Consider the following 115343-nt stretch of genomic DNA (forward strand, 5'->3'; position numbering starts at 1 on the left):
GCGTAGTGAAAATTTGGATATTATCAAAGGATTGTGTGAGAATTAGTAAACACAGTCCTTTTTTAGTGTTTTCAAATGTCCCACCTCCAGGAGCAAAGAATTTAGGTCGCTGTGGGGACCGATTGGAGCCAGGGAGCGGTCTCCAATCTCGATTTTGAACTTCGCAAAATACGCGAATTTCAAAACTCGTCCCGTGGTGTAAGCACTGAAGTGCTTACGCCACCTTCACAGCGATCTAAATTTTTGCTCATTCCGGTTAATTTATTATTAGTTTTGCAAGTGTTGTGGTTGAATTCTTAATTTTAAAATAGATTGAATAACCACTGGCTTTTATATTATTTTGTTTTTTTAGAGTATTTGCTTTTCGCAGATTGAAATTCAGTTTAATATCTTCATTGATAAGTTTTTTCGCAAAATTAGAACAATTAAACTAAAGGAGTTACCCATGTCGAATCGTTCATGGAAAAGAATTATTTTAGGTGTTATTTTTTTACTTTTAAGCATTTTTTATACGGCAATTTTTTATCGTCAAGCCAATTTTGGTAATACGATGGTCTTTAACATTGCCCATCTAAAAGGTTTAGACAATATTTTGACTTCACCTATCAATTTTAATTATTGGAATCATTCTGGTAGTCAGATCAATCTTTTTAGTCCTTGGTTGACGTTGTTACCTGGTTGGTTACTGGTTAAATTGAATGTTTTTTGGGGCTTCGGGGTGTATTTAACTGCTATTACGTTCTTAACTTTTGTGAGTGCCTATTTTTATATGAATAAATTTTCGCACGATACTTTTGAAGCTGTATTATTTTCTCTTATTTATACGTTTTCATTTAACCGGTTCAATTTAGTTTTTCATGAACAAAGGTTGGAGAATTATATAGCGTTGATTTTTTTGCCGATGATTTATTACGGAGCATATTTATTTTTCAAAAATAAAACTTGGCAGACGCTGACTTGGGGATTGGTGCTAACTGTTTGGACGTCACCTTACTTAGCAATCAGTGTTGGATTAACACTGTTACCGATATATTTTTTGATGATTTTTTCAAAACGCTCACATCATTGGCGTTATTGGGGAAGGTTAGGATTGAATTCGTTAATAGTCTTGGCTTTCTCGGTATTAGCAACGCTAGGTTTTATCGGTCCTTTGATTAATCAACAAGTTGGGCAAAATGTTCAGCAGTCACCGATACAAAATTTTGATTACATTAGTTGGTTTCAGGATTTTAACTTTTCTATGATGCAACTTTATTTATTAATGGGTATTGGAGTTTTGTTATTACTATTGCTGTTGCTGATTTTTCTCAAAAGCCGCTTCAGTTATAAATTAATAATTTTAGAAATGATTCCTATCGCGGCTGTAGTACTAGTCAGATGGCAGTCAAAAGGGATAGATGTGAGTCGTCTGATAATGTCTTTACAAACGATTCTTGATTTATTTGGCATAATTATCGTCAGCCGCATCATTATTTTGATTTTTCAGGAATTTCCAAGTGTTTTTAAATTGCTATTATTAACAGCAACAATTGCAGGGACTAGTTATTTCTTTTACACGCAGGCGATTCAGATTCAACCTAAGCAAACTTTTTCAGCTAGTCAAAAAGTTGATTACACCAAATTTGTTTTAGATTATCATGACCATGCCAGCAATGGTAAAAACGAATTTTTGGCTAACGGCAAGAAGACAACGGTGTCGTCTTTCACTAGGAGTAGTGATTATTGGGTCCAATATTATAGCCCAGTTTCAACCACGCTGAATCTTCCGGTACAAAATTATGCTGGTTACAATGTTCAATTGAATAACGAACAGGTGGCCATAAAAAAATCTGCTCGTAAAACTTTGAGCATTGAGACTCATCCGGGGAAAAATATTATTGAAATTCATACTCGCTATGATTTGATTGGTATCGTTTCTTTATTATTGAATTTGTTAGGATTTATTTTTTTAAGTTATTTTTCACTACATAATCTTCGATGGAAAATGAAAAAAGTTCCTGAGAATAGTTGAAAAAGCAAGCAAAATTTGCTATATTTTATAAGTTGCAATCACTATTGCATCTACAACCGCTCAAAATCGGGTTTAAGCTTAGTGCACCCGATTGGCGAGTCTTAGAAGGGAGTGTACGCTTATGTACGCAATTATTAAAACTGGTGGTAAGCAATATAAAGTTGAAGAAAACACTTCAATTTATGTTGAAAAGCTTGATGTCAAAGAAGGGGACGCAGTTACATTTGATGATGTAATCCTAGTTTCTGACGGAGACGATATTAAGATTGGTAGCCCTGTAGTTGAAGGCGCTAGTGTTTCTGGTAAGGTTGAAAAACAAGGTAAGGAAAAGAAAGTTGTTACTTACAAGTACAAACCTAAGAAGCATTCACATACAAAGACTGGTCACCGTCAACCATATACAAAGGTACTTATCGATAGTATCAAGGCTTAATCATGATTAAAGCTAGTTTTCACCAGAATGCAGATCAGAAGATTGACTCCTTTTTAATTAAAGGGCATGCTGATTCAGGACCTTACGGTCAAGATTTAGTTTGTGCTGCTGTTTCAGCGGTAACAATTGGAACAATCAATAATCTGGAAAAACTCACTGGGGCGACGCCTCAGGTGGTCATGGATGAAGTAAACGGTGGGCATCTCGGATGCCAATTTGACAAAGCGATATCACACGATACTGCCTTGTTATTGGATAACCTTTTTTGGATCCTCAAGGATATCGAAGGCAGTTATTCCAAAAACATTGAAGTTCAAGTACAAAAAAATAAGATAGATCTTGATTAGGAGGTAAACTTCATGCTTAAGATGAATTTACAATTTTTCTCTCACCATAAGGGTGGTGGATCAACAAGTAACGGCCGTAACTCTGCAGGTCGTAGACTAGGTGCTAAGCGTGCTGATGGCCAAGCTATCACAGCTGGTGCAATTATTTACAGACAACGTGGTACAAAGATTCACCCAGGTGAAAACGTTGGCCGTGGTGGCGACGATACATTGTTCGCACTTAAAGATGGCGTTGTTAAGTTCGAAAGACTTGGCAAAGACAAGAGAAAAGTTTCAGTATATTAATATATTGACAAAAAAAGAGGACAATGTTCCTCTTTTTTTTATATAATAAGCTTGAGTTATTGCCATTAACACGTAAATATTGGTAAGATAACATATAGTGTTTTATCGGCAAAATCTGTAAGAATCAAGGGAGAATAAAATGGCTATTTCAGTAAATGATTTTAAAAATGGTTTAACAATTGAGGTTAAGGACAGCATTTGGCGTGTTATCGAATTCCAACATGTTAAGCCAGGTAAGGGTAGTGCCTTTGTTCGTTCAAAGTTAAAGAACTTGAGAACTGGTGCTGTTCAAGAAATGACTTTTAGATCAACTGCTAAAGTTGAAAAAGCTAATATTGAAAACAAGAAGATGCAATATCTTTACGCTGACGGTACTAACCATGTGTTTATGGATACAACAACTTATGAACAATTAACTATTCCAGCTGAACAAATTCAAGAACAATTGAAGTACTTGAAGGAAAATATGGAAGTTAATATTATGATGTATAATGGTGAAACACTTGGTGTTGATGTGCCTAATACAGTTGACCTTAAGGTTGTAGAAACTGAAGCTTCAATCAAAGGTGACACACAATCAGGTGGTTCAAAACCAGCTACAATGGAAACAGGCTTAGTAGTGCAAGTTCCATTCTTCGTTAACGAAGGCGACATGTTAACTGTTAATACACAAGATGGTACTTACATTTCACGTGCTAATTAATAACTGATTATGGAGATAAGTTTATGGCTGAACAAAAATATGTTTCTCTACAACAAGATAGTGGAAAAATAAACGGTAATGTTGAAATATCACATCAAGTTATTGAGATCCTCTTGGGAATTGCTACTAACCAAGTTGAAGGCGTTTATGAAATGCGTGGAACTATTTCAAGTCGAATAGATTCACTTTTTGGACGTATCAATCATGGTAAGGGTGTTGATGTTTCATTTGCTGATGATCAAATATCGGCTAATGTTTACGTATATCTAGAATATGGCGTATCGATCCCTAAGGTATCCTTGGAGATCCAAAAATCAGCCATTGAACAACTTGAATTCATGACCGATTTAGATTTGAGTGAAATTAATGTGCATGTTGTAGGCTTGATTGCTAAAAAAGAATCTGGCGAAATAGAACGTGTAACAACGGACAAAAAGGAATAAAACTAGTGATAAGTAGACATAAGATCAGAGAACTCGCAGTTCAATCACTATTTTCCATCGAAACGACCCAGGATACTCCAGACGAGGCTATCGCATCTACCATGCAATTATGTGATGTCAGTACTGAGGCTGTTCCGGATTATTTAACATTTTTAGTTGCTGGTGCAGTTGAACATCAAGATGAACTTGATGAAATGATTGCTAAGCATCTAAAGAACAAATGGACAGTTAAAAGACTGTCTAGAATTGATCGTGCAATTTTGCGCGTTGGTTTATTTGAAATGGAAAACAGTTTAGAAGTGCCAAAGAAAGTTGCAATTGACGAAGCAATCGAAATTGCCGGTGACTTTGGCGACAAGGACTCAAAGTCCTTCGTTAATGGTATTTTATCTAATTTTGTAGAAGGGTAAAGGCTGGTAATTTTACCAGCCTTTTTATGGTGATTAGTATGGAATTATTAGAAGGCAAAAAAGTAGCAGCAGCATTAGATGAAACAATGACACAACGTGTCGCAGAATTGAAGAAAAAAGGTGTCACACCTGGCTTAGCCGTTATCTTAGTCGGTGACAATAGCGCCAGTGCAGTGTACGTTCGTAACAAGAAACGTCGTGCTGAAAAACTAGGCATTAATTTCCAATTGATTCATTTTGAAGCAACTGTTTCCGAAGAAGAATTGTTGAACAAAATCGATGAATTAAATCACGATCAAGCAATTGATGGATTTATCGTACAACTACCAGTGCCAGATCATATTGATGAAGATAAGGTTATTGAAGCAATTGATCCTCATAAAGACGTTGATGGTTTTACACCAATTAGTGTTGGAAATCTCTGGATTGGAACACCACTAACCAAACCAGCCACTGCTTCAGGTATTTTAATGATGTTAGATCACTACAATGTTGACCTTGATGGTAAAAATGTTGTAATTGTTGGTCGTAGTAATATTGTTGGTAAACCAACTGCTGCTTTAATGTTAGATCGTAATGCCACTGTAACGATTACACATTCACATACTAAGAACTTAAAAGAAATTACAAGTAAGGCTGATGTGCTTGTTGTAGCCATTGGAAGAGCTAAATTCATTACATCGGAATACGTCAAAGATCAAGCTATCGTAGTTGATGTAGGGATGGACCGTGACGAGAATGGCAAACTTTGTGGTGACGTGGATTTTGATGATGTGAAGGACAAAGCCTCCATGATGACACCAGTACCTGGTGGTGTTGGTCCAATGACAATCACAGCACTAGTAGATCAAGTGATTGAATTAGCCGAAGGCAGGGCAAATGGATAATGAGCAATATTTAACAGTTACCGCTTTAAGCCAATATTTGAAGAGAAAATTTGACGTGGACCCTTATTTGGGCCACGTCTATTTGATGGGGGAGATCTCTAATTTTAGATTACGTCCCCATGCTCATCAATATTTCTCACTTAAAGATGATAAGGCTAAGATTTCAGCAATCATGTTTCGTGGTAACTTTGAAAAAATTAAATTTCAACCTGAAGAGGGTATGCAAGTTCTTGTTCAAGGTCGAGTCTCATTATATGAGCCAAGTGGTTCTTATCAAATTTATATTGATTCGATGGAGCCAGCCGGCTTAGGAGCACTCTATTTAGCCTTTGAACAATTGAAAAAGAAATTGGCGCAAGCAGGTGTCTTTGACTTACCAAAGAAGCCAATTCCCCAATTTCCTAAACGAATTGCTGTAGTAACTAGTCAATCTGGTGCAGTTATTCATGATATTATGACGACCGTTGCTCGAAGATATCCAATCGTACAACTTGTTTTGTATCCCGCTCAAGTGCAAGGTGATGAAGCTGCGGCGACAATTGTTCGTCAAATTAACCGGATCAATGAAGCTGGTAACTTTGATACGATGATCATTGGTCGTGGTGGTGGTTCGATTGAAGATCTTTGGCCTTTTAACGAGGAGAGTGTTGCTCAAGCGATTGTGGAAAGCAAAATTCCTGTTATTAGTTCAGTTGGGCATGAAACTGATACCACGATTGCTGATCTGGTTGCTGACTTGCGGGCCGCTACACCAACAGCTGCAGCAGAATTAGCAACCCCAGTTTTGAGTGACGTTTTGGAACACTTGCAAGACCTTCATACGAGACTTTACAGCGCTCAGAATAATTTGATAGGGAATTACAGCGACAAGGTCAAAAGTTTGTCTCAGAATGTCTTTTTGCAACATCCTGAGCGAATTTATGAAGTCTATCTACAAAAAGTTGATTATTTGCAAGATAAGTTGCGTCAAAATACTCAGAATATTTTGAGCAATTCCAAGAACACACTGATACAGGATGCCAATCGTTTAGTTCAAGCGTCACCGCGAGATCAAATTTATAGTTATGGCAATCAGGTTAACCGGAATTATCAAATTTTAATTAATAATGTTAATAAAATCATCAATAAAAACCGTAATATTTTTAACAGTCAAGTAGCAACACTAGATTCGTTAAGTCCTTTGAAGACGTTGAGTCGTGGTTATGCTATACCAACAGGGAAAAACGGCAAAGTTTTGCGTGATGTGACTGATTATCAAGTCGGAGATCCTGTCGATTTGAAAGTTAAAGATGGTAGCGTTAAGTTAATAACCAAAGAAGTAAGCGAGGATAATAATGGCTGAAAAGAAGACATTTGAAGAAAATTTAGCAGACTTAGAGGCAATTGTTTCAAATCTTGAATCTGGAAATGTGCCCTTAGAAGAAGCCATGGAAAAATTCAAAAAGGGCGTTACTTTAAGTAAAGAGCTTGAAAAGACATTAAGTGATGCTGAAGCAACTGTAACTAAGATCATGACTAAAGACGGTCAAGAGATCGATTTGAAGAATGGCCAAGATGAAGGTAAGGAATAAGTATGGAAATTAAAAATTTTAAAGAATTCTGTGGACATGTTTTACCTGACTTCAATAAATTTTTAGATGACAAATTAAATTCTGAAATCAAACAAACCACTTTGCGTGATGCGATGCTTTATTCACTTGATGCCGGTGGTAAAAGAGTTCGTCCAATGCTTTTCTTAGCCGTTGCTTATTCTTGTGGTGTTAAGTTAGAGGATTTATCAAAGTATTTCGATATTGCTGGGGCGATTGAATTAGTCCATACATATTCACTGATTCATGATGATTTGCCAGAAATGGATGACAGTGATTATCGCCGAGGACAATTAGCCAACCACAAGCAATTTGGAGTTGGTCCAGCCGTTTTAGCAGGTGATGGTTTATTGACTCAAGCCTTTTACTGGATCGCCAAGTCTAGTCTTAGCACCGATAAGCGGATGGCTGCAGTTCGTATTTTGGCTCATAATGCTGGTCCAATGGGAATGGTTGCTGGCCAGATGACTGACATTACGATGGAAGATAAAAAATTGTCTGAAACTGAGTTAACAACTTTGCATAAAGAAAAGACTGCTGATTTAATTACTGCTGCTGTGACAATGGGAGCATTTTGTGCTGGTCACGAATTATCAAAAAATCTGGTACAATACGCTAATAATATTGGTTTGGCTTTTCAGCTCAAGGATGATTTAAATGACGCTGATGATGGCGAAGATATTGATAAGAACACTTTTCCTAACTTGATTGGGAAAACAGCAACTGAAGAAAAATTGCGTAATTTGGTGAAAGATGCCTTAAATGCAGTTTTAAAGGAAACAGAATTCGATAAAAACTTATTGGTAAGCTTTTTGGATTATTTTAAAGAATAGGTGACACATATTGGCAAAAAAAAGAATTGATGTTTTATTAGTTGAACAAAATTTATTTGAATCACGAGAACAAGCAAAACGTTCTGTCATGGCGGGCGAAGTTTATAATCAAGACAACTTACGTTTTGATAAACCAGGTGAAAAAGTCGACGCGGACACAGTTTTTCATTTAGCAAAAAATGCACATAGTAAGTATGTCAGTCGTGGTGGCTACAAGCTTGAAAAGGCTTTGAAGTCATTTGATATCGATTTGAAAGATCGAATCTGCTTAGATATTGGTTCATCAACCGGCGGTTTTACTGATGTAGCTTTGCAAAATGGTGCTACCAAGGTATATGCCTTAGATGTTGGTTACAACCAATTGGCTTGGAAACTTCGTCAAGATGAACGTGTGGTCGTGATGGAGCGGGTTAATTTCCGTTACAGTAAGCCAGAAGATTTTCATGAAGGTTTACCTCAATTTGCGATGACTGATGTTTCATTTATTTCTTTGGAATTGATTTTGCCACCAATGTTTAATATTATTCTGCCCGGTTCAGATGCGGTTTGTTTGATTAAGCCTCAATTTGAAGCTGGTCCCGAAAACGTTGGCAAGCACGGAATCGTTCGAGATCATAAAGTTCACCAAATGGTTTTGGAAAAAATTACTAATTTTGCCAAAAATGCTGGTTTCATTGTTTCTGGCTTGGACTTCTCGCCAATTAAGGGTGGAGAAGGTAACATTGAATTCTTGATGCACATTCAAAAACCAGAAAATGAACAACCAGGGGAAATTTTAGAGACTGTTTCAGTTGAAAAGACAATGGAAGCAGCATACTCAAGTCTTAACAAATAGGTGAGATAATGCTAAAAAAATTAATAATCAATAATTTTGCAATCATCAACAAGTTGCAGATTGATTTTCATGACGGGATGACTGCTTTAACTGGTGAAACTGGTGCTGGTAAATCAATCATTATTGATGCTTTAGGTTTGTTAGTCGGTAGCAGATCGTCAATTGATTTTATTAGAACAGGACAAGAGCAACTGAATGTACAGGGACTATTTGAGGTGAAATCAAGTAGTCCTCTTTTTGCTATTTTAGATGAATATGGAATTGCTCACGAAGACAATCAATTGATTATCAAGCGGGAAATCAATCGTAAAGGTCGAAATGTTTGTCGGATTAATAATGAGTTAGTTAAAACAAATGTTTTACGACAAGTTGGCCAATTTTTAGTCGAGATCCACGGTCAAAATCAGCAACAAGAGCTCTTGGACGAAGACAATCATATTAATATTTTGGATCGTTTTGCTGACGATGGTTTTCAAAAAGATTTAGTTAAATATCAACAATTATTTGCGGAATATCAAGAAAAACGTAGTCGTTTGCGGACGATTCAAAAAAATTCTCAAAATTTAGCACAACGAATTGATATGTTGAAGTTTCAAATTGAAGAAATTGACAGTGCTAAAGTTATTGCTGGTGAAGACGATCAATTGGAAGATGAGAAAAACCAATTGTCCAATTTTGAAAAAATTAGTTCGGCTCTTCAAGAAAGTTATCGTGGACTATCCGAGAATAATGTTGGAGTTGTCGATGCCTTAGGCAATGTGCGTGATCAATTGGAAGACATTATGGATTACGATAAGTCTTATAAGGAACTGTATGATTCAGTCAATGGAGCTTATTATCAGCTACAAGATAATGCGGCTACCATAGCTGATCAATTAGAGAATTTGGATTTTGATGAGAATCGTCTCGATAATATTCAAAAGCGTCTGATTACATTGGACAGTTTGAAGAAAAAATATGGCCCAAGTTTGGATGAAGTAATTGAATTTGGCAAAAATGCGCATCAAGAACTGTCAGAAATCGATATTGATGACAATACTGAAGCTAAATTGGAACAAGAAATTGCGACTTTCCAGCATAATTTAATTGAATTGGGTAAGACACTTTCCAAACAACGTCACAAAACAGCGACAACTTTAGAAAAATCCATCAATCATCAATTGAAGGATCTATATATGCCCAATGCTAAATTTGGTGTTTCTTTCAATTCATTAGAAGATGAAAATTTGTCTGATAATGGGATTGATCAAATTAGATTCGATTTGAAAACAAACGTTGGGGAAGACTTTAAACCATTAGTCAAAGTTGCTTCTGGTGGTGAGCTATCCCGTGTTATCTTGGCATTTGAAGCTATTATTGCTGAAAAGATGAATGTTGAAACGATTGTTTTTGATGAAATTGATACAGGTGTCAGTGGTCGAGTTGCTCAAGCAATTGGGGATAAAATTTATAAAGTTTCACAATTTTTACAAGTGCTTTGTATTACTCATTTGCCTCAAGTAGCGGCAATGAGCGACCTTCAATTTGAGATAAAAAAAGAGACCGTTAAAGATAAAACCGAGACAAAGGTTTCATTACTTAACGATCTCCAAAGAATTGATGCTATTTCCTTGATGCTGGCTGGAACAAAGGTAACAGACTTAACCCGTCAGCATGCCCAAGAATTATTAGAATTAGCTGAAGGTGAACAAAAGCGTTTAGACTAAGTTGATTGATTTAATTTGGTCTAACATAACGATTTCAAAAAAGGCCGAATTCATCTTGAAAACGTATTTATTTTTATTAACTTGTGAAATAAATTTGCCTTGAAGCTGCTTGTCGTTTAACATTGTAATAACGACAGAATATTTGTTATTAAAACTTTGTTCTGCGAAAAGTTCTAGTTGCATTAAAGGCATTTGTTTAATTTGCGATTTCGATGCGACATTAAGATTAAAGTCAAAGTTGTTATTAATGAAGTTAGTGGTATTGTTGATTAGATTTGTAGTGAAACGATTGTGTAATTGTTGTGCTTGCATTTTTAAACCCCCGAACACTTGTTTGTATCTACATTATACGAACAAGTGTTTGAAAGAGCAACTTTTATTTTGTATTTCTTAAAAAAACTTTATCTTGACGTCGGTCAAAACCTTGAAAAACATATGATTTTATTGCATTATAGATATCATATTATATAGATAGTAGGGATAACTTAATTATGTCAAAAAGGGGAATGTTAATCGTTTTATCAGGTCCTTCTGGAGTAGGTAAAGGAACTGTTAGAAAAGCGATGTTGAAGAATTCATCAATTAAATTTGATTATTCTGTTTCGATGACGACACGTCAAATGCGTCCTGGTGAAGTCGATGGAGTCGATTATTATTTCCGAACAAATGAAGAATTTGAAGAGGAAATTAAGAATGGTGGCATGCTTGAATATGCTAAGTATGTTGACCATTATTACGGAACACCTTTGAAGTATGTCAACCAAAAGCTGGATGCTGGAATTGATGTTTTACTAGAAATCGAAGTCAACGGTGCTATGCAAGTTCGTGAGAAGATGCCCGATGGTGTATTTCTTTTCCTAACACCACCTGATTTGACAAGTTTGCGTGATCGGATTACTCACCGTGGAACAGACGATGAGAAGACAATTGACAAACGTATGGAAAAAGCGAAAAAAGAAATCAAAATGATGACAAGCTATGACTATGCCGTTGTTAATGATAAAATACCTAATGCAGTTGAAAAAATTGAAGGTATAATTAGAAGTGAACACTTAAGAGTGCCACGTGTAATTGACCAATACAAAAAAATAATAGGAGAATGATAATTTATGATTATTTATCCATCAATTGATAAACTTTTAGATCGAGTTGATTCTCGTTATTCACTAGCAGTTCTAGCTGCAAAACGTGCGCACCAACTAGAAAATGGCGATATTGAATTATTGAACCATTATGAATCACCAAGAACCGTTGGCCGTGCTTTTGAAGAAATCGCCGATGATAAAATCGAAATCGATCCTAATTCAATTCTTCTTGAAAAAGAAGCCGAAAAGGTTGAAGAAGAGAAAAAAGAAGAAAACTAATAAAATTATTCCTTCACTGATTTTTTGATTGGTGAAGGCTTTTTTTGTTTTTGTATGGGCCGCATCCGGGCGAGAGAAATTTAGACTACTATGGGGACCAGTTCTAGCCAAGGTCTCGAACTTCGCTTTGAAGCCTTGCAAAAGCAGCAAGTCTCCAAAGTCGTCCCGTGCTGTAAAGGCTAAAGCCTTAACACCACCTGCACAGCAGTCTAAATTTCTCTCGCCCGGATGCTAGGTTATTGATGATATTATATTTAGTAGTTTTAGATTATTAACTTGATTGAAGGATGTTTTAGTTTATGAAAAAAGTATCTTGTATAATTAAAGCGTAATATATATTAGGTGGCTTAAGGATGTTGTATTGAATTTCTTTAAACTAATACAGTGATTTCTATTAAATTAGCTGGAGGGAGCAAGAGTTTTAGGCAGCAGTGAAGGTGGTGTTAGAGCTTTAGCTCTTACACCACGGGACGTGTTTTGAAATTCGCGTTTTTTGCGAAGTTCAAAACCGAGAGGCGAGACCTTGGCTCGACTCGGTCCTCACAGCAGCCTAAAACTTTTGCTCCCGGAGGCGGCAACAATACAAGTTATTTCAGTATAGGTGGTTTTATATGTCAGTAGCAGAAATAATTGTCGATGTTCCGACAATGCAAACGAACCGACCATTTGAATATTTGATTCCTGAGGCTTTAACTGACGTGGTAGTTCCTGGGATGCGGGTTGAAGTTCCTTTTGGACGTGGTAAACGTAAGATTCAGGGTTTTGTCATGCAAGTTAAAGCTGAGAGTGGTTTTCAAGGTAAATTAAAACCAATTAGTCGTGTCATTGATCTTAAGCCTGTTTTGTCACAAGAGATGTTGGATTTGTCTGCATGGTTGGCTGATAGGACTTATTCGTTTCAAATTTCTTGTTTGCAGACGATGTTGCCTAGTGTTATGCGAGCAAAATATAAGCAATTTGTTATTCCGTTAGTTTCGGATAATTCGGAAGTTAATAATTTGCTAAATGGGCAACCAACCTTTGAAATTACTAATCAAATTGATGATGAGACGGTAAAATTAATTAACCGTTTGCGGAAAAATAAACAAGTAGATATTCAATATGTAGTGCAAAATCAAGCTTTACAAGTTAAACGTCAAGCCGTAACGACTGATTTGAATGTGATTCAATTACATGAGGCTAAGAGTCAATTAAGGCCGAATGCTAAAGCTCAAATTAAATTATTAGACTTTTTGGCGGATAATTTACAATCATTACCAGTCGAATTTAATGTGTTGGAAAAAGAGTATGGTATTTCCCGAGCTGCTATCAAAACGGCGGAGAAAAATAATTTGGTTAAAGTTATTGAAGTAACTAAATTACGGAAACCTGTAGGCATAAATCCGGAACAAACGACGAAATTAGCCTTAACTGATGAGCAACAAGTGGCGGTTGATCAAATAAGTGAAGCCATTACTGCCGAGAAACCAGAAACTTTCTTAATTGAAGGTGTTACTGGTAGTGGGAAGACTGAAGTTTATTTGCAGACGATCGAAAAGGCTTTGCAACAAGATAAAACAGCGTTGATGTTAGTCCCTGAAATTTCGTTGACGCCACAAATGGTTAACCGAGTGGTGGGCCGTTTTGGCGATCAGGTGGCTGTCTTACACAGTGGTCTATCTAACGGAGAACGTTATGATGAATGGACGAGAATTGAAAATCATGATGTCAAGGTAGTTGTAGGTGCCCGAAGCGCTGTTTTTGCGCCATTAGACAAGATTGGTTTAATCATTATTGATGAGGAACATGAGGCAAGTTACAAACAAGATGACAATCCTCGTTATCATGCACGTGATGTGGCTCAATGGCGAGCTAAGGTCAATAAATGCCCAGTGGTACTCGGTAGTGCCACACCATCACTGGAATCCCGTGCAAGGGCTGAAAAGGGTGTCTACAAGTTAATTCGGATGAAGAAGCGCATCAATAATCAAACTTTGCCAAAGGTTCATATTGTTGATATGCGTGATGCTGAAAATTCGGCGGTCAAAGGCGACTTCTCACCAGCATTAACATCGGCCTTACAGGAAACACTTGATCGTCATGAACAAGCGATTGTGTTATTGAATCGCCGTGGCTATTCGTCTTTTATGATGTGTCGTGAATGTGGCTTTGTATTAAAGTGTCCTAATTGTGATGTTTCGCTGACTTATCATAAAGACCTTGGTAAAATGAAGTGCCACTACTGTGGACATGAAGAACCAGTGCCTAATATTTGTCCTAATTGCCACAGCAAGAAGATTGGCTTTTACGGAACCGGAACACAAAATATCGAACAGCAATTAAATGATCTATTTCCGCAAGCACGAGTTTTACGCATGGATGTTGATACAACGCGTCGTAAAGGTGCCCACGCAAAAATTTTGCAACAATTTGGTCAACATAAGGCAGATATTTTGTTAGGGACTCAGATGATTGCTAAGGGACTGGATTTTCCTGACGTAACGTTGGTTGGAGTTATTAATGCAGATACGACCTTGAGTTTGGCTGATTTTCGAGCCAGTGAACGGACTTTCCAGCTGTTAACGCAAGTAAGTGGTCGAGCTGGTCGGGCTGAGAAGACTGGTCATGTTGTTATTCAGACCTTTAATCCTGACCACTATGCGATCAAGGATGCAGCTAAGCAAGATTATGAGACATTTTTCAAGCAAGAAATGTATTTAAGACATCAGTCAAATTACACGCCGTATTACTTTACGACCTTGATTAGTGTTGCTAATCAGGATGAGGGTAAAACTTTGAAACAAAGTTATTGGTTGAAAAAGCAATTACAGACGGCATTGTCAAAAAATGCTATTCTATTAGGACCAAGTCCGACAATGATTTCGCGGAAACAAAATAAATATTATTATCAAATTATTGTAAAATATAAACATGAACCACAATTGCATCAAAGATTGCTAGAGATTTTAAATGAAACACAAGCTGATGTTAAAAGCGGCTTTAACATAGCAATTGATAACGAACCACAACATATTGATTAATGAGGGTGATTGAATGACAAAAATAATTTTTCTTGGAACACCAGAGTTTTCAGCAACAGTTTTAAAAGGATTACTTAAGGAGGGCTACGATATTATTGCAGCCGTGACTCAACCAGATAAGCCGGTCGGACGGAAACAAAAACTACAAAAGAGTCCGGTGAAATTAGTTGCTGAAGAGGAAAATATCAAACTTTACCAACCAGCCAAATTGCCAGGAAGTCCAGAGGTAGAAGAACTCAAACAATTGAACGCTGATTTGATTGTGACGGCTGCTTATGGGCAATTTTTACCTACAAGTTTCTTAGAATCTGCCAAAGTAGCAGCAATCAATGTTCACGGATCATTGTTGCCTAAGTATCGTGGTGGTGCACCAATCCAATGGTCACTATTAAATGGCGATAAAGAAACCGGTATTACGATTATGTACATGGTTAAGGGTATGGATGCTGGTGATATTATTAGCCAAGAAAAATTACCAATTACTCGTGATGATGATAATGGAAGTCTTTTTGAAAAGATGGCTATTGTTGGTCGTGAATTGTTATTGGATACCATCCCAAAGATTTTGAGTGGCGATATTAAACCAATTGCGCAAGATCCAGATAAGGTAGTATTTTCACCTAATATTTCTAAAGAACAAGAACACATTGACTTTACTAAACCGGCGGAACAAGTTTTCAATCAAATCAGAGCTTTAAGTCCTGATCCTGGTGCTTGGACTATGATTGACGGTCAAAGAACTAAATTGTACAAGACGGATGTCGTTGAAATTAATTCTGATCAAGCTGTTGGTACAATTTATGACTTAGGTAAGAAAAAATTGGTTATCGTTGCTGGCGATGGTCAAGGTGTTTCAATTAAGAAGATTCAACCAGCAGGTAAAAAAATGATGGATATTGCCAACTACATGAACGGAATGGGCAAGAATCTAGAAAAAGGACAACAAATTATTGATGAAAAATAATCCGCGTGAATTAGCAGTCGAAGCACTAACAAGAGTTTTCCAAAACAAGGCTTACTCGAATATTGAAATTAATAATCTTCTCAAGAAATCTGACTTATCAGATGCAGATAGTCGTTTAATGACTAACATCGTTTATGGTGTTATCCAGCATAAATACGTTTTGGAATATCAATTAGAGCCATATCTTAAGGATAAGAAACTTGATTTGTGGTTAAATTTATTATTACAGACAGCTATTTATCAAATGTGCTATTTGGACAAAATTCCAGCTCATGCGGTTTTGAACGAGTCTACCGAAATTGCTAAGCAACGTGCAAATCAAGGTGCGGGTAACTTAGTTAATGCTGTTTTGAGAAATTTCCAAAGACATGGCGCTCGTACGATGTCTGGTAAAGAGTCTGTCTATGATATGAGTAAATTGTATAGTGTTCCACGTTGGCTAGTTGATTTATTCGAGGAACAACAAGGTACTGACAAGACTAGAGAAATTTTGCAAACAATCAACCAAGCATCAAGTGTTTCAATTCGTGTAAATACTAATAAGACAACTGTTGCTGATTTGCAAAAAGCTTTACAAGCAAAGGGATTTGACGTAAAACCAAGCAAGATTTCTCCAGTTGGGTTAGTCTGTGAGAGTGGAAACTTAGTCAACACTGATGAATTTAGAGCGGGACTATACACGATTCAAGATGAAAGCTCAATGTTAGTTGCACCTGCACTTGATTTGCATCCAGATAGTCGCGTGCTTGATGCTTGTGCTGCTCCTGGTGGTAAAACAACTCATATTGCCAGTTATATCAAGGCTGGTGCTGGTGAGGTTACTGCTTTGGATATTCATAAGCACAAGACAAAGCTAATCCGTGAAAATAGCGAACGAATGGGATATAGTGACATTATTAGTACAGGAGCTGTTGACGCCCGTAAAGCTAAGGATGTTCTAAATACGACATTTGACCGTATTTTGGTGGATGCACCTTGTTCTGGACTAGGTTTGATCAGAAGAAAGCCGGAACTTAGATATTTCCGTCAACCAGAGGATTTAATGAATTTGCAAAGAGTTCAATTACAGATTCTTGATAGCATGGTCGATTTATTGGAAGTTAACGGTAAGATGGTCTTTAGTACATGTACTTTTGATGATGAAGAAAATGAACAAGTTGTTGACAAATTTTTAGCAGCCCATAAGAATTTTGAATTAGTACCAGTCAAGCATGACAAGATGATGGATAAGTCAGTCAAGAATGGCATGCTCAAGGTTCTACCAAGTGATTACTTTACGGATGGTTTCTTTATAGCTACTTTCGTTAGAAAAAATTAAAGAGGTAAGGTCTAAACTGATGGAATATGCGTTATTAACTGATGTTGGAAAACTCAGAGAAAACAATCAAGATTACGTGAATGTTTTCAAAAATAAGAAAAATATTGTTTTTGGAATTGTGGCTGATGGTATGGGTGGACACCGTGGTGGTGACGTAGCATCTGACATGGCGGTCTCACACTTAGGTCATAATTTTGAAGAGTCAGAAGTTGATGATATAGCTGAATTGCGCGAGTGGATCATTCGTGAATTGAGTAAAGAAAATGACCGTATTGTTTCAGTATCTAACCAGTTTGATGATTTGAATGGTATGGGAACAACGATGGTGGGAGTTTTCTTCATTGGCGAAAAAATGATGGTTGTCAATGTTGGTGATTCGAGATGCTATATTTACACTGATGATAATTTAAAGCAATTGAGTGTTGATCACTCTTTGGTGCATGAATTACTAGAGACAGGACAAATTAGTCCTGAAGAAGCGGAAAATCATCCGCAAAAAAATATTATTACACAGACACTTGGTGTTTCTCAGACGGTCCAACCACGAGTAAAAGATTTTGATCTGGTTGATGATGCAATCATTCTTTTATGTACGGATGGTTTGACTAATATGGTGCCCGAAAATGAAATTAAAGATGTTTTAGCACAAAAAGTTAGTTTGGAAACGAAGTGTCATATTTTAATCGACAAGGCAAATGCTGCCGGTGGAAGAGACAATATAACCGCCTTACTCTTTTCTACTAAAGATAACGGAGGTAATCACTAGATGGAGAAAGGTTACCTAGTAGGCGGTCGTTATGAGATCCTAGGTACACTTGGTGAAGGCGGAATGGCCAATGTATATTTGGCCAATGACACACTTTTAAACCGGAAAGTAGCTGTAAAAGCTTTGCGGTATGATCTTCAAGATGATGAATCTGTCAAAAGGAGATTTGGGCGTGAAGCCAAGGCAACTAGTGGTCTCTCCAATCCCAATATCGTGAATGTTTTGGATGTTGGAAATGATAACGGCGTACAATACATCGTCATTGAATATGTTGATGGTCCGAATTTAAAGAAATATATTCGGACCCATTTTCCAATTTCCTATCGTGAAGTTGTCGATATTATGAAACAAATTTGTATGGCGGTTGCAGATGCTCATGAACATGGAATTATTCACCGTGATTTGAAGCCGGAGAATATTTTGGTTGATGAGAAAAAAGACCCCATCCAAGTAAAAGTTTCAGATTTTGGGATTGCTTTAGCATTAAGTGAACGTTCAATTACACGAACTAATTCGTTGTTAGGCTCAGTGCACTACATGTCACCCGAGCAAATTAAGGGACGTTCAGCAACCGTTTTGTCTGATATTTATGCGTTAGGTATTATTTTATTTGAATTATTAACCAAACATGTTCCTTTTACTGGCGATACAGCAGTAACAGTAGCATTGAAACATTCCAAAGAGGAAATGCCTGACCTTAAAAAGATTGATCCAAACATTCCTCAGCCATTGGAAAATGCAGTTTTAAAGGCAACAGCTAAAGATCCAGATCAACGGTATCAATCCGTTCGAGAGATGTGTGACGATCTGAATACTTGTTTGATGCCCGAACGTGCTGATGAACCTAAATTTATCCCGACGCCAATCGATAATTTAGAAGAAACAAGAGTTATGGAACCACTCGATGAGGCAGTTGATAAAACTAAGACGCCTGAAAAGAAGCCACCAAAGATGAGTCGAAAGAAAAAACTTATCTTGATTGCTTCGATGGTTCCCTTAGTTTTGATTTTATTTATCATTGCAATGGTAATTAAGAGTAACCAAGAGACAACTGTGCCCGATTTGTACAATTTGACCGTTAAACAAGCAAATGTGATGTTAAAGAGTTCAAATTTGTCGGTCGGGGATGTTTCGAAAGAAAACGATGATGACGTTGATGCAGGACATGTGATCAAATCAATTCCTGCTAAAGGTCTAAAATTAAAAAATGGTGCGTATGTTAACTTAGTTGTTAGCTTGGGTGCAACATACTACAAGATGCCAAAGTTAATTGGTAAAGAATATGAAGATGTGGAAGATAATTTGAAGCGTCGTGGTTTTAAAGTGAAAATTGACTATAAAGCCACTAACCAGTATGAAGCTGGGACCATTATTAAACAGAGTATTCCTAGTGGTAAAAAAGTTGTTACAAAGAATAAATCTTTAACTTTAACAGTTGCCAAAGTTAAAGCTGTTAAGCCAAAAGTTGTGAAAGTCCGTGATTTAACTGGTTATAATTTGAAGAGTATTCAAGATTATGCTAGTGAAGCAGGATTAACTTTGAGTACGTCTTATCAATATTCTGATGAGATTGAAGAAGGCCTTTTGATTAGTCAAACACCAACTGCTAATAGTACAATTAGTCAAGGCGGCACATTGTCAGTTGTAATTTCTAAAGGTGCTGATCCTGATAAGAGTAGCAGTGATAAGGAAAATAATGATTCCGATAGTAACAGTAGTAGTTCGTCTGGAACAAGCACGGTAACGAAAGAGATCACGATTCCTTATGATTCAAGTAGCAGTAACAATAATGTTTCAATTTATATTTCGGACGCAACACACAGTATTAATAATGTCTATAAGACGATGACCATTACCGGTGAAACGCCAGTGACATTAAGTTTTAATTTAAAAGATGGACAGACTGGATCGTATATCGTCGAGCGTAACAATAAGACTGTGCTCGGTGGGTCAGTCAATGGGTGATTTATGGAACGTACAGGAAGAATCATAAAATCAATTAGTGGTTTTTATGATGTATTAGATGATGAAAATGATGAACTAATCAGAACACGGGCGCGTGGTAATTTTCGCAAACGTAAAATAAAACCATTAGTTGGTGATAAGGTGAGCTTTGATGCGACTGGTGATTTAGGTTATATTTTAGAGATTTTACCGCGTGAAAATAGTTTAGTTCGTCCACCGATTGCAAATATTGACCAAGCAATTGTAGTGACTTCATCAGCTGAACCAAATTTTTCGAGCAACTTATTGGATAAGATTTTGATTAATATCGAGCATAACGATATCGAACCATTAATTTATCTAACTAAGGCTGATTTATTAGACGCTGAAAAATATGCTGAATTGAAAGATATTTTGGGCAGATACCGTAACGCTGGCTATCAAGTTTTTGATGATCAGGACAGTTATAACGATACACAGATTGCAAATTTAGAAGCGACATTTGCGGATAAGGTGACAGTTTTCACAGGCCAATCAGGTGCTGGTAAATCAACACTTTTGAATCATATTGATACTGAATTGGGCCTAGCAACAGCAGCTATTTCGCAGACCTTGAATCGTGGTAAGCATACAACGCGTCAAGTATCGTTATTTGATATTTCAGGTGGATTGGTAGCTGATACACCGGGATTTTCATCAATTGATCTGCAGAGCGTAACGGTAGAAGAACTACCAACTTTATTTCCAGAGTTTCGTGAATATAGTGCTGGCTGCCAATTTCGTGGTTGTCGTCATGTTAATGAACCAAACTGTAAAGTTAAAGAGGCTTTGGCAGAGGGTGAAATAATGCAAAGTCGCTATGATAATTATTTGTACTTTTTGAACGAAATTAATTCGTATAAAAAAAGATATTGAGGAGCTGATTATATGACAGTAAAGATTGCACCATCAATTTTGTCTGCAGATATTATGAACCTAGAACGTGACGTGAGAGCCGCTGACCAAGCTGGTGCCGATGTTTTTCATATTGATATGATGGATGGTAACTTTGTCCCTAATATGTCTTTTAGTCCCGCTGTTGTGGCAGGGATGCGTCGTGTCACTGACAAACCATTAGATATTCATATGATGATGGAAAATCCTGATGCTTACGTAAAACCAGTTATTGACGCCGGGGCAAGTACTGTTTTGATTCACGCTGAAAGTACACAACACATTTACCGTTCTATCGAATTGGTAAAAAGCTACGGAGCTAAAGCTGGGGTTGTCGTTAACCCGGGTACACCACTGGAAACCGTTAAAGAGTTATTCCCAATCATTGATCGAATTTTGGTTATGACAGTTAACCCTGGATTTGGTGGACAAACATTTATTCCGGGAATGACAAAGAAGATTCAAAGATTGGATCAACTTCGCCAAACAGCTGCTGATGATAACTTTGATATCGAGGTAGACGGTGGTGTTAACAACGAAACCATCGCTCAATGTGCAAAAGCAGGTGCTGATATTTTTGTTGCGGGTTCATATTTATTCAACGGACAAGATGGTCTTGAAGATCGGATTGATGGCTTACGAGCAACTGCTTTGGAAGCTAAGCAATAATGAAACGAGTAAATATTCTTTTAGGCGGACCACAAAGTGAATATCCAGATGAATTGAGTAAAAGTATTAAGGGAATTCCTGGCCCATGGGTTGGGGCTGATCGAGGTAGTTTACATTTGATGGCAAATGGAATTATTCCAGAAATTGCCATTGGTGATTTTGACTCTATCAGTAAAAAGGAGCAAAAACTGTTAGAAGATAATGTACCAGTTTTTGAAAAATTCCCACCTGAAAAGGATGATACTGACTCAGAGCTATGCTTATTAGCTGCTCGTGAAAAGTTTAATGCGCAAGAATATTATGTTTACGGAGCAACTGGAGGAAGAATTGATCACTTTTTAGTGAACCTCTTTTTGCCATTCGATCCACGATTCATTGATTTTTATGATAAGTTGTATTACAAATCAGCAACGAATACGATTCGTTTTTTTAGACCAGGCAGATATTCAATTTTCCATGAAAATGGTATGAAGTATGTTGCTTTTGTTAACTTAGGACCAGTTACACATTTGAATTTAATTGATTCTAAATACAAACTAAAAGATTTCAATGCCAATCATCCGATTAGCTGGGCAAGTAATGAATTTGTTGGTGAAACGATTGATTTTAGTTTTGAGAGTGGAATTGTTGCTGTGATTCAAAGCCGCGACAAAAACTAGTTTAGTATGCCGCCTCTGGGTGCAAGAAATGTTGGCGCTGTGGGGACCGGTTCGAGCCGAAGGGCGGTCTCGAACCTCGACTTTGAACCTCGCAAAAGACGCGAGTTTCAAAGTTCGTCCCGTGGCGTAGGCGCTTAAGCGCCTACGCCACCTGCACTGCTGCCAACATTTCTTGCACCCAGAGGCTAGTGTATTGGTAATTCTTTATGTGACGTAACTAAACTCTAAAAAAGTTATAATTGGAATATAATTCAAAGAATAATGGTTCGATAATTTTGAGGTGGAATTATCAAAATAATTCAAAAAAGTATTCGAAAAGTCAATCAGTATTGCTTTTAATAAAAATATTTTAAAATGAAATATCAATAATTTGGTATCCCTTTGGTGGATGCCTTTTTTTGTGCCTTTAAATTGATGAATGGATAAATTGGTCTAGGTGTAAAAATGGTGTTAATTACAAACTGAATGGTATTTCTTTTAAAAATGAAGTTGACAATAAATAATTACAAGAGTAAATTAATCACCAATCAAATGATTAAAACTTATTTAATCTTATTAGACGTTGAAGAGAAGAGTAGGTTGATTAGTAGCTTGAAGAGTGACCACTGGATGGTGAAAAGGTGGAGCGAACGTTTAACTGAAGATGAGCTTGGAGTCTTATCTAGGTGCAAGCCAAAGGTACGCAAGGATGCGATATCATCCCGGACATGTTAGTGTCGTTGAGGTATTTTGTGTGAGCGAAATATAAATTAGGGTGGTACCACGGTAATCGTCCCTACATTGCAGAGAAGTTCTGTATTTGTAGGGGCGATTTTTTAGTTGCTCTTAGTGGCTGTGCCACTAAGAGCAACTAATGGGATTGAACGAAGTTCAAACCGTTGCGACTAGAGAACAGGCGCTTAGAGCAACTTATGGGGGCGACTAACTGTCGCCCGTATATTCCGCTTTTCTACGATTGCTTTACTTTCCATGCTTTTCTGGGAGCGATTAAGTGGGTTTGAATTAATTTAAAGTTCTTTGCGCACAGTAAAAAACTCAGCAACTAAAATAAGACAAATATCTTTTAACAACAAGAGGAGGCAAAACAAATGAAATCCATCTGGTATAACACCACTTAAATTAAAAATAAATTAGAAAAAAACGAGGAGGAATGGAAATGAGAAAAGGAAAAGAGTTATTAATTACCACGGTATTGTTTTTATCACTCATCCTGTTAGTTGGATGTGGCAAAAGTGCTAAAGCAAATACCAATAATACCATTACGATTGGTTCACAAGGATCTGATTTAAATATCTGGGAACATATTGCCAAAAGTTCGCAAGCTAAAAAGTTAGGTTTGAAAATCAAGACCAAAGAAATTACCGATGGGGCTCAATTGAATACTGCCACTAGTCAAGGGCAAGTCGATGTCAATGCTTTCCAGTCTTGGTCATACTACGAAGCTTATAATAAGCAAAATCCTAAAGGTAAACTAGCTGCTTTAGGTACGACCTACTTGGAACCTTTGGGAATTTATTCAAAGAAATATAAGAGCGTCAAAGATATTCCCGATGGAACGACCATAGCAATTGCTAATAATCCAGCTAATACTTCACGAGGATTGTTACTATTGCAAGCAGCCGGCTTAATCACTTTGAAGAAAGGTTTCAATGCTTTAAGCAATACTAATGACATTGAAGCTAATCCAAAAGATTTGAAATTCAAAGAAATAGACGATACCACTAGTCCTCGTGTTTTAAATGATGTTCCAGTCGTGCTCATTTCCAATACCGTTGCCTTGGAAGGTGGTCTACATGTTTTGACGGACTCGATTTACCACGAAAAAGTTGATCAAAGCACAAAAGACAATGTCAATATCCTAGCAACAGCCGCTAAAAATAAAAATAATGCCAATTATCAAAAATTGGTTAAGCTATACCACAATAAAGAAATTCAAGCTTATATCAAGAAAAAATATTACGGAACAAAAATTGAAGTAAATAAACCATTAACATATTTGGAAAATAAATAATAAATTTTAAGGAGATATTTAATTATGGCAAAAGTTGAAAGTTTTACATTGGATCACACAAAGGTTAAGGCACCATATGTCCGTTTAATTACTGAAGAACACGGAACAAAAGGCGATACGATTTCTAATTATGATTTGCGTCTAGTTCAACCAAATGAGAATGCTATTCCAACCGCTGGTTTACATACAATTGAACATTTGTTAGCGGGACTTCTTAGAGATCGATTGGATGGTGTGATTGATTGTTCACCATTTGGTTGTCGTACAGGTTTCCACTTGATTGTTTGGGGTGAACATTCAACCACCGAAGTTGCTACTGCTTTGAAGGGTGCTTTGGATGATATTGCTAATAAGGTCGAATGGAAGGATGTTCAAGGAACTGACAAGTATAGCTGTGGTAACTACCGTGATCACTCACTATTTTCAGCTAAAGAGTGGTCAAAGAAGATTCTTGAAGAAGGAATTTCCAATGACCCTTACGAACGCCACGTCATCTAACGCAAAGAAGGTTAGTTTATGAGTTTATTTAAAACTTTAGAAAAACAAATAGTGCTTGTAACGGGAGGATTCCAAGGAATTGGTCGTCAAGTAGTTACAACTTTTCAAAATGAACAGGCAATCGTGATTGTTGCTGATTTGACTTATAAAAATGACGAATTAAAACAAATTGATAATCAAGAATTTCAAATTCATTTGGATGTTAGTGATGAATCGAGTGTTGAAAACTTAACTAATCAATTAAAAATTCATGATTTGATACCTAATGTTTTGGTTAATGTAGCTGGTATCTCAACGATGGATTACTTAATTGAAAGTAAGACAAGTGACTTTGATAAAACGCTCGCCGTCAATACTCGTGGAACATATTTAATTACGAAATATATCGTACAGTTGATGGTTGCAGCTAAACGACCTGGCAAAGTTGTTTTAATTGCCTCGCAAGCTGGCAAAAATGGTTATCGTGCAATGTCAGCGTACGTGGCATCAAAACATGCGGTGCTTGGTTTGACCAAAACCTTAGCAATAGAAGTCGCTAAAAATCAAATCAATGTCAATGCGGTTTGTCCAGGGATTATTGAAACCTCAATGAAACACCGTGAAAGAAAAGATGGTGCAAAAATCAGAGGATTAACGCCTGACGATATTGAAAAAGAAGATAATAGCCAGGTTCCATTAGGTCGAACAGGGACTCCACAAGATGTCGCCAATGTAGTTTTGTTTTTAGCCAGTCCCTTATCAGACTATATGACTGGTCAAGGTATTAACGTTACTGGCGGCATGACGATGAATTAAAAATTTTTTATATGAGACAAAGAAGACTAGCAGCCCAATTAAATCGGTTGACTAGTCTTCTTTTGTTTGTTGGCTGTGAAATAAAAATTCAAAAATATAATAATAAGAAGTATTATGGAAATAATTTCATATATTAGGAGTTAACAAGAAATGACTGAATTTAATACAAAGTTGGTTCATGGGAAACCACAAAATGACAATAATACTGGGGCTGTTAATGTACCCGTTTATAATTCTTCAACATATATTTATCCTTCAGTTGAAGCTAAAGTTAAGTATGATTATGCTCGCTCGGGTAATCCCACGCGTAATTATTTAGAGGAACAAGTAGCTGGATTGGAAAATGGCTATCGAGGATTTGCTTTTTCATCTGGTTCTGCGGCAATTCACGCGGTTTTAGCAATATTTAAACCTGGCGACCACATTATTATCGGCAAAGAAATTTACGGTGGAACTTTTAGATTGATTAATGAGTTTCTTAAACGTTGGCAATTAGAATTCACTGCGGTGGACACACAAAATCCAGATGAAATCGAAGCAGCTATTAAACCAAATACTAAAGCAGTTTATTTTGAAAGTTTTACAAATCCCTTGTTACATGTCACAAGCGTTAAAGCGACCGCCAAAGTGGCCCAAAAGCACCATATTTTAACAATTGTGGACGATACTTTCTTGTCACCATATCTTCAAAGACCATTGAATTTAGGGGCTGATATCGTGATTCATTCAGCAACTAAATATTTGAGCGGTCATTCGGATGTTATTGCAGGGATGGTTGTGGCAAAAGATAAGGAATTAGCTGAAAGAATTTATTTTAACCAAAATGCAATTGGATCAACGCTTTCGCCTGAGGATTCTAATTTGGTTCGGCGTGGTATTCAAACTTTGGCAGTTAGAATGGACCGTCATTTGGAGAATGCCCAAAAAATTGTTGAATTTTTACAAAGTCGTAAGGAGATTTCCAAGATTTATTATCCGGGCATTGCTGGAACTAGGGACCATGAAATTGCTGCGAAAGAAACAGATGGCTTTGGCGGTATCGTTTCATTTGAATTAGCAGATGGATTAGATTCAACTAAGTTTGTTGAAGGCACTAAATTGATTCAATTGGCCGTTAGTTTGGGTGCTGTTGAAAGTTTGATTGAGTTGCCATATAAGATGACGCATGCTGAACTTTCCCCTGAGGAACAGTTAAAGGCCGGTATTACACATCAGTTAGTTCGTTTGTCTGTTGGGATTGAAGATTCTAAAGATTTGATTGCTGATTTAGGGCAAAGTTTGGATAAATTGGATTAGTATTAGGACACTGAATTGTTTTAATTCGGTATTTTTTTATTTGATTGGAAAAGTAAATAATTCGGGAAAAGTAATATAATGAAACTGCGGTTGCAAGTGTAAATAATATATTATCGGGGGATTTGTATATGAAACGTATTACAACTGAAATAAGAGGTGACTTGCTTCAAATCGATACTGGATTTAATGGAGTTAGAATTGATAGCTTTTCGTCATTTTTAGTGACTAAGGGTCAATTTCCATCAAATGATGATATCAAGAATAAATTTGATGCAAAAGGAATTGAGAGTTTTACGCCAAAAGATTTTCAGTCAAAGAGTGATAAATCAGGAGCAGATTCTGATGCAATATTTGAAAAGAAATCTTTTAAATTTCCGAATGACTTTTTTAATAATGATAAAGTATTTAATGATGAATATATGTTTGTCGGATTAAATGCAGCGTATCGTACGGAAAAAAAGGATTATAGTGGTTGGGGTAATTTTAGAGATACTGAAAGACCGACAAATACTTATAAGTTATATGTACAGACTAACGATAAGAGTTTTAGAGGGTGCTATATAACAGATATTATTAAATCATATGAGGATAGTAATTCTGGAAATGTGATGCGTAACTTTTTTATTAATGATGATGAAATATCTTTTTTAAATCACCCTGAATCAACGCAGAATCTGGATGCAAGAAGAATTGATAGATTGATTTTAGGACATTATCAGGACGAATTATTGAAAGCTAAGAATATGCTGAAAAAGATTGATGATGATTATAAAGCTAAAAAACCTTATGTAGGAAAGAAGTATCAATTAAAAGAATCTAGGGTGAAAGAAAAATCCGTGTTAATGAGATGTTGCATTGAAAATAAGAAAACTCTAGATAACTCATTAGATATATTCATAAGAGAATGCTTAATAATTCAACCAAAATGGTTGGTTGTTTTTGGTAATGATGCAAATGAAGTTTTAAATAAAATGGTTGTTAGTGACTATTTTAAGGACAAAGTTAATACTATTGAAAGTCAAGACGAGAAATCCCAATTTAATGTGATGGATTTGTTGGAGCATCGTCGTGTAGAAGTAACACATTATGCTACCCAAAGTGTGCCGCTTAAGAAATATCAAAAAGGTTCTGGAGACAAGAAGAAAAATAAAAAATCTGAAAAAGAGGAACGAGGTCATGCATTTAGAGACTGGTATAATTATGCTCCTGATGAACTTATCACAAAGGTGGATGAGTTGAAAGAAAAAGAAAAAGTTAGAAGAAGTAAAGAATCAAATAATAAATAAAAATAAAAAACGGCAAAAGGTAGGAATTATCTCGTTTAAGAGGCTATACCTTTTGCCGTTTTCTTATTTTTTACTATCCGAAGGACCCTCATTAAAAGGCACCTTACCATCGGCCTCAATCTTAGAAACATCATCAAACTTAAAATGAATTTCATTAGACATCGGTTGAAAATTATTAACGTTAAATTTACTCTTAACGATTCTAATAGCAGGATTTTCTTTAACAAAAATCAAATCCTGACCATTCATATCCGAATAGCCTTTGACTGCCAAATCATTTTTAGTAGGTGACTCAGTAGCATCAACGGTTAAATTACGAAAATTTAATTTGGAAGTGAGTCGAAGTTCCAATTTATGGTAAATAATCGAATCCTTTAAATAAGCACGTGAATGCTTTTGTAATAGCAATTGAATTGATGTATTATCGGCAAATAATTGACTATCTTCCATTGAAAGTCCAATAGCCTTAACTTTTTTACCAGTTAAAATTTGTGAATTTTTGAATGAAAAATAGGCGTCTTTGCCATAAATAGTGTCCCAATCATCTGATGTTTGACGATTGATCGAAATATTATCGCCATAAATTCGAGCCCCATCGTAAGCTGAAAGGGTGTTATCTTCATTAGCGGTGTAAGTGATTGCCATATTTTTGAAAATGACAATGTTTTGATTACCAACAGTGAAACTACAATACAAACGAACATCATTTTTATTTGTTGTCTTACCAACGAGAGTAATATTTCGTGCAATGTTGCAAATGAAAGGGTTAGTACTTGAAAAATAGACTCCAGGTAATAGTTCAATAATGTCGCCATCTTTAGCATTAATAATGGCTTGTGTCAGTTGATTATCATTATTATCTTGATCTCCAACTAAATATTTCATGGAATCCCCCCTTAGAGTTACCAAAGTTTACTATAACAGTGTAAAATAAAAAGGACCAACAATATTAATTGCTAGTCCTTTTTAAATCACTAAGTGATAATTATACACGAGTAACTTTTCCTGATTTCAATGCTCTAGCTGAAACCCATACACGTCTAGGCTTACCGTCAACCATAATACGAACTTTTTGCAAGTTTGGCTTCCAAGAACGCTTTGATTGGTTAAGAGCGTGTGAACGCTTGTTACCGAACACTGTTTTACGGCCTGTAATAATATCTTTTGCCATGGGACCGACCTCCTTTGGCTACATGTTTTTTTCTTTAAAATATCACCTGACTAATTTACCATATCTACAAATTGAAATCAATAGAGTATTTAAGGATTAATATGGTTTAATGTTGTTTAAATCTTTAATTCGAAATGTTGCTATGATAGAATTTTATTGTTTATGATAGATTTGGTCCATGAATAGGAGGATCCAGAGATGGCAGTTACAATTAAAACAAAACATGGTGAAATTGATGTTTCAACCAATACTGTTGCCACAATCGTTGGTGGTGCTGCGTCTGATATTTACGGAATCGTAGGTATGGCAAGCAAGAACCAATTCCGTGACGGTATGAATACGATGTTAAACCGAGAAGACTTTTCTCGCGGGATAGTTATTCATCAAGAAGATGGTAAACTGGCCGTTGATGTCTACATAATCGTCGGTTATGGAATTAAGATTTCAGAAGTTGCAAAAAATTTAAAAGAAAAAGTAAAATACAACCTAGAAACAATGCTTGGAACACCAGCTGGCACTGTTAATGTATACGTTCAAGGAATTAAAGTATTGGACGATGTTGAATAGGTAAAGCTGGTTGGAGGGGAAACTTTTGAGCAAAGAACTAATTACAAAAAAAGAATTTTCAGATATGGTGCGTGTCGCATCGCACAGACTTGAAAAGAATGCTAAGTTTGTAAACTCACTTAATGTCTTTCCGGTTCCTGATGGCGATACCGGAACTAATATGAGTTTAACGATTCAAAGCGGTTTTAAGGCCGTAAATGAATCAGAAAGCGATCACGTTGGGACACTTGGCAAAGCGCTTGCTAAGGGCCTTTTGATGGGTGCTCGTGGAAATTCAGGTGTTATTACATCTCAAATTTTCCGTGGCTTTTCAAAAAGTATTGAAAATAAAGATACTTTAACAGCGATGGATCTAGCCAAAGCCTTCGATGATGGTGTTAAGACAGCTTATAAAGCCGTTATGAAACCAGTTGAAGGAACAATTCTTACTGTTGCTAGATTTGGTGCCGAAGCCGGTATGAAGAAAGTTGAAAGTACTAACGATATTGCTGAAGTTATGAAAGCAGTTGTTTCTGGTTCTAAGGTTGGTTTGGAAAAGACACCATCATTATTGCCAGTTTTGAAAGAAGTTGGCGTTGTTGATTCCGGTGGTCAAGGACTTGTTTTCATTTATGAAGGTTTTCTAGAAGGCTTGACTGGTCAAAGTGGCAATGAAGAATATATTCCTGACGAACGTGATATGACTGAAATGGTCAATGCTAGTCACCATCAATCAGTTCAAGGCCAATTCAGTACTGATGAAATCAAAAATGGTTACTGTACTGAGATGATGGTTGAGTTAGGTAAGAACCCAACGACTGATGAAAAATTTGATAACGAAAAATTACGTAATTATTTAGACGGCATTGGTGATTCTTTGATTTGTGTGTCTGATGATGAAGTAGTCAAAGTTCATGTTCATACTAACTATCCTTATAAAGTTTGGGCAGCTGGTAGAAAATATGGTGCTTTAGTTAAAATCAAGATTGATAACATGCGTTTACAACACGAAACAATTGTTGATGAAGATGAGCCAGTCGCAGAACCAGTTGCACAAGAACCAATTGATTATGCAGTTATTGCTGTATCATCAGGTGCTGGTTTGACTGAATTGTTCAAGAGTCTTGGTGTTACACATGTCATTAGTGGTGGACAAACAATGAATCCATCAACAAATGACATCGTTGATGCTATCAATAAGTCGAATGCTAAACGTGCTTTAGTATTGCCAAATAACGGTAATATCATTATGGCTGCCAAGCAAGCAGTTGATCTAGTTGATATTCCAGTAGCAATCGTTGGTTCTAAGACAATTTCTCAAGGTATGACAGCTATGCTTTCATTTAACCCTGAGGCCGAATTAGACGAAAACGAAGAAAATATGGAAGATTCATTGGATACTGTTAAGAGTGGTCAAATCACTCAAGCTATTCGTGATACTGAAATCGATGGTTTGAAGATTACCAAAGGTCACTATATGGGAATCGTCGACGGCAAGATTTTAGTTGATGACGAAGATATCGTCGCTGGAACTGAAAAAATGCTTGATAAGATGATTGATGAAGACAGTGAAGTTATTACGATCCTTATTGGTGAAGATGGTAATGAAACCGATGCTCAAAAATTTGCAGATTATCTTGAAGATAAATATGCTGATTTAGAGACAGAAATTCATCAAGGTGATCAACCAGTTTATCCATATTTAATTTCAGTTGAATAATAATTTATGAAGGAGGCAGTGATGAAACGGTTCGTTTTGTCATAGCCTTTTTCGTTTTTTAACTAAATTTCTTGTTCTCTCCGGCTAGTTTATTTTTAGATTTGGAATCTATGGTTGAATGTCTCGAATTTCACAGTGTCAAATAGAATATAAGTTATTTGTAAAAATGATTGAAAAGGTTAGTGGACTTTAATTTGTTTTTAAGGTCTGACGGTTTTGTAGATAAAAATATGTAATGCGTGGTGCTAGTTGTTTTTTTTGACTACGGATTTAAACTGAATTTTAAAATCAAAATATATTCCGTATCCTATAACTTTAATCGTCAGTGACATAATGATACTTAAAATTATTCACTATTAATTCAAAGCAATGAATGAACTAGCCCAAAATCGCTTGCTCTTGGAGACGGCATATTTAATTAACACTAAGTATTATGTAAATATTTTCTAGAGAAAAGGAGGAGAAGTTTATGGATCTGAGGAAAATTTCATTAGCTGAATTACCAGGAGTTGGTCCGAAGAAATTAGAGGCCTTGCAATCACTTGGTATCAATAATGTTTATGATTTGTTATTTTATTTTCCTTTTCGCTATGAGGATATGCAGGCTAAGTCACTGGATGACGCAGCTGATCAGGAAAAGATTTTATTGAAAGGTGTCGTTGCAAGCGAACCGGTCGTTTCAAGGTTTGGCTACAAGAAGACACGTTTAAATGTCAGAATTTTGGTAGATAATGAATCGGTCATGGTAACATTTTTCAATCAGCCATGGTTAAAGGATAAGTTTGAAACAGGTACTGATGTGGCAGTTTATGGTAAATGGAATGAAAATCGTCGTTCCTTGATGGGGATGAAAGTTATCGATATCCATGGAAATTCGGTGGATTCGGTTTATTCGGTTAATAAAAATATTCATCAAAAAACTTTGATTAATTTGATTAAGGTGGCCTACGAAAAATATCATGATCAAATTGATACGGTGGTTCCTGCCTATATCAGGACTAAATACAAGCTCTTGGATGATGTCCAGATTGTTTCGGGAATTCATTTTCCCAAAAACCAAGAGCAAGGTGATGAAGCCAGAAGAAGTGCCAAGTTTCGGGAATTCTTCTTGTTTCAATGTGGCTTGCAAAGTATTAAGCGTAATGATGAGAAACAAAATGTTGGTATTGTAGAAAAATACGATCATGATTTTATCGGTAAATTTATTGGTGATTTACCTTTTCAATTAACGGATGCACAAAATCGAGTTGTTAGAGAAATCTTGGCTGATATGGAATCAACGCATCATATGAATCGCCTGTTGCAAGGGGATGTTGGTTCTGGTAAAACAATTGTATCTGTTATTGCGATGTTAGCCGCGGTAACGGCAGGTTATCAAGCAGCCATTATGGCTCCAACTGAAATTCTGGCGCAACAACATTTTGATAAAATTGGTAAGTTACTAGCTCCACTGCATATTAGAACTGCCTTGTTAACTGGCTCTTTGACAAAAAAGGAACATGATTTTATTGCTGGTGATATCGAGAATGGAAAAACTAATATTATCGTTGGAACGCATGCTTTGATTCAAGATAGTGTTGATTTTAAAGATCTAGGATTCATCGTAATTGATGAGCAGCATCGATTTGGCGTTAATCAACGTAAAGCTTTGCGTGAAAAGGGACAAAATCCTGACGTCTTAGCTATGACTGCAACGCCAATTCCAAGAACTCTGGCTATTACAACTTATGGGGATATGGATGTTTCCCGAATTGATCAATTGCCTGCCGGTCGTAAAAAGGTAGAAACATATTGGATTAGAAGTCAAAAAATTGAACAAATGTATCACTTTGTAACAAAAGAGTTGAATGACGGGGCACAAGTCTATGTTGTAACGCCCTTGATTTCTGAGTCAGAAACGATGGATTTGAAAAATGCGGAATTGATTTATGATAAATTCACTGAATTATTTGGTAAAAAGTATCATATTGGAATTTTGCATGGTCAAATGCCCAATGACCAAAAAGAAGCTGTGATGAAAGATTTTTCTGATAAAAAAATTGATGTGCTCGTTTCCACAACGGTGATTGAAGTTGGTGTCGATGTACCAAATGCATCGGTTATGGTAATATATGATGCTAATCGTTTCGGTTTGTCACAATTACACCAGTTGCGTGGCCGTGTTGGTCGTGGTGAAAAACAATCATATTGTATCTTAATTGCTGATCCTAAAAATGAGTCAGCAACTGAACGAATGAAAATTTTGACCTCGACAAATGATGGCTTTGTTTTAGCCGAAGAGGATTTGAAAATGCGTGGGGCTGGGGATCTGCTGGGTAACCGGCAATCTGGTTTGCCAGAGTTTAAAGTTGGAAATCCAGTCAACGATATCAATATCCTCGAAGTGGCTCAGGAAGAAGCTAGTCAACTGTTTGAAAATGAAGCTTTGATGAATAGTCCTGAAACTAAGGCTTTGAAGTCATTTATAAATGATGAATATGAACAATTAAATAATTTTGATTAGATTAGTGAGGAAATAAAATGAAAATAGCTGTTGATGCTATGGGTGGCGACAATGCCCCTCAAGTTATTGTTGAAGGAATTGAACGTGCTCGTGATGAGTGGAAAGATTTAGAATTTGTACTCTATGGTAAAGAATCAGCCATCAAAGAATATTTGAAAAATGATGAACGTATTTCAATCGTCCATACTGATGAAGAAATTTTAGGAACTGATGAACCAGTTAAGGCAATTCGTTCTAAGAAAAATGCATCTATGGTTTTAGCTGCCAAATCAGTTAAAGATGGTGAAAATGATGCTTTATTCTCACTTGGTAATACAGGGGCATTGTTAGCTGCCGGTATTTTCATTGTTGGCCGGATTAAACAAGTGTCACGCCCAGCCTTAATGCCTACTTTGCCAGCAGTCAACTCACCAAAGGGTGTTAATATGCTTGATGTGGGAGCAAATGCCGAAGCTAAAGCTTCATATTTACAACAGTGGGCAATTATGGGTTCCATTTATGCCCGTGATGTTAAAAAAATCGATAATCCACGAGTGGCTTTGTTGAATAATGGGACTGAATATGACAAGGGCGATACGATGCACAAAGAAGCTTATCAATTGCTGAAAGATACTGAAGGCATCAACTTTATCGGTAACATTGAATCAGGCAGTATTTTAGCAGGTGATGCCGATGTTATCGTTACTGACGGATTTACAGGAAACGCTGCTTTGAAGGCTACTGAGGGGACTGCTACGATTCTTTTGAGTCAATTGAAAGATGCCTTGCTAAATAATGGTATTTTTACTAAAATGGGTGCAGCTATCGTTGCTCCATCACTGAAAGGTATGCGAAAGATGTTTGATACATCACAAGCAGGTGGAGCTGTTTTACTTGGGTTGAAATCGCCAGTTGTCAAAGCCCATGGTGCCGCTGATAGTAAGACAGTCTATTATACTGTTAAACAAATTTATGATATGTTAACTAACGATACAATTAACAAAGCTAATAAATATTTTGAAAAAATGAGTGAAGAATAAGGAGAAACTCCATGACAGAACAAGAAGTTTTTGACAAAATCGTTAAATTAATCGCTGACAAATTTGAAGTCGATGCATCAACAATTACAAAAGAAACATCATTTTCCAAAGATCTTGACGCTGATTCAATAGACCTTGTTGAATTTGTGCTTGAACTAGAAGATGAATTTGGTTCAGAGATTCCAGATGACGACGCCGAAAAAATTACAACCGTTGGTGAAGCTGTAGATTATATTTCATCACATCAAAAATAAGGCCAGATGGTCTTTTTTTTTATTTAGGGGTGCCGCCTCCGGGGGTGATAAATATGGCTTGCTATGGGGACCGGTGCGAGCCAAGGTCTCGCACCTCGATTTTGAACCTTGCATAAACCGCAAGTTTCAAAACTCGCCCCGTGGTGTAAGCACTAAAGTGCTAACGCCACCTTCACAGCAAGCCATATTTATCACCCCCGAAGGCTAGTGTATTAGTGGTATGATTATTTTTTTAATAAGCTTTTGAGTTAATGAAAAATCCAGCCGGAAGTGCTGAGAAATAGTTACTGGCAGTGAAAGTGGTGTTAGGACGGCTGTTTTTGCCGTTCTTACAGCACCAGGCGTGTTTGGAGACTTGCTTGCAAGGCTTCAAACCGAGACTCAAGACCTTGGCTTGAGTCGGTCCGCATAGCAGTTAAATCCTCTCATATCCGGAAACGGCATAACTCATTAGTTATTTAGGATAAAAGTTTAGTATAATTAAAGTTATTGGAAAGGGGACACGTTATGTTAGATCCAAAGTTCTTGGAATTTTTAGATGAGAAATATGGAATTAAGTTTAACAATAAGCATTTGGTTGAAAGAGCAATGACTCATTCATCCTTTGATAATGAACACAAAGGTTTAGGTATCGGCGATTATGAACGGCTTGAGTTCTTAGGAGATGCGGTGCTAGAAATTAACATTTCACGATACCTTTTTGAAAAGTATCCTCAATTACCAGAAGGTAAATTAACCCGTTTAAGATCTGATATTGTTCGGACGGATAGTTTTGCTCGTTTTGCTAAAGAAATTCAAATTGATAAGTATTTATTGATTGGTAAAGGTGAAGAAAAGCAAGGTGCTCGTCAAAGACATACTTTGTTGGAAGATATCTTTGAAGCCTTTAATGGCGCTTTGTATCTTGACCAAGGTAATGAAATGGTTGATGATTTCCTCAAGAAAGTCGTCTATCCACACATTGATTCAGGTGAGTTTTCTGAAGATACAGATTTCAAGACTCATTTACAAGAAAGATTACAACAATCTGGCGAAGTTGAAATTGACTACAAGGTTATCGACGAAGAAGGTCCAGATCATGACAAGAAGTTCAAAGTTGAATTGATTGCTAATGGTAGGATTTTGTCCAAAGGATTGGGATATAGTAAAAAGCATGCTGAACAAATGGCAGCTAAGCGAGCATTAGAAGAATTATAGGAGTGGTTTTTAGTTTATGCCTTTAAAATCATTAACGATCAATGGGTTTAAATCTTTTGCTGATAAGACAAAGATTGACTTCACCAGTGGAATTACTGGAATTGTTGGGCCCAACGGGAGTGGAAAATCAAATATTACTGAAGCCATTCGTTGGGTAATGGGTGAACAATCAGCAAAAAGCTTACGTGGAGACAAAATGGTCGATGTGATTTTTGCTGGGAGCGATACACGTCCACAAATGAATCGGGCGGAAGTCGTTTTAGAATTCGATAATCGTAACAAAGAACTCAAATCGTCCCAGGATGATCTGGTAATTTGTCGTCGATTATTTAGAAATGGTGATACTGAATTTTTAATTAATAATAAGCAGTGTCGTTTACGCGATATTACGGAATTATTTATGGACTCGGGGATGGGAAAACAGTCGTTTTCAATTATTTCTCAGGGACGAGTTGAAGCTATTTTCAATAGTAAGCCAGTCGAGAGACGAACAATTATTGAAGAATCAGCTGGAGTATCACTTTTTAAGCAAAAGAAGCAACAAGCTGAAAACAAATTATCTGAAACAACTGATAATCTCCATCGTGTATCAGATATCGTTTCAGAATTGTCGAAACAAGTTGAACCTTTGAAAGAACAAGCAAGTATTGCTCGTGACTATAAAGAACAAAAGAGTAAATATGATAGTATCTATCAAAAGATTTTGACGATTGAAGTTAAGAATCTTTCGGCTCAAAAGCATCAGATTGAAAAAGATTTACGTGAAGTAAAGATGAGTCTGCAAAATATTTCTCGACAAGTCAAAATTGCCAATAAACAAGTTGAAGATAATAATCAAGCAGTCCATGAATTGACGGAAAAAATTGATGATCATCAAGCTAAATTGACTGAGTCAACGAAGACACTCGAAATATATAATGGTAAAGTCGCTGTTGCTGATGAACGTAATGGTTTTAATTCATCAAATAAACAGTCATTAACACGCCAATTGACCAGCTTACAGACTAGTCAAACAACTAATCAGGAAAAATTGGCAGAATCTAACCAAAAATTATCAGAATGTGTTGCCAAAATTAAAGATTTTGAAAAGCAATTAGCTGATATTCAACAATTGAAGAAAAAAACACCGGCAGATTTACAGAAAAATATTGCTGATTTACGAAATGATTATGTTAATTTACTTCAGTCACAAGTTTCAAACAATAACGAGCAGAAATTTTCACAACGTCAGCTTGAACGAGTTGAAGCTTCAATTAAAGAACAACAAAGTCAATTAACTGAAGTCACTGAAAACTTAAACAGTTCAAAGACTGATAATGATTCCATCAATCAACAAGTCAAGCAATTGGTCGATGATAACAAGTCATTATTAGAACGCGAGCAACAATTGGATAAAGCTATTGCTGAAATTACTGAGACTGGTAAAAATGAAAATAGTAATTATTTGAAGATTTTAGAAAACCTTCAAGAAATTAAAGCCCGTAAGCGTGTTTTGGAAAATATGGAACAGGAACATGCTGGCTTTTTTGAAGGCGCTAAGAATGTTTTAAATAACAGTCAACAAATTAATGGTATTGTTGGTGCGGTTGCAGAATTGATTTCTGTTCCGAAGCAATATCAATTGGCGATTGAAACTGTTGTCAGCAATCAACTGCAATCAATTGTTACAGAAGATGAGACTGCCGCTAAAAAGGCGATTGCCTATCTAAGACAAAGTCGTGGTGGTCGTGCTACTTTCTTGCCATTAAATATTATTCAACCCCGGAATATTTATGCTAATGATTTGAACAAAGCTGAAATGGTCGCAGGTTTTGTTGGAGTCGCTAGTGATTTAGTTAAATATGATAGTAAGGTTGAAAACATTGTTAAAAATATTTTGGGTAATTTGTTAATTGCTGAAAATATTGATGTGGCTACGAAGATTTCGGCGGCCGTTAATCGCAAGTATCGTGTCGTAACGCTGGATGGTAACGTCGTCAATGCCGGTGGTTCCTTAACTGGTGGTCAACAACGTCGAGTTAATTCAAGTATTTTGACACGTAAGGATGAATTGAAATCATTAACGAGTGAGCTTTCTAAGCAAGAATTGTTGATGGATCAAAAACAACAAACAGTTCAAGAATTGCGTCAACAGTTGATGAACTATAATGCCGAGAAGAAGACGGTTGATGAGAAGTTAGCTCAATTTAATGCTGAGAAGAGCCATTTTGAAAATGAGATTTCAACTTATCAAAATGAGGCCAAACATTTTAGTGAACGTTTGGAAGTTATCAAGTATAACCTTTCGAAGAGTCAGTCCGAAAAAGCTGAGTTACAAACTAGCTTAAAAACTCAAAAAGAAGCTGCTACAAAGGTCAGTCAAGAAATTGAGCAAACACAAGCAGAAATTGACCAAAAACAAAAGATGTTAACAGACTTTGATGCTGAGTTGCAATCAATCAATCATCAAGAACAAGACATCCAAACTAAGCTGGCGGTTGTTAAGAGTAATCACGATAATGAAGCTGCTCAAAACCAGGATTTAAAAGCTAATACTGAACAGGTTCAGACACAAATTTCCGAAATTCAAAATCAACTTACAGTTCTTGATTCTGAACGAAGCCAGTTGGACCTTAATAGTACCGAAGTTAAAAATCATATTACTGAACTTAAGTCAGAAATTGCTAAACTTCAAAAAGTAGTAACTGACTTGAAAGCTGAACGTGAAAAGCAACAAGCCTTATCGACAGAATTAAATAGTAAAGCACAACGTAACTTTGATTTACAAAAAACAGCATCAGATCAACAAGAAACGTTAGCCATTCAAAATACAAAATTATCGAATCAAATCGATAGTCGTTTAGATACATTGTCACAAGATTATCAGTTAACGTATGAAGCATCATTATTAGCGTTGAAGCAAGAAGACTATGACCCTGATGAATTGCAAAAAGAAGCTCGTCTTTTGAAGATGGGTATCGAAGAATTGGGAACGGTTAATTTGTCTGCCATCGAAGAGTACGATAAAGTTAAAGATCGTTATGAATTTTTAACACAGCAACAAAATGATTTATTACAAGCACGTGCACAATTACTTGATACAATGTCAGAGATGGACAAGGAAGTCACGACCCGCTTTAAGAAAACGTTTGATGAAGTTGCAACAGCTTTTGAGGATATTTTCCCCGAAATGTTTGCCGGCGGGCGGGCTAAACTAGTTCTGACCGAACCTGATAATCTTTTGGAAACAGGGATTGAAATCATTGCTCAACCACCTGGGAAGAAGTTCCAGCGTTTGAGTCTATTATCTGGTGGTGAAAAAGCCTTAACTGCTATTACTTTGTTATTTGCAATTATCAAAGTAAAGCCAGTGCCATTCTGTATTTTGGATGAAGTTGAGGCTTCACTTGATGATGCTAATGTTTATCGTTTTGCCAATTATTTGAATCAATATGACGCTAACACTGAATTTATTGTTATTACTCACCGTAAAGGAACAATGATGAATGTTAACCGTTTGTATGGTGTAACAATGGAAGAATCTGGTGTTTCACGGATGTTATCCGTAAATGTTAAAGAATAGGAGTTAATAATGGGATTATTTGATCGAATTAAAAAAGCCTTTACCGGTAAAGATGACTCTGAAGATAAAGAATTAGAAAAGAAATCTCAAGAAGAATCTACCCAAGAATCTGACCAAAATGCTGAATCAACTACTGATGAACAAGCAGCAAAAACGACCTCAAAAGAAGAAACAGCTGTCGATGAAACTCCACAAGTAGAATCAGAAGAACCAAAGGAACCTGAAACAGATGATGAAGCAAAAGAAAGTTTCAAAGAAACAACTGAAACAGTTAACCCTGAACCTGAAAAGACAGAGACAGCTGAGAAAGCCGCTCCTGAAAAATCAGAAGAACCTGTTAATGATGAAGCAAAAACTTCAACTGAAGTTGAACCAGAAGACACTAAGACTGAATCAGAACCTGACAAGGAATCAGAGCCAACTGACACTGAGGTAGTTGATTCTGAGACAACTGGTTCTAAAGAAACTGCGACTGAAAAAGAACCTTCAGATGATGAAGAATTTGAGACTGAACCAGAAACTGATGAACCTAAAGATGATGTTAAAGAATACGATGAAGGTTTAAAGAAGAGTCGTAATTCCTTTAGCTCACGTTTAAATCGTTTCCTAGCAAACTTTAGAAGTGTTGATGAAGATTTCTTTGATGACTTGGAAGAATTATTGATTGAATCTGATGTTGGTTACGAAACTGCTATGCGTATTTCTGATGAATTACGTGAGGAAGTTAAGTTAGAAAATGCCAAGAAAAAATCAGATGTTTCGAATGTTATTGTTAAAAAATTAGTTGATATGTATGGTGAAGAAGGCAAAGAAGAAGATAATTCTTTGAAATTCAGTGCTGATAAGACACCAACTGTTTTCTTGTTTGTTGGTGTTAATGGTGCGGGTAAAACTACTACAGTTGGTAAACTTGCTCACCGCTATAAGGAACAAGGTAAGAAAGTTTTACTAGCTGCTGCTGATACATTTAGAGCTGGTGCGATTGAACAATTGCAAGAATGGGGTAAGCGCGATGGAGTTGACGTTCAAGCAAGTAAAGCCCATACCGACCCAGCTTCAGTTGTTTACGATGCCGTTCAACGTGCAGTCAATGATGATTATGATATTTTACTAGTTGATACGGCTGGTCGTTTGCAAAATAAAGAAGGACTTATGCGTGAGCTAGAAAAAATTAAACGTGTTATCACTCGTGAATTACCAGATGCACCACAAGAAGTCTTGTTGGTTCTTGACGGTTCAACTGGGCAAAACGCTTTGAGTCAAGCTAAGCAATTTAAAGAAACAACAGATGTTTCAGGAATTGTTTTGACGAAACTTGATGGTAGTTCTCAAGGTGGGGTTGTTTTGGCAATCCGTAATGAATTACATATTCCAGTTAAACTAGTTGGTTTAGGTGAACAGATGGATGATCTGCGTGATTTTGATCCAGAGAAATTCATCTATGGCTTGTTTAAGGAATTAATTGTTGGGTCATCTGCCAAATAATTATGAATATTGATGAAACGACACGAGTGAATTTGTTATATAATTTTTATCATTCTTTGCTGACCAAAAAGCAAAGTCGCTATCTGGATCTTTATTACGTCGAGGATTTTTCACTCAGTGAGATTGCAGAACAACTCGATGTTTCACGGCAAGCGGTTTTAGATAATTTGCATCGTTCAGTCAATTTGCTAGAATCGTATGAGAAAGAGCTTGGTCTGATTGAAAAGACACAGGAGATCGATGATATTTCGGAGAAGTTAGATCAACTTGTGCAGACCAAATATGCGAATGATAAAGAATTACTAGATTTAGTACGAAGAATTTCGAAAATAAATGAAATGTAGGAGTAGAGTATGGCTTTTGAAGGATTAAGCGAACGCTTGAACAAAGTTTTCTCCTCACTAAGAGGTAAAGGTAAGCTTTCTGACGAAGATATTCGTAAAGTAATGCGTGAAGTACGAATGGCATTATTGGAAGCGGATGTTAACTTTGACGTTGTTAAAAAATTCGTCAAATCTGTTAGAGAACGTGCCTTAGGCGCCGAAGTAATGGAAAGTTTGACGCCATCACAACAAGTTGTCAAAATTGTTGATGAAGAATTAACTAAGATCATGGGACAAGAAGCTGTTCCATTGAATAAATCTAAGCATATCCCAACAATTATCATGATGGTTGGTCTACAAGGTGCTGGTAAAACTACCACAGCTGGTAAATTAGCTAATCGTTTGAAATCAACTGAAAAAGCTCGTCCATTGTTTATCGCTGGGGATGTTTATCGTCCTGCTGCCGTTGAACAGTTGAAGACTATTGGTCAACAACTAGACGCGCCAGTATATGACGAAGGAACCGACCATGATCCCGTTGATATCGTGCGCAATGGTTTAAAGGTCGCTGCAGAAAATAAGAACGATTACGTTATTATCGATACTGCCGGTCGTTTGGAAATTGATGAACAGTTGATGGAAGAACTTCAACGTATCAAAGACTTAGCACATCCAGATGAAATTTTGTTTGTTGCTGATTCAATGACTGGTCAAGTAGCAGCTAAAGTTGCCCATGGATTTGATGAACAATTAGATATTACCGGTGTTGTTTTGACGAAGTTGGATGGTGATACCCGTGGTGGTGCCGCTCTTTCAATTCGTGACGTTACGGGTAAGCCAATCAAGTTCATTGGACAAGGTGAAAAACTTGACCAATTAGATGTCTTCCATCCTGATCGTATGGCTAACCGTATCCTTGGTATGGGTGACATGCTAACTTTGATTGAAAAAGCCCAAACAGATTACGATGAAAAACAAGCTCAACAAGTAGCTGAAAAGATTCGTGAGAATAGTTTTGATTTTAATGACTTTATTGATCAAATGGATCAAATTCAAAAGATGGGTCCATTGGATGAAATCATGAAGATGATTCCAGGGATGGCGAACAATCCTGCTTTAGCTAATATCAATATTGGTGAAAAAGATATTGCCCATTTGAAGGCCATCGTTTACTCAATGACACCAGCAGAACGTGAAGATCCAGACATGTTGAATCCATCACGCCGTCGTAGAATTGCTGCAGGTTCTGGTCAAAGCGTGCAAAATGTTAATCGGATGATTAAGCAATTTAAACAATCACGTGACATGATGAACAAGATGAGTAAAGGTAACATGGCTGGAATGGATCAATTGATGGGTAATGGTGTCCAAGGTCGTCTGGGTAAGATGGCTATGCATTCAATGATTCGTAAGAATAAGAAAAACAAGAAGAAACGTTTGAAGAAGATTAAGAGATTTAAGTCGAAATAAGGGTTCCGCCTCCAGGAGCACGAATTTAGGTCGCTATGGGGACCGGTTGGAGCCAAGGTCTCCAACCTCGCTTTTGAACCTCGCAAAGTACGCGAATTTCAAAAGTCGTCCCGTGGTGTAATGGCTAAAGCCATAACGCCACATTCACAGCGACCTAAATTCGTGCTCCTTCCGGCTAGTTTGTTCTTTGTTTTAGATAATTGGTCGGATAATTTAGGTATCGTAGTGTTGATTTCTAATGATTAGTGTAAACATCGGGATTATCTTAAGTGATGGCCGGTGTTTTTACTTTTTATAAAAGAGTATTAATGAAGATATTTTTAGTTCGGTGATTGAATACGAATTGATAACTAGTCGGAGGAGCAGAGAAAACTGCAACTGACAGTGAAAGTGGCGTTACGGCTTTAGCCGTTACACCACCGGGCGTATTTGGAGACTTGCTTGCAAGGCTTCAAATCGAGAGACGAGACCTTGGCTCGGCTCGGTCCGCACTGTCAATTGCAGTTTTCTTTGCTCCGGAGACAATATATTTAAAAAAATCACTCAAGTGTAAAGAAAAAAACTTTACAGCAGTTATATTTTTGTGTATACTAACAAAGTTAAGTATTTAGGAGGAAACAAACATATGTCAGTTAAGATTAGAATGAAACGTATGGGTAGTAAATTACGCCCATTTTATAGATTAGTTGTTGCAGATTCACGTTCACCACGTGATGGTCGTTTTATCGAACAAGTTGGTTACTACAACCCAATCTCACAACCAGAAGAAATTAAATTAGACGATGACAAGATCGTTGAATGGTTAAACAAAGGTGCACAACCTTCAGATACTGTTCGTCACTTGTTGAAACAACACGGAATTATGCAAAAGTTCCACGAAAGCAAATTCACAAAATAGTAATTTTTGATGGGACCAGACATGTGTTGTCGTGGTCCTATTTTTATTCATGGAGGAAAAATGACCGAAAAATTATATCGAGTTGGTACAATCGTCAATACTCATGGTATTAAAGGCGAATTGAGAATAATCCCCATTACTGATTTTCCAGAAGATCGTTTCAAGTCGGGTGCTAAGCTCTATTTGAAAAACAAAGATCAAGTGACTGAATTTACAGTTGAATCTTCACGTCCACACAAGAGTTTTATTTTGGTGAAAATGAAGGGTTACGATAATATCAATGATGTTGAAAAATTTGTTAAATCAGAATTATTTGCCGATGGTGAAGAAGTTTCTGGTCTTAATGAAGGCGAATTTCTATATCGTCAAATCATTGGATTAACCGTTATTGATAAAGACTTAGGTGAAGTTGGTAAAATTTCTGAGATCATGGAATTAGGTTCTAATGACGTTTGGGTCGTTAAGAGTCCTCAGTACAAGGAGATTTTGCTACCTTATATTGATGACGTTATTAAAGAGGTCGATCTTGATAATGGCGTTGTCAAAGTAGAAATACCGGATGGGTTGATAGATTAATGGATATTACAATTTTAAGCATTTTTCCAAAAATGTTTCAGGCTTTGGATCAATCATTGATTGGTAAAGCTCAAGAAAAAGATCTTGTGAATATTGATGTCGTCGATTTTCGTGATTTTACAACTAACAAACAAAATCACGTTGACGATGCTCCTTACGGTGGTGGGGCTGGTATGTTGTTACAAGCCCAACCAATTTACGATGCTATGGATTATGTTGAAAGGAAAAAGCCGGGTAAGAAACGAGTTGTGTTACTTGATCCAGCCGGTAAAACTTTCAATACAAAAATGGCTCGTGATTTTGCTAAGGAAGATCAATTGGTTTTTATTTGCGGTCACTATGAAGGTTTTGACGAACGTGTCAAAGACTTAGTGACAGATGAAGTATCGATTGGTGATTATATTTTGACTGGTGGGGAACTACCAACGATGAGTATGATTGATGCCACCTTGCGCTTTGTACCAGGCGTGCTAGGCAATTCTTTCTCAGCTGAGGAGGAATCATTCTCTAATAACTTATTGGAATACCCACAATACTCACGTCCAGCCGATTTCCGTGGGAAAAAGGTGCCTGAAGTATTAACTAGTGGTGATCATGAAAAAATTCGTGTCTGGCGTTTAACACAGGCCTTGAAGAAGACCTTAGAGCGTCGACCTGATTTGTTAGAGAATGCAGATTTGACTGATGAAGAGCAAAAATTGTTACGAAAAATTCGTCAAAATAACTAGTTTACAATCGTGTTCAAATAAAGTATCATATTAAGAGTGTTTGAACACACATATTAACGATATTCCGCTGTGTATCAAAGGATATATAAGAGTGTCGGCAGGGAGAAATTATTTATGAATAAATTGATTCAAGATATTACAAAAGAACAATTACGTTCTGACATTCCTGACTTCCGTAGTGGTGACACTGTTCGTGTCCACGCTAAGGTTGTTGAAGGTAGCCGCGAACGTATCCAATTATTCGAAGGTGTCGTTATTAAGAGACATGGTGCTGGTATCAGTGCTACTTACACTGTTCGTAAGATGAGTAATGGTGTTGGTGTTGAAAGAACATTCCCATTAAACACACCTCGTGTAGAACAAATCGAAGTTATCAGACATGGTCGTGTACGTCGTAGCAAGCTTTACTACCTACGTGCTCGTACAGGTAAGGCTGCTCGTATTAAAGAACGTCGTCGTGACATTTAATTTAATACTAAAAGCTTTTAAAAAAACCGTATTCTCAAAGAGAGTACGGTTTTTTTGGTTCTTTCTTAATTTTGGTTATAGAATCGAATATAAAAAGGCTAGATATGTTTTCCTGATATAAATTAAGAAAAAGCATCTAGCTTTTTACTCATATTCAATTTCAAATAATGTGTAATCTCTTTATCGAATCGATTAGTTATACCGTATAAAAAATAATGAATACATTAGTCCCTGGGTGCAAGGAATGTTGGCAGCAGTGAAGGTGGCGTTATGGCTTTAGCCCTTACACCACGGGACGAGTTTTGAATTTGCGTACTTTGCGAAGTTCAAAATCGAGACCTGAGACCTTGGCTCAGGTCGGTCCCCACAGCGCCAACATTTCTTGCGCCCAGAGACGGCAATTAACCAAATTCAAGAAAGAATCAGTTTTTTTAGTTGGTCATTTTATTCTTGTTTTCCAAAGTCATTTGACCGTCCATAATTTTATAGACATTATCAGCAAAATCAGTCAGCCGTAAGTCGTGGGTAACAATAACAACCGCAGTGTTTTGTTCGCGTGCTAGATCCTGAAAAATTTTGCCCACTTCGATAACACGTTCACTGTCGAGGGCGGCCGTTGGTTCATCAGCAAGTAAAATATCCGGACGCGTATACAGAGCGCGAGCAATGGCGACACGTTGATTTTGGCCGCCAGATAATTCGCCGGGGTATTTATTTTCTAATTCTCTGATTCCTAGCTTGTCTAAAAGTTTTTCGAGTGAAAGGTTGGATAAGTTATGATTCTTTTTGACTTTCTTAACCAATTTGAATTGTTCTTTGACGGTGAGATAAGGGACCAAACTATACGATTGTAAGACGAAGCCAATTTTATTTAGCCGCAGTGCATCTCGTTGCTTGTTTGACATCGTTTTAACAGCATGTCCTTCTAACTGTACTGTTCCGTCACTCGGTGTCTGTAATCCGCCAGCAATGGTTAAAAAGGTGCTTTTACCGGAGCCAGATGGTCCAATGACAAGATTAACTTCACCTTTTTTAGCGGTGAAATTGATATCCTTGAGAACGTGCACTCGACTCGTACCTGTTCCAAAGTATTTGTTGATATTAGTTAATTGTAAAGTTATCATTTTTTAACCTCCGATAACACTGACAGGATCGACGTTGAGAATAATTTTAATCGGGATTAGTGAACCTAATAGACCAGTTAAAATAAGTCCAAAGCCAACAGCTGAAAGAATGGGAATATTGAAACTCATTGGTACAGTAGCGGGCATAATGAGAGCAGTGGCTGCTGTTAGGACGGTAGCGATAATCAATCCGCCCACAACAAGAATAATTGATTGAGAAATTGTTGCATTGATAAGTGTTTTGGAAGGTATACCTTGAGCTCTTAAAACAGCATAGTTTTGAATTTTTTGGATTGTTAAGATGTACAAAAAGACTGCGATAACGATCAAAGAAATAATCATTAAGAAACCAATCATGAAAGTAAAAGTCGAGTTTTGAGCTGAATACCCTGGAAGCTTATTGACAAAAGCAGTTGTTGAATAGGTTTTTAATTGATTTTGATCTATTTTGAAGTTGGCATTTCTTGAAACAATTGCACTAGCTTTAAAGGAACTATTGAGATTTTTGATTGCTTGCCAACTTGCTAAATCGCCGTACACTACTGGTGCAATATTTAACTTGGCATTTTTAACAAAGCCGACAATTGTGTAGTTAGTTGAGGCTGAATTGAATTTAATTTTGTCACCTAATTTGTAACCATCATTCTTAAATTGTTCATCGACAACAACTTGGTTCTTTTGTTTGATTTTATGACCGGAACTGAGCTGTAAGTTTTTAGCAATGAATTGCTGAGTATCAAGTCCTAAAAATTGAGCTGATTCTTTAGTCAGGCCATCTTTTTTTGCAACAACTGCCGCTTGACCTAGATAAGCTTCATCTTTGGTTATTTTGGCATTCTTAAGCTCATTTTTAGTCAATAATGATTGCGTCAAATTAGTATTGGTATCCTTATCTAGAACAATACTATTGATTTTCCAAGAATTAATTGCATCGGTGTTTTGATTGGCCAGTCCCATGGACAAACTAGTTAAAATGAAGATTAAGTAGCCGATTAAAACAATCATTCCAATGATAAGTCCGTATCTAAATTTCTCTTTTTTAATTTCCTTCAGTGATAGAAACATGTTTTTTGTCCTCTTTAGCTATTGCCTGTAAAACATTGGCTAATTTTTCTAAAATTATTTTTTGATTGTCAGGGGCAATCAGGATTTGCTTAATTGCATCATGAATCATAACTTGAGTCGCCCAGTGAAATTCATCTTCAGTTATCAAGTGATTATTGAAAGGTGTCATAAAAAGCGACTCATTGTGAAGTAAATGCATTTTAACGAGTGCAAAATAACGACTATTGGTACTTTTTTCGACAAAGTCACGGACTTGCTCGATATACTCACTCGGACGGAGTTTTTCTGTTGATTCAGTGGCGATGTCTTGATGAATATCTTTTAAGGCATAGTGATATAAATAGCTGTAAGCATCTTTTAAGTCGTCGAAGTATTTGTAAAAGGCACCACGGGCGATACCAGATTCTTGTACGATGCGTGAAACTTGTGCTTCCGATAGACTATGATTTGAAAATTCATTAAGTAATGCATCGGTAATCAATTCTTTTTTGTGATCGTTTAAATTAATAAAAGTAGTGGAAACCATATTTTTCTCCTTTGTGACACGATGTCACTTTTATTATGCTGCTAGTATATCCATATAGTGACACGGTGTCAATAATAAAAATTGGAATGTGTGATAAAGTATGGTTAACTTTTATATCTTAAGAAAAATCCATAAAAACAAATAACACAAGCAATCCAAAAATCGGAGTTGCTTGTGTTATTTGTTTTTATAATCGAAGAATTTTGAAACTAAAATTTCAAAGTTATTTTTTCTTTTCCTAAACCAGGGTCAACGTAAACGTCGCCTAATTTCAATTCAAAAACTTCTAATTTGGGTCCAATCATATCCCAAACTTTTTGATAGTTGGGAACCGAGTCAAGATATTTGGGTAAAAGTTCTTTCATTGTCGTATTAGAAGGGTGAATTGTTACATTTTGTGAGCGGATGTATGGATTTCCAATCATGTCACTGTTAGGGATACTTGTAAAAGCAACACTTTGTGCTTGAGTGTACTCACGTGTTCCAGCAGTTCCTTTGACAGATGAGAAAAAGAGCGTATCTGGTTTATTCTCGAACCAAACAAAGTTAACAATTTTCACATTTGCTTGCCCGTCAGTTGAGAAACTTAGAGCCATTTTATTGGTTGTTCTAGTAACATTTTTTAGAAGTGAGATATTCATAATTTAATGCCCCTTTATAAATGTATTAATCAAATCAAGCATAACATAATCGAACATATATTCTAGCAACTTGCAACTAATTGATAATAAATATTTCTTGCTCTTTTCGGCTAGTTTATTCCTCTTAGTCTGACTAAGAATCTATTCTGTTACGGATAAATAATTTACCTTAGTCATTGAATCTTGAGTTTTCAAAAAGCTTCTCTGATGCGATCCGGTGGCGTTGGTTTGTATCGTAGTTGGCAACGAAGAGGCACGAATAGAGTGTATTGAGAACATATTCGATTGCCACTTGTGACGCAAATGGAGAAATTTTAACATTTTGACTCTCATTGTTGGCGATTGGTAATATTAGGTCGCTTATTTTGGCTATTTCGGAATTCTCATCAGAAGTTAGAGTAATTATTTTGCAACCATTTAAACGTAATATTTGGGCTATTTGATAAGTGCTTTTACTTCGACCACTATAAGATATTAAAATGGCACAATCCTTAGAGGTATAATTGGCCGCCATAAACTTACTTTCATCTGTGAGACTTGGTAAATTACAAGGTAAGTTAATTTTCATCAATTTGTTTTGAAAACTCAGTGCGGAAATATAAGTATCACCGTAGGCAAAAACTCCTAGTTTATGAGATTGAAAAATATCGCGAACGGCGTGCTCTAATAAATTGTTGGTGAGTAACTGGCTAGTTTGAAGTAACGAGTTCTGCATTACATCTAGTAATTTCTGGGCAATCTCTTTATTTGAATCATCTTCTGTAAATGGAAAATCAGGATTGATAGTAGATATATCGTTGTAGTGTTGCTGTAATTCAGTGGCTAGTTTAATTTTAAAATCCTTGTAACCTTTTAAACCAATCTTGCGACACAGACGAACGATAGTCGATGTTGATGAAAATGTGGCACTGGCCAATTCTTGAATAGATTGGTTGATGACATGTTCTTGATTTTTAAGTATATAATTAGCAATTTGTTTTTCAGAACCATTAAAATTATGTCCTTGTGTTAATTGGTTGATGATTGTCATTTGTGTCCTCCAGCAGTTTATTGAAAAAATATTCCAAGAATAAGCGCTATTTAGCAATAATTTTGGAACAATTTGTCCAAGTTCGAGTAATTACTGATAAAGCTATTTTAACGTGTTTTAATGGTTAAGAACAAAGATGAGGAGTGATTCAAATGAAATTAGCAATTATTGGTTCAGGGATGATCGTCCATGATTTTCTAACAATCACTAAAGATTTGAAAAATACCGAACTGACAGCAATTATCGGGACAAAGAGAAGTTTAGATACTTTACAAGAATTGAAAGCCCAATATCAAATCGGAGCAGTTTATACTGATTTTGAGACAGCTTTGTTAGACAGTGATTTCGATACCGTCTACGTGGCAGTGCCTAATTTCTTACATTACGGTTTTGCTAAAAAAGCCTTGGAAAACGGCAAGAACGTGATTTCGGAGAAACCATTTACAGTTAAATATTCGGAATTTTTAGATTTAAAACGCATAGCTTTAGAAAAAAGATTAATTTTGTTAGAAGCAATTACCAATCAGTACTTACAAAACTACTTAGATTTGAAGAAAAAGTTACCTGAATTGGGTGATTTGAAATTGATTGAAAGTAATTATTCACAATATTCATCACGTTATGATGCGTTCGAAGCCGGCAAAGTGTTACCAGCTTTTGATCCAAAAAAAGGTGGCGGAGCATTGATGGATATAAATATTTATAATGTTCACTTTATCGTAGGTTTACTAGGTCGACCACAGTCGGTACAATATTTGCCAAATATTGAACGAGAAATAGATACGTCAGGTATTTTAATGCTCGATTATGGAAACACTAAAGCAGTAGCCATCGGAGCCAAAGATTCAGCTTCACCAATTGGTAAAACGGTTTTACAGGGAAATAAAGGCACAATTGTAGTTAATGGACCCACTAACGTGATGAGTTCATTTGATGTTTATGATAAAGATAAAAAATTATTAGAAAAAGTTGACCATAATATTTATCCACATCGAATGTATCAAGAATTTGTCGAATTTGAACAAATTATTCAGAAGAATGACTTAGTAGGGGTAGCTCAAAGATTACAACATAGTGAGGATGTAATGTGGGTCGTTGATCAAGCACTGAAATCCGCTGATTTACAATTGGGATAAAGAAAAAGAAGATTTTAGTTAGAGTATTATTTTGGAGCTTGCACTAAGATTTAGAGGTACAAGGTTTTTAGTTAAGCTGCTCTATTTTTCAGATTATAAAGATAGTAACTACCATATATTCCAGTCTCAATATTATTTTGTATAAAAAACCACAAATAAACTAGCCGGAAGGAGCAAAGAAATTAGATTGCTGTGAAGGTGGCGTTAGTGCTTTAGCACTTACACCACGGGACGAACTTTGAAACTCGCGGTTTTTGCGAGGTTCAAAGTCGAGGCCTGAGACCTTGGCTCAGGCCGGTCCCCACAGCGACCTAATTTCTTTGCTCCTGGAGGCGGCATATAAATAATAAATAATTGTATATTGAATCTAAATTAAAAAAAGATTAATATAATTAACAATTAAGAAACGAATCAGGTGGTTTGATGAGGCAAGCAAGAGCTAACCGCAATCTATTATTAGTTGCCTTTATGTGGGGAACCAGTTATACATTTATTAAAATGGCAATTGCCGCAAACATGCCGCCATCAGTTATTAATACTCTGCGAGGTTTGATTTCAGCCATTTTGGTTTATATCTTTTTTCGGAAGGTTATTAATACGATGACATGGCAAGAATTTAAAATAGGTGCTGTCTGTGCCATTTTTAATTTCGTGGTCGTACAATTACAGTCGACCGGTTTAAAATATACGACACCGAGCAACAGCTCCTTTATAACGTCGATTTATGTGATATTGTTGCCGTTTATTGCATGGCTGTTTTTCAAACGTGTGCCACCATTAAAAATATACTTGTCTATTATCTTTTGCCTATTAGGAATGATATTTTTGACAGGTATTATTACGACTGGCTTTGAATTTCATATGGGTGATTTCCTGACGTTGCTTAATGCCATTTTCTATGCTTTTCAAATGACTTATTATGGGTATGCGACTAAAAATGCTCGGCCACAAATTATCGCTTTTCAACTTGGATTTGTCCAAGCAATTTGTGGAACTTTATATGCGTTGACCATTGATTATGGAAAACTACCACAGATCAATTGGTCAGTAGCGATTGGGCCAGTGATTTATCTAGGAGTGATTGCTACTTTTGCAGCGCAAGTTATTCAAGTGACGAGTCAAAAGTATACTGATACGGTTACCGCGGGACTGGTTTTGATGACAGAATCATTATTTGCTAGTTTGGTATCAGTTTTGTTCCATGTCGAACCTTTGACACAACATTTGATTATTGGAGGGAGCTTGATTATTTTAGCAACCTTGATTGCTCAATTTGATTTGCGTGGTGTTATTAGTCGTTATGTTGTTAAGCAAAATGGCATCAAGAAATACTGATTTGTGAGAAACTATATTTTTGAGGAGGATTTTTTATGACTGAACTATCACTATTAAATAAACAATTGGATGCACTACTTTTTGAGGAAGCTAACATGGTTGCCAACTTGGCTAATGCTAGTGCCTTGATCAATGACATGTACGAAGATTTAAATTGGGCAGGTTTTTATTTATACAATGAGAAAACAGATGAGTTAGATTTGGGACCATTTCAAGGAAAGGTAGCCTGTATGCACATTAAGAATGGTAACGGAGTGGTCGGAACAGCTTTTAAAGATCAACAAATTCATCGTGTAGCCAATGTTCATGAATTCCCCGGTCACATTGCTTGTGACAGTGCCAGTAATTCTGAAATTGTGGTACCAATTACCAAAGATGGTCAAAAATTAGGCGTTTTGGATATTGATTCACCATCTTTGAATCGATTTACTGCTGAAAATGAAGCAGAATTGGGCCAATTTGTGGAAGTTTTACTCAAACATATTGGCTAATTTATTCTTTATTTTGAATATTTAATAAAAAACAAAATCACATCACTGTTGATTGCAAGACCAACGATGATGTGATTTTTAGTTGAAAATTTGATTGTAGTACTCTAAGTAAAATTCTTGGGTGTTTGGCAAGGCGACGACTTTAGTTACACTAGTATTGCGAGGTTCAGGTAAGGTCATTGGGTCCTGTGGTTTTAAAACGTCCAAGGCCAATGCTTTAACAGTGAAACCGTGGGTGATGCAAATGATTTTATCGTCAGGATATTTTTGCATCGTCTCTGTAACAAAATCGTGGACGCGATTAATGACATCTTCAAAAGTTTCGCCATGTGGGGCGTATTTAACATAAATCGGTAGGACGTCATTCAAATAATTATTGTAAGCATCAGGATGGAGTTTCCTTAACTCAGCGTTTTTGTGGCCGTCCCATTCGCCATAAGAAATTTCTAACAAACGTTTGTCGTAAAAAATAGGTAAGTCTGCTTTAGCGTTTAAAATATTTGCAGTTTGTTTAGTCCGTTCCAAAGGACTGCTAATAATTTTATCAGCAAAGCTAATATCAAATTTATCGGCCAAGTGTTGCGCTTGTTTTTTACCGTTGTCATTCAAATAAGTCATTTCGGTATTGATTGTACCTTGTTTCATTTTCATCACGTTGGCAGCAGTCTGTCCGTGACGGATAAAGTAAAATTCTGTCATATGAGCTCCTTTTGATAATTGTATTAAATGTGTACTAGTTGTTTTTTTTATTATGGATTTGGAATTAATTTTGAAGTCAAAAGATTCAGAATATACTACATACCATATCTTTTTAGGAATCTATGCCAAAATAATAGAAAGAATATTTACTATTGATTCCAAACCAAAAAATAAACTAGCCGGAAAGAGCAAGAAATTTAGGTCGCTATGCAGGTGGCGTTGGCGCTTCAGCGCCTACACCACGGGACGACTTTTGAAACTCGCGATTTGTGCGAGGTTCAAAAGCGAGCCGAAAGACGTAAGGCTGTCGGCGGTCCCCATAGCGACCTAAATTTCTTGCTCTTGGAGGCGGCATATATATAACCAACACAACGCATATTATATTAAAAAATTGTAACGTAGTTAGTTGACAATTAAAATAAAAATGTTAAAGTATCTTTAAGTTAATTGGAGGTATTTTAATATGAAAAAATTAAATTTGAATATTTTAACAGTCTCCTCTAAGTCTACACATAATACATGTAGGCTTATTAACTAATTGACTTAGTAAAAGCCTCATGTATGTAAAGCTATTTTACATCTGTGAGGTTGATTAATTGTAAGCAAACTGACTCCTCGCAGAAACTATTCTGTGGGGATTTTTTTTATCTTAATTTTAATTCAAGGAGTGGTAAAAATGACAATTTATAACTTTTCAGCTGGACCTGCAACGATGCCTGCTGAAGTGATTCAAGAAATTAAAAATGATTTACCTTCATACAAAAATTCAGGCATGAGTGTTATGGAAATCTCTCATCGATCCGCTCTGTTTGAAGAGATTTTCCAAAAGGCACAACAAGATATGCGTGACTTATTAAAGATACCTGATAATTATCAAGTGCTCTTTTTCCAAGGTGGTTGTACATTGCAATTCACTGCGGCTCCACTAAATTTGGCAAATAAATATCATCGGATTGCTTTGCTAGATAGTGGTCATTGGGCAGAACGTGCTGGAGCAGAAGCCAAACGAGTTGGTGTAAAAGTTGATGTCTTGGATTCTTCTGAAAAGGATCATTATACTAAATTGCCAAGTTTGGAAAAGCTTCAAAAAGATACGTATGATTACCTGCATATCACAACTAATAATACCATTGAAGGTACGGCCTATACACAGTTGCCCAATACCGATACGACTGAATTAGTGGGTGATATGTCATCCAATTTTATGGGTCAACGTTATGATGTGAAACAATTTGGAGCAATTATGGCCGGAGCACAGAAGAATTTGGGTATTGCCGGATTGACTATTGTAATCGTTCGCGATGATTTGATTGGAAAAGTACCTAATTTACCAAGTATGCTTGATTATCAGTTGTTTGCAAAAAAGGAATCAATGTTTAATACACCACCAGTTTTCGCAATTTATGCAGCAGGATTAGTTCTTCAATGGTTAAAAAATCAAGGTGGAATTGATGAAATGGAACATCGTAACCGTCAAAAATCAGGTTTACTATATGATTTCTTAGATAATTCAAAATTGTTTGAAGCACCAGTTATTAAAAAAGACCGTTCGTTAACAAATGTTGTCTTTGTGACTGGTAATCCCGAAATTGATCAACAAGTGGTTAGTCAGGCGGCCGAAAGCGGACTAGTTAATATTAAAGGCCACCGTTTGGTTGGTGGTATGAGAGCTAGTTTGTACAATGCAATGCCCTATGAAGGGGTTGAACACTTGGTTGATTTTTTGAAAAATTTTGAAAAAAATTATAGGGGGAAACACTAATGTATGCAGTTAAAACTTTTAATGCCATTGCTCAGGCCGGTTTGGATACTTTCACAGAAGACTTTACCATTAATCAAACTGATGAACCGGATGCTTATTTAATCCGGTCGGTCAATCTTTTAAAAGCTGATTTTCCAGAAAGCTTAAAGACAATTGTTCGTGCTGGTGCAGGTGTTAATAATGTGCCATTAGGACGAGCAACAGAACAGGGAATTGCCGTTTTCAACACTCCTGGCAGTAATGCTAATGCTGTTAAAGAATTAGTCATTTCACTAATGATTGCGACCGCACGGAATTTATTTGCGGCACATGATTATTCTGATAGACATACTGAAGCTGATGTTTCTCAACGAACGGAAAAAGATAAAACTAAGTTTAATGGAACTGAACTAGCAGGAAAACGAATCGCTGTAATAGGTTTGGGTAATGTAGGTTCAATGGTCGCTAATGCAGCTTTAGCTTTAGGGATGAAAGTTATCGGCTATGATCCATACTTATCAGCTAACGCTGCCTGGCGCATCAATAATCGAGTTAAACGGGTGGATTCTATTAAAAAAGCTGTTAAGGGAGCTGACTTTGTAACTGTTCATGTGCCTAAGAATAATGAAACAATTAATCTCTTAACAACTAAAGAGATCTCAGAAATGAAAGACGGGGTTGTTTTATTCAATTATTCAAGGATTGGCATTGTCGATAACCAAGCTGTTATTAAGGCCATTCGTAGCCAAAAAATCAGTCATTATTGTACGGACTTTGGCGAACCGATTATTGCAGACCATCCCAATATTACTATTACACCCCATATTGGTGGCTCAACTCTAGAGGCAGAATCAAACGGGGCCATTCAAGGAGCCAATACTGTAATGGATTATTTGGAAAGTGGTGATACAACGAACTGTGTCAATTTGCCAAATATGCAAATACCATTTGAAACGGCTTATCGAGTAACCGTAATTCATCAAAATGTTCCCAATATGGTTGGACAAATCAGTACACAAATTGCGACAAGGGGTATCAATATTGAAACGATGTCTAACGCCGCAAAAGAAAAAATCGCATACACTATTATTGATGTAGACGACTTGCCAGTAGAGAATCAAAGTGCTTTAATAGCAGCGTTAGAAAAGATTAAAGAAGTTTACCGAGTACGTGTCATTAAACATAAGTAAACTTCTTAGAGGTAAAATATTTAACCGTTTTGGTTATAGAATCGAATAAAAAAAGCTAGATATTTTTTCCTGGTAAATCCAGCAAAAACATCTAGCTTTTAATGCGGCACTTATTAAAAAATTTGTGAACGATATAATCCAACAACTTTACCAAGAATTTCGACGTTGTCTAAAATAATTGGATCCATTGTATCGTTTTCTGGTTGTAGGCGGTAATGTCCGTTTTCTTGATAGAATCTCTTACATGTAGCTTCGATATCTTCAGTCATAGCGATAATAATTTCACCGTTATTAGCGAAATTTTGTTCATGAACGATTACGTGGTCGCCATCATAGATTCCCGCGTTGATCATACTTTCTCCATGAATCTCTAGCATGAATAATTCGCCAGAATCACGATTCAAGTCAGGTGGAATAGGGAAGTATCCATCAGGATTTCTTTCGGCTGTAATTGGTTGACCAGCGGCAACGGCACCAAGGATAGGGATTTGCTTTGATTTAATACCAATTGAATTTAAACCAGCACCAGTAAGCTCAATAGCTCGAGGTTTGGTTGGATCACGTTGGATAAATCCTTTTTTCTCCAGACGAGATAGGTGACCATGAACCGTTGACGTTGAAGACAAATCTACAGCTTCGCAGATTTCCCTAACAGTTGGCGGATATCCATGTTCATCTAAATAATCATAAATGCATTGTAAAATTTGTGACTGTTTAGAGCCTTCAGCTTTTGACATTAGAACACCTCATTGTTAATATCTTAAATAGATTGTATCAAAATTTGAATACAGTTTCAAACAAGTGTTCGATTGTATCGAGGGGAATTGAAATAATGAACGAACAAGACGAATTGCTCAAGAAGATTAATGAGTTAGCTCATAAGGCTAAAGCAGGTACTATTACTAAAGAAGAGGAAGATCAACAAGCACAATTACGTAAGGAATACTTGAAGAACTTCCGAGCAGCATTTAAGTCACAAATTGAGATGTTGCAAGTGTATGATAAAGAAGGAAATGAAGTCACTCCTGAAAAAGTTCGAGAAATTCAACGCAAAAAGGGATTACGTGACGATTAGACTTTCAATTAGCTAATTTTTTTTGTAATATTAATAGGTATATGGAAAGGGTGAGAACATAAATGGGTACAACAATCGTCGTTGGTGTTATAGCTTTGTTGGTTGGTTTAGTCGGCGGTTTCTTCGCTGCCAGATGGTACATGAAGAAATACTTCCAAGACAATCCACCAATCAGTGCTGATATGATCAGACAAATGATGGCACAAATGGGCCAAAAGCCTTCACAAAAGAAGCTAAATCAATTAATGAATACTATGAAGAATTCACAAAAGAATAACAAATAGTCAGGTCCAATAAGCGATATGCATATTTTTATATGTGTACCGCTTATTTTTTTATCCCAAAAAATAAATCTTTAGCTAAACACGAACTATTAATATTTTTATAATTATTAAATACAAAATGTAAACGATAAATACGAACAATAGGTAAAAATAATTGATTAAAATGCGTATTTAGCATTGAAAGTATTTTCAATCCCTGATAAACTTTGAATACCAAAGCGAGAAAGGTGGAAAAAGGAATGCACGACGTAGCAATAGTTATGGGATCAATTTCTGACTTAAAGGTGATGCAAAACACACTTGATGTTTTGACACAACTGGGAGTTAGTTTTGAAACAAAAGTGATTTCGGCGCACCGGATGCCACATGAGATGTTAGATTTTGCTAACCAAGCTCATGAAAATTATCGAGTTATCATAGCTGGAGCTGGAGGTGCAGCTCATTTACCAGGAATGATTGCCTCTTCAACTAGTCTGCCAGTAATTGGTGTACCAGTTCCTTCGAAATACTTAAAAGGTATGGACTCATTGTTATCAATTGTCCAAATGCCAGCTGGCGTACCAGTTGCAACAGTTTCCATTGGTGAAGCAGGAGCCAAGAATGCTGCCATTCTAGCAACGAAAATTTGTGCATTAACTAATCAAACATATCAAAAGAATTTATCAGATTACGTTCAAGCAATGCATGATAAATCCGTAGAAAGTGGGGCAAACCTTGGATAAGACATTATTACCAGGAGCAACTATTGGCATTATCGGTGGCGGTCAATTGGGTCAGATGATGTCATTTTCAGCCAAAGAAATGGGATATAAGGTAATCATTTTAGATCCACAGCCAAATTGCCCAGCGGCTCAAGTTTCAGATGGTCAAATCGTGGCTGACTATGATGATTTGGATAAATTGATTGAATTAGCCAAGGCTTGCGATGTATTGACTTATGAATTTGAAAATGTCGATGCCAAAGCCATCAATGAAGTAAAAAAATACACTCAAGTACCTCAAGGAACTAAGGCATTGAGTGTTACCCAAAATCGTGTATCCGAAAAAGAATTTATTGAAACTAGTGGCTTTAAAGTAGTGCCACATTTACTGATTGAAAATATTTTTGAATATCATCGTGGTGTTGAGAAACTTCAAACTCCAGTTATTTTAAAAACTATCCGTGGTGGTTATGATGGCAAAGGCCAGATTTTGATTGATGATCCAGAAAAAGTCTGCTACGCCGATATTGAAGCCTTACTCATGCAAGGTCCTTGTATGTTAGAGAAGAAAATCAATTTGAAGAAGGAAGTCTCAGTAGTTGTTTCGGCAAATAGTCGCGGTGAAACTTCGATTTTTCCAGTAATTGAAAATGTTCATCGTCACAATATTTTACATTTGAGTACTTGTCCCGCTGATATCAGTGAAGCTGTTGAACAACATATCTATCAAGTTGGAGAAGGGTTAGCTAAAAAACTTGAACTTGTTGGAACAATGTGTATTGAATTTTTCGTATCTAGTAATGACGAGGTATTTGTAAATGAAATTGCGCCACGTCCTCATAATTCAGGTCATTTAACAATTGAAGCATGTAACATCTCGCAGTTTGATGCCCATATCCGCGGTGTTTGTAATTTAGCAATGCCCAAAATTGAACTATTACAGCCAGCAGCAATGGTTAATTTACTTGGTCAACATTTAGAGAATGCTAAAGCTGAATTAGTTAAGCATCCAGAATGGCATTTCCACGATTATGGTAAAGAAGCTGTGAAGGATAACCGCAAGATGGGACATATTACAATTTTGAGTTCTGATCTACAAGCTACAAAAGAAGCTATCGAAAATAATTCAATTTGGGATGTGTAAATGATGACAGAAAATAATTTACTTTATACCGGAAAAGCCAAGAATGTTTATCAAGCTGACAATGATGACGAAGTGTTAATCGTTTATAAAGATCAAGCGACTGCTTTAAATGGTAAGAAAAAAGAAATCTTACCGGGAAAAGGTGTACTAGATTGTCAGATTTCTCAGTTAGTTTTTAATTACTTAATTGAAAATGGTATTAGAACTCATTTAGTTAAAAACCTTTCTGATCATGAACAGTTAGTTAAGAAAACTCAAGTATTTCCATTGGAAGTCGTTTTAAGAAATATTACTTCTGGTTCGCTCGTACGTAAGTTTGGTATTGAAGAAGGTCAAAGATTAACTGACCCAATCATTGAATTTTATTACAAGAGCGATGCTTTAGATGATCCAGTTATCAACGAATCACAGATTCATGCGTTAAAGATTGCTGATAAAGCTGAAATTGAATATATCAAAGAAGAAACCTTGAAAATTAACCAATTATTGATTCCATTTTTTGAAAAAGCCGATTTTGATTTAGTTGATTTTAAATTGGAATTTGGTGAATACAACAATGAAATTATTTTGGTTGATGAATTTTCGCCCGATAATTGTCGCTTATGGAATAAGTCAGACCATCATTCAATGGATAAAGATGTCTTTCGTAAGCATGAAGGCGATTTAGTTCAAACATATCAATCAGTCTTACAACGACTACAAGATAAATAGGAGAGAATTATGAAATTAGTTAAAGTTTATGTCACTCTAAAAAAATCCGTCCTTGACGCTCAAGGTGAAGCCATCAAATCAGCAATTCATTCTATGGGTTACAACCAAGTTTCTGATGTTCACATGGGTAAATATTTTGAATTGAATTTTGCGGATGACTACGCTGACTTGGAAAAAGAAGTTGACGCTATCTGTGACGATCTTTTAGCCAATCCCAACATTGAAACTTATCGTTACGAAATTACGGAGGCAGAATAATGAAGTTTGCCGTAATTAATTTTCCGGGTTCAAACTGTGATATGGACCTTTATTACGCCATTCGCGATGGAATTAAGCAACCGGTTGAACTAGTTGACTATCGAGCTACTAGTCTTGAAGGTTTTGACGGTGTTCTAATTCCGGGTGGATTCTCTTATGGCGATTATTTAAGAAGTGGGGCAATTGCTGCTCAAGCACCAATTGTGAAGGAAATAATTCGTCTGGCAAATGAGGGCAAACTTGTTTTGGGAATTTGTAATGGTTTCCAAATTTTGACGGAACTTGGTTTGTTGCCAGGAGCTTTGATTAGAAACGAAAAAAGTCGGTTTATCTGTGAGACGGTTGAGCTTGAAGTTGTAAATAATGAGACGATTTTTACTAGCGACTATCAGGCAAAAGAAACTATCAATATTCCAGTTGCCCACGGTGAAGGTCGTTATTACTGTGATGAAGCTACTTTGAAAGACCTACAAGCTAATGGACAAATTGCCTTTAAATACTTGGATAACATCAACGGTAGCGTGGACCACATTGCCGGCGTTATGAATAAACAAAAAAATGTCTTAGGTATGATGCCCCATCCAGAACGAGCAATTGAAAAAATTCTCGGTTCCGATGATGGTCTAAAGTTGTTCCAATCAATAATCAATTATCAGGTAAGGGTGAATAATTAATGACTGAACCAACGCCAAAACAAATTAAAGATGAAAAGTTATATCAACAATGGGGATTAACTGATTGGGAATATGAATTGATCAGTGCCAAAATCTTGAAACGCTTGCCTAACTACACTGAAACTGGTCTTTATTCGGTTATGTGGAGTGAACATTGTTCATATAAGAATTCAAAAAAAGTTCTTCGAAAAATGCCAAATAAAAGTGATCGTGTGATTGCAGGACCTGGTGAAGATGCCGGTATTTTAGATATTGGTGATAATCAAGCCGTTGTTTTCAAAGCTGAAAGTCACAACCATCCTTCAGCGGTTGAACCTTACCAGGGTGCAGCAACCGGTGTTGGTGGAATTATCCGTGATATTTTTTCAATGGGCGCCCAACCAATCGCCTTATTGAATAGTTTAAAATTTGGTCCTGTTAACAATGGTCAGACTAAACATCTAGTTAACGAAGTCGTTGCTGGTATCGGTGGTTATGGTAACTGTATTGGTTTACCAACCGTTGGTGGTGAGATTTCTTTTGAAGATTGCTATGAACACAATCCACTAGTTAACGCGATGTGTGTTGGTTTATTAAATAACACTGATTTTAAACATGGTACAGCTAGTGGTGACAAAAATCTGATCGTTTACGTTGGAGCCAAAACCGGTCGTGACGGAATTCACGGGGCAACTTTTGCTTCAGATGAATTTACAGATACGAAGAATAAGCAACGTTCCGCCGTTCAAGTTGGTAATCCTTTCATTGAAAAATTACTTATGGATGCCTGCGTGGAAATTATTGAAAAGCATTCTGATTGGATTTTGGGAATCCAAGACATGGGTGCAGCTGGACTAGTTTCTTCTACAGCCGAAATGGCTTCAAAAGCAGGTTCCGGTTTGATTCTAAACTTGGATAAAGTTCCTCAACGTGAAACAGCAATGTCTGCTTATGAAATGATGCTATCAGAATCACAAGAAAGAATGGTTCTCTGTGTTAAGCCTGAATTTGTAGAGGATGTTCTAGCGTTCTTTGAAAACTATGAATTAGATGCCGTTGTAATTGGGCAAGTAACTAATGACAAACAATACAAGATTTATCATCTGGGTGAATTAGTTACCGATATTCCAGTCGACAGTTTGACAGAAGACGTGCCGGAATATGACCGCCAAGAAATTCAACCTCAACGCATGATTGACGATAAGGATTATCAATTTGTACCTGAAATCAATTCACTAGCAACAACTTGGCTTGAAATGTTGCAACGACCAAACATTGCTAGTAAGAAACATTTCTATCAAACATATGATTCTCAAGTTCGAGCTAATACTTTAGTTCGTCCGGGAAGTGATGCTGGTGTTGTAAGGATTCGTGGTACAAAGAAGGCCATCGCGATGACTAACGATAGTAACTCCAAGTATGTTTACTTGAACCCATATGTTGGTGGACAAATTACTGTGATGGAAGCAGCCAGAAATATTGTTGCTAGCGGTGGTGAACCTATTGGTATTACTGACTGTTTGAATTACGGTAATCCTGAAAATCCAGAAGCTTTCTGGGAACTAGATAAGAGTGTTGAGGGAATTGCTAGTGCCTGTGAAAAAATCAATACACCAGTAATTTCCGGAAATGTGTCACTTTACAACGAATATAACGATGTAGCTATTTATCCTAGTCCAATGGTCGGTATGGTTGGCTTGATCAGTGATATTGAAAATGTTACGACAAGTGCTTTTAAAGCTACTGGAGATTTGATTTATGTCGTTGGTCAAACTCAAGATGATTTTAATGGCTCTGAATTACAAATGGCTCAACTCGGTCAATTAAAGGGCGATTTACGTAATTTAGATTTAGATCAAGAAAAACTTCATCAAGATTTGATCAGACAAGCAATTAGTCAAAAGTTAGTTAAAAGTTGTCACGATTTATCTGAAGGTGGCTTAGCAGTTGCTCTGTCAGAATCTGCCTTTGATAATGAGCTTGGTTTTGATATTAAAACTAGCTTAACAACTGCACAGATGTTTTCTGAAACACAATCTCGCTTCTTAGTTTCAATTGCACCAAATAAACAAGCTGAATTTGAAGAACTAATGGCAACAGATTTTGAATATCTTGGAACAGTAACTGCCGCACCTAAATTTACTATAACAACAGTTAATGAAACTGTAACCATTGATGGTGTAGAAGCAGCGAAGAGTTGGAAGGAGGGCATGGCGTGCCTAATGAAGTAAGAAGTTTGAATGAGGAATGTGGTGTCTTTGGTGTTTGGGGAGCTGAAAATGCTAATTATTTAACGTATTTAGGACTCCATAGTTTACAACACCGTGGTCAAGAGGGTGCCGGAATCGTTGCTAATGATCGTCAAAAGCTACGAGCATATCGTAATCTGGGCTTGTTGACACAAGTTTTTTCAAAGCCAGAGTATTTGAATGCTTTGGTTGGTGATACAGCAATTGGTCACGTGCGGTATTCAACTGCTGGTGAGAACAAAATTGAAAATGTACAACCTTTGTTGTTTGATTTTACCGATAGTCAAATAGCTTTAGCTCACAACGGTAATTTGACAAATGCCATCACTTTGAAAAAAGAACTAGAAGAAAAAGGTCATATTTTTAAATCAAGTTCTGATTCAGAAGTATTGGTGCATTTGATAAAAGTTTCTAATGCACCGACATTACACGAAAAAATTGTCGAAGCTTTGAATAAAATTCAAGGTGGATTTGCTTACTTACTTATGACTAAGAATGAAATGATTGTTGCACTGGATTCTCATGGGTTCCGTCCGCTTTCAATTGGTCAATTAGATAACGGTGCCTATGTTGTTGCCAGTGAAACTTGTGCGCTAGACGCTGTGGGTGCCAAGTTAGTTCACAATGTACAACCAGGTGAATTAATTACGATCAATGATGAAGGGATGAAGGTTGATACTTGGACAACTGATACAACGTTAGCCATTTGTTCAATGGAATTCATCTACTTTGCACGTCCTGATTCCGATATATTGGGCGTAAATGTTCATTCAGCTCGTAAGCGCATGGGTGCTAATTTGGCTAAAGAATATCCAGCGCCAGGTGATATTGTTGTCGGTGTACCAAATTCTTCATTGTCGGCCGCAAGTGGTTACGCAGAAGCAAGTGGCTTACCTTATGAAATGGGTTTGATCAAGAACCAATATATGGGACGTGAATTTATCCAACCAACTAAGGAGCTCCGTGAAAAGAGTGTTCGTCAAAAATTAGCCGCTGTTAAAGGGGTAGTTAATGGTAAACGAGTTATTTTAGTTGATGATTCAATCGTTCGAGGTACAACTTGTGCTTATATTGTGCAACTGTTAAAAGATGCTGGAGCAACTGAAGTTCATTTGCGAATTGCTTCACCAAGATTCATGCATCCATGTTTTTATGGAATCGATATTCAAGAAAAAAGCGAGCTGATTGCTGCCCACAAGTCAATTCCTGAAATGAATCAAATGTTTGGTTCAGATTCACTTGAATTCTTGAGTGAGGACGGCTTGATCGATGCGATTGGTCTAGATTCAGACGCACCATATTCAGGTTTGGATATGTCATATTTTAATGGTGACTATCCAACTTATCTTTATGATTATGAGTCCAAAAAATAAGGAGGCACTTAATGTCTAATCCCTATCAAGATGCCGGTGTCGATGTCGAATCTGGCTACAAAATTTCTAAATTTGTAAAACAAAATACTCACAATAATAACATTGGTAATTTCGGTGGTGTTTACGAAATTCCTGAAGGTTACCAACATCCAGTTTTAGTATCTAGTGATGATGGAGTTGGAACAAAGTTATTGTTGACAACTGAAGCAAACAAGTGGGACACGATTGGAATTGATTGTGTTGCCATGTGTGTGAATGATATTTTGGCTCAAGGTGCTACACCACAGTATTTTCTAGATTATATTTCAACCGGTAAAGTTGATGAAAAGATTGAGGAAATTCTCAAGGGTGTAATTGAAGGCTGCGGCCAAGCTAATGCCAATTTAATCGGTGGTGAAACCGCTGAAATGCCTGGTGTATATGATGCAAAAGACTATGATATTGCCGGTTTTTCCGTTGGTATTTGCGAAAAAGATGATTTATTGCAAAAAGAGAATATTCAAGCTGGAAATGTTTTGATTGGTCTAAAATCAAGCGGAATCCATTCAAATGGTTATTCACTAGTTAGAAAGATTTTCTTCCAACAACATAATTTAACGGTAGATAGTGTTTTACCAGAATATCCTGAACAAACACTTGGTGAATTGTTGTTAACACCGACAAAAATTTATGTCCAAGATGTCGTACCTTTGCTGGATGAACGTTTAATCAGAGGAATTTCTCATATTACTGGCGGTGGCTTTTACGAAAATGTTCCTCGGATGCTGCCAGATAATTTGGCAGCCAAGATCAATGTTGATGTTTGGCCACAGTTACCAGTTTTTGATTTGTTACAGAAGTATGGTCAATTGGAATTAGCTGATATGTATCATATTTTCAATATGGGTATTGGAATGGTACTAGCAGTTGATGCCTCCAAAGAATTAGAAGTTTTGGAACTATTGAATGAAAAAGAAACTGTTGCCTTTACAATTGGTGAAGTTGTTTCAAAAACAACAAGTAGTGTGATTTTGGAAGGAGACCAACTATGAAAGTAGCTATCTTTGCTTCCGGTAATGGTAGTAATTTTGAAGCCATTGCAAAGTCTATTGAACTGCGTCAAGCGGGTCTAGAAATTGAACTATTAGTTTGTGACCAAAAAGATGCACATGTTATTCAAAGAGCTGAAAAATACCATATTCCGATTTTTATTAATCAATTATCTGATTATGAAAACCGTGGTGCGTATGAGCAAGCTATTATTGAAAAGTTAAAGCCACTCAAGATTGAATATATTTTATTGGCTGGTTATATGCGGGTCGTAACGCCGGTACTATTAGGTGCCTATCCAAATCGAATTATTAATATTCATCCATCACTATTACCAAAATTTTCCGGTTTGGAAGCGATTGAACGTGCTTTTGAGGCTGGAGATCCGGTGACTGGAGTAACGATTCATTTCATTGATGAAGGGGTCGATACTGGTCCAATCATTAAGCAAGAAAAGGTTGTCCGGCTAGCTAATGATACAGAAGCTAGTTTAGAAGCAAGGATTCATCAAACAGAGCATCAAATGTATCGTCAAGTGATTCTTGATTTACTAAATAAAACTAATGGGGTAGATAAAAAATGAAAAGAGCTTTGATTAGTGTTTCTGATAAGACAGGTGTCGTTGAATTTGCTAAGGGTTTGATTGCCAATGGTTTTGAAATCATCTCAACTGGTGGTACATATAAGAAGTTGCAAGAAAATGGCGTTGAAGTTTTGGAAATTGATGAAGTTACCCAATTCCCTGAAATTTTAGATGGCCGTGTTAAAACTTTGCATCCAATGGTGCATGCAGGACTATTGGCTAAACGTGACAATCCGGAACATATGAAGACTTTGGAAGATTTGAACATTCAAACAATTGACCTTGTCTGTGTCAATCTCTATCCATTTAAAGAAACAATTTCTAAAGACGGTGTTACACCAGCTGAAGCGATTGAACAAATTGATATTGGTGGTCCATCAATGATCCGTTCAGCTTCAAAGAACTTTAAGAGTGTTTATGTCGTGATTGACGCCAATGATTATGAAACAGTTCTTGAAAGTCTTCAATCAGATGAAGATGATACAATCTTACGTCGACGCTTGGCTGCAAAAGCTTTCCGTCATACAGCTGAATATGACAGTATTATTGGCCATTATTTGACTGATTTAAATGGGGATGAATTCCCTGATGTTGAAGTGCTTGGTTATGATTATCATCAAGAATTAAGATATGGTGAAAATTCACATCAAAAGGCTGCTTTCTACAAGAGTGCCATGCCTTCTGAATACTCGATTGCTTCAGCTAAGCAATTGCATGGTAAAGAACTTTCCTTCAATAATATTAAAGATGCAGACGCTGCATTGAGAATTGTGGCTGACTTTGATCAACCTTGTGTGGCTGCATTGAAACATATGAACCCATGTGGTGTCGGTGTCGACGACGAATGTATTTATAAAGCATGGCGTAAGGCTTATACAGCTGATACAATGTCAATTTTTGGTGGTATCGTTGCGGTTAACCGTGAAGTTACGAAAGAAATTGCTGAAGAAATGCATAAGATTTTCTTGGAAATTGTTATCGCACCAAGCTTTACTGACGAAGCTTTGGAAATTCTTGAAGCTAAGAAGAACATTCGTCTACTAACACTTGACTTTTCAAAAGCTAAAGATGCTGAAAAGCACGAATATGTTTCCGTTATGGGTGGTTTATTAGTTCAAGAACGTGATACAACGGTTGATCAACTTTCAGAATTTGAAGTTGTTACTAAGAAAGCCCCAACTGATGAAGAAATGAAGGCTTTGTTATTCGGTCAACAAGTTGTTAAACATGTTAAGAGTAATGCCATTGTTATTACAACAACTGATAAGACACTTGGTATTGGTGCTGGTCAAATGAATCGTATCGGTTCTGTGAAGATTGCGATTGACCAAGAAGAACAAGTGGATGCTCATACACCATTAATTATGGCTTCTGATGCCTTCTTCCCAATGGATGACTGTGTTCAATATGCTGCTGAACACGGAATTACAGCTATTGTGCAACCAGGTGGTTCAATTAAGGATCAAGATTCAATTGATATGGCTGATAAGCACGGAATTGCTATGGTCTTCACTGGCAGAAGACATTTCAAACACTAGAAGAGAGGTCTTTTAATGAAAATACTTGTCGTTGGTTCAGGTGCTCGTGAAGATGCTATTTGTCAGTCATTATTGAAGAATGATAAAAATGTTGTCTTTTGTGCTCCTGGAAATGATGGAATGAAGCTAAACGGAATTAAAACAATTTCAATTAATGAAGATGAATTCGACCATTTAGCTAACTTTGCTTTAACCAATAATGTTGATTATACAATCGTTGGTCCTGAGGAACCTTTAGTTAATGGGATTGTTGATTTCTTTAAGAGCCGAAAGTTGTTGATTTTTGGACCAACTAAAGAAGGCGCCCAAGTTGAAGGGTCAAAGTCTTTTACTAAGAAATTAATGGCTGATGCTGACATTCCAACTGCTAGTTATCAGGAGTTCACTGATTTACAAGCAGCAACAACATATTTAAACGAGGAGGCTGCTTTTCCGATTGTTATTAAAGCTGATGGGTTAGCGGCGGGTAAGGGTGTTTATATTTCACCTGAGAGAGATGATGCTCTATCAAAAGTTACTGATCTGTTGCAAGGACACAAGTTTAATACGCGTAAAGTCGTAATTGAGGATTTCTTAGAGGGTGAAGAATTTTCACTAATGGCATTCGTAGATCATAAAAGGTTTTATCCAATGCCAATAGCGCAAGATTACAAAAAGATTTTTGAAGATGATAAAGGTCCTAATACTGGTGGAATGGGAGCCGTTTGTCCGGTCCAAAATATTTCATCAGAAATTGAACAAACTGCGATAGAAACAGTTATTAAACCATTTGTCAACGAGCTTTATAACCAAGGCATTAAGTATACGGGGATAGTTTATGCCGGGTTGATTTTGACTCAAGATGGTATCAAAGTTATCGAGTTTAATGCTCGTTTTGGTGATCCAGAGACAGAAGTTGTCTTGCCACGATTACAATCTGATTTGTCAGAGATGATAAATCAAATGCTTCATCATAAAAAAATCAATGAAATTACTTGGTCGACTACGGGCTTGAACTTAGGAGTTTTCGCTGTCAGCCATGGATATCCTGGTAAACAAGTAGTTGGTGATTTAGGTAGTACGGATGAATTTAGAAGTTGTCCTTTGACGGTCAACTATGCTAGTGTTCGTAAAGAAAATCACCGGCTGATCAGTAATGGAGGACGATTGTATTTAGTCCAAACGCAAGCTGAAGATTTAGACAGTGCGCAAGTGCAAGTTTATCGAGAATTAGGAAAGATGAACCAATTGCATATTTATTATCGTCGTGATATTGGTAAGAATTCGATTTAAAAATTATAAATTAGAATGAGGAAACTGCCGTGAAGAAAAGTTTTGGATAAAATTCCGAAATACTTCAAAAGGCAGTTTCTTTTTTGCAATTGAGATTAAATTTTGCTTATGATATACTATCCAAGTTTTTTAGGGGGAACCAATGAAAGAAGAAACATATAAATATCCGAGACAATTCATTGTAGGTGTCTGGTTAATAACTGTTGGAATAGCAATGATGACTCTAGTAATTAAATTGCCTAATGGCATCCCGAACGCAGCTTATTTTGGAGTGATTTATGCTCTAGGTATGTTTTGGCAATTGAATTCTAGAACTCGCAAGCGCTTCAGTGTTGGTTCGGGCACTATTAGACAGAAAAAATGGGCAAATCGATCAATTGTTATTTTAATGGCTTTGGTCTTTCTTAGCTTTTTACCAGCGCAAATGATGCATTTGAGTGGGATGCAAGCGGTATATGTCACCTGGGTTATGATACTGATTGGGGTAGGACTACATTTTTTTGCATTTATTCCTGTGCACGGTAAGATTATCGGAATATTGGGTCTTGTGATTGTTTTAAATGGATTATTTGGTTTATTTGTACGTTTGCCACTTGATATGATTTTCAGCAGTGATGGTCTAATTAAGATTATTTTTGGTTTAGTTTATTTGAAAGTTAGTCCAATTAATTTTTAGTAAAATAATAGCCTCAGAATCCATGGCGGAATCTGGGGCTATTTTGTTATATAATTATTTAGCTAACACGTTAAATATGCCACCTCCAAGAGCAAGAAAATTAGGTCGCTGTGGAGACCGAGCCAAGGTCTCGTCTCTCGACTTTGAACCTCGCAAAAACCACAAGTTTCAAAGCTCGTCCCGTGGTGTAAGCACTAAAGTGCTAACGTCACCTTCACAGCAAACTAATTTACTGCTCTTTCCGGCTAGTTCATTGTTTTTTTGAATCAATAGTAAATAACTTTAAGTATTACTTTGCCATCAATGACCAGAATTATAAGATATAGAATATATTCTGAATCTTTTGATTTTAAAAATTATTTCAATTCTATAGTCAAAAAATCAACTAGCACCACGAGTAGCTAACATATGGAATTACAAAGATAAACTAATCTTTTTTCTTAGGTGGAATATATTCAAAGTCTGGATTGATTTTGTTATCAATATCTTTCCAAGCTTGTTCCATATCTTCATTAACTTGTTTTGTTTGTTCATCGGTTAACTTGGCTTTGAAATCAAAATCAATTTCAGGTCCAATGCCGACGGTGATTTGTTTGTGTAACATTAAACCGCCAAACGTTAATGGTCCCTGATAAACGAATGGCACTAATGGAGCTTTGGATAATTTAGCAATTAATGATGCGCCACCTTTAAGTTCTTCAGAGTAGCGTGTACCAGAAGGAAACATGATTAAAACGCGTCCTTCCTTTTTAAGAGCCTTGACTGGCGTTTTAATAGCAGATGGTCCTGGATGGGCACGGTCCACTGGAAATGCGTGAGCGTGGACTAAAATGTATCTTAAAATTGGATTCTTGAAGAGTTCTTTTTTAGCCATGAAAGTGGCATCACGTGGGGCAATTACTAAGGCAAAGAAAATTGGTTCCCACCATGTTCGATGGGGGGCAACCAAAATATATGGTTTGTCAGGTAGATTTTCTTTACCGATGACGTCAAATCGTCCGTTCAATAAAAATACTAATCCCCGTACAAAAGCACGAATAAATTTATAAAACATAGAAATATCATTCTCCCAAAAATAATTTTGTCTTATTTAAAATACCATAAAGCAGGTGCATTATGTCGATTAATTCGCAAGATATTATCTCTAACAGTGGAATCATCATTAATCAGGATAAACAATTGTATTCGTTTAACCTTGATACTATTTTACTCTATAATTTTGCGAAACCAGCAAAAAAAGGCAAAGTCGTTGATTTATGTGCTGGAAATGGAGCAATTGGTTTGTCTTTAGCAGCTAAAACAAAAGCTCAGATTTATCTAGTGGAAATCCAAGAACAGCTTGCTAAGCTTTCGGCCAAAAGTATTCAAGATAACCATTTGGAAGCTCAAGTTCATTTGATTAATGATGATTTAAAAAACGTGCAACAGTATTTAGCACACGATACGGTTGATACGATAGTTTGTAATCCACCATATTTTAAATTGGCAGACAAGACGTCTATTAAGGACAATCCAGTGTTAGCAATTGCCCGTCATGAATTGAAAGCTACCTTAACCGATATTCTTTCTACTATTAAAATACTGTTAAAAGAAAATTCTCACGCCTACATCGTGTATCGTCCCGAAAGATTGAGTGAATTATTTAGTATTATGACACAAGAAAAACTACAACCAAAACGGATTCGTTTCGTCAGATCACTGTCAAATAAGGACGCAAACTTAGTTTTATTGGATGTAGTGAAGACGGTGAAGTCAGCTTCTTTGCGAGTCGAACCTGATTTAGTGATTTATAATGAGAAACATCAGTTAACAAAAGAGGCTAGTTTGATTATCAATGGAAAATAAAAAATATTACGTTTATATGTTGCTCTGTAATGACAGAACCTTTTATACTGGAACCAGCAATAATGTTGAGAAACGAGTTGCAACACACAATGCAGGTAAGGGTGCTAAGTATACAAAAATCAGGCGACCAGTTAAATTAATGTATAGCGAAGAGTTGGCTGATAAGTCGGCAGCTTTGAAACGTGAGATTGCTATTAAAAAACTCAGTCGCCAACAAAAAGTAACTTTGTTGAAAAGTCATGGAATAAATTGGCAAGACTACTTGATTTCATGATTGTTTTCCCATATAATATTTACCTGTATTGAATACACACACTTGACGATTTGATTGATGGTGCGCTACGGCGTTTCAGTCAGACATGACTCGAGTGGAGGTAAAAACCAGGAGGAACTATTTTATGTCAGTTATTTCTATGAAACAATTGCTTGAAGCCGGTGTACATTTTGGACACCAAACAAGACGTTGGAACCCCAAGATGAAGCCATTTATCTTTACACAAAGAAATGGTATTTACATCATTGATTTACAAAAAACAGTACGCATGATCGACGATGCTTACAACTATATGAAGGCTGTTGCCGGTGATGACGGAATTTTCCTATTCGTTGGTACAAAGAAGCAAGCCCAAGACGCTGTTGCTGAAGAAGCTACACGTGCAGGCCAATACTACGTTAACCATCGTTGGTTAGGTGGTACTTTGACTAACTGGAACACAATCCAAAAACGTATCAAGAGATTAAAAGAAATCAAGGCTATGGCCACTGATGGTACTTTTGAACGTCTACCTAAGAAAGAAGTTGCTTTACTTACAAAGCAACAAGCTAAGTTAGAAAAATTCCTTGGTGGTATCGAAGATATGCCAAGAATTCCTGATGTTATGTTCATTGTTGACCCTCATAAGGAAAACATTGCTGTTAACGAAGCTAAGAAACTTAACATTCCTATCGTAGCTATGGTTGATACAAATACAGATCCAGATCCTATCGATGTTATCATTCCTTCAAATGATGATGCTATTCGTGCCGTAAGATTGATTACTGCTAAGATGGCTGACGCTATTGTTGAAGGTAAGCAAGGTGAAGAAGCTGTTTCAGATGCAGACTTTGCTGACAAGAAAGACGATAACAAAGATTCAGAAGCTGCTGATGACAAGTCAATCGAAGATTTGGCAAACGCAACAAACAATAACGATAACAAATAATTTAAAATAATATCCGTAAAATAGAGTCATCTGAGTAAGATGGCTTTATTTATACGACTGGAGGATTTACGAATGGCTAAAATTACTGCTGCTCAAGTTAAAGAATTACGTGATAAGACAAGCGTTGGTATGATGGATGCTAAAAAGGCATTGGTTTCTGCTGATGGTGACATGGATAAAGCTGTTGACTTGCTACGTGAAAAGGGTATTGCTAAAGCTGCTAAGAAGAGCGGAAACATCGCTGCTGAAGGTTTAACACATATCGAAGTTTCAGGTAACAAAGCTGCTATCATCGAAGTTAACTCAGAAACAGACTTCGTTTCATCAAATGATAAGTTTATCGATCTTGTTAACTCAATTGGTAAGGCTATCGTTGAAAATGAACCAAAGACTATGGACGAAGCATTGGCTTTAAGTCTTGGTGAAGGTTCAATCAACGACGCAATCACAGGCTTAACAGCTGTTATCGGTGAAAAGATCAGCTTGAGACGTTTTGAAGTTCTTGACAAGACTGATGCTCAAGTATTCGGCTCATACCTACACAACGGTGGCCTAATTGGTGCCATTGTTACTCTTGAAGGTACAGACGAAGAAGCTGCTAAGGATGTTGCTATGCACGTTGCTGCTATCAATCCTAAGTACATGAGTCGCGAACAAGTTCCTGCAGATGTTCTTGAACATGAAAAGGCTATCTTTACTGAAGAAACAAAAGCTGAAGGTAAACCTGAAAAGATTATCCCAAGAATCGTTGAAGGCCGTGTAAACAAGTACTTGTCAGAAATTAGTTTGGCTGACCAAGAATTTGTTAAGGATTCAGATATGACTGTTCAACAATTTGTTGAATCAAAGAACAGTAAACTAGTTTCATTTGTTCGTTATGAAGTCGGTGAAGGAATCGAAAAGAAACAAGAAGATTTCGCTGAAGAAGTAAAGAACCAAATGAATAACTAATAAATTATTTAATTTTGAGAAAGGTCGCTTAATTCATTTTGAATTAAACGACCTTTTCTTTGTATAAAGGGTTGTATCTAAGCAAAATTTATTTAAAAATGGTGATTAGATAATTTTAGTGTAGCTAATATGTTAAAATGTTTAGTAGCAAAATTAAAGGAGAGCACTTATGCCTGATATTAAGTATAAAAGAGTTATTTTAAAAGTTTCTGGTGAAGCCTTAGCCGGAGAAAAAGGATTTGGAATTAACCCCCCAGTTATCAAGAAGATAGCTGAACAAATTAAGAGTGTCCATGATTTAGGTGTTCAAGTAGCCATCGTTTGTGGTGGTGGTAACATCTGGCGTGGTGAAACAGGTGCTGAAATGGGAATGGATCGTGCCCAAGCTGACTACATGGGTATGATGGCCACAGTTATGAACGGTCTAGCTTTACAAGATGGACTAGAACATATTGGTGTTCCAACTCGTGTTCAAACATCAATTGAAATGCGCCAAGTTGCTGAACCTTACATTAGAAGAAAAGCCGTTAGACATCTAGAAAAGGGCCGTGTTGTGATTTTTGCTGGTGGTACTGGTAATCCATACTTCTCAACTGATACAACTTCTGTTCTTCGTGCAGCTGAAATTGAAGCTGATGTTATCTTGATGGCTAAGAACAACGTTGACGGTGTTTACTCAGCTGATCCTAAGAAAGATCCTAATGCTAAGAAGTATTCAGAATTATCACAACTTGATATTATTAATAAGAACCTTGGCGTAATGGATACAACAGCTTCATCATTGTCAATGGATAATGATATTCCATTGATCGTATTCAACTTGAATAAACCTGAAAACATCAAGAAGGTTGTTCAAGGTGAAAATATCGGAACAATTATAAAGGGTGGTAATGATGACAAATAAAGCTATTACAAAAGCTAAAGAAAACATGAATAAGTCAATCGAAGTATTGAATCGTGAATTGGCTAATATTCGTGCTGGTAAAGCTAATGCTTCAATTTTGAGTAATGTTATGGTTTCTTATTACGGTAGTGATGTTCCATTGAACCAAGTTGCTTCAATTAATATTCCAGAAGCACGTGTTCTTTTGATTACACCTTATGACAAATCATCACTTGATGATATCGAACATGCTATCAACTCATCTGATTTGGGATTGAACCCAGCTAATGATGGTAGTGTGATCCGTTTGATCATCCCACAACTTACTGGTGAACGCAGACAAGAGATTGCTAAGCAAGTAGGTAAAGAGGCTGAAGGTGGACGTATTGCTGTTAGAAACGTTCGTCGTGAAGCTATGGATGATTTGAAGAAGCAATTGAAAGCAAATGATGTTACTGAAGATGAATTCCATACTTTGGAAAAAGATGTTCAAAAGGTAACTGATGATTCAATCGCTAAGATTGATAAACTAGCCGCAGATAAAGAACAGGAAATTACTGAAGGTTAGTCTCAATGACAGAGAATAATACCAAACAATTAGATCCAGAAATATCTGTTCCAAAGCATATTGCCATTATTATGGACGGTAATGGTCGGTGGGCTAAAGCAAAAGGTCTACCGCGAATTGCCGGCCATAAAGAAGGTATGAACAATGTTAAAACCATTGCTACTGCTGCTAGTCATCTGGGAGTTAAGGTTTTGAGTCTTTATGCTTTTTCGACTGAAAATTGGAGTCGACCAAGCAAAGAAGTTAACTTTTTGATGCGCTTGCCAGTAGATTTTTTTGGAACATTTATGCCGGATTTAATTAAGGAAAATATTCAGGTCAAAGTGACCGGTTTCACTGATCATTTACCTGATAAAACTAGAAAAGTTGTATTGAAAGCAGTTGAGGACACAAAGGATAACACTGGGATGATCCTCAATTTTGCTTTTAATTACGGTGGTCGTGCAGAAATTGTGCATGCGGCAAAAAGTTTGGCAATCGACGCCGTTAATGGTTCAATAGATCCAGATAAAATTGATGATTCAATGTTTGCCAATCATTTATTGACCGAACAACTGGGAGATTTAGCTGACCCTGATCTCTTGATCAGAACAAGTGGCGAGGAAAGAATCTCCAACTTTATGTTGTGGCAATTGGCTTATTCAGAAATGGTTTTTGATAAGACTTATTGGCCTAACTATACCGTTGATAATTTGGTTGAAGATATTAAAGAATTTGACAGACGAGATCGTCGATATGGATCTGTTTAGTTAGTTTGGGGGAAAATTATGAAACAACGTGTAATCACCGCTGTTATTGCACTAGCAATCTTTATTCCCATATTGCTTGCTGGTGGAGTGTGGCTTGAAATTGCAGCAGCAGCTTTAGCAGTTGTTGGTGTGTTTGAAGTTTATATCATGCGCAAACGTATTATCGTTTCCATGGACTTTTTAGTGACAATTTTAGGAACATTGGCCTTGGTTGTACCAGATGGTTTTTATCGAGGCTGGTTCCCGAAGAGTTTCACACGACTTGATTTGTTCTATGTCTTCTCGATCATTTTGTTGATTATTACTGTTTTGACAAAAAACAAATTCAATTTTGAAGATGCAGGTGTTTCGGTCGTATCTATGCTTTACATCGGTACTGGATTCCATTACTTAGCAGCTGTTAGAAATTCAGCTCCTGGTCTGGGTCTTTTGATGTATGCCTTGATTGTTGTATGGTCAACTGATATTTTTGCTTATACATTTGGTCGTAAGATTGGTAAGCATAAGTTGTGGCCAGCAATTAGTCCCAATAAGACTTGGGAAGGTACCGTTGCCGGAATTATCATGGCTTTGATTATTTCTGGCGTTTACATGTATTTCGTTCCACAAGAGTATTCAATGACAACAATGTTAATGATTGCTTTTGTACTCTCAATTATGGGACAAATGGGTGACTTGATTGAGTCTGCCTATAAGAGATTTTATAAGGTAAAGGATTCAGGTAATATCCTACCAGGTCATGGTGGTATTCTGGATCGTTTCGACAGTATGTTGATCGTATTGCCTTTGTTACACATTTTTGGTTTAGTATAAACAGCTCGTGGAGGTTAAAATGACCGCGATAATTACATTTATAATCGTTTTTGGAATCTTAGTGATCGTTCATGAATTTGGACACTATTATGCTGCAAAGAAATCTGGAATTTTAGTTCGAGAGTTTTCTGTAGGTATGGGTCCAAAAATTGTGGCATACCGAAAAAATCATACAACTTACACTTTGAGACTATTGCCTCTAGGTGGATATGTTCGTATGGCCGGTGCCCAGGAGGATGATTCTGAGATCCAACCGGGAACGATGTCATCTTTAGTATTGAATGATGACGACAAAGTAACAAAAATAATAACTTCAAGTAAAGTTTACGATGCAAACGCGGTTCCAGTTCAAATCTCAAAGGCTGATCTTGTTGATGATTTAGTTATTGAAGGATACGAAAATGGTGACGAATCGGTCACTAAAAAGTATTCTGTTGATCATGACGCAACCATTGTTGAAGAGGATGGGACTGAAGTCCAAATTGCACCGCGTGATGTACAATTACAATCCGTTTCAGTTTGGAAACGTATGATCACTAATTTTGCTGGACCATTCAACAATTTTATTTTAGCTATCGTAGCCGCAATTATTGCCGCCTTTATGATGGGTTCAGTTGGAACAGGTACAAATCAACTGGGCGGAGTTCAAAGTGGCTCTGTGGCTCAAAAAGCGGGCTTAAAAGCTAATGATAAAATTTTAAGCGTCAACGGGAAAAAGACGAATTCTTGGGCAACATTAACCGAGAATATTCAAAATAATCCTGGCAAAAATGTGACGCTAAATGTCGAATCGGGCCATAAAACTGAACAAGTTAAATTGACTCCAAAAACTGTTAAGCAATCAGGCCAAAAGTTTGGCATGATTGGAATTACAGCTAAGTTGGATTCAAGTGTCCTTGGTAAGATTAAATATGGCTTTACATATAGCTGGAGTACATCACTAACAATTTTTCATGCTTTAGGTAAGATGGTCTCTGGTGGCTTTAATATTAATCAATTGTCAGGTCCAGTTGGAATTTATTCAATGACTTCCAAGGTGGCCTCAACTGGTTTGATCAATATTATTTTGTTCACATCAATGTTATCGATGAACTTGGGGATCGTTAACTTGATACCAATTCCTGCCTTAGATGGTGGAAAAATTTTGTTAAATATTGTTGAAGCAATTAGAAGGAAACCTATTCCTGAACAATACGAAAATGTCATTACCTTAATTGGTGTGGGTATTTTAGTCTTGTTGATGGTTGCTGTCACATGGAATGATATCCAGCGCTTCTTTATAAAATAGGGGGATAAGAGAACTTGAAACAATCAAAATTATATATTCCAACACTAAAACAAACTCCTTCAGATGCTGAGGCTATTAGTCACCAGTTGATGTTGCGAGCAGGTTATATTCGCCAAGTTTCTGCCGGTGTGTATTCATATTTGCCACTAGCTTGGTCTGTGATCCGCAAACTTGAGGATTTAATGCGCAAAGAAATGGAAAAAATTGATGCGGTTGAAATGCAAATGCCCGCTATTTTACCAGCTGATTTGTGGAAAGAAAGTGGTCGTTACGAAACTTATGGCGACAATCTTTTTAAACTTAAGGACCGTCATGAAAGAGAATTTGTTTTAGGACCTACCCACGAAGAAACATTTACTAGCGTGGTTAAGGAAGGTTTGAACAGTTACAAGAAATTACCACTTGTTTTATATCAAATGCAGATGAAGTATCGTGATGAAGATCGTCCTCGTTATGGTCTATTACGTGGTCGTGAATTCTTGATGAAGGATGCTTATTCATTTACAGCTAACAAAGAACAACTCGACGTTATCTTTAATCAAATGGAACAAGCCTATCGCAACATCTTTGACGCTTGTGGTTTGAATTACCGTGCTATCATCGGTGATGCTGGTGCTATGGGTGGAACTGATTCTAAGGAATTCTCAGCAATTGCACCTATTGGTGAAGATACTATTGCTTATTCAGATGAATCAGAATATTCTGCTAACCTAGAAATGGCTGCAAGTAAGATGGATGAAAATCCAACTGAAGAAAAGAAGGCTATGGAAGAAGTTGACACACCAAACGTTCATACAATTGATACTTTGGCTGAACTTCTTAAAGTTGAACCTGCACGTATCATGAAGGCTGTAGCATACATGGCTGATGATGAACCAGTTATGGTGATGATTCGTGGCGATTATGATGCTAATGATGTTAAAATCAAAAACTATTTAGGTGCTGACTTCTTACGTGAAGCTACACCTGAAGAAGTTCAAGACGTTTTCAAGAGTGTACCTGGTTTTATTGGTCCTAAGGGTATGGATGATAAGATCAAAGTCCTTTATGACAGTTCATTAGTCGGTTTGACTAACTTTGTTGTAGGTCCTAACAAGGCTGATCGTCACTTTATCAATGCTAACTTTGAAGATATCACTGATGAAATGCCAGAATTTAGAGATTTCCGTGTTATCAAAGAGGGTGAAACTTCACCTGATGGTCATGGTCATATCAAATTCACTCGTGGTATTGAAATTGGTCATATTTTCAAATTAGGTACTAAATTCTCCAAGGCACTCGGTGCTAATTTCTTGGATGAGAATGGTAAGTCAAATCCTTTGATCATGGGTTGTTACGGAATTGGTATTTCAAGATTGCTCTCAGCTATCATTGAACAACATAGTGATGAAAATGGTATTATTTGGCCAGCACAATTGGCTCCATACCAAATTCACGTTGTGCCAATTAAGTACAATAATGATGTTCAAGGTAAATTGAGTGACGAAATTGTTGAACTATTACAAGATGAAGGTTATGATGTTCTTCTTGATGATCGTAAGGAACGTCCCGGTGTTAAATTTGCTGACTCAGATTTGATTGGTATTCCAATTCGAATCACAGTTGGTAAAAAAGCTGGTGACGAGATTGTTGAACTTAAGATCAGAAGTACTGGTGAAACAATTGAAGTAAGTAAAGATGAATTAGTAAATTCAGTAAAAATATTGCTTAAGAATCAGTAATGAGGCTTAGGCCTTTTTTTATTTTTGAAGGGTAGAATATGTCAGATACAAAACAACTTTTTGAAATACTTGTTAAGCAAATTAAATTAGAGAGTTTGTTAGAATCGCAAGATTCGTTTGCCGAAGGTAAATTAAATAAGTTGGAAGTTCATAAAAATAGTAAGCGTTGGACTTTTTTCTTCGAGTTCAAAGATGTTTTACCATTTAATGAATTTTTGACTTTTGTTAAAGCACTAAAGGCTAGTTTTGATGGAATTGCTCAAGTTAATTTTGAGATAACTACCACCAATGCTGAATTAAGAGAAAAAGATATTAAAGATTATTGGAATTATGTATTAAATGACTGTGGTGTTAATTCACCGATGGTTATTAGTCGAATTAGTCAAGCGGCACCTTACATGCAAGATGGTCATGTTTTCTTTGATGTTTCTAATGATTTCATGGCTGATGTAATTGACGGCAGTTTGTTGAACGGCCTCCAAGCTGAATATACTAGTCTCGGTTTTCCGGATTTTAAGATTAGAACTAATATTGATGAAAATAAATCTCAAGAAAAAGAGGCGGCAATTAAAGCTGCTAATGCTGAAAAAGCTAAGAAATTCCAAGCTAAAGCTAAGGAAGTCAGCGAAAAGAAGGCGGCTAAGCCAGCTGCCAATGTTTCAAAAGTTGGTCGCAAGATTCCCGATGATCAAGAAATCACCCAAATGGTTGATATTATTGAAGAAGATCGTGGCAAAGTTGTTGAAGGATATGTCTTTGACATTGATGTCCGTAAGTTAAAATCAGGACGTTCACTTTTGATTTTGAAAGTAACTGATTACACATCTTCATTCAGTATTAAGAAATTTTCTAATGGTGATGAAGATGAAGCCTTCTTTAATTCATTGGATAAAGGTGCTTGGATCAGAGTTCGTGGTAGTGTTCAAGAAGATAACTTTTCACGTGAATTGGTTATCATGGCGCAAGATATTAATGTTATTAAACATCAATCTCGTCAAGATACTGCTGAAGAGGGTAATAAGCGGATTGAATTACATGCACATACGAATATGAGTCAAATGGATGCTATTCCTAGTGCAACAGCTTTGATCAAACGGGCTAGTGATTGGGGTCAAACAGGCATTGCGATAACCGATCATCGTGCCTTACAAGCCTTCCCAGAAGCTTATAGTGCAGGTAAAAAGTTTGGTGTCAAAATTGCTTATGGTGTCGAAGTAGACTTGGTCGATGAAGGTAATCCAATTGCTTATAATTTACGTGATCAAAAATTAGTCGGTTCCGAGTATGTCATTTTTGATACGGAAACTACCGGTTTATCGGCAGTTTATGATTCCATCATTGAAATTGGTGCTACGAAGATGAAAGATGGTGAAGTGATTGATCGATTCGATAAGTTCATCAATCCAGGTCATCCATTGTCAGAGATCACGACTAATTTAACAAGTATTACGACGGATATGGTGAAGGATGCGCCTGATGAGACCGTCATCGTGGGTGAATTCATGGACTTTATCGGTGATGATATCTTAGTTGGACACAACGTCACCTTTGATATGGGATTCATGAATGCAGCATTAACGCGGATGGGACGTCCAAGATTAGCAATGCCTGTGATCGATACTTTGGAAATGTCACGAACATTGCATTCGGAATATCGAAATCACAAATTGGATTCCTTAGCCAAACGTTACAATATTGTTTTGGAACATCACCATAGAGCGGATTCTGATGCGGAAACAACTGGTTATTTGATGTATAAGTTGTTTGAAGAATTGGAAGACAAATTCGATACGACGAATGTTGAACAATTGAATGATCATATTGGTGGAGAAGAAGCATATAAGCAAGCTCGACCAACACATGCCATCTTGTTAGCCAAAACGCAAGCTGGTTTGAAAAATATGTTTAAAATTGTTTCGTATTCAATGACACAATATTACTATCGGACAGCTCGAGTTCCTCGTCGTTTATTGAATAAATATCGTGAAGGTATTATTGTCGGTTCGGCTTGTGAAAATGGTGAAGTTTTCACTAGCATGATGCAAAAAGGTTATGACGATACTCGTGAATTAGCTGAGTATTATGACTACTTGGAAGTTATGCCACGTTCTTTATATCAACATTTAATTGACATCAAGATTATTCAAGATGAAGATGCTTTGAAGGAAATTCTGAAAAATATCGTTAAACTTGGAAAAGAATTGAATAAACCGGTTGTTGCTACTGGTGATGTTCATTATTTGGATGAGCATGATAAAGTTTATCGAGATATTGTTATCAAGGCAGTTAAGAGTAATGCTTTAGCTCGTCGTCCTGAATTGCCTGATGTGCATTTTAGAACAACGAACGAAATGTTTGATGAGTTTGACTATATGGATCAAGCTACTGAACAAGAAATTATTGTTGATAATCCGAAGAAGATCATGGATTCAATTGATGAAATTTCACCGGTTAAGGATAAGTTGTACACTCCTAAAATGGAGGGTGCCGAAGATGAAATTCATAAGTTAACGATGGATAAGGCTCACGAATTATATGGTGATCCATTACCAGAGTTAGTTCAGAAACGAATGGACCGTGAGTTGAAGAGTATTATTGGTAACGGATTCTCAGTTATTTACTTGATTGCTCAGCGACTTGTTTACAAATCTAATAAAGATGGGTATTTGGTTGGTTCCCGTGGTTCCGTTGGTTCCAGTTTCGTTGCTACAATGACCGGAATTACTGAGGTTAATCCTTTGCCACCGCATTATCGTTGTCCTAAATGTCAGTATTCTGAATTCTTTACTAAAGGTGAAGTTGGTTCCGGATACGATTTACCAGACAAGAAGTGTCCTAAATGTGGTGCTGATCTGGAAAAAGATGGCCAAGATATTCCGTTTGAAACTTTCCTTGGTTTTAAGGGTGATAAGGTTCCGGATATTGACTTGAACTTCTCTGGTGACTACCAACCGGTAGCTCATAATTATACGAAGGTATTGTTTGGGGAAGATCACGTATTCCGGGCTGGTACGATTGGTACAATTGCCGATCGAACAGCATTTGGTTATGTGAAGAATTATGAAGAGTTGACGGGGCAAAATCTTCGTAATGCCGAAAAAGAACGTTTGGCTGCTGGATCAACAGGTGTTAAACGGACTACTGGACAACATCCGGCTGGTATTATTGTTGTGCCTGATTATATGGATATCTTTGATTTCACGCCGATTCAATATCCGGCTGATGATCAGACCGCACTTTGGAAGACGACTCACTTTGATTTCCATTCAATTCATGATAATATTTTGAAACTTGATATTCTGGGACATGATGATCCCACAATGATTCGTATGCTTCAAGATTTGTCTGGTATTGATCCTAAGACTTTGCCAGTCAAGGATCCTGGAGTTATGGAGTTGTTTAGAAGTACTGATTCACTTGGTGTTAAACCAGAACAGATTTTCTCAAAGACTGGAACACTGGGAGTGCCCGAGTTTGGGACGCGTTTTGTTCGAGGGATGCTTGAGAAAACTCATCCAACGACTTTTGCCGAATTACTACAAATTTCAGGACTATCACATGGGACTGATGTGTGGTTAGGTAATGCGGAAGAGTTGATTGATAAGGGTATTGTTACGCTAAAAGATGTTATTGGTTGTCGTGATAATATTATGATGGATTTAATTCACTATGGTATGGATTCACAGATGGCTTTCCAAATTATGGAGCATGTTCGTAAGGGACGTGGTATTCCTGATGATTGGAAACAAGCAATGAAAGATGCCGACGTGCCTGATTGGTATATTGATTCATGTTTGAAGATCAAGTACATGTTCCCTCGGGCCCATGCGACAGCTTACATTATTATGGCGTTAAGAATTGCCTACTTTAAAGTGCATTATCCACTTTATTATTACAGTGCTTACTTTACTGTTCGTGCGGATGATTTTGATTTAGTTGCGATGACAACTGGTAAGGATGCTGTTAAAGCTTCCATGAAAGCCATCAATGATAAAGGGATGGATGCCTCAACCAAAGAAAAGAATTTGCTAACTGTGTTAGAATTAGCTAATGAGTGCTTGGAACGTGGTTTCAAAATTAAGATGGTCGATATTGAAAAGTCAGATGCTTTTGAATTCAAAATTATTGATGATAAGACATTGTTGGCACCTTTCAATGCTATTCCTGGTTTGGGTGACAACGTTGCTAAGCAAATCATTGCTGCTCGTGAAGAACAACCATTCTTATCTAAACAAGATTTAGGTACTCGTGGTAAGGTTTCAAAGACTGTTATCGAATATATGACGGAAAATCATGTTTTAGATGGCATGCCAGACGAAAATCAGTTATCATTATTCTAGGTATGGTTGTTATAAGTTGATTTAAATAGTAATATATGTTAAATTAACTACTAGTTAATTATTGATTAATGAGTGAGCAGAAATGCTCACTCTTTTTATTGCCGATTACTTTGGAGGAATGTCCTTGGATACAAAAGTTGAAGAATTAAAAGCCATTTTACAGCCAATCTTAGAGAAACATGATTTTTTCCTTGTTGATCTAGAATTCGTCCACGAACGTGGAGACTGGTACTTAAGAGTTTATGCTGATAAAAAAGGTGGCATCAACATTGATGACTGCGCGCTTATTAGTGAAGAATACGGAGAAAAGTTGGATGAACTAAATCCAATTGAACCTGCTTACTACCTAGAAGTTTCATCTCCAGGTGCAGAACGTCCATTAAAAAATGACGAAAGTCTTTCTAACTATGTAGATGATTATGTACACGCTTCTCTTTATCAAAAACAAGATGGTCAAAAAGCTTTTGAAGGAACATTAAGTGAAGTAACAGCTGACAAGATAACTTTGATCGTTAAAGTTAAGAATTTAAAAAAACAAGTAGAAATTAGCCGAGACAATATCGCTAAGATTCGACTTGCAATCGAATTCTAAGGAGAAAAACATGAGTAAAGAAATGGTTGAGGCCCTTGATGCGCTTGAAAGCGAAAAGGGTATTAAAAAAGAATATGTGATTGAATCACTCGAAGCCGCTTTGGTAGCAGCTTATAAGAGAAATTACAACCAAGCCCAAAACGTTGATGTTGAATTTGACGCTAAAAAGGGTAATATACATGTTTATGCAGTTAAAGAAGTCGTTGAAGATGTTGTTGATGATCGTTTGGAAGTTAGTCTAGAAGATGCTCAACAAAAGAGTAAAGGTTATGAAATCGGCGATCATATCAAAGAAGAAGTTACACCAAAAGACTTCGGACGAATTGCTGCCCAAACTGCTAAGCAAGTTATCATGCAAAGAGTTCGTGAAGCTGAACGTGATATTATTTATAATGAATATAGCCAATATGAACATGAAATAATTCAAGGTACAGTTGAACGTAGTGACAGTAGATATGTTTATATCACTTATGGACGTATCGAAACAGTTATGCCAAAAGCTGACCAAATGCCTGGCGAAACTTACAACTCACGTGACCGTATCCGTGTTTATGTAACAAAGGTTGAGAATGCTACAAAGGGTCCTCAAGTCTTTGTTTCTAGAACTGATCCAGGTTTGGTAAAACGTTTGTTTGAACAAGAAGTTCCAGAAATTTACGATGGAACTGTTGAAATTGTTTCAATTGCCCGTGAAGCTGGTGATAGAACAAAGATTGCTGTTAAGTCAGACAATCCAGACGTTGACCCAGTTGGTACTTGTGTTGGACCAAAGGGTGCCCGTGTTCAAGCAGTTGTGGATGAATTAAATGGTGAAAACATTGATGTTGTACCTTATGTTGATGACCCAGTTGATTTCATCGCTAATGCTTTGAATCCTGCTGAAGTTATTGCGGTTCAATTTGATGAAAATGATAAGAAACAATGTATCGTTATCGTTCCTGATTATCACTTGTCACTAGCAATTGGTAAGAAGGGTCAAAATGCACGTTTGGCCGCTAAATTAACTGGTTATAAGATTGATATTAAGCCTGAATCACAAGTTGAATTTGTCGATGACAATGACCAAGATGTTGACTTAGCCGATGTTGAGAGTGGTAAGATCGATATTGAAAAGACACGTGAAAATGCGGCTAATGCTGATGATGCAAAGAATCCAGCTGCTGAGTCGAATGATGACGATGATGCAACCGATACAGACACAGATGTAGACAGTGATACAACTGATTCAGAAAATTAACAAGGGGTGATGGATTTGGCAACTCGTAAGATACCAATGCGTAAAGATATTTTGACAAACAAGATGTATCCAAAAAGAGAAATGGTAAGAATTGTCAAAGATAAAGAAGGCAACATTTCAATAGATCCTACCGGAAAGAAGCCTGGTCGCGGTGCTTATGTTGGTCTGGATCCTGAAGCCGTTAAAGATGCAAAATCAAAAAAATCTTTAGAAAAAGTTTTCTCACATGCAGTACCTGAAAACTTCTATGATGAATTATTCGACTTTGTCGATCATCAAAAAGCTAGAATGGATCTTTTTGGAGATCTAGGGAAGAAACATTAATGAAATCTTTCTTAAATTTTTTAGGCATTGCAGTCAGAGCAAGAAAAGTTATTAGTGGAACTGAACTAACCATCAACGGAATTCGTAGTGGTGAAGTTAAATTGGTAATTATGGCAGAGGATTGTAGTCCACGGACAAAAAAAGATTTGCACAACAAGGCAAGTTATTATAATGTACCTGTGGTAGATACTATAAGTAGTAGTGACTTAAAAATGGCTATTGGAAGAGATAGAAAAGTTATGGGAATAACAGATCTTGGATTTGCTAAAAGGTTAAAAGAATTTATGGACAATTAAGGAGAGTGATAGGATGGTCAAAAAAAGAATTTATACTATTGCAAAAGAAAATAGTGTTGAGAATCAAGTAGTATTAGATGCCGCTAACAAATTGGGCATTGACGTTAAAAACCATATGTCATCAGTAGATGAAGGCGCAGAAAAGAAGATTGTAAGTAACTTAAAGGGTGGTAAACCTGCCGCAAAACCAGCAGCTAAGCCAGCTCCTGCACGTAATTCACAATCAAAGCCTGCACAGTCAAAACCTGCACAAGCTAATGACAAACACGAAGGTAGTAATCACAACTCAGGTGATCACAAGACTAAGATCAAGATTACTGCTGTAAGAAGAGATGCTAATAAGGGTAAGGGTCACTTTGACCATCGCAACAACAATCACACATCCAACAGTAATCGTCCAAACAGCAATAATAACAACCATCGTAATGGCAACACTACTGCTAATAGTAACAACAGAAGTGACAACCGCAATACACAATCACGTGATAACCGTAATAACGAAAATCGTTCAAACGATAATCGCAACAATAACAACCGTAACAACAATAATAATCGCAATAACAACAATCGTAATTCACAATCACGTGATAATCGTAACCGTAACAACAATAACAGACGTGATCGTTCTACTACACAATCACAAGCACCACGTCCAAGACAAAGTGCTGGTAACAAGTATCTAGAACAATTTAAGACAAATATTGCTGATGCAAGTAAGATTCCTAGTCATCCAACTAGAAATAACAATAATCGTCCTAATAATCGCAATAACAATAGCGATAATGCTCATAAGAACAATCACCGTCCTAATAGCAACAATGGAGAAAACCAAAGTCGCTTTAACAGAAATAACAATAACAACCATAACAACAATAACCGTAGCAATAATAACAATAACCAAAACAGAAGACCTAATAATAACAATGTAGCTGCTAAGGCTAAAGAAACACCTAAGTCAACTGTTGCACATACAGATATTCCAAAGCCAGAATATAAGAAACAAAAACCAACTAATAACAATCGTGACTTTGGTCACAAGCAAAATCTTGCTAACCCATTTGGTAGTCGTAAGAAGAAGAAGGAACGCAAGCGTCAACAACGTCAACGTACCGAACCTAAGAAGCCAATGCCACAAAGAAAGGAACGTCCATTACCAGAAACACTTGTTTATACAGTGGGTATGAACGCTCAAGATATTGGTAAGTTGATCCATAGAGAACCAGCTGAAATCGTTAAGAAACTATTTATGCTTGGTATTATGATCAACCAAAACAAGTCATTAGATAAAGATACTATTGAATTGTTGGCTGAAGATTACGGTATTAAGGCACAAGAAAAAGTCCAAGAAGATGTTGCTGATATCGACAAGTACTTTGATGCTGAAGCTAAAAATTCTGATAATCTTGTTACACGTCCACCAGTTGTTACAATCATGGGTCACGTTGATCATGGTAAGACAACCTTGCTTGATCATTTGAGACATACACACGTTACTGCTGGTGAAGCTGGTGGTATCACACAACATATTGGTGCTTATCAAGTACGTCTAAAGGATAGATTAATTACCTTCTTGGATACTCCAGGACATGCTGCCTTTACAAATATGCGTGCTCGTGGTGCTGATATTACTGATATCGTTATCCTTGTTGTTGCAGCTGATGATGGTGTTATGCCACAGACAGTTGAAGCTATTAACCATGCTAAGGCCGCTAATGACCCTATCATTGTAGCTATCAACAAGATCGATAAGCCAGGTGCCAACCCACAACACGTTACTGAAGAACTTATGAAGTATGACCTTGTTCCTGAAAGTTATGGTGGGGATACAATCTTTGTTAATATTTCTGCCAAAATGGGAACAAACATCGATGAATTACTAGAAATGGTTCTACTTGAATCTGATGTTTTGGAATTGAAAGCTAACCCAGACCAAAAAGCTATCGGTACTGTTATCGAAGCTAAGTTGGATAAGGGCCGTGGACCAGTGGCAACTCTATTGGTACAACAAGGTACATTACATGTTGGTGATCCAATCGTTGTTGGTAATACTTTCGGTCGTGTCAGAACAATGACTAACTATAATGGTAAAGATATCGAAGCTGCTAAGCCTTCTGAACCAGTCGAGGTTACAGGTTTGAATGATGTTCCAGAATCAGCTGATAAGTTTGTTGTCTTTGCAGATGAAAAGACAGCTCGTGCAGCCGGTGAGGAACGTGCTAGTCGTGCTCTTCAAAAGGAACGTCAAAACACTAACCCTGTAACACTTGATAACTTATTCGAAACAATGAAAGAAGGAGAACTTAAACAAGTCGACGTTATTATTAAGGCCGATGTTCAAGGTTCTGCTGAAGCCATTGCCGGAAGTTTGAAGAAGATTGAAGTTAAGGGTGTACGTGTCAATATTATCCATTCTGCCGTTGGTGCTATTACTGAAAGTGATGTTAACCTTGCTGCTGCAAGTAACGCTATCATCATTGGATTTAATGTTCGTCCAACTGCTCAAGCTAAAGTACAAGCTAAGGATGAAAGTGTTGATATTCGTCTACACAGAGTTATCTACAAGGCTATCGATGAAATCGAAGCAGCCATGAAGGGTATGCTCGAACCTGTCTATGAAGAAAAAGTTACTGGTAACCTTACAGTCCGTGAAACATACAATGTTTCTAAGATTGGTACAATTGCCGGTTGTTACGTAGATAGTGGTAAGATCCAACGTGATAGTGGTGTAAGACTTGTCAGAGATGGCGTTGTCATTTATGAAGGTAAGCTTGCTTCACTTAAACGTTTCAAGGACGACGTCAAAGAAGTTGGTTCAGGATTCGAATGTGGTGTCACAATCGAAAACTACAACGATATTAAGATTGGCGACGAAATTGAAGCTTACGTAATGGAAGAAGTTCCTGTAAAATAAGCATTTAATTTAATTAAAAAAATAAAGTCTTGATGTTTTTAAACGTCAGACTTTATTTTTTTGTTGAGAATGATTAAGTATGCCGCCTCCAGGAGCAAGAAGATTAGGTCGCTATGGGGACCGATTCGAGCCGAAAGGCGGTCTCGAACCTCGATTTTGAACTTCGAGAAGTACACTCGAATTTCAAAACTCGTCCCGTGGTGTAAGGGATAAATCCCTAACGCTACTTGCACAGTGACCTAATTTTCTTGCTCCCTCCGGCTAGGGTGTGTTTTTAAATTATTTTTTTAAAACGGCATATCAGCACTATAATTTATTCGTTGTTTTGTAATAAATAATAGATGTGAATAGTTGCTCTCGCATAATTACTATTTTTAGTCAATTTGATTTCAAAATTTGGTTAAAGGTAATATTGTTGAAAAAAGCTTTTTTGTATAAATATGATAGGAATAAAGCCCGTATCCTTACTAAGGTTTTATTGCTTGGTGTGATATAATCAAGCAGTGATGAAGAAATTTACTGGCTTAAATAGAATTTTTAAATAAAGTAGGAGGTACGATATGGTTAAACATCGTATTGGTCGTGTAGAACAAGAAGTTCAAAAAGAAGTTAATGATATTCTTTTAAAACGTGTTCGTGATCCACGAGTTCAAGGCGTTACAGTGACAGGTGTTGAAATGACAGGTGATTTGCAAGATGCAACTATCTATTACAGCATTTTGTCTGAAAAAGCTAGTGACGTTGAAAAGACTCAAGCTGGCTTGGATAAAGCTAAAGGCTTGATCAGACGTGAGCTTGGTCAAAAGTTAACTTTGTACAAAGTTCCTGAATTGGAATTCAAACAAGATCAATCAGTTCGCTATGGTGAAAAGATTGATAAGTTAATTGCTAAGTTACATCAAGACGAAGCTAATCGTTAATAAACTTTCGAGTATTATGGCAAATGGCCTCAGTAATCCGATTTTGGATTGCTGAGGCCATTTGTTTTAAGCGGAAGAAGATATGTTTTGAAAACGGTAATAACAAGGCTACCTTTTTTCTGACAAGACTAGTAAAATTATTATGATATTAGATAGATACGGAGATTATTATGGACGGAGTAATTCCATTAAATAAAGAAATCGGGCAAACTAGTTCCGATTATGTTTATAAACTAAGAAAAATATTACATACGAGGAAAATTGGTCATACAGGGACACTAGATCCATTGGTCAACGGTGTTCTACCAATTTGTGTGGGACAGGCTACTAAGCTCGTAAACACACTGACAGGCTCTCCTAAGGAGTATGAAGGGGAGATAACTTTAGGCAAGTCAACAACAACTGAAGATCGTGAAGGTGAAACGGTTAAAGAACAAAAATTAACGAAGCCTTTTACTATTGACGAATTGAATCCAATTTTTGAAAAAATGACCGGTGATTTGACACAAATTCCACCAATGTTTTCGGCTGTACGTGTCAATGGGAAAAAGCTTTATGAATATGCCCGAGCAGGAATAGAAGTTGAGCGTCCAGAACGCCATATTCATATTTATGATTTTCATATTATGGGTGAGCCTGTTTTTGATGAAACTACTGGCTATCAGACAATTAAGTTCCACGTTAGATGTTCTAAAGGAACTTATGTGAGAACTTTAGCGGTTGAGTTTGGTCATCTACTTGATATGCCTGCCTATATGTCGCAGTTGACTCGTGTCAAAAGTGCTGGTTTTCCTATTGCGGAGACTTTTACAATTGGCCAAATTGAAACCATGATGGACAATAACGACTATAGTTTTTTAAGATCAATTGATGATGTTTTGACAGATGTTCCTAGCCATGAATTGACCGATGAAGAGTGGGAAGTTCGTGTGTTGCATGGTGGATTTTTGGAATTAACGGATGAAGATAAAACTAAACAGTTGCGTGTACAAAGAGATGGAATTACGAAAGCCCTTTACAAGTATGATAAAGTAAGAGATATGTGGATTCCTGATTTAATGTTATTAAATAATAAATAAAGTTTGAAAGACAAATGTACTATGCTTATGCCGCCTCCAGGAGAAAAAAATTTAGGTCGCTATGGGGACCGATTCGAGCCAAAGAGCGGTCTCGAATCTCGATTTTGAACCTCGCAAAATACGCGAGTTTCAAAAGTCGTCCCGTGTTATAAGGGATTTATCCCTTATAACACCTTCACAGCGACCCAAATTTCTTTCTCCTTCCGGATAGTTTATTTGTTGGTTTGAATGAATATTGAGTAAGTGGAAGTAACATATTGTATGTTCAGTCACTTTTCATGCCATTGATGACTAGGGTATCAGGGATTAAAGTATGACTTAAATCTTTCAATCTTTAAATAATAAATAAAAGAGTATAAAAATGCAGATTGTAAACGTTAAACATCCGTTATTGGAGCAACAACGGCCAGCAGATGATACCGTCTTGATAATGGGATTCTTTGATGGTGTGCATTTGGGACATCAGAAAGTTATTAAAACTGGTGTTGAACTGGCACAGAAACATAACCTGAAGGCTGTTTTGATGACTTTTGACCGCTCACCAAGAACGGTTTATCAACACGAAAAAAACTTTAAATACTTGTCAACGATGCAAAGAAAAGCCCAATTAGTTGAACAATTAGGTGTTGATTATCTTTATTTTGTTCAATTTAGTGAAGATTTTGCTCACTTACAACCACAAGAATTTGTCGACCAATACATGGTTGGATTGAAGGCTAAGTATGTGGTTGCCGGTTTTGACTACACTTATGGGAAAAAAGATATTGCTAATATGCAGCGCTTGCCTGAGTACGCACAGAGAAGGTTTGAGACTGTCACTGTACCCGAGCAACTGATAAATGGGCAAAAAATTGGTTCTAGTGCAATTAAGATGTTTATTTCCCAAGGTCACATTCAAACTGCTAATGAGTTTTTAGGTTACTCGTATCAAAACCAAGGTGAAGTTATCCATGGCTTACAAAGAGGAAGAACACTTGGATATCCGACCGCTAATCTAGCAGTGGATGGTTCACAGCTAGTTCCTGCCATCGGTGTGTATGCTACTCGTATCAAGATTGGCAAAAAATGGTATGGTGCAATGACTTCGGTGGGCTATAATGTGACATTTAAAGAGAACACTGGTGTAACTATTGAAACCAATATTTTCGATTTTGATGAGCAAATTTATGGTCAACATGTTGAACTTGAATGGGTCCGATATTTGCGTGGTGAAGTTAAGTTTGACGGTGCTGAAGGTTTAATTAAACAATTGGAATTGGATAAAGCAAATGCGCTAAAAGCATTAGATTAAAATAATTTGAAGCAAAACTTAAAGCAAACAAGGTCAGCAGTCCGAATTCGTCGGATCACTGGCCTTGTTTGTTTCAACCTGAAAAAATTGCTTGTTTTTTATTGCCTGAAATTATGATTGATGAAGATCAATAGCTCGAGTAATTTGTGTTTTTGGCAGAGCACGATGTTTTTCTAAGATGTCATCTTGTTTTTGTAATTCATTTAATAAGGCTGCGATGGTTGGATTAGTTTTAGCCATTAACTGAATTTGTTCCATTTTGAGAGCTTCATCGTAAGCTTTGTTAAGTTGTTTATAGATTAATTCACGGTTAGCAATTTCTTTGTGAATACCATAAGCCTGTCGTTCTTGATCAATGATTTGTTCTGGAGTGATGACAGCTAAAATGGGACGTGTTGTTTTAGATATTCCCTCGCTAAGGTTAATTTCAGATACGATAGCAGGGACTACTGGTAAGTCGTTATAACCAGAGTTAGGTACAATCACTAGATCGTTGACCTTAACTTTGAAGCCACGACTGAAATAAGAGTATTGCTTACCTGAAACTAAATTTTCCCAGGGATTATCAATGAGATCTTCGTAAGATTCTGAGTTGAGAAATTTTACACCAATAATTTGATTTTGCATAATTTACCTCGAATAAGTATTGTCAATTAGGATTGAAACTATGTATAGGTTAATTTTAATCTCGGTCTGGAAATTTAACTAGTCTTTGTAGGATAAAAAAACGAAATGTTTAAAATTATGCATCAATGAAAATTAATAACTGAAAAGTCTGAAAAAATGAGCGTGCATACTTGACACTAATGGGATAGATTGTTATATTTTACATTGTTAGCACTCAGGTATGAATAGTGCTAAAAAGGAGGACGGTATAATGCTATCACAACGCCAAGATGCAATCTTGAGAGAAGTCGTGCGCATATTTACAGATACCGGCCAGCCGGTTGGTTCGAAGACATTGATGAATGAATTACCTTTCCATGTAAGTTCTGCGACAATCAGAAATGAAATGGCAATGCTAGAGGAAGTAGGTTATCTCGAGAAAACCCATCTTTCATCTGGTAGAATTCCTTCAGCGATGGGATATCGTTATTATCTTGATCATTTGGTACAGCCAACAAGTGTACCGCAAGATATAGCGCAGAGAATTGACGATGATTTTGGTAAAACTTATCATCAAATTGATGATATCATTGAACAATCTGCCAAAATCTTATCTCATCTGACCAGTTACACAGCTATCACGTTGGGTCCAGAGAGCAGTTCAATCTTGTTAACAGGTTTTAGAATTGTTCCTTTGAACCCACATCAACTTATGGCAATCATTGTCACAAGTGATAATAATGTCGAGAATAATATTTATACAATAGATGATGATTTTGATACTTCGTTGATTGAAAAAATTGTTAACATTGTTAATGACAAGTTAGTTGGACAACCTTTACCAAAGGTTATTCAAATGTTGCACAATGATGTACCAGCAATCCTTTCAGAATACATGTATTCCAGTGATGGGTTGCTTGATATGATGGATCAGCTTTTCAAGAAAGCTGGTGCAGAAAAGTATTATGTTGATGGGCAACTAAATTTGTTGAATTATGCTAACAATGATGATTTATCGCAAGTTCAGTCATTATTCTCAATCATCAATCAGAGCACTGATTTGAGAAAATTAATTGATCCAAGTATTTCTGATGATGGCATTCGTGTTCGTCTCGGAAGTGAGCTTGGAAGTGATGCGTTGAAGAATTACAGTATTATTACTGCAAATTATGATGTTGGTCATCATGGTAAGGGTGTAATTGCCTTACTTGGTCCAACGACAATGCATTATTCACAATTGATTGGGTTACTTGGAGAATTTAGAGTTGAGTTAGCCAAAAGGCTGATCGATTACTATTCAAGGTATGATGATTCTTGAAATTTTTAGGAGGAAGTAATGGCAGATAAAGAAAAAGACCAAGATTTGAAGACTTCTAAAAAAGAAGCAGCTCCAAAGACTGATGAAAAAGCTGAAAAAGATTCAGCTAAGAAGAAACAGGCTGAGAAAGTCGATCCTAAAGACAAAGAGATTGCCGATCTCAAGCAAAAGAATTCTGACTTAGAAGATAATCTTCTAAGAAGCCAAGCAGAAATGCAAAATATGAACAAACGTCATAGTAAGGAAGTCGCTGACATCCTTAAATATGATGGTCAAAAATTGGCAACAGAAATTCTACCTGTTTTGGATAATCTTGAACGTGCTTTGAGTGTTGAAGCTGACGACGATGCCAGCAAGCAACTTAAAAAGGGTATTGAAATGGTTCAAGAGCATTTGGTTAAAGCCGTTGAAGCTAACCATGTGACTCCAATTGACAATGTTGGTGAAAAGTTTGACCCAACATCAAGTCAAGCAGTCCAAACCGTTCCAGCCGATGATAAGCACGCTAAGGATACTGTTGTACAAGTTCTTCAAAAAGGTTATAAATTTGAAGATCGTGTACTTCGTCCAGCAATGGTTGTCGTTGCACAATAAAATTATTAATAAATATAAAATATAAAAGAGGTTTAGGTTTATGTCTAAAGTTATTGGTATTGATTTAGGTACTACAAACTCTGCTGTAGCCGTTCTTGAAGGTGGCTCTCCAAAGATTATTACAAACCCAGAAGGTGCAAGAACAACTCCTTCAGTTGTTGCTTTCAAAGATGGTGAAATCCAAGTTGGTGAAGTTGCAAAGAGACAAGCAATCACTAACCCAGATACAATTTCATCAATCAAGCGTCACATGGGCGAAGCAGGTTACAAAGTTACTGTAGCCGGCAAGTCATACACACCACAAGAAATTTCAGCATTCATTTTACAACACATCAAGAAGTTCTCAGAAGACTACTTAGGTGAAAAGGTTACAGATGCTGTTATCACAGTTCCTGCCTATTTCAATGATTCACAAAGACAAGCTACTAAAGATGCTGGTAAGATTGCTGGTTTGAACGTTCAACGTATCGTTAACGAACCAACTGCTTCAGCACTTGCTTACGGTCTAGATAATGACAAGGGTGATGAAAAGATTCTTGTTTATGACCTTGGTGGTGGTACATTTGATGTTTCTGTCCTTCAATTAGGTGACGGTGTCTTCGAAGTACTTTCAACAAATGGTGATACACATCTTGGTGGTGATGACTTTGACCAAAAGATCATCGACTGGTTAGTTGAACAATTTAAGGCTAAGAATGGCGTTGATTTGGGTCAAGACAAGATGGCTTTACAACGTTTGAAGGATGCTGCTGAAAAAGCTAAGAAGGACTTATCAGGTGTTGCCCAAACATCAATCAGTCTTCCATTTATTTCATCAGGTGCTAATGGTCCACTTCACTTGGAAGAAACATTGACACGTGCTAAATTTGATGAATTGACAGCTGACCTTGTTGAAAGAACAAAGATCCCAGTTGACAATGCCTTGAAGGATGCTAACTTAACAAATGCTGATATCGATAAGGTTATTTTAAACGGTGGTTCAACACGTATTCCTGCTGTTCAAGATGCTGTTGCTAAGTGGACTGGTAAAGCACCAGATCACTCAATCAACCCTGATGAAGCCGTTGCTTTAGGTGCCGCTATCCAAGGTGGTGTTATCTCTGGTGATGTTAAGGACGTTGTTTTACTTGATGTTACTCCATTGTCACTTGGTATTGAAACAATGGGTGGTGTCTTCACTAAGTTGATCGATAGAAATACAACTATCCCAACAAGCAAGTCACAAGTCTTCTCAACCGCTGCTGATAACCAAAGTGCTGTTGATATTCACGTTCTACAAGGTGAACGTCCAATGGCTGCTGACAATAAGACCTTAGGTCGTTTCCAATTAACAGATATTCCTGCTGCACCTCGTGGCGTACCACAAATCCAAGTTACATTCGATATCGATAAGAACGGTATTGTTAATGTATCTGCTAAGGATATGGGTACTAACAAGGAACAAAAGATTACTATCAAGAGTTCATCAGGCTTGAGCGATGAAGAAATCGACAAGATGATGAAAGAAGCTAAGGAACACGAAGAAGAGGATAACAAACGTAAGGAAGAGGTCGATGTTAAGAATGATGTTGAACAAACATTGTTTGCAACAGACAAGACTCTAAAAGACGTTAAGGGTAAAGTTTCTGACGATGAAATCAAGAAAGCCCAAGATGCTCGTGATGCTTTGAAAAAAGCTCAAGACTCTGGTGACCTTGAAGACATGAAGAAGAAACGTGACGATTTGAATAAGATTGTCCAAGACCTTTCTGTAAAACTTTATCAACAAGCTCAAGAAGCACAACAAGCTAAGGGTGCTGACGGTGCAACTGGTTCAACTGATGATAAGAAGAAATCTGACGACAATACCGTTGATGGCGACTTTTCAGAAGTAGATCCTGATAAAGATAAGAAATAATATTTGTGATAAAGGGCAGTGGTTTAATTACTAAAACCAGTTATGGTATAGTAAAAACAATAACTGCTCTTTTGAGCGTTAAAAAGGAATAAGACTGTATGTCTTATTACATAAAGGTGATTTAATGGCAGATAAAAATCCATATGACGTACTTGGCGTTGATAAGAACGCTTCTGATGACGATATAAGAAAGGCATTCCGTAAACTTTCCAAGAAGTATCATCCGGACTTGAATAAAGCCCCTGATGCTGAAGCAAAGTTTAAGGAAGTTAATGCAGCTTACGAAATATTAAAAGATCCGCAAAAACGTGCTCAATATGATCAATATGGTTCTGCCGGCATGAATGGTGGTCAAGGTGGATTTGGCGGCTTCGGTGGCGGAGCTGGTTCTGATCAATTTGGCGGATTTGAAGATATCTTCAGCCAATTCTTCGGTGGCGGTGGTGCTGCTCGTCAAAATCCTAATGCCCCAAGACAAGGTTCCGACTTGCAATATCGCATGGATTTAACTTTTGAAGAGGGAGTTTTCGGTAAGAAGACTAACATTTCATATAACCGTGAAGAAGAATGTTCAACTTGTGATGGTTCCGGTGCAAAGCCAGGAACACATCCAGAGACATGTTCAAAATGTCATGGTTCAGGTTATGTTGAAGTTGATCGTCAAACTCCACTTGGCCGTATGCGTACACGAGTTGTCTGTGATGTCTGCAACGGTACTGGTAAAGAAATCAAAGAAAAGTGCAACATTTGCCATGGTTCAGGTAAGGTAAATGAAAAGCATGAACTTAAGGTTACTGTACCAGCTGGTGTTGAAGATGGACAACAAATGCGTCTAGATGGTCAAGGTGAAGCCGGAACTAACGGTGGACCTTATGGTGACTTGTACATCGTCTTTCACGTTGCTCCAAGTAAGGAGTTCAGACGTGACGGATCAACAATTTACGCCTCAGTCAATATCAGTTTCCCCCAAGCTACTCTAGGTGATGAAATCAAAGTTAATACCGTCCACGGACCAGTTAACTTGAATATCCCAAGTGGTACGCAAACAGGGACAACCTTTAGATTGCGTGGTAAAGGTGCTCCAGTTTTGAATAGTAAGAGTATCGGTGATGAAAAAGTAACAGTTAATATTGTCACACCACGTAAGTTGTCAGCCGAACAACGTAGTGCTTTGAAGAAGTTCGCTGAAGCTGGTGGCGATAAGGTTAAGGAAAAAGATAGTAATTTCTTTAATAAAATTAAAGATGCTTTTAATGGCTAATATAATTAGTAACTGGAAAATATTTCCAGAATAAAAATTCGTCACAGAATGTATTTATGCATTCATGTGACGAATTTTTTTGGTCATCGTGATGGAATACTTACATTACTATTGTTATCTAGAACATCAGTGTACAATAGTGTAAAATAGACAGAATGAGAAAATTTCTGATAGAAGGGAATAATTTATGGATTTAGATCTCGATAAGTTAAAAGAAAGACAAAAAAGAATTCGTAATTTTTCTATCGTAGCGCATATCGATCATGGTAAATCAACGATTGCTGATCGAATTTTGGAAAGAACTAAGACAGTATCAAAACGTGAGATGAAAGCTCAGATCCTTGACGACATGGATTTGGAACGTGAACGTGGTATTACTATCAAGTTGAATGCGGTAGAACTTGAATACGAAGCAAAAGATGGACAAACGTATATTTTCCATTTAATCGATACACCAGGACACGTGGACTTTTCATATGAAGTTTCCCGTTCACTTGCTGCTTGTGAGGGTGCTTTGTTGGTTGTCGATGCAGCTCAAGGTGTTGAGGCGCAAACCTTAGCTAATGCTTACTTGGCTATTGATAATGATTTGGAAATTGTACCAGTAATTAATAAAATCGATTTGCCTTCAGCTGAACCAGATAAGGTTAAAGAAGAAATTGAAGAGATGATTGGAATTGACGCCGAATCATCAATTTTAATGAGTGCTAAAACTGGTATTGGCGTTGATGAATTATTGGAACGTATCGTTTCCGATGTGCCAGCTCCAGAAGGAGAACTTGATAAACCACTTAAGGCTTTGATTTTTGATTCAGTCTATGACAGTTATCGTGGTGTCGTGCTAGATGTACGTGTCCGTGAGGGCGTTGTAAAGGTCGGAGACACGATTGAATTGATGAGTAATAAGAAGACCTTTGAAGTTACAGAAGTTGGTGTGATGTCTCCTAAGGCAGTTAAACGCGATTACTTGATGGCGGGAGATGTTGGTTATATTACAGCCAGCATTAAGACGGTTAAGGATACGCAAGTTGGTGATACAGTTACTTTAGCTGATAATCCAACCGATGCGCCTTTGACAGGTTATCGCAAGAGTACACCAATGGTTTATGCCGGACTTTATCCAGTAGATAACGCTAAGTATGAAGATTTACACGAGGCTTTGGATAAATTACAACTAAACGATGCCGCACTTGAATATGAACCAGAAACTTCACAAGCATTAGGCTTTGGTTTCCGTGTAGGATTCTTGGGACTATTGCATATGGATGTGGTTCAGGAACGTTTGGAGCGTGATTTTGGCTTGGAATTGATCACAACATCACCATCAGTTGATTATCATGTCACAACAACTGATGGCACTGAAGTTATTGTTGATAATCCGGCCGAGTTACCAGATGCATCAGAAATAAAAGAAGTACGTGAACCATTTGTTAGGGCAGAAATAATGGTCCCTGAGGACTTTGTTGGTCCCGTTATGGAACTTTGCCAACATAAGCGTGGAGAATTTGTGACAATGGATTATTTGGACAAATACCGTGTAAATGTTGTCTACAAGTTGCCATTATTGGAAATTATTTTGATTTCTTCGACGATTTGAAATCAAGCACTAAGGGTTATGCTTCGTTAGATTATGATGTTGAAGATTATGAGCCAAGTGAATTAGTTAAAATGGATATCTTGCTTAATGGTGAACCAATTGATGCTTTGAACTTTATCGTTCATAAAGACTTCGCGCAAAAACGTGGTCGTGATATCGTTGCTAAATTGAAGGAAGTAATCCCAAGACAAATGTTTGAGATTCCAATTCAAGCTGCTGTCGGCAATAAGATCGTTGCTCGTGCCAATGTTAAGGCTTATCGTAAAGATGTTACTGCTAAACTTTATGGTGGTGATAGAACTCGTCGTGATAAGCTATTGAACAAGCAAAAAGAAGGTAAGAAACGAATGAAGGAAATTGGAAAGGTTTCAGTACCACAAGAAGCCTTCATGGCTGTTTTGAACCTCAATCGTGGTAAAGACGATAGTAAGTAGTGTCTTGAGCACAACTTTAAAAGAATTTATATAAGACGTTTATAATGTAACTTGTAGTTACGTTATAAGCGTCTTTTTGTATTGGAGGGAATCAAATGGAAAAGTTTGACACAATTGTAATTGGTGCTGGTCCAGCAGGTTTGGCAGCCGCTCATAAATTAAAAAGTAGTGGTCAAAAAGTGGCAATTATCGAAAATAATTTATGGGGTGGAACTTGCCCTAATCGGGGATGTGATCCTAAAAGAGTTCTGATCGGAGCGGTTGAAACCAGGGATCGTCTGGCTCAGTTGCAAGGCAAAGGTTTTGATGAGGTTCCATATGTGAATTGGAAGGAATTGGAAGCATTCAAGGAAACCTTTACCAAACCAGTATCACAAGGTAGCCGTAATGGAATCGTTAAGTCTGATATTACAGCCGTTGATGGTCAACCAAAATTTGTTTCAAAAGATGAGATTGTCGTAAATGGTCAGACACATTATCAAGCTGATAAATTTATTATTGCAACCGGACAACGTCCTAGTTATTTAAATATTCCGGGAAAAGAACATTTGCTCTCAAGTACTGATTTCTTGTCACTTAAGAAAATGCCAGCAGATATCACCATTATTGGGGCTGGTTACATTGCTTTTGAGTTGGCTACAATTGCTAATGCAACTGGGGCTAAGGTTCATATTGTTCACCATAATGATCGCTCGTTGAAGGAGTTCAATGAAAATTATGCCTTAGAATTAGTTAAGCAATTAGAAAATAAAGGTGTCGATTTTAACTTCAATATCGATACAAAAACCATTGAGCAAGACTCTGAAGGTAAGTATGTTATTAAAGCTGATAACTTCGAATTAACGACCGATTTAATTATCGGAGCCACTGGTCGAATTGCTAATGCTGACTTTTTGGATTTGGAAAAAGCTGGAGTTGAATATACTCGCCATGGTGTGAAAGTTAATGCTAAGTTGCAATCAACAAATAATAATATTTATGCAATTGGGGATGTCGTTGATACTAAACAACCTAAATTGACACCAGTAGGTGGATTTGAAGCCAATTATGTTGCCGATATTTTAACTGGTAAAACAGATGAAGATTTGGAACTACCATTAATTCCAACCGTAGTCTATGGCAGTCCTAAACTTGCCAAAGTTGGCGCTCAAGATGGTGCCAAAGTAGTTGATCAAGATGTGACAAGTTGGTTTACTTATAGTCATACTAATGAACCTAAAGCTAAAGTTAGAATCGTTTTGAACGATAAATCAGAAATTATTGGGGCAACATTGTTGAGCAATGAGGCTGATAGCTTGATTAATCTTTTGACGATGGCGATTAAGGAACATATGACACATTCAGATGTTGTTAAGGAAATTATGGCATACCCAACGGCTGCTAGTGATTTAGAGTATTTGTTCTAAGTATGCCGCCTACAGGAGCAATGAAATTAGGTCGCTGTGGGGACCGATTCGAGCCAAAAAGCGGTCTCGAATCTCGACTTTGAACCTCGCCAAGACCGCGAGTTTCAAAGCTCGTCCCGTGGTGTAAGCACTAAAGTGCTAACGCCACCTTCACAGCGACCTAATTTTATTGCTCCTTCCGGCTAGTGTATTCGTTGTTTTGAATAAATGACTGGTAGATTGGAGTATTAGTATAATCTGGACTACTCTTGTGTCAGTGACGACCAGAGCAACGAGGATTAAAGTATGTTTTGAGTGTTTCAATTTATAGATTAATAGTTAATAGTTAAAATTATGTGCAAATAAAAAAAGTGTGACAAAAATTAAGGTTCTTTCTCAACTTTGGTTATAGAATCGAATGTAAAAAAGCTAGATATCTTCTTGGTATATAAATCCAGAAAAATATCTAGCCTTTTATTAATATTCAATTTCGAATAATGTGTAATTTTTTATCGAATCAATTAATTAGTTATACAGTACAGTTTAAAAAAATAACGAATATATTAGTCTCTGGGTGCAAGAAATGTTGGTAGCAGTGAAGGTGGCGTTATGGCTTTAGCCATTACACCACGGGACGAGTTTTGAAATTCGCGTACTTTGCGAAGTTCAAAATCGAGACCTGAGACCTTGGCTCAGGTCGGTCCCCACAGCGCCAACATTTCTTGCACCCAGAGACGGCAACTAACCAAAATTTAGGTCAGACCTTTTTAATTGAAACTTATTTTTCTTGATAAATAAAAGTTAATCGGTCTTCTGTTGATAATTCTGCTGAAAATAGCCAGTCAGGATGATTAAATTTCTTGAGCGCGTTAATACTTGTGACATTATTTTCGGCCATATACCGAACCATTTCACCTCGGGCTATTTTGGCGAGGGTGGCTTTTGTCTTTAATTTTCCGTCTACTATACTGGCAAAAACTACGGTAATCATTTTTTGATTCTTTTTTAAAAACGGTGTGATTGTCTTGGCGTATTCTTGCGATGCTAGGTTGATAATAGTGTCGGAATTATTGGTCAAGGCTGTGTAGATTTGGGAATTCCAAAATTCATATAAATTGTCATAATTAGGTACTTTTAATTTTGATTGCATTTCCAATCGATACGGTACAACGCCGTCAAAGGGTCGAAGTATGCCATAAAAGCCTGATATTATTCTAAGGTTTTTGCGAACGTAATCTAGAGCAGGCTGGGTGAACAAATCTGGTGCCATGTATTGATATTGAATACCGTTAAACGCTAATAGGGCCGGACTTAATTGCTTTTCTAAATCAAGTTGTTGTAGCCATTTGTAATTGGGTTCCGCTAACTTATCACTACAATTCCACAGTTGTTTGGCTTCTGTATATGATAATTTGCGCATTGCTTTTAGTAATAATGCTGTTTTCTCAAGATATTGTGGTTGTGTTTCGTAATCGAAGGTATCATTATTGATACTCATTTTTTTTGCCGGAGCGATGATAATTTTCATGAAATTTTCCTTTTAAACTACTTGGAGCTTAATGTAATAAGATAAAAAGCACTCTAAGTCATTAATGTAGTAAAGTCAATAAGAGTGTCTGACAAAACATGATAAATCAAAGAAGGCTAGTAATCCGTTAATGGATTGCTAGTCTTCTTTGATTTAAGCGTAAAAGCTATAATTTGTTTAGTATCTTAATCTTCGTTATAACCATTTAAGTGTTTTGACTTAAAGTTCCAAGCATCGCTAATAACTTTTTCGACATCATCATACTTAGGTTGCCATTTGAGGATTGTTCTAGCTTTAGTTGAATCAGCAATCAAAGTACTTGGGTCTCCGGGACGTCTTGGACCAATCTTGGCAGGAATCTCTTTACCGGTTGCTTTTCTAGCAGCTTCCAAAATTTCTTTGTTAGAGAAGCCGTTTGAAGAGCCAAGGTTAAAGACATCACTGTCATTGCCAGCACGTAAGTATTCCATTGCGAGGCGATGTGCTTCAGCCAAATCTTCAACGTGAACATAGTCACGAACATTGGTACCATCTTTTGTATCGTAATCATCACCGAAGATAGTCAATTCATCTCTTTGACCAGCAGCGACTTGAAGAACTACTGGAATCAAGTGGGTTTCAGGATTGTGATCTTCACCAATCGAGCCATCAGGTTTAGCGCCACCAACGTTAAAGTATCTCAAGGCGACAAATTTAATACCGTAAGCTACATCACACCAATGCATGATTTTTTCCATAGCTAATTTGCTTTCACCATAAGGATTAGTTGGAACGGTTGGATCAGTTTCCTTAATTGGAATTTGTTTTGGTTCGCCATAAGTTGCAGCGGTTGATGAAAAGACGATGTGTTTGACACCAAAATTGTGCATTACTTGTAGCAAAGTAATCATACCGTAAGTGTTGTTATCAAAATATTTAAGCGGATCTTTCATTGATTCTGGAACGATAGAAAAAGCCGCAAAGTGTATAACATCGGTGATTGTTTCGTTTTGGAATAGTTTAATTAAAAATTCCTTATCACGGACATCACCTTCATAGAATTTAGCTTTTTGGTTGATAGCTTGAACGTGACCCGTGGATAGATTATCTGCTACAATTACGTCATAGCCGAGTTCACAAAGATGATCAACCGTGTGGGAACCGATATAACCGGCACCACCTAAAACAAGAATGCTCATATAGTTACCTCCAGATTCATTTATGGTTCTAATATCATAAGTCTATTATAGCCTATCTCTTAAGGATACATTTTAGTAAACTTAGTAAACATTGCAAGAAATTAAAGATTTAACTTTTAAGAGTTAATGTTCTAAAATATAAATTATATTGTAATTACTCGTGACACTAGTTGCTTTTTTGACTATAGAATTGAAATGATTTTTAAAGTCAAAAGATTCAGAATATATCCTATAATCCTGGTCGTTAATGGCAAAATAATACTTAAAATTATTTACCATTGATTCAAAAAAAGCAATGAACTAGCCGGAAAGAGCAAGAAATTAGGTCGCTGTGAGGGTGGCGTTATGGCTTTAGCCATTACACCACGGGACGAGCTTTGAAACTCGCTGTTTTTTCGAGGTTCAAAGTCGAGAGACGAGACCTTGGCTCGGCTCGGTCCCCACAGCGACTTAATTTTCTTGCTCTTGGAGGTGGCATATTTAACTAGCACCGCGAGTATTGTAATTAGATGTGATGCTTTTGAGTTTGGAAAAGCAGCTCAAAAATATCATTAAAAATATTTGTAAATTCATGGGAATGGAATGAAAAACATGAAGAAATTCTTTTCGATTTTTGGAACCATCCTTTTACTTCTCATTGCTCTGGCTTTGATTTTTAATCAGCCGATTAAAGAATATGCTGTTAAAAGAATTTCTAATGAAAATTTAACTAGTTTAACAGCCAAAAAGGCTAAAGAAAATGCTAAGAAAAAAGGTCAGTTTGATTTTAACAAGGTAAAACCTATTTCTGCTACCCAAGTTGCCAAAGCGTCTGTTAATAATGATGCGGCAGTAATTGGTAAAATGGCGGTTCCTTCAGTTAATTTACGTTTGCCTATTGTGGTCGGTTTAAGTGACAATGCTTTATCGACCGGTGGTGGAACGATGAAGGAAAATGAGAAAATGGGTAAATCTAATTATGCTTTGGCTGGTCATTATATGACTAATAAAGGAGCCTTGTTTTCACCATTGGAAGATGCTCAAATTGGCGATTTAGCTTATATTACCGATATGAAGCGAGTTTATACGTATAAAATTTATTTCAAAAAAATTGTACCGCCAACAGCCGTTTATTTATTAGATGATGTGAAAAATCAAAGTATCCTAACTTTGATTACCTGTGCTGATGGAGGAACCAATCGTTGGGCATTACAGGGTTCGTTGGTAAGTAGCCAACCAGCCAATAAAGGTACTTTAGCAGTCTTTTCTTAACGATTCCTTAAAAGAGTTTTGGAACGTCTCGTTTACTAATTAAGTTGTAAATGATATTTCAAGGCTTTTTTTTTCGGTTTGAAAATTGCTATAATTAACTAATTGTTAGTAGGTGATGGATTGACATTAATAAATTGGGAAAAGCGTAAGAATCCCACAAAAGAAGAAATAACTAAATTTGCGACCGATAGAAATCTTGACAGTTTAGTAGCTGAATTATTATTGGAACGTGATATTACCGATCCATTAAAAATTCAAACCTTTTTGCATAGTGATGCGACGGAACTACAAGATCCTTTTGGTTTGCATGATATGGACAAAGCCCTAGATTTGATTGACCAAGCGGTTGAATCAGGTGCTAAAATTGCGATTTATGGTGATTATGATGCTGATGGAGTGACAAGTACTTCGATTATGAAGTTAACGTTACAAAAATTAGGCAATAAGCCCATTTTTTACATTCCGGACCGTTTTAAAGATGGTTATGGCCCTAATTTAGACCGTTATAAATTTTTGGCTGACCAAGGAATCGATTTGTTAATTACCGTTGATAATGGCGTCAGTGGTAAGGAACAAATTAAATATATGAAAGATCGTGGTATCAAAGTTATCGTAACAGATCACCATGATTTGCCAGAGGAATTACCAGAAGCGGATGCAATCGTACATCCAACTATTCCCGGTTCAGAATATGTTTGTCCTTATTTATCAGGTGCTGGGGTAGCATTTAAGATTGCTGATGCTTTATTAGGCGAAGAAGCCATGGATCTGATTGATTTAGCTGCCATTGGGACTGTAGCCGATTCAGTAGCTTTAAAAGGTGAAAATCGGGTTATTGTCACTGAAGGACTTAAGCAGATGAAGCAGAACCATCATGTTGGTTTATCGGCATTGCTTAAGAAATGTAAAGTTAAATTGGCTGATATTAATGAAGAAGATATAGGTTTTAAAATTGCTCCACGAATCAATGCCCTAGGACGTTTGGAAAATGCTTCCTCAGGGGTTGAATTGTTGACGACCGGTGATGAATCCTTTGCTAAAGAAATTGTTGACGAGACTGAAGATATCAATTCTAAGCGTCAAGAATTAGTTCAGACGGCCTTTGATGATGCCCAAAGTCAAGTAGCTGCCCAAAAAGATAATGGTGTGTTAGTTTTGAAGGGCAACGGTTGGCATCAAGGTGTGCTGGGAATCGTAGCTAGTCGCGTTATGGACCAAGAAAACAAGCCCGTTTTGGCAACGCAATTTGATGAAAATAGTGGCGTGATGAAGGGATCAGGTCGAAGTCCAGAAGGTTTCAACCTCTTTGTCGCTTTAAACAAGCATAAAGACCTCTTTACAGCCTTTGGTGGGCATGCTCAAGCGTGTGGATTTTCTATCGAGGAAGAACAACTTGATAAACTGACAGAACTCTTGCAAACAGAACCTGCCGAGCAAGAGTTTGACCCACAGGCACCGGTTGTAAAAAATTACGATTTGAATTTAACAATTGCTGATTTAAATCTTGATTTAATTAAGAAAATCAATCAGTTGGCACCGTTTGGAATGGGGAATCCCAAGCCAGTTATTAAGTTGAAAAATGTCTCGTTAACACAATCTAAAGCGATTGGTAAAGATGGCAGTCATTTGAAGACGATGGTGGCTGACAGTAACCGTCAAGTTGCTGCTATTGGTTTTGGGATGTTTGCTAAGGAACAGTCCACTGATACCGATATTTGCGATGTTTATGGTGAGATTGGTATTAACGAATGGGCTGGTCGTAAGAATTTGCAACTAATGTTAGATGATTTTCAAGTTTCACCAGAAGCTCAAACAATTGCTGATTTGAAAGAAGTTTATCTTGATTATCGAAATAAACGACTTTCAACAGCTATTTTGAATCATTTTGATAGTATTGTTTTCTTCAATGAAGTCTATTATGAAGCCGCTAAGAGATCCGATGTTAAAGCTAAGTTGATTCGATATGACGAAGAGTGCGATGGTAAAAATATTTTGATCTATGATCGACCACATAATATTGAATTATTCAAAAATTTTATTAAAGAAAATAAAACACAACATACAGCGTTATTTTTCCATACAGATTTGACAGCACGTTATTTAAAACCTGATATGGCAAAGATGAAAACGCTTTTGAAATATTTGTATAGTCATCAAAATATTACTGCCGATGGTATGGATTTGGTTGCTCAATATTTGAATTTACAAAAAACTGATGTAGATTTTTATTTAAAAGTGTTTTTTGAGTTAAATTTTGTTAAAATAGTAAATGGCTTTGTTGAAAAAGCTGATGCTTCACAACAACGCGAATTGATTGAATCTCCGACATATTTAAAGAGATTACAACGCAATGATGTGGAAAAAATATTAATTGAATCCAACTTTGACGATCTCTTATCTTGGATGAGTGATTACGATTGCCATTGTTAGGTTGAATGGGGAATTTAAAAAAATGGATATTGATTTTAAGAAATATGTTGCTAATGTTCAAGATTTTCCAGAACCTGGTGTACTATTTCGAGATATTTCACCATTGATGGCTGATGGTAAAGCGTACGCTGCAGCAACCGATAAGATTGTTGAATATGCTAAGAGCCGTGGTGCAGAAATGATTGCCGGACCAGAAGCACGTGGTTTCATCGTGGGATGCCCAGTTGCATACAAGATGGGCGTTGGTTTTGCACCAGCTCGTAAGAAGGGGAAGTTACCTCGTGAAACTGTTTCAGTTTCATATGACCTTGAATATGGTCAGGCATCACTATACATGCAAAAAGATGCAATCAAACCAGGTCAAAAGGTACTAGTCGTTGACGATTTGATGGCCACTGGTGGTACTTTAGCTGCCACAATCAAGTTAATTGAAAAATTGGGTGGAATCGTTGTTGGGACTGCCTTCTTGATCGAATTAACTGATTTGCACGGTCGTGATAAAATTAAAGGGTATGATATGTTTACTCTTATGCAATATTAATTTAAAATAAGGTCTGTGGTATTATTATTACAGACCTTAACCATGGAGAGTTGGCAGAGTGGTAATGCATCGGACTCGAAATCCGACGAACCTGTTTTATAGCAGGCGCGCAGGTTCAAATCCTGTACTCTCCTTATTTAGAATAAAAGAGAACGTAAGTTCTTATAAAAATCAAGAGGAACGCTGTTAAATCAGCGTTCCTCTTTTTTGTTTTCCAGAGAATGTAATAGAATTTAAAAGTGCTTTGCGCATTTCTTTGCGCATGCGCAGAATATTGCTATTTTTACCATGTATACCAATTTTTCTAAAAGGGCATTGCGCAGACGATATTTTTCCTAAACTCATTTTGAGCAAAACAACTACGCTAATCATTGTCATCACTAGGTTTGTGTTCATTTGTTATGTTATCAAATATATCTTTTAATTCTATATTTTGCTGAAGGGATGTCTTGTCAAACAAATGGGTATAGTATTTCAAAGTTGTTTTTAGATCCTTATGTCCAGCATGTTTTGAGACAAATTTAGGATTCATACCCGTATCCATCAAATATGAAATGTGGGTGTGACGAATATCATGAAAGCTAACAATCTTTTTTGAATTTATAAGATTAAGTAGATCTTTAAGAGAATCATTAACTGTCTTAGATTGTACTAATGTTCTGTACTTAGTTCTAAAAACAAAGTCAGGGTCGTTTATATAATCAATTGACTTGAAATATAGTTGTTGCTCATATTTATAATTTCTAAGAACTTCTAAGCACTCATCAGATATAGTTAATGTTCTTACACTAGAAGGAGTTTTTGTCTTTTGCAGTTCAGTCTCATCACGCCTGTAAGCTTTATTAACTAATATCGTAGAGTTATCAAAATTAATTTTATCCCAAGTAAGGGCTGTAACTTCTTCATATCTCATACCTGTTTGAGTCGCAAGGTAGATCATTGTTGAAGAAACGTTTGAGAACCCTGATTTTGCTTTTGATATTTTGATTAAGTTTACGTAATCAGCTGGTTCCAGAAATTTGTCATCTTCTTTTTTTGATTCTCTTCCAGCGATTAGATCAACATTTTTTGTAAAATCCCTATGGATAATGCCTTCTTCAATAGCATCTACTACCATTTGATGTATGAACGATTGATATTTTTGCATTGTGACAAGAGTGCGCTTTTTTCCAAATTCATTCATAAAAAGTTGATACTCTTTTCTAGTCACGTCCTTAAGTTTTTCATCAGGGAAGTGTTTTTCAATAACTTTTTTGGTGAAATAATAACGATTAACAGTGGACTTCGAACGTCCTTCTAATTTGTACGTTTCAATCCATTCCTTAAAGTATTCAGAGAATGAAACGTCCTTCTTTGAAAGATTAACGTTATTAGACTTGTCCATCTCTAATTTTCTGGCAGCTTCCTCACAGTCGGCTTTTCTTATGTATCCGCCGTGAGTTTTATTTCTGTATTTACCAGTTATTGGGTCCTTATATGAAACGCGATATTCCCATTTACCACTACGTTTATGGATTGTAGCCATATTGACCAAATCCTTTCTAAAGTAAATTTTTAATTCGATTTTTATTGATACTCATTAGTTTTAATTTAAATAAATTGACGGTTAGGAGAGATACGTCAATTTATAGGGGCACGTATGTTCTTTTGACGCTAAAAATAAAAAGCCGATGAAGGCTTTATTTAGTAAGTATTGCGATTAGTAATCCGGTAAACACAGCACCGAAAATTCCTAAAATCCAATATAATAATTTATTGCTAGATTCAACTTGATTTTTTACACTAACAATCTTTTCTTCAATTACATCAGACCTGTGATCAATTTTTTCAGATAATAATTCTTGAGTATGTTTAAGTTCTTCTTTAGTAGCATATTTATCCATATTTGAACTACCTCCGTTACCATTGTGATTATTTGAATTGCCATTACTGCTTTTTTCAATTGTACCACCGTCGAAGGAGTCCATGTTATTAGGAGGAATATTTTTGTAATTATCTAATTGAATTATTTTAACGTCCATTGGAATCCTCGTGTAGATATGAAGTAGGGACAACAGTAGTATAAATATATTCTTTTGAGATTGATCCGTCTCTTAATGATTCTCTATTTATAACAACATTAACTCCCAGAAGATTATAATTTGTGCCGTTAAAGGGAGATATCAATTCAAATGTGTGGTCTAATCTGAAAACACTATAATCAGAATTCAGCTTTTTATTTTCTGTATGTATTAACTCATTAACATTAGCTTTAATACCAGCAGCCGGCTTTAAATTCATACCATTATTAGATGGTGTATCTGACCTATCATTCATTGCGTACAAATTGAAATCAAGCGATTGGATTGTATTAGTTCCATAAGGTATATATGTGTCGACTTTTAAATTAATTTTTATCTTTGCACTTGAATCAACGTCATCGTATATTTTTCCTTGTAATAATTTAATATTGAATTTTACTACACTTGGTTCCTCATAGACAGCGTATTTATCAAACGGATTGTTCATAATTGTTACCTCCATGTATGGCTTTTTATATACCCAAAATTTGTTTCTTTTTGGAACTGTCTAAAATAAAAAGCCGTTTCCGGCTAATTATTAGTTATTCACCGTCATATTTAAAAGAACCAAATAAAGACGTGTGAGCAAGCCTATTACCAGTGCTATCTTCTATAGTTATGTATTTACTTGCATCGCCTACAGAGTTATCTCCGGGCATATAGCTGCTAGACATCTTAATTCCTAAATCCCATGCACTTTTACATACACTCTTTAGTTCATTGCTTGAAAGTGATAAAGCGTCGTCAGAAAGAACCAAGACAGTATTTCCACTGTCATTGTCTACATATGCGTTAGTCAGAGCACCATTGGATTGATCAGGAAGAGTAGTAAGGGCATTTTTATAATCGTCAAAGTTTTTTTGATCATTCGCTTTTTTAGTCGCCTTAACCTTTGCGTCTTCGTTATCCTTAGATTTTGGTTTTGAAGAAGTTGCATTTGCCGTAGGTTTAGACTTTTCTTTTTTCTTTGTTGCAACTTTTTCAGTTTTATTCTTGGACGATTTATTTGAATTAGAATCATCTTTATCAGCAGATATTCCAATTGAAATAAGTAAACAAAAAATTGTTAAAAATACAAAAAGAGAACCCCATCCTTTTCTCTTGTTTTTAAACAGGTAGTAAACCATAAAACCCATAAAAATGGTAATAAGCCACATAATCATAATAAAGCCCCCTAAAATTCAGCTTTTAATGTCATCAGTTTTTGGACAATTTTTAATCTCCGATATCAGGAGAGCCATATTTATATCTTAAATCCTGATAAGTTTCAGGTAAATGACCGTTTTCTTCTATATATAAGTTTGTGACAACTGACATAGCAAATGCATCAGCTTCACGCTCAGTCTTTCGCTTATGAACGTCATTCGATACATAGTAAGCAGACAAGCCCTCATGCTCTAAAACGTGTCCAATTTCATGAGCCAAAACGAAATACCTTTGATTTGAATATTTAATACTTTTAGCAAGAACCAAGAAGGGGGCACGGAACATATAATTTGTTTTAGCTAGCGGTTTTGGACCAATATTCTTCCAATATATATCAAGATTGAGCTTTTCAGCCCAAATAAATGGATCAAATGTGTTATATCTTTTACCGATATTAAAGACAAGTTTATTTAATTCTTTAGTGCTTGTCATTTCCGTCTCTTCCTTCTCGCTTTTTAATTTTCTTTAATCGTTCCCAAAAGATTTGAGTTAGGGCAATTTTTACTCTTTCATTTTCTTCCTCAGTAATACCTTCACCATTAAAAGCCATTCCACCTGTTAAGTTTTGATCAAGAAAGTCTTTAAAATCAATGACATCTTTTTTTGTTGCCCAATCAGGTGTTTGATTTCTTCCATATAAGTAGTCAAGAGTCACACCGTAGTAATTAGCTATTTTTAAAGTTGCTGCTTGATCGGGCTCACGTTTTCCTTGTTCCCAAGAAGCATACGTTGTAGGAGCAACGCCTAAGTCTTTAGCGATTTCTTTTTGTGTTCTGTGTTTATTGTTACGTAAATCTTTAAGTCTATTAGAGAACATATAAATCACCTCGAATAAAATATACTACACAAATTGCGTATTTATATAAAAATACACAAAAAGAGTAGAAAACTATTTACAATACACAAAATGCGTAGTATATTATAACCATAGCAACGTGATAAGCGTAGAAAGGAGACAAGATGAAACAAAGAAAATGGTTGAAATCTATCAGAGAAGATAAAAATATGACACAATCAGAATTCGCAGAGTATTTAAATATTCCGGTTACAACGTATGCCTCATGGGAACAGGGAAACAGAAATCCAAGTATTGCTAAAGCAAAAGAAGTATCAGAACAGCTGAATATTGAATGGACTATTTTTTTTGATATTCAGCTACTCAAAACGAGTACCGATTGATGATTTCGTTGCCGATTCATAACATTAACTACACATTAAGAGTACAGGAAAGCTGCTAGACGTTCATATAGTTAAACGTCAAATATTTGTAGCAATTGCAGGTGAGATATATGAAAAAAAGTCAAAATAAAAAATCACTTATTGAGAAAGTGATTTCGATTGGAACTAATAAGGCTATTAAAAAAATGGATAAGGCTATTGATGATTTTGTTCATGATAAGCCTTCAAAGCAGTCAAAATAGCTAAATTTGTATATTGAGAAAACAGTTTGAATGGTGGTTTCCAGAAGAAATTTAAATCAACCATTGATTTATCTCTTAATGCATCTAGTTCTTTTGCAATTTTACTAATATCCATATTATTTCACCACCTTTCTAGTCAAATTATAGACGTTTTGTATTGATACGAAAGGTATGCAAAGGAGGTGATAAGAATTGAACGACGTAAACATATTTCAAGAGTTCGTTGATTTGATTCAACGGCATCATTACAGCTACACAGAAATTGCCTTTATGGCTGGAGCCAAAAATAAACAGTCAGTTGGTCAATGGATCACAAAAGGACGAATCAAAGAAGAGTATGTCATTAATTTGGCGAATTCGGTTGATGATGATCGTTTCGTAATGGCGATGAATTGTTATATATACCATCTGCCGTCAGCCTTACTAGACCTTGTAAATGAGTTTACTGACGATTCACTTGGATTATTAATAGGCACTCAAGAAGTCGATACAGACAGCGATGGCGCTATTAGCAATATGGTTCACGAATTAAGCAAGAAAGAACCTGATATTGGAGTTATCAAATTAGGCGTTAAAAAAATGACTAGAACAAGTGAAATCATGATGTTGGCTTCTAGAAAATTATGTAACAGATTTGGAATCACTATGAAACAAGCTGTATTAGAAAGAGGGTGACATAGATGCAGGAACCAGCAGTAATTCCTTTCGGTATGCCTGAAAAAGATGGATATATTTTGATTTGGGCACGTAAAGATAAAGTCAATGATCTTGTAAACGAACCGATAGATAAAGACATCAAGCTTATGCCTTGGGCTTGCAAGGTAGCAGGTTGTTCAGCTCCTACGTTAAAGAAGAAATTGTTTAGATATCGTGATGTATTGGATATGGACAACGGTGGCTGTGTTAGATACTCAACTGGTTCTGGTAGTCCATGGAAGTTTTCGGCACCTGAATTCAGAGATTTTGTTTCAAAGCACAAAAAAGAATTTATGAAATCGGAGGAATTATAAATGTTTGATCCAGAAGAATATAAGAAACAAAGAAAACTAGCTAAGAGCTCGTTCAAAATTGAGCAGGTTCCAGAAAAGAGCTTGTTACTAATTAAGCAAGGATATTCAAGTATGGAGGAATCATTTGATTCTGAAATTCCTGAAGAAGTTATTTTTCAATGGTCCGA

General features: G+C 36.6%; 117 protein-coding genes, 1 tRNA gene, 1 pseudogene and 1 other annotated feature (2 of these 120 cut by a window edge). Of the genes and pseudogenes, 97 read left to right on the forward strand and 22 right to left on the reverse strand.

Annotated elements, in window-relative coordinates:
- The 14 genes from D1B17_RS04860 to recN form a co-directional block, all read left to right on the forward strand.
- Positions 1-6: the final stretch of a hypothetical protein gene (locus tag D1B17_RS04860; protein ID WP_120142782.1), read on the forward strand. Its footprint begins 243 nt before the window's first position; only the last 6 of its 249 coding nucleotides appear in the window; its start codon lies beyond the left edge, outside the window; it ends in the stop codon at positions 4-6.
- Between the two features lie 439 nt (positions 7-445).
- Entirely contained in the window at positions 446-2011 is a 1566-nt protein-coding gene (locus tag D1B17_RS04865) for a hypothetical protein (protein WP_120142781.1), read from the forward strand.
- Positions 2012-2055: 44 nt separating this feature from the next.
- Positions 2056-2123: a sequence feature (ribosomal protein L21 leader region), on the forward strand.
- A gap of 9 nt (positions 2124-2132) precedes the next feature.
- Positions 2133-2444 (forward strand): 50S ribosomal protein L21, encoded by a 312-nt coding sequence (gene rplU / locus D1B17_RS04870; RefSeq protein ID WP_120142780.1) that lies wholly within the window; start codon positions 2133-2135, stop codon positions 2442-2444.
- Between the two features lie 2 nt (positions 2445-2446).
- Positions 2447-2791 (forward strand): ribosomal-processing cysteine protease Prp, encoded by a 345-nt coding sequence (locus tag D1B17_RS04875; RefSeq protein WP_120142779.1) that lies wholly within the window; start codon positions 2447-2449, stop codon positions 2789-2791.
- A 12-nt stretch (positions 2792-2803) separates the two neighbouring features.
- Positions 2804-3076 carry a 50S ribosomal protein L27 gene (gene rpmA / locus D1B17_RS04880; RefSeq protein ID WP_120142778.1) on the forward strand — a complete coding sequence of 91 codons (273 nt, stop codon included), beginning with the start codon at positions 2804-2806 and terminating at the stop codon, positions 3074-3076.
- Between the two features lie 139 nt (positions 3077-3215).
- Positions 3216-3779 (forward strand): elongation factor P, encoded by a 564-nt coding sequence (efp, locus tag D1B17_RS04885; RefSeq protein ID WP_120142777.1) that lies wholly within the window; start codon positions 3216-3218, stop codon positions 3777-3779.
- Positions 3780-3802: 23 nt separating this feature from the next.
- On the forward strand, positions 3803-4222 hold the full coding sequence (locus D1B17_RS04890) for an Asp23/Gls24 family envelope stress response protein (protein WP_120142776.1): 420 nt from the start codon (positions 3803-3805) through the stop codon (positions 4220-4222).
- Positions 4223-4227: 5 nt separating this feature from the next.
- A complete protein-coding gene (gene nusB, locus D1B17_RS04895) occupies positions 4228-4632 on the forward strand; it encodes a transcription antitermination factor NusB (RefSeq protein ID WP_120142775.1) in 405 nt (134 codons plus the stop codon).
- A 38-nt stretch (positions 4633-4670) separates the two neighbouring features.
- Positions 4671-5519, forward strand: a complete 849-nt coding sequence (locus tag D1B17_RS04900) for a bifunctional 5,10-methylenetetrahydrofolate dehydrogenase/5,10-methenyltetrahydrofolate cyclohydrolase (RefSeq protein WP_420868403.1) — start codon at positions 4671-4673, stop codon at positions 5517-5519.
- Entirely contained in the window at positions 5512-6861 is a 1350-nt protein-coding gene (xseA, locus tag D1B17_RS04905) for an exodeoxyribonuclease VII large subunit (protein ID WP_120142773.1), read from the forward strand. The genes D1B17_RS04900 and xseA overlap by 8 nt, the downstream gene beginning before the upstream one ends.
- Complete coding sequence (locus D1B17_RS04910) at positions 6854-7090, forward strand: exodeoxyribonuclease VII small subunit (RefSeq protein WP_120142772.1); 237 nt, start codon at positions 6854-6856, stop codon at positions 7088-7090. Before xseA ends, D1B17_RS04910 begins: the two co-directional genes overlap by 8 nt.
- A 2-nt stretch (positions 7091-7092) precedes the next feature.
- Positions 7093-7941: a polyprenyl synthetase family protein gene (locus D1B17_RS04915; protein ID WP_120142771.1), complete on the forward strand. Its 849-nt coding sequence runs from the start codon at positions 7093-7095 to the stop codon at positions 7939-7941.
- A gap of 10 nt (positions 7942-7951) precedes the next feature.
- Complete coding sequence (locus D1B17_RS04920; RefSeq protein ID WP_120142770.1) at positions 7952-8776, forward strand: TlyA family RNA methyltransferase; 825 nt, start codon at positions 7952-7954, stop codon at positions 8774-8776.
- A gap of 8 nt (positions 8777-8784) precedes the next feature.
- Positions 8785-10482, forward strand: a complete 1698-nt coding sequence (gene recN / locus D1B17_RS04925; protein WP_120142769.1) for a DNA repair protein RecN — start codon at positions 8785-8787, stop codon at positions 10480-10482.
- On the opposite strand, the gene D1B17_RS04930 is transcribed toward recN, so the two are convergent.
- A complete protein-coding gene (locus tag D1B17_RS04930; protein ID WP_120142768.1) occupies positions 10474-10794 on the reverse strand; it encodes a hypothetical protein in 321 nt (106 codons plus the stop codon). The genes recN and D1B17_RS04930 overlap by 9 nt on opposite strands.
- Positions 10795-10973: 179 nt before the next feature.
- On the opposite strand from D1B17_RS04930, the gene gmk reads away from it, so the two are divergent.
- The 16 genes from gmk (at position 10974) to D1B17_RS05005 (ending at position 28005) form a co-directional block, all read left to right on the forward strand.
- Positions 10974-11585, forward strand: a complete 612-nt coding sequence (gene gmk, locus D1B17_RS04935) for a guanylate kinase (RefSeq protein ID WP_057891290.1) — start codon at positions 10974-10976, stop codon at positions 11583-11585.
- A 6-nt stretch (positions 11586-11591) separates the two neighbouring features.
- A complete protein-coding gene (rpoZ, locus tag D1B17_RS04940) occupies positions 11592-11846 on the forward strand; it encodes a DNA-directed RNA polymerase subunit omega (RefSeq protein ID WP_120142767.1) in 255 nt (84 codons plus the stop codon).
- Between the two features lie 611 nt (positions 11847-12457).
- The gene (gene priA / locus D1B17_RS04945) at positions 12458-14866 is read left to right on the forward strand and encodes a primosomal protein N' (protein ID WP_120142766.1); all 2409 of its coding nucleotides are present in this window, start codon (positions 12458-12460) and stop codon (positions 14864-14866) included.
- Between the two features lie 13 nt (positions 14867-14879).
- Positions 14880-15830, forward strand: coding sequence for a methionyl-tRNA formyltransferase (gene fmt, locus D1B17_RS04950; protein ID WP_120142765.1), 951 nt, complete (start codon positions 14880-14882; stop codon positions 15828-15830).
- Complete coding sequence (rsmB, locus tag D1B17_RS04955) at positions 15820-17148, forward strand: 16S rRNA (cytosine(967)-C(5))-methyltransferase RsmB (protein WP_120142764.1); 1329 nt, start codon at positions 15820-15822, stop codon at positions 17146-17148. The genes fmt and rsmB overlap by 11 nt, the downstream gene beginning before the upstream one ends.
- A 19-nt stretch (positions 17149-17167) precedes the next feature.
- A complete protein-coding gene (locus D1B17_RS04960; RefSeq protein ID WP_120142763.1) occupies positions 17168-17914 on the forward strand; it encodes a Stp1/IreP family PP2C-type Ser/Thr phosphatase in 747 nt (248 codons plus the stop codon).
- The gene (gene pknB / locus D1B17_RS04965; protein WP_120142762.1) at positions 17915-19879 is read left to right on the forward strand and encodes a Stk1 family PASTA domain-containing Ser/Thr kinase; all 1965 of its coding nucleotides are present in this window, start codon (positions 17915-17917) and stop codon (positions 19877-19879) included.
- A 3-nt stretch (positions 19880-19882) separates the two neighbouring features.
- Positions 19883-20773 carry a ribosome small subunit-dependent GTPase A gene (gene rsgA, locus D1B17_RS04970; protein ID WP_120142761.1) on the forward strand — a complete coding sequence of 297 codons (891 nt, stop codon included), beginning with the start codon at positions 19883-19885 and terminating at the stop codon, positions 20771-20773.
- Positions 20774-20785: 12 nt separating this feature from the next.
- Positions 20786-21460 carry a ribulose-phosphate 3-epimerase gene (gene rpe / locus D1B17_RS04975; RefSeq protein ID WP_120142760.1) on the forward strand — a complete coding sequence of 225 codons (675 nt, stop codon included), beginning with the start codon at positions 20786-20788 and terminating at the stop codon, positions 21458-21460.
- On the forward strand, positions 21460-22119 hold the full coding sequence (locus D1B17_RS04980; RefSeq protein ID WP_120142759.1) for a thiamine diphosphokinase: 660 nt from the start codon (positions 21460-21462) through the stop codon (positions 22117-22119). Before rpe ends, D1B17_RS04980 begins: the two co-directional genes overlap by 1 nt.
- A 483-nt stretch (positions 22120-22602) precedes the next feature.
- Positions 22603-22833, forward strand: coding sequence for a hypothetical protein (locus tag D1B17_RS12555; RefSeq protein WP_166806619.1), 231 nt, complete (start codon positions 22603-22605; stop codon positions 22831-22833).
- 442 nt (positions 22834-23275) lie between these two features.
- Entirely contained in the window at positions 23276-24130 is an 855-nt protein-coding gene (locus D1B17_RS04985) for a MetQ/NlpA family ABC transporter substrate-binding protein (protein WP_120142758.1), read from the forward strand.
- A 24-nt stretch (positions 24131-24154) separates the two neighbouring features.
- Positions 24155-24628 carry an S-ribosylhomocysteine lyase gene (locus D1B17_RS04990; RefSeq protein WP_120142757.1) on the forward strand — a complete coding sequence of 158 codons (474 nt, stop codon included), beginning with the start codon at positions 24155-24157 and terminating at the stop codon, positions 24626-24628.
- An 18-nt stretch (positions 24629-24646) separates the two neighbouring features.
- On the forward strand, positions 24647-25423 hold the full coding sequence (locus D1B17_RS04995) for an SDR family oxidoreductase (protein ID WP_120142756.1): 777 nt from the start codon (positions 24647-24649) through the stop codon (positions 25421-25423).
- Positions 25424-25573: 150 nt separating this feature from the next.
- On the forward strand, positions 25574-26719 hold the full coding sequence (locus D1B17_RS05000; RefSeq protein ID WP_120142755.1) for a trans-sulfuration enzyme family protein: 1146 nt from the start codon (positions 25574-25576) through the stop codon (positions 26717-26719).
- Between the two features lie 128 nt (positions 26720-26847).
- Positions 26848-28005 carry a hypothetical protein gene (locus tag D1B17_RS05005; RefSeq protein ID WP_120142754.1) on the forward strand — a complete coding sequence of 386 codons (1158 nt, stop codon included), beginning with the start codon at positions 26848-26850 and terminating at the stop codon, positions 28003-28005.
- 63 nt (positions 28006-28068) lie between these two features.
- On the opposite strand, the gene D1B17_RS05010 is transcribed toward D1B17_RS05005, so the two are convergent.
- Together D1B17_RS05010 and rpmB are read right to left on the reverse strand one after the other, a co-directional pair.
- Positions 28069-28890 carry a hypothetical protein gene (locus D1B17_RS05010; protein WP_120142753.1) on the reverse strand — a complete coding sequence of 274 codons (822 nt, stop codon included), beginning with the start codon at positions 28888-28890 and terminating at the stop codon, positions 28069-28071.
- 100 nt (positions 28891-28990) lie between these two features.
- Positions 28991-29176, reverse strand: a complete 186-nt coding sequence (gene rpmB / locus D1B17_RS05015; protein ID WP_119326051.1) for a 50S ribosomal protein L28 — start codon at positions 29174-29176, stop codon at positions 28991-28993.
- 198 nt (positions 29177-29374) lie between these two features.
- Here rpmB and D1B17_RS05020 point away from each other — a divergent pair, with 198 nt between their 5' ends.
- The 15 genes from D1B17_RS05020 (at position 29375) to rplS (ending at position 45925) form a co-directional block, all read left to right on the forward strand.
- The gene (locus D1B17_RS05020) at positions 29375-29743 is read left to right on the forward strand and encodes an Asp23/Gls24 family envelope stress response protein (protein ID WP_120142752.1); all 369 of its coding nucleotides are present in this window, start codon (positions 29375-29377) and stop codon (positions 29741-29743) included.
- Positions 29744-29807: 64 nt separating this feature from the next.
- Positions 29808-31442, forward strand: a complete 1635-nt coding sequence (locus D1B17_RS05025; RefSeq protein WP_166806699.1) for a DAK2 domain-containing protein — start codon at positions 29808-29810, stop codon at positions 31440-31442.
- A 469-nt stretch (positions 31443-31911) separates the two neighbouring features.
- Positions 31912-33945: an ATP-dependent DNA helicase RecG gene (recG, locus tag D1B17_RS05030; RefSeq protein WP_120142750.1), complete on the forward strand. Its 2034-nt coding sequence runs from the start codon at positions 31912-31914 to the stop codon at positions 33943-33945.
- 17 nt (positions 33946-33962) lie between these two features.
- Positions 33963-34964 carry a phosphate acyltransferase PlsX gene (gene plsX, locus D1B17_RS05035; RefSeq protein ID WP_120142749.1) on the forward strand — a complete coding sequence of 334 codons (1002 nt, stop codon included), beginning with the start codon at positions 33963-33965 and terminating at the stop codon, positions 34962-34964.
- 11 nt (positions 34965-34975) lie between these two features.
- On the forward strand, positions 34976-35218 hold the full coding sequence (acpP, locus tag D1B17_RS05040) for an acyl carrier protein (RefSeq protein ID WP_120142748.1): 243 nt from the start codon (positions 34976-34978) through the stop codon (positions 35216-35218).
- Between the two features lie 507 nt (positions 35219-35725).
- Positions 35726-36415 carry a ribonuclease III gene (rnc, locus tag D1B17_RS05045; RefSeq protein WP_120142747.1) on the forward strand — a complete coding sequence of 230 codons (690 nt, stop codon included), beginning with the start codon at positions 35726-35728 and terminating at the stop codon, positions 36413-36415.
- A gap of 16 nt (positions 36416-36431) precedes the next feature.
- Positions 36432-39977, forward strand: coding sequence for a chromosome segregation protein SMC (gene smc, locus D1B17_RS05050; protein WP_120142746.1), 3546 nt, complete (start codon positions 36432-36434; stop codon positions 39975-39977).
- 9 nt (positions 39978-39986) lie between these two features.
- Positions 39987-41462, forward strand: a complete 1476-nt coding sequence (gene ftsY / locus D1B17_RS05055; RefSeq protein ID WP_120142745.1) for a signal recognition particle-docking protein FtsY — start codon at positions 39987-39989, stop codon at positions 41460-41462.
- A gap of 2 nt (positions 41463-41464) precedes the next feature.
- Positions 41465-41806 carry a YlxM family DNA-binding protein gene (gene ylxM, locus D1B17_RS05060; RefSeq protein WP_120142744.1) on the forward strand — a complete coding sequence of 114 codons (342 nt, stop codon included), beginning with the start codon at positions 41465-41467 and terminating at the stop codon, positions 41804-41806.
- A 9-nt stretch (positions 41807-41815) separates the two neighbouring features.
- Complete coding sequence (gene ffh / locus D1B17_RS05065) at positions 41816-43255, forward strand: signal recognition particle protein (protein WP_120142743.1); 1440 nt, start codon at positions 41816-41818, stop codon at positions 43253-43255.
- Between the two features lie 120 nt (positions 43256-43375).
- A complete protein-coding gene (locus D1B17_RS12855; protein WP_276606954.1) occupies positions 43376-43501 on the forward strand; it encodes a hypothetical protein in 126 nt (41 codons plus the stop codon).
- Between the two features lie 379 nt (positions 43502-43880).
- On the forward strand, positions 43881-44153 hold the full coding sequence (rpsP, locus tag D1B17_RS05070; RefSeq protein ID WP_010019451.1) for a 30S ribosomal protein S16: 273 nt from the start codon (positions 43881-43883) through the stop codon (positions 44151-44153).
- A 60-nt stretch (positions 44154-44213) separates the two neighbouring features.
- On the forward strand, positions 44214-44729 hold the full coding sequence (gene rimM / locus D1B17_RS05075) for a ribosome maturation factor RimM (RefSeq protein ID WP_120142742.1): 516 nt from the start codon (positions 44214-44216) through the stop codon (positions 44727-44729).
- Positions 44729-45457 (forward strand): tRNA (guanosine(37)-N1)-methyltransferase TrmD, encoded by a 729-nt coding sequence (gene trmD / locus D1B17_RS05080; RefSeq protein WP_120142741.1) that lies wholly within the window; start codon positions 44729-44731, stop codon positions 45455-45457. The genes rimM and trmD overlap by 1 nt, the downstream gene beginning before the upstream one ends.
- A 114-nt stretch (positions 45458-45571) precedes the next feature.
- Positions 45572-45925: a 50S ribosomal protein L19 gene (rplS, locus tag D1B17_RS05085; protein ID WP_120142740.1), complete on the forward strand. Its 354-nt coding sequence runs from the start codon at positions 45572-45574 to the stop codon at positions 45923-45925.
- A gap of 431 nt (positions 45926-46356) precedes the next feature.
- Here the strand turns inward: rplS and D1B17_RS05090 are convergent, their stop codons facing one another.
- The 5 genes from D1B17_RS05090 to D1B17_RS05110 form a co-directional block, all read right to left on the reverse strand.
- Positions 46357-47049, reverse strand: a complete 693-nt coding sequence (locus D1B17_RS05090; protein WP_120142739.1) for an ABC transporter ATP-binding protein — start codon at positions 47047-47049, stop codon at positions 46357-46359.
- Positions 47050-47052: 3 nt separating this feature from the next.
- Positions 47053-48114, reverse strand: a complete 1062-nt coding sequence (locus D1B17_RS05095; RefSeq protein ID WP_120142738.1) for an ABC transporter permease — start codon at positions 48112-48114, stop codon at positions 47053-47055.
- Complete coding sequence (locus D1B17_RS05100; RefSeq protein WP_120142737.1) at positions 48089-48640, reverse strand: TetR/AcrR family transcriptional regulator; 552 nt, start codon at positions 48638-48640, stop codon at positions 48089-48091. The genes D1B17_RS05095 and D1B17_RS05100 overlap by 26 nt, the downstream gene beginning before the upstream one ends.
- 209 nt (positions 48641-48849) lie before the next feature.
- Positions 48850-49281 (reverse strand): pyridoxamine 5'-phosphate oxidase, encoded by a 432-nt coding sequence (locus tag D1B17_RS05105; protein WP_120142736.1) that lies wholly within the window; start codon positions 49279-49281, stop codon positions 48850-48852.
- Between the two features lie 169 nt (positions 49282-49450).
- Complete coding sequence (locus D1B17_RS05110; protein ID WP_120142735.1) at positions 49451-50311, reverse strand: MurR/RpiR family transcriptional regulator; 861 nt, start codon at positions 50309-50311, stop codon at positions 49451-49453.
- Positions 50312-50463: 152 nt separating this feature from the next.
- Here D1B17_RS05110 and D1B17_RS05115 point away from each other — a divergent pair, with 152 nt between their 5' ends.
- From D1B17_RS05115 to D1B17_RS05125, 3 genes are all read left to right on the forward strand, one after another.
- Positions 50464-51447, forward strand: coding sequence for a Gfo/Idh/MocA family protein (locus tag D1B17_RS05115; protein ID WP_120142734.1), 984 nt, complete (start codon positions 50464-50466; stop codon positions 51445-51447).
- Between the two features lie 423 nt (positions 51448-51870).
- Positions 51871-52782, forward strand: a complete 912-nt coding sequence (locus D1B17_RS05120; protein WP_120142733.1) for a DMT family transporter — start codon at positions 51871-51873, stop codon at positions 52780-52782.
- Positions 52783-52817: 35 nt separating this feature from the next.
- On the forward strand, positions 52818-53273 hold the full coding sequence (locus tag D1B17_RS05125) for a GAF domain-containing protein (RefSeq protein WP_120142732.1): 456 nt from the start codon (positions 52818-52820) through the stop codon (positions 53271-53273).
- A gap of 78 nt (positions 53274-53351) precedes the next feature.
- Here D1B17_RS05125 and D1B17_RS05130 read toward each other — a convergent pair whose 3' ends face one another.
- A complete protein-coding gene (locus tag D1B17_RS05130; RefSeq protein WP_120142731.1) occupies positions 53352-53972 on the reverse strand; it encodes a histidine phosphatase family protein in 621 nt (206 codons plus the stop codon).
- 676 nt (positions 53973-54648) lie between these two features.
- Between D1B17_RS05130 and serC the strand changes: the two genes are divergently transcribed.
- A complete protein-coding gene (serC, locus tag D1B17_RS05135) occupies positions 54649-55734 on the forward strand; it encodes a 3-phosphoserine/phosphohydroxythreonine transaminase (protein ID WP_120142730.1) in 1086 nt (361 codons plus the stop codon).
- On the forward strand, positions 55734-56903 hold the full coding sequence (locus D1B17_RS05140; RefSeq protein WP_120142729.1) for a phosphoglycerate dehydrogenase: 1170 nt from the start codon (positions 55734-55736) through the stop codon (positions 56901-56903). The genes serC and D1B17_RS05140 overlap by 1 nt, the downstream gene beginning before the upstream one ends.
- A 113-nt stretch (positions 56904-57016) precedes the next feature.
- Here D1B17_RS05140 and lexA read toward each other — a convergent pair whose 3' ends face one another.
- Positions 57017-57640 carry a transcriptional repressor LexA gene (gene lexA, locus D1B17_RS05145; protein ID WP_120142728.1) on the reverse strand — a complete coding sequence of 208 codons (624 nt, stop codon included), beginning with the start codon at positions 57638-57640 and terminating at the stop codon, positions 57017-57019.
- A 95-nt stretch (positions 57641-57735) separates the two neighbouring features.
- Here lexA and D1B17_RS05150 point away from each other — a divergent pair, with 95 nt between their 5' ends.
- The 14 genes from D1B17_RS05150 (at position 57736) to D1B17_RS05215 (ending at position 70449) form a co-directional block, all read left to right on the forward strand.
- Positions 57736-57978, forward strand: a complete 243-nt coding sequence (locus D1B17_RS05150; RefSeq protein WP_120142727.1) for a DUF896 domain-containing protein — start codon at positions 57736-57738, stop codon at positions 57976-57978.
- A gap of 62 nt (positions 57979-58040) precedes the next feature.
- Complete coding sequence (locus D1B17_RS05155; protein WP_057891338.1) at positions 58041-58262, forward strand: YneF family protein; 222 nt, start codon at positions 58041-58043, stop codon at positions 58260-58262.
- Between the two features lie 239 nt (positions 58263-58501).
- Positions 58502-58984 carry a 5-(carboxyamino)imidazole ribonucleotide mutase gene (purE, locus tag D1B17_RS05160; RefSeq protein WP_120142726.1) on the forward strand — a complete coding sequence of 161 codons (483 nt, stop codon included), beginning with the start codon at positions 58502-58504 and terminating at the stop codon, positions 58982-58984.
- Complete coding sequence (gene purK, locus D1B17_RS05165) at positions 58977-60107, forward strand: 5-(carboxyamino)imidazole ribonucleotide synthase (protein ID WP_120142725.1); 1131 nt, start codon at positions 58977-58979, stop codon at positions 60105-60107. Before purE ends, purK begins: the two co-directional genes overlap by 8 nt.
- Positions 60108-60110: 3 nt before the next feature.
- On the forward strand, positions 60111-60818 hold the full coding sequence (purC, locus tag D1B17_RS05170) for a phosphoribosylaminoimidazolesuccinocarboxamide synthase (RefSeq protein ID WP_120144265.1): 708 nt from the start codon (positions 60111-60113) through the stop codon (positions 60816-60818).
- A gap of 9 nt (positions 60819-60827) precedes the next feature.
- Positions 60828-61076, forward strand: coding sequence for a phosphoribosylformylglycinamidine synthase subunit PurS (purS, locus tag D1B17_RS05175; RefSeq protein ID WP_120142724.1), 249 nt, complete (start codon positions 60828-60830; stop codon positions 61074-61076).
- Positions 61076-61750: a phosphoribosylformylglycinamidine synthase subunit PurQ gene (gene purQ / locus D1B17_RS05180; protein ID WP_120142723.1), complete on the forward strand. Its 675-nt coding sequence runs from the start codon at positions 61076-61078 to the stop codon at positions 61748-61750. Before purS ends, purQ begins: the two co-directional genes overlap by 1 nt.
- Positions 61750-63960 carry a phosphoribosylformylglycinamidine synthase subunit PurL gene (purL, locus tag D1B17_RS05185; RefSeq protein WP_120142722.1) on the forward strand — a complete coding sequence of 737 codons (2211 nt, stop codon included), beginning with the start codon at positions 61750-61752 and terminating at the stop codon, positions 63958-63960. The genes purQ and purL overlap by 1 nt, the downstream gene beginning before the upstream one ends.
- Positions 63945-65351, forward strand: coding sequence for an amidophosphoribosyltransferase (purF, locus tag D1B17_RS05190; protein ID WP_120142721.1), 1407 nt, complete (start codon positions 63945-63947; stop codon positions 65349-65351). The genes purL and purF overlap by 16 nt, the downstream gene beginning before the upstream one ends.
- Before the next feature lie 11 nt (positions 65352-65362).
- Positions 65363-66382 (forward strand): phosphoribosylformylglycinamidine cyclo-ligase, encoded by a 1020-nt coding sequence (gene purM, locus D1B17_RS05195; protein WP_120142720.1) that lies wholly within the window; start codon positions 65363-65365, stop codon positions 66380-66382.
- Positions 66379-66963: a phosphoribosylglycinamide formyltransferase gene (purN, locus tag D1B17_RS05200; RefSeq protein WP_120142719.1), complete on the forward strand. Its 585-nt coding sequence runs from the start codon at positions 66379-66381 to the stop codon at positions 66961-66963. Before purM ends, purN begins: the two co-directional genes overlap by 4 nt.
- Entirely contained in the window at positions 66960-68501 is a 1542-nt protein-coding gene (gene purH / locus D1B17_RS05205) for a bifunctional phosphoribosylaminoimidazolecarboxamide formyltransferase/IMP cyclohydrolase (RefSeq protein ID WP_120142718.1), read from the forward strand. The genes purN and purH overlap by 4 nt, the downstream gene beginning before the upstream one ends.
- 15 nt (positions 68502-68516) lie before the next feature.
- Positions 68517-69773 (forward strand): phosphoribosylamine--glycine ligase, encoded by a 1257-nt coding sequence (gene purD, locus D1B17_RS05210; RefSeq protein ID WP_120142717.1) that lies wholly within the window; start codon positions 68517-68519, stop codon positions 69771-69773.
- A 142-nt stretch (positions 69774-69915) separates the two neighbouring features.
- Positions 69916-70449 (forward strand): DUF6609 family protein, encoded by a 534-nt coding sequence (locus tag D1B17_RS05215; RefSeq protein ID WP_120142716.1) that lies wholly within the window; start codon positions 69916-69918, stop codon positions 70447-70449.
- Between the two features lie 427 nt (positions 70450-70876).
- Here the strand turns inward: D1B17_RS05215 and D1B17_RS05220 are convergent, their stop codons facing one another.
- Positions 70877-71503, reverse strand: a complete 627-nt coding sequence (locus D1B17_RS05220; protein WP_120142715.1) for a lysophospholipid acyltransferase family protein — start codon at positions 71501-71503, stop codon at positions 70877-70879.
- 62 nt (positions 71504-71565) lie between these two features.
- Here D1B17_RS05220 and D1B17_RS05225 point away from each other — a divergent pair, with 62 nt between their 5' ends.
- The 19 genes from D1B17_RS05225 to D1B17_RS05315 all read left to right on the forward strand — a co-directional run bounded on the left by D1B17_RS05225 (position 71566) and on the right by D1B17_RS05315 (position 93459).
- The gene (locus tag D1B17_RS05225; RefSeq protein ID WP_120142714.1) at positions 71566-72294 is read left to right on the forward strand and encodes a tRNA1(Val) (adenine(37)-N6)-methyltransferase; all 729 of its coding nucleotides are present in this window, start codon (positions 71566-71568) and stop codon (positions 72292-72294) included.
- Complete coding sequence (locus tag D1B17_RS05230; RefSeq protein WP_120142713.1) at positions 72284-72568, forward strand: GIY-YIG nuclease family protein; 285 nt, start codon at positions 72284-72286, stop codon at positions 72566-72568. Before D1B17_RS05225 ends, D1B17_RS05230 begins: the two co-directional genes overlap by 11 nt.
- Positions 72569-72692: 124 nt before the next feature.
- Entirely contained in the window at positions 72693-73496 is an 804-nt protein-coding gene (gene rpsB / locus D1B17_RS05235) for a 30S ribosomal protein S2 (RefSeq protein ID WP_120142712.1), read from the forward strand.
- Between the two features lie 72 nt (positions 73497-73568).
- Positions 73569-74447 carry a translation elongation factor Ts gene (tsf, locus tag D1B17_RS05240; protein WP_120142711.1) on the forward strand — a complete coding sequence of 293 codons (879 nt, stop codon included), beginning with the start codon at positions 73569-73571 and terminating at the stop codon, positions 74445-74447.
- 169 nt (positions 74448-74616) lie between these two features.
- Positions 74617-75351 carry a UMP kinase gene (gene pyrH, locus D1B17_RS05245; protein ID WP_120142710.1) on the forward strand — a complete coding sequence of 245 codons (735 nt, stop codon included), beginning with the start codon at positions 74617-74619 and terminating at the stop codon, positions 75349-75351.
- The gene (frr, locus tag D1B17_RS05250; RefSeq protein ID WP_120142709.1) at positions 75341-75898 is read left to right on the forward strand and encodes a ribosome recycling factor; all 558 of its coding nucleotides are present in this window, start codon (positions 75341-75343) and stop codon (positions 75896-75898) included. Before pyrH ends, frr begins: the two co-directional genes overlap by 11 nt.
- A 5-nt stretch (positions 75899-75903) precedes the next feature.
- Positions 75904-76647 carry an isoprenyl transferase gene (locus tag D1B17_RS05255; protein WP_137432105.1) on the forward strand — a complete coding sequence of 248 codons (744 nt, stop codon included), beginning with the start codon at positions 75904-75906 and terminating at the stop codon, positions 76645-76647.
- An 18-nt stretch (positions 76648-76665) separates the two neighbouring features.
- Positions 76666-77460 carry a phosphatidate cytidylyltransferase gene (locus D1B17_RS05260; RefSeq protein ID WP_137432106.1) on the forward strand — a complete coding sequence of 265 codons (795 nt, stop codon included), beginning with the start codon at positions 76666-76668 and terminating at the stop codon, positions 77458-77460.
- Positions 77461-77479: 19 nt separating this feature from the next.
- Entirely contained in the window at positions 77480-78748 is a 1269-nt protein-coding gene (gene rseP, locus D1B17_RS05265; protein ID WP_120142708.1) for an RIP metalloprotease RseP, read from the forward strand.
- A gap of 14 nt (positions 78749-78762) precedes the next feature.
- Entirely contained in the window at positions 78763-80469 is a 1707-nt protein-coding gene (locus D1B17_RS05270) for a proline--tRNA ligase (RefSeq protein ID WP_120142707.1), read from the forward strand.
- 38 nt (positions 80470-80507) lie between these two features.
- Positions 80508-84809, forward strand: coding sequence for a PolC-type DNA polymerase III (locus tag D1B17_RS05275; protein WP_120142706.1), 4302 nt, complete (start codon positions 80508-80510; stop codon positions 84807-84809).
- Between the two features lie 118 nt (positions 84810-84927).
- Positions 84928-85401 (forward strand): ribosome maturation factor RimP, encoded by a 474-nt coding sequence (gene rimP, locus D1B17_RS05280; RefSeq protein WP_202239702.1) that lies wholly within the window; start codon positions 84928-84930, stop codon positions 85399-85401.
- A 10-nt stretch (positions 85402-85411) separates the two neighbouring features.
- Positions 85412-86638, forward strand: a complete 1227-nt coding sequence (gene nusA / locus D1B17_RS05285; RefSeq protein WP_120142704.1) for a transcription termination factor NusA — start codon at positions 85412-85414, stop codon at positions 86636-86638.
- A gap of 15 nt (positions 86639-86653) precedes the next feature.
- Positions 86654-86962: an RNase P modulator RnpM gene (gene rnpM / locus D1B17_RS05290; protein ID WP_202238939.1), complete on the forward strand. Its 309-nt coding sequence runs from the start codon at positions 86654-86656 to the stop codon at positions 86960-86962.
- The gene (locus D1B17_RS05295) at positions 86962-87258 is read left to right on the forward strand and encodes a L7Ae/L30e/S12e/Gadd45 family ribosomal protein (RefSeq protein ID WP_120142702.1); all 297 of its coding nucleotides are present in this window, start codon (positions 86962-86964) and stop codon (positions 87256-87258) included. Before rnpM ends, D1B17_RS05295 begins: the two co-directional genes overlap by 1 nt.
- 13 nt (positions 87259-87271) lie before the next feature.
- A complete protein-coding gene (infB, locus tag D1B17_RS05300; RefSeq protein ID WP_120142701.1) occupies positions 87272-90169 on the forward strand; it encodes a translation initiation factor IF-2 in 2898 nt (965 codons plus the stop codon).
- Positions 90170-90729: 560 nt separating this feature from the next.
- Positions 90730-91089, forward strand: a complete 360-nt coding sequence (gene rbfA, locus D1B17_RS05305) for a 30S ribosome-binding factor RbfA (RefSeq protein ID WP_120142700.1) — start codon at positions 90730-90732, stop codon at positions 91087-91089.
- Between the two features lie 170 nt (positions 91090-91259).
- A complete protein-coding gene (truB, locus tag D1B17_RS05310; RefSeq protein WP_120142699.1) occupies positions 91260-92168 on the forward strand; it encodes a tRNA pseudouridine(55) synthase TruB in 909 nt (302 codons plus the stop codon).
- A gap of 361 nt (positions 92169-92529) precedes the next feature.
- On the forward strand, positions 92530-93459 hold the full coding sequence (locus tag D1B17_RS05315) for a bifunctional riboflavin kinase/FAD synthetase (protein WP_120142698.1): 930 nt from the start codon (positions 92530-92532) through the stop codon (positions 93457-93459).
- Positions 93460-93570: 111 nt separating this feature from the next.
- Here the strand turns inward: D1B17_RS05315 and D1B17_RS05320 are convergent, their stop codons facing one another.
- On the reverse strand, positions 93571-94086 hold the full coding sequence (locus D1B17_RS05320; RefSeq protein WP_120142697.1) for a hypothetical protein: 516 nt from the start codon (positions 94084-94086) through the stop codon (positions 93571-93573).
- 250 nt (positions 94087-94336) lie between these two features.
- Between D1B17_RS05320 and hrcA the strand changes: the two genes are divergently transcribed.
- The 6 genes and pseudogenes from hrcA to D1B17_RS05350 all read left to right on the forward strand — a co-directional run bounded on the left by hrcA (position 94337) and on the right by D1B17_RS05350 (position 102572).
- A complete protein-coding gene (hrcA, locus tag D1B17_RS05325) occupies positions 94337-95383 on the forward strand; it encodes a heat-inducible transcriptional repressor HrcA (protein WP_120142696.1) in 1047 nt (348 codons plus the stop codon).
- Between the two features lie 18 nt (positions 95384-95401).
- Entirely contained in the window at positions 95402-95977 is a 576-nt protein-coding gene (gene grpE / locus D1B17_RS05330) for a nucleotide exchange factor GrpE (RefSeq protein ID WP_120142695.1), read from the forward strand.
- Positions 95978-96017: 40 nt separating this feature from the next.
- The gene (gene dnaK, locus D1B17_RS05335) at positions 96018-97874 is read left to right on the forward strand and encodes a molecular chaperone DnaK (RefSeq protein WP_120142694.1); all 1857 of its coding nucleotides are present in this window, start codon (positions 96018-96020) and stop codon (positions 97872-97874) included.
- 124 nt (positions 97875-97998) lie between these two features.
- Positions 97999-99135 (forward strand): molecular chaperone DnaJ, encoded by a 1137-nt coding sequence (dnaJ, locus tag D1B17_RS05340; protein ID WP_120142693.1) that lies wholly within the window; start codon positions 97999-98001, stop codon positions 99133-99135.
- Between the two features lie 187 nt (positions 99136-99322).
- Positions 99323-101166, forward strand: a pseudogene (lepA, locus tag D1B17_RS05345) (translation elongation factor 4).
- A 95-nt stretch (positions 101167-101261) separates the two neighbouring features.
- Complete coding sequence (locus tag D1B17_RS05350; protein WP_120142692.1) at positions 101262-102572, forward strand: dihydrolipoyl dehydrogenase family protein; 1311 nt, start codon at positions 101262-101264, stop codon at positions 102570-102572.
- A 757-nt stretch (positions 102573-103329) separates the two neighbouring features.
- Here D1B17_RS05350 and yaaA read toward each other — a convergent pair.
- Together yaaA and galE are read right to left on the reverse strand one after the other, a co-directional pair.
- Positions 103330-104079 (reverse strand): peroxide stress protein YaaA, encoded by a 750-nt coding sequence (gene yaaA, locus D1B17_RS05355; RefSeq protein WP_120142691.1) that lies wholly within the window; start codon positions 104077-104079, stop codon positions 103330-103332.
- A 185-nt stretch (positions 104080-104264) separates the two neighbouring features.
- Positions 104265-105257, reverse strand: a complete 993-nt coding sequence (galE, locus tag D1B17_RS05360) for a UDP-glucose 4-epimerase GalE (protein ID WP_120142690.1) — start codon at positions 105255-105257, stop codon at positions 104265-104267.
- Between the two features lie 591 nt (positions 105258-105848).
- Here galE and D1B17_RS05365 point away from each other — a divergent pair.
- The 4 genes from D1B17_RS05365 (at position 105849) to D1B17_RS05380 (ending at position 109613) form a co-directional block, all read left to right on the forward strand.
- Positions 105849-106508, forward strand: coding sequence for a class A sortase (locus D1B17_RS05365; RefSeq protein WP_120144263.1), 660 nt, complete (start codon positions 105849-105851; stop codon positions 106506-106508).
- 120 nt (positions 106509-106628) lie between these two features.
- Entirely contained in the window at positions 106629-108938 is a 2310-nt protein-coding gene (recJ, locus tag D1B17_RS05370) for a single-stranded-DNA-specific exonuclease RecJ (RefSeq protein ID WP_120142689.1), read from the forward strand.
- A gap of 22 nt (positions 108939-108960) precedes the next feature.
- Positions 108961-109479, forward strand: a complete 519-nt coding sequence (locus tag D1B17_RS05375; RefSeq protein ID WP_120142688.1) for an adenine phosphoribosyltransferase — start codon at positions 108961-108963, stop codon at positions 109477-109479.
- Between the two features lie 44 nt (positions 109480-109523).
- Positions 109524-109613, forward strand: a tRNA-Ser gene (locus tag D1B17_RS05380).
- 52 nt (positions 109614-109665) lie between these two features.
- Here the strand turns inward: D1B17_RS05380 and D1B17_RS12560 are convergent.
- The 7 genes from D1B17_RS12560 to D1B17_RS05410 all read right to left on the reverse strand — a co-directional run bounded on the left by D1B17_RS12560 (position 109666) and on the right by D1B17_RS05410 (position 113562).
- Entirely contained in the window at positions 109666-109851 is a 186-nt protein-coding gene (locus D1B17_RS12560) for a hypothetical protein (protein ID WP_166806620.1), read from the reverse strand.
- A complete protein-coding gene (locus D1B17_RS05385) occupies positions 109844-111004 on the reverse strand; it encodes a tyrosine-type recombinase/integrase (protein ID WP_120142687.1) in 1161 nt (386 codons plus the stop codon). Before D1B17_RS05385 ends, D1B17_RS12560 begins: the two co-directional genes overlap by 8 nt.
- A gap of 154 nt (positions 111005-111158) precedes the next feature.
- Positions 111159-111500 (reverse strand): hypothetical protein, encoded by a 342-nt coding sequence (locus D1B17_RS05390; RefSeq protein WP_120142686.1) that lies wholly within the window; start codon positions 111498-111500, stop codon positions 111159-111161.
- A complete protein-coding gene (locus D1B17_RS05395) occupies positions 111490-112002 on the reverse strand; it encodes a hypothetical protein (protein ID WP_137432107.1) in 513 nt (170 codons plus the stop codon). The genes D1B17_RS05390 and D1B17_RS05395 overlap by 11 nt, the downstream gene beginning before the upstream one ends.
- A gap of 79 nt (positions 112003-112081) precedes the next feature.
- Positions 112082-112702 carry a DUF4064 domain-containing protein gene (locus tag D1B17_RS05400; protein ID WP_120142684.1) on the reverse strand — a complete coding sequence of 207 codons (621 nt, stop codon included), beginning with the start codon at positions 112700-112702 and terminating at the stop codon, positions 112082-112084.
- A gap of 52 nt (positions 112703-112754) precedes the next feature.
- Positions 112755-113177 (reverse strand): ImmA/IrrE family metallo-endopeptidase, encoded by a 423-nt coding sequence (locus tag D1B17_RS05405; protein WP_120142683.1) that lies wholly within the window; start codon positions 113175-113177, stop codon positions 112755-112757.
- Positions 113164-113562, reverse strand: coding sequence for a helix-turn-helix transcriptional regulator (locus D1B17_RS05410; RefSeq protein WP_120142682.1), 399 nt, complete (start codon positions 113560-113562; stop codon positions 113164-113166). Before D1B17_RS05410 ends, D1B17_RS05405 begins: the two co-directional genes overlap by 14 nt.
- 143 nt (positions 113563-113705) lie before the next feature.
- Between D1B17_RS05410 and D1B17_RS05415 the strand changes: the two genes are divergently transcribed.
- The gene (locus D1B17_RS05415; RefSeq protein WP_120142681.1) at positions 113706-113924 is read left to right on the forward strand and encodes a helix-turn-helix transcriptional regulator; all 219 of its coding nucleotides are present in this window, start codon (positions 113706-113708) and stop codon (positions 113922-113924) included.
- A gap of 195 nt (positions 113925-114119) precedes the next feature.
- Here the strand turns inward: D1B17_RS05415 and D1B17_RS12565 are convergent, their stop codons facing one another.
- Complete coding sequence (locus D1B17_RS12565; RefSeq protein WP_166806621.1) at positions 114120-114281, reverse strand: hypothetical protein; 162 nt, start codon at positions 114279-114281, stop codon at positions 114120-114122.
- 77 nt (positions 114282-114358) lie between these two features.
- Between D1B17_RS12565 and D1B17_RS05420 the strand changes: the two genes are divergently transcribed.
- The 3 genes in view from D1B17_RS05420 to D1B17_RS05430 are tightly spaced (at most 5 nt apart) and all read left to right on the forward strand, a layout consistent with a single transcriptional unit that may run on beyond the window.
- Positions 114359-114841: a hypothetical protein gene (locus D1B17_RS05420; RefSeq protein ID WP_120142680.1), complete on the forward strand. Its 483-nt coding sequence runs from the start codon at positions 114359-114361 to the stop codon at positions 114839-114841.
- Between the two features lie 5 nt (positions 114842-114846).
- The gene (locus D1B17_RS05425) at positions 114847-115176 is read left to right on the forward strand and encodes a DUF771 domain-containing protein (RefSeq protein WP_120142679.1); all 330 of its coding nucleotides are present in this window, start codon (positions 114847-114849) and stop codon (positions 115174-115176) included.
- On the forward strand, positions 115177-115343 hold the 5' portion of the coding sequence (locus D1B17_RS05430) for a hypothetical protein (RefSeq protein WP_057891946.1). Its footprint extends 67 nt past the window's final position; 167 of the gene's 234 nt are visible here — the first part of the coding sequence; its start codon is at positions 115177-115179; its stop codon lies beyond the right edge, outside the window. It begins immediately after the preceding gene.

Source organism: Companilactobacillus zhachilii (genome assembly GCF_003606365.2).
Classification (GTDB): Bacteria; Bacillota; Bacilli; order Lactobacillales; family Lactobacillaceae; genus Companilactobacillus; species Companilactobacillus zhachilii.

Coding starts and splice junctions, on each gene's coding strand:
- rpe (WP_120142760.1), top strand. CDS start 20,786: ATGACAGTAAAGATTGCACCATCAATTTTGTCTGCAGATATTATGAAC.
- D1B17_RS05230 (WP_120142713.1), top strand. CDS start 72,284: ATGGAAAATAAAAAATATTACGTTTATATGTTGCTCTGTAATGACAGA.
- D1B17_RS05385 (WP_120142687.1), bottom strand. CDS start 111,004: ATGGCTACAATCCATAAACGTAGTGGTAAATGGGAATATCGCGTTTCA.
- rpsP (WP_010019451.1), top strand. CDS start 43,881: ATGTCAGTTAAGATTAGAATGAAACGTATGGGTAGTAAATTACGCCCA.
- D1B17_RS05105 (WP_120142736.1), bottom strand. CDS start 49,281: ATGAATATCTCACTTCTAAAAAATGTTACTAGAACAACCAATAAAATG.
- D1B17_RS05275 (WP_120142706.1), top strand. CDS start 80,508: ATGTCAGATACAAAACAACTTTTTGAAATACTTGTTAAGCAAATTAAA.
- plsX (WP_120142749.1), top strand. CDS start 33,963: ATGAAAATAGCTGTTGATGCTATGGGTGGCGACAATGCCCCTCAAGTT.
- rimP (WP_202239702.1), top strand. CDS start 84,928: ATGTCCTTGGATACAAAAGTTGAAGAATTAAAAGCCATTTTACAGCCA.
- D1B17_RS12560 (WP_166806620.1), bottom strand. CDS start 109,851: ATGATTAGCGTAGTTGTTTTGCTCAAAATGAGTTTAGGAAAAATATCG.
- D1B17_RS05350 (WP_120142692.1), top strand. CDS start 101,262: ATGGAAAAGTTTGACACAATTGTAATTGGTGCTGGTCCAGCAGGTTTG.
- D1B17_RS04900 (WP_420868403.1), top strand. CDS start 4,671: ATGGAATTATTAGAAGGCAAAAAAGTAGCAGCAGCATTAGATGAAACA.
- rsmB (WP_120142764.1), top strand. CDS start 15,820: ATGAAAAATAATCCGCGTGAATTAGCAGTCGAAGCACTAACAAGAGTT.
- D1B17_RS05315 (WP_120142698.1), top strand. CDS start 92,530: ATGCAGATTGTAAACGTTAAACATCCGTTATTGGAGCAACAACGGCCA.
- rplU (WP_120142780.1), top strand. CDS start 2,133: ATGTACGCAATTATTAAAACTGGTGGTAAGCAATATAAAGTTGAAGAA.
- D1B17_RS05125 (WP_120142732.1), top strand. CDS start 52,818: ATGACTGAACTATCACTATTAAATAAACAATTGGATGCACTACTTTTT.
- grpE (WP_120142695.1), top strand. CDS start 95,402: ATGGCAGATAAAGAAAAAGACCAAGATTTGAAGACTTCTAAAAAAGAA.
- D1B17_RS05090 (WP_120142739.1), bottom strand. CDS start 47,049: ATGATAACTTTACAATTAACTAATATCAACAAATACTTTGGAACAGGT.
- priA (WP_120142766.1), top strand. CDS start 12,458: ATGTCAGTAGCAGAAATAATTGTCGATGTTCCGACAATGCAAACGAAC.
- D1B17_RS05120 (WP_120142733.1), top strand. CDS start 51,871: ATGAGGCAAGCAAGAGCTAACCGCAATCTATTATTAGTTGCCTTTATG.
- D1B17_RS04865 (WP_120142781.1), top strand. CDS start 446: ATGTCGAATCGTTCATGGAAAAGAATTATTTTAGGTGTTATTTTTTTA.
- purD (WP_120142717.1), top strand. CDS start 68,517: ATGAAAATACTTGTCGTTGGTTCAGGTGCTCGTGAAGATGCTATTTGT.
- purC (WP_120144265.1), top strand. CDS start 60,111: ATGACAGAAAATAATTTACTTTATACCGGAAAAGCCAAGAATGTTTAT.
- D1B17_RS05405 (WP_120142683.1), bottom strand. CDS start 113,177: ATGACAAGCACTAAAGAATTAAATAAACTTGTCTTTAATATCGGTAAA.
- nusA (WP_120142704.1), top strand. CDS start 85,412: ATGAGTAAAGAAATGGTTGAGGCCCTTGATGCGCTTGAAAGCGAAAAG.
- D1B17_RS05020 (WP_120142752.1), top strand. CDS start 29,375: ATGGCAGTTACAATTAAAACAAAACATGGTGAAATTGATGTTTCAACC.
- D1B17_RS04985 (WP_120142758.1), top strand. CDS start 23,276: ATGAGAAAAGGAAAAGAGTTATTAATTACCACGGTATTGTTTTTATCA.
- D1B17_RS05255 (WP_137432105.1), top strand. CDS start 75,904: ATGACAGAGAATAATACCAAACAATTAGATCCAGAAATATCTGTTCCA.
- D1B17_RS05375 (WP_120142688.1), top strand. CDS start 108,961: ATGGATATTGATTTTAAGAAATATGTTGCTAATGTTCAAGATTTTCCA.
- D1B17_RS05005 (WP_120142754.1), top strand. CDS start 26,848: ATGAAACGTATTACAACTGAAATAAGAGGTGACTTGCTTCAAATCGAT.
- acpP (WP_120142748.1), top strand. CDS start 34,976: ATGACAGAACAAGAAGTTTTTGACAAAATCGTTAAATTAATCGCTGAC.
- D1B17_RS04990 (WP_120142757.1), top strand. CDS start 24,155: ATGGCAAAAGTTGAAAGTTTTACATTGGATCACACAAAGGTTAAGGCA.
- yaaA (WP_120142691.1), bottom strand. CDS start 104,079: ATGAAAATTATCATCGCTCCGGCAAAAAAAATGAGTATCAATAATGAT.
- xseA (WP_120142773.1), top strand. CDS start 5,512: ATGGATAATGAGCAATATTTAACAGTTACCGCTTTAAGCCAATATTTG.
- rpoZ (WP_120142767.1), top strand. CDS start 11,592: ATGATTATTTATCCATCAATTGATAAACTTTTAGATCGAGTTGATTCT.
- purE (WP_120142726.1), top strand. CDS start 58,502: ATGCACGACGTAGCAATAGTTATGGGATCAATTTCTGACTTAAAGGTG.
- D1B17_RS04980 (WP_120142759.1), top strand. CDS start 21,460: ATGAAACGAGTAAATATTCTTTTAGGCGGACCACAAAGTGAATATCCA.
- efp (WP_120142777.1), top strand. CDS start 3,216: ATGGCTATTTCAGTAAATGATTTTAAAAATGGTTTAACAATTGAGGTT.
- D1B17_RS04910 (WP_120142772.1), top strand. CDS start 6,854: ATGGCTGAAAAGAAGACATTTGAAGAAAATTTAGCAGACTTAGAGGCA.
- rplS (WP_120142740.1), top strand. CDS start 45,572: ATGAATAAATTGATTCAAGATATTACAAAAGAACAATTACGTTCTGAC.
- purQ (WP_120142723.1), top strand. CDS start 61,076: ATGAAGTTTGCCGTAATTAATTTTCCGGGTTCAAACTGTGATATGGAC.
- D1B17_RS05115 (WP_120142734.1), top strand. CDS start 50,464: ATGAAATTAGCAATTATTGGTTCAGGGATGATCGTCCATGATTTTCTA.
- D1B17_RS05260 (WP_137432106.1), top strand. CDS start 76,666: ATGAAACAACGTGTAATCACCGCTGTTATTGCACTAGCAATCTTTATT.
- lexA (WP_120142728.1), bottom strand. CDS start 57,640: ATGTCAAAAGCTGAAGGCTCTAAACAGTCACAAATTTTACAATGCATT.
- gmk (WP_057891290.1), top strand. CDS start 10,974: ATGTCAAAAAGGGGAATGTTAATCGTTTTATCAGGTCCTTCTGGAGTA.
- D1B17_RS04960 (WP_120142763.1), top strand. CDS start 17,168: ATGGAATATGCGTTATTAACTGATGTTGGAAAACTCAGAGAAAACAAT.
- pknB (WP_120142762.1), top strand. CDS start 17,915: ATGGAGAAAGGTTACCTAGTAGGCGGTCGTTATGAGATCCTAGGTACA.
- rsgA (WP_120142761.1), top strand. CDS start 19,883: ATGGAACGTACAGGAAGAATCATAAAATCAATTAGTGGTTTTTATGAT.
- fmt (WP_120142765.1), top strand. CDS start 14,880: ATGACAAAAATAATTTTTCTTGGAACACCAGAGTTTTCAGCAACAGTT.
- D1B17_RS04930 (WP_120142768.1), bottom strand. CDS start 10,794: ATGCAAGCACAACAATTACACAATCGTTTCACTACAAATCTAATCAAC.
- purM (WP_120142720.1), top strand. CDS start 65,363: ATGTCTAATCCCTATCAAGATGCCGGTGTCGATGTCGAATCTGGCTAC.
- D1B17_RS05150 (WP_120142727.1), top strand. CDS start 57,736: ATGAACGAACAAGACGAATTGCTCAAGAAGATTAATGAGTTAGCTCAT.
- D1B17_RS05225 (WP_120142714.1), top strand. CDS start 71,566: ATGTCGATTAATTCGCAAGATATTATCTCTAACAGTGGAATCATCATT.
- D1B17_RS05100 (WP_120142737.1), bottom strand. CDS start 48,640: ATGGTTTCCACTACTTTTATTAATTTAAACGATCACAAAAAAGAATTG.
- ftsY (WP_120142745.1), top strand. CDS start 39,987: ATGGGATTATTTGATCGAATTAAAAAAGCCTTTACCGGTAAAGATGAC.
- D1B17_RS05365 (WP_120144263.1), top strand. CDS start 105,849: ATGAAGAAATTCTTTTCGATTTTTGGAACCATCCTTTTACTTCTCATT.
- D1B17_RS05155 (WP_057891338.1), top strand. CDS start 58,041: ATGGGTACAACAATCGTCGTTGGTGTTATAGCTTTGTTGGTTGGTTTA.
- tsf (WP_120142711.1), top strand. CDS start 73,569: ATGGCTAAAATTACTGCTGCTCAAGTTAAAGAATTACGTGATAAGACA.
- D1B17_RS05410 (WP_120142682.1), bottom strand. CDS start 113,562: ATGTTCTCTAATAGACTTAAAGATTTACGTAACAATAAACACAGAACA.
- D1B17_RS05025 (WP_166806699.1), top strand. CDS start 29,808: ATGGTGCGTGTCGCATCGCACAGACTTGAAAAGAATGCTAAGTTTGTA.
- rpmB (WP_119326051.1), bottom strand. CDS start 29,176: ATGGCAAAAGATATTATTACAGGCCGTAAAACAGTGTTCGGTAACAAG.
- trmD (WP_120142741.1), top strand. CDS start 44,729: ATGGATATTACAATTTTAAGCATTTTTCCAAAAATGTTTCAGGCTTTG.
- dnaK (WP_120142694.1), top strand. CDS start 96,018: ATGTCTAAAGTTATTGGTATTGATTTAGGTACTACAAACTCTGCTGTA.
- D1B17_RS04890 (WP_120142776.1), top strand. CDS start 3,803: ATGGCTGAACAAAAATATGTTTCTCTACAACAAGATAGTGGAAAAATA.
- purH (WP_120142718.1), top strand. CDS start 66,960: ATGAAAAGAGCTTTGATTAGTGTTTCTGATAAGACAGGTGTCGTTGAA.
- D1B17_RS12555 (WP_166806619.1), top strand. CDS start 22,603: ATGAAGTTGACAATAAATAATTACAAGAGTAAATTAATCACCAATCAA.
- D1B17_RS05000 (WP_120142755.1), top strand. CDS start 25,574: ATGACTGAATTTAATACAAAGTTGGTTCATGGGAAACCACAAAATGAC.
- D1B17_RS05320 (WP_120142697.1), bottom strand. CDS start 94,086: ATGCAAAATCAAATTATTGGTGTAAAATTTCTCAACTCAGAATCTTAC.
- D1B17_RS05415 (WP_120142681.1), top strand. CDS start 113,706: ATGAAACAAAGAAAATGGTTGAAATCTATCAGAGAAGATAAAAATATG.
- D1B17_RS05130 (WP_120142731.1), bottom strand. CDS start 53,972: ATGACAGAATTTTACTTTATCCGTCACGGACAGACTGCTGCCAACGTG.
- recN (WP_120142769.1), top strand. CDS start 8,785: ATGCTAAAAAAATTAATAATCAATAATTTTGCAATCATCAACAAGTTG.
- D1B17_RS05400 (WP_120142684.1), bottom strand. CDS start 112,702: ATGATTATGTGGCTTATTACCATTTTTATGGGTTTTATGGTTTACTAC.
- rseP (WP_120142708.1), top strand. CDS start 77,480: ATGACCGCGATAATTACATTTATAATCGTTTTTGGAATCTTAGTGATC.
- infB (WP_120142701.1), top strand. CDS start 87,272: ATGGTCAAAAAAAGAATTTATACTATTGCAAAAGAAAATAGTGTTGAG.
- dnaJ (WP_120142693.1), top strand. CDS start 97,999: ATGGCAGATAAAAATCCATATGACGTACTTGGCGTTGATAAGAACGCT.
- D1B17_RS04915 (WP_120142771.1), top strand. CDS start 7,093: ATGGAAATTAAAAATTTTAAAGAATTCTGTGGACATGTTTTACCTGAC.
- D1B17_RS05110 (WP_120142735.1), bottom strand. CDS start 50,311: ATGACAATCATCAACCAATTAACACAAGGACATAATTTTAATGGTTCT.
- rpmA (WP_120142778.1), top strand. CDS start 2,804: ATGCTTAAGATGAATTTACAATTTTTCTCTCACCATAAGGGTGGTGGA.
- purN (WP_120142719.1), top strand. CDS start 66,379: ATGAAAGTAGCTATCTTTGCTTCCGGTAATGGTAGTAATTTTGAAGCC.
- D1B17_RS05220 (WP_120142715.1), bottom strand. CDS start 71,503: ATGTTTTATAAATTTATTCGTGCTTTTGTACGGGGATTAGTATTTTTA.
- D1B17_RS05395 (WP_137432107.1), bottom strand. CDS start 112,002: ATGGAGGTAACAATTATGAACAATCCGTTTGATAAATACGCTGTCTAT.
- smc (WP_120142746.1), top strand. CDS start 36,432: ATGCCTTTAAAATCATTAACGATCAATGGGTTTAAATCTTTTGCTGAT.
- D1B17_RS05140 (WP_120142729.1), top strand. CDS start 55,734: ATGTATGCAGTTAAAACTTTTAATGCCATTGCTCAGGCCGGTTTGGAT.
- rimM (WP_120142742.1), top strand. CDS start 44,214: ATGACCGAAAAATTATATCGAGTTGGTACAATCGTCAATACTCATGGT.
- ffh (WP_120142743.1), top strand. CDS start 41,816: ATGGCTTTTGAAGGATTAAGCGAACGCTTGAACAAAGTTTTCTCCTCA.
- D1B17_RS05390 (WP_120142686.1), bottom strand. CDS start 111,500: ATGGACGTTAAAATAATTCAATTAGATAATTACAAAAATATTCCTCCT.
- truB (WP_120142699.1), top strand. CDS start 91,260: ATGGACGGAGTAATTCCATTAAATAAAGAAATCGGGCAAACTAGTTCC.
- galE (WP_120142690.1), bottom strand. CDS start 105,257: ATGAGCATTCTTGTTTTAGGTGGTGCCGGTTATATCGGTTCCCACACG.
- ylxM (WP_120142744.1), top strand. CDS start 41,465: ATGAATATTGATGAAACGACACGAGTGAATTTGTTATATAATTTTTAT.
- D1B17_RS05010 (WP_120142753.1), bottom strand. CDS start 28,890: ATGAAATATTTAGTTGGAGATCAAGATAATAATGATAATCAACTGACA.
- D1B17_RS05215 (WP_120142716.1), top strand. CDS start 69,916: ATGAAAGAAGAAACATATAAATATCCGAGACAATTCATTGTAGGTGTC.
- pyrH (WP_120142710.1), top strand. CDS start 74,617: ATGCCTGATATTAAGTATAAAAGAGTTATTTTAAAAGTTTCTGGTGAA.
- purL (WP_120142722.1), top strand. CDS start 61,750: ATGACTGAACCAACGCCAAAACAAATTAAAGATGAAAAGTTATATCAA.
- D1B17_RS12565 (WP_166806621.1), bottom strand. CDS start 114,281: ATGGATATTAGTAAAATTGCAAAAGAACTAGATGCATTAAGAGATAAA.
- purS (WP_120142724.1), top strand. CDS start 60,828: ATGAAATTAGTTAAAGTTTATGTCACTCTAAAAAAATCCGTCCTTGAC.
- D1B17_RS04995 (WP_120142756.1), top strand. CDS start 24,647: ATGAGTTTATTTAAAACTTTAGAAAAACAAATAGTGCTTGTAACGGGA.
- recG (WP_120142750.1), top strand. CDS start 31,912: ATGGATCTGAGGAAAATTTCATTAGCTGAATTACCAGGAGTTGGTCCG.
- rnc (WP_120142747.1), top strand. CDS start 35,726: ATGTTAGATCCAAAGTTCTTGGAATTTTTAGATGAGAAATATGGAATT.
- rbfA (WP_120142700.1), top strand. CDS start 90,730: ATGGTTAAACATCGTATTGGTCGTGTAGAACAAGAAGTTCAAAAAGAA.
- hrcA (WP_120142696.1), top strand. CDS start 94,337: ATGCTATCACAACGCCAAGATGCAATCTTGAGAGAAGTCGTGCGCATA.
- D1B17_RS12855 (WP_276606954.1), top strand. CDS start 43,376: ATGGCTAAAGCCATAACGCCACATTCACAGCGACCTAAATTCGTGCTC.
- D1B17_RS04875 (WP_120142779.1), top strand. CDS start 2,447: ATGATTAAAGCTAGTTTTCACCAGAATGCAGATCAGAAGATTGACTCC.
- D1B17_RS05095 (WP_120142738.1), bottom strand. CDS start 48,114: ATGTTTCTATCACTGAAGGAAATTAAAAAAGAGAAATTTAGATACGGA.
- serC (WP_120142730.1), top strand. CDS start 54,649: ATGACAATTTATAACTTTTCAGCTGGACCTGCAACGATGCCTGCTGAA.
- D1B17_RS05425 (WP_120142679.1), top strand. CDS start 114,847: ATGCAGGAACCAGCAGTAATTCCTTTCGGTATGCCTGAAAAAGATGGA.
- frr (WP_120142709.1), top strand. CDS start 75,341: ATGACAAATAAAGCTATTACAAAAGCTAAAGAAAACATGAATAAGTCA.
- D1B17_RS05295 (WP_120142702.1), top strand. CDS start 86,962: ATGAAATCTTTCTTAAATTTTTTAGGCATTGCAGTCAGAGCAAGAAAA.
- rpsB (WP_120142712.1), top strand. CDS start 72,693: ATGTCAGTTATTTCTATGAAACAATTGCTTGAAGCCGGTGTACATTTT.